The sequence below is a fragment of the Desulfovibrio simplex genome (genome assembly GCF_055387835.1).
In genome coordinates, this window is record NZ_AP042377.1 from 2,192,622 (window position 1) to 2,306,580 (window position 113,959).

Consider the following 113,959-nt stretch of genomic DNA (forward strand, 5'->3'; position numbering starts at 1 on the left):
TGGCCTTGCCACAAGCGGAGCAGACAACCATGACGTTGGACACGTGGATGGGCATTTCCTTTTCCACGATGCCACCGGGCTGCTGGGCATAGGGGTTGGGGCGCATATGGCGCTTGACCATGTTGGTCTTTTCCACCAGCACGCGATCCTTCTTGCGCAGGATCTTGAGCACCTTGCCGATTTTGCCCGCGTCTTTGCCGGCGATTACCATCACCTTGTCGTCCTTGCGGATACGATACATTTTCATGACGGTCTCCTACAGCACTTCCGGGGCCAGCGAAATAATTTTCATAAAGTTCATGGCGCGCAGCTCACGGGCCACAGGGCCGAAGATGCGGGTGCCGAGAGGCTCGCCCTGGCTGGAAAGCAGCACAGCGGCATTGCCGTCGAACTTGATATAGCTGCCGTCCATGCGACGCACTTCTTTGGCGGTGCGCACGATAACAGCCTTCATCACGTCGCCCTTCTTCACTTTGCTATGCGGTATGGCTTCCTTAATGGAAACCACTACAATGTCGCCGACCGAGGCGTAGCGGCGGTGTGAACCGCCCAGCACCTTGATGCAGGCAACCTTTTTGGCGCCGGAATTGTCGGCGACCTGAAGCGTGGATTCTACCTGGATCATGGTCCTACCCTACACGGCTTTTTCAATGATGGAGACCAGATGCCAGCGCTTGTTGCGCGAAAGCGGACGGAACTCCACAATCTTGACCTTATCGCCCATACCGCATTCGTTCATGGGATCATGAGCCGTGAACTTTTTGCGGCGCCTCACATACTTCTTGAGCAGAGGGTGCTTGACCAGGGTCTCAACGCGCACGACAATGGTCTTGTCGTTCTTGTCGCTCACCACAATGCCGGTCAGCGTTCTGCCCTTACGATCTTCCAGAGCTTGCATTTTAGGCCCTCTGTTCCTTTTCGTTCAGTACAGTCTCGATGCGCGCCACATGCTTGCGCATGGCCTTCAGCTCGGAAGTCTTTTCAAGCTGCGCGGCGGCGTGCTTGAAGCGGGCGGACATCAGTTCCTGGCGCTGCTCGGCCAGCTTGCCGCGCAGTTCTTCAACGCTCATGGCGCGAAGATCGGCGGCAGCGGGCCGGACGCTCTTTTCAATTTTTTTCTTGGCAGCCATTTAGATGCCCTCCCTCACCACGATGACGGTCTTGACGGGCAGCTTGTGCGCGGCGCGGGTGAGCGCTTCGCGGGCAAGGTCAAGGCTGACGCCCTTGATTTCATACAGCACGCGGCCGGGTTTCACCGGAGCGCACCAGCCCACCGGGGCGCCCTTACCGGAACCCTGACGGGTTTCAAGGGGCTTGGCGGTCACAGGGCGGTCGGGGAACACGCGGATCCAAACCTTACCACCGCGCTTGATGTGGCGCATCATGGCGATACGCGCAGCTTCAATCTGCTGGCTGGTAAGCTGTCCGTGCTGCACGGCCTTCAAACCAATGTCGCCGAAGGCAACTGTAGCGCCGCGGGTGGCCAGGCCGCGGAGGCGACCCTTCTGCCATTTGCGGAATTTTACTTTTTTAGGCGCAAGCATTACTGATCAACCTCTTTGTCAAGGATTTCACCCTTGTATATCCACACCTTGACGCCAATGATGCCGTAGGTGGTGCGCGCTTCTGCAAAACCGTAGTCAATGTCGGCGCGCAGTGTCTGCAAGGGCACCCGGCCATCACGGTACCATTCGGTACGGGCGATTTCAGCACCGGCCAGACGGCCGGAACACGTCACCTTGATGCCTTCGCCGCCGAATTTGCGCGCCATTGACACGGTGCGCTTCATGGCGCGGCGGAAAGCCACACGGCGCTCCAGCTGCTGTGCCACGTTTTCGGCCACAAGCTGGGCGTCCACTTCGGGACGGCGGATTTCATTTACTTCAAGCGAAAACTCACGGCCGAACTTCTGACGAAGGTCGTTGCGCAGCTTTTCAATTTCCACACCCTTGCGACCGATGACAATACCGGGGCGGGCAGTGGACAGGATAAGCCGTACCTTGCCGCCTGCACGTTCGATTTCGATCTTGGAAACGCCTGCATGATACAGAAGCTTCTTCACGAACGCGCGGATCTTGCTGTCTTCATAGACAAAGGCGGGGTATTCTTTCTTGCTGAACCAACGGGACTGCCAGTTCTTGTTATACCCAAGCCGGAACCCGAACGGATGTACTTTCTGACCCATAGCCTATTCCTGCCCTTCTGCGAGTATAACGGTGACGTGGCTCGTGCGCTTGTGAATCTTGGTCGCCCGGCCCTGGGCACGGGGCATGAAGCGCTTCCAGGTGGGACCTTCGTTGACCACGACTTCCTTCACCACCATGGCGTCCACATCAACGCCGCCCAACTGAGAGGCATTAGCCAGCGCGCTTTTCAGCACACCGTAAATAACCCCAGCGGGCTTATTGGGCGTAAAGCGCAGAAGGTTCATTGCCTCCTCCACTCCAAGGCCCTGCACGTTTTTGGCGACAAGACGGGTCTTGCGCGGCGAAACGCGCTGGAATTTCGCAATAGCTTTAGATTCCATATCGCTACCCTACTTCCTGCCGGCCTTAGCCTTTTTGTCGGCGGCATGCCCATGGTAGGTACGGGTGGGCGAGAATTCGCCCAGCTTGTGACCAACCATGTTTTCGGTGACGAACACCGGCACGAACTTTTTGCCATTATGCACCGCAAAGGTCAGTCCCACCATTTCGGGCAGGATGGTCGAGCGGCGCGACCAGGTCTTGAGCACGCGCCGATCGCTGTTGGCCACGGCGGTGTCGACCTTCTTCATCAAATGACCGTCAACAAACGGCCCTTTTTTCAATGATCTCGGCATGAGCTACTCCTACTTCTGGCCGCGGCGTTTAACAATAAGCCTTGAAGAGGCCTTCTTCTTGTCGCGGGTCTTGTAACCCTTGGCGGGCATGCCCCAGGGCGACACAGGATGACGGCCGCCAGAGCTTCTGCCTTCGCCACCGCCCAGGGGATGGTCGATGGGGTTCATGGCCACGCCACGGACCTTGGGACGGCGACCGAGCCAGCGGTTACGGCCAGCCTTGCCCAGCGAGATGCTTTCATGGTGCACGTTGCCCACCTGACCCACAGTGGCCATGCAGGCCACGAGAACCTTGCGGACTTCGCCGGAGGGCAGGCGCAGCAGAGCGTGCTTGCCTTCCTTGGCGACGAGCTGCGCGTAGGTGCCCGCGGCGCGGCAGAGCTGTCCGCCCTTGCCGGGGTACAGCTCGACGTTGTGGATGACGGTACCCACGGGAATGCGCTGCATGGGCAGGGCATTGCCGGGCATGATGTCGGCCACTGCGCCGTTGCGCTCGTTGACGCCGGACATGATCACATCGCCCTGCTTCAGGCCCACAGGAGCCAGAATGTACCTCTTTTCGCCATCCGTGTAGTGCAGAAGGGCGATGCGGGCGGAGCGGTTGGGATCATACTCAATGTGAGCAACACGGGCTTCAATACCGGTTTTGTCGCGCTTGAAGTCAATGATGCGGTACAGACGCTTCACACCACCACCACGACGGCGGCTGGTGACGCGGCCCAAGTTATTGCGGCCGGCCTTCTTGGTCAGACCGACAGTAAGGGACTTCTCAGGGCGCGTCCGGGTGATTTCCTCAAAATCGGAAACCGTCTGGAAACGACGCCCAGCGGAAGTCGGTTTCAGCTTGCGGACAGCCATGCTTATACTCCCTCGAAGAACTCGATTTTATCGCCCTGGCGTAGCGTCACATACGCTTTTTTCCAGCCGGGCTTGCGACCAACCACACGGCCCTGGCGCTCCCTGTTCAGGGGCGCGCGGCGAACCACGTTGACCGCTTCCACTTTAACGTCAAAAGCCTTTTCCACGGCCTGCTTGATTTCAAGCTTGTTGGCCTGGGTGTGGACCATAAAGGCCACCTGCTGCGCTTCGTCCTTGATCATGGTCGTCTTTTCGGTCAGCAGGGGCTTGAGCAGAACAGAAGTGATTTCCATAACTACGCTCCCTTCTTCGCGAAACGCGCCTGAACGGATTCCACAGCGCCTTCAAGCAGCACAAGCTGCTTGTGCTTCAGGATCTCAAGCACGCTCAGGCGGTCCACCGTGGTCAGGGTGAGGCCGGGGATGTTGCGAACCGAGCGGGTCAGTTCAACGTTTTCCTCGGGCGCCACGATGAGGGCCTTGTTAAGGCCCAGGGTGTTGGCCACCTTGGCAAAATGTTTGGTTTTGGCTTCGGGCAGTTCAATGCCCTTGACCACCATCAGGGTTTCAGCGGCCAGGCGGCTGGACAGAGCCATCTTGAGAGCCAGGGCGCGAACCTTGCTGTTAACCTTGAAGCTGTAGTCGCGGGGGCTGGGCCCAAAAATGATCGCGCCGCCGCGCCAGATGGGCGAACGGTTGGAACCGGCGCGTGCGCGGCCGGTGCCCTTCTGCTTCCAGGGCTTGACGCCGCCGCCGGAAACAAAGGCGCGGGTCTTGGCATTGTGCGTTCCAGCGCGTTTGGCCGCCATCTGGGCGCGCGCCACGAGATTGAGGATTTCGGGCCTCACCTCGATTTCGAACACATCGGAAGCCAGCGTAATTTCACCGCTTTCCTGCTTGTTCTGATCAAATATTTTCACGGTAGCCATTGCTGCTTCCTCTACTGCTTGCGGATCAGTACCAGCCCGTTCTTGGGGCCGGGCACGGAACCTTTGACCAGGATGACGTTATCCTCGGGACGGACGTCAACAATGGTCAGGCCCATTTCCGTAACGGTTTCATTGCCCCAGTGGCCAGCCATCTTCCTGCCCTTGAACACGCGGCCGGGGAAGGTGTTGTTACCGATGGAGCCGTTGTTGCGGTGCACCTTTTCGCAGCCGTGCGTATCCTTGGAGCCAGCAAAGTTCCAGCGGCGCATACGGCCCTGGTAGCCCTTACCAACGCTCTTGCCGGTCACCTTGACGGTGTCGCCGGCGGCGAACATTTCGACGGTAAGTTCCTGGCCCAGCTCCTGCTCGGGAGCAGCCGAAAGGCGGATCTCACGCAGATGGCGGAAGAGCCCCTTGCCAGCCTTGGCAAAGTGACCCTGCATGGCCTTGCCCACGTGCTTTTCCTTAGCGGCGGTCAGCGCGATCTGCACGGCGTTGTAGCCGTCGCTGGACGCGGTCTTGACCTGGGTGACCGGGCAAGGTCCTGCCTCAATCACCGTAACGGGCACAGCGGCGCCGTTGCCGTCAAATATGCGGGTCATACCGAGTTTGCGACCCAAAATTCCCATTTTCTCAGCCATGACTGCCTCTCGCTAGAGCTTGATTTCCACGTCCACACCGGCGGGCAAGGAAAGCTTGCCCAGCGCGTCGACGGTCTGCTGGGTGGGTTCCAGAATATCCATAAGCCGCTTGTGAATACGCATCTCAAACTGCTCACGGGACTTCTTGTCCACGTGCACGGAACGCTGCACGGTGTACTTATGAATGTTGGTGGGCAGAGGAATGGGCCCCGCCACACCGGCACCCGTATTGCGCGCCGTATCCACGATTTCCGCAACGGCTTTATCCAGAATGCGGTAATCGTAGGCTTTGAGCTTGATCCGAATGCGATCGCTGCTAACTGTCGTCATTGTTGCCTACTCCGTTTGCATAAACATCCCACGTGCCGACCACCGGCTACGCGGGCTTCTTCACAGCATTCGCGGGCCATGAAGCATGGCCCGAAGGCCGACCTCACCCTGGAATGGGACGGAACGGAGCAACGTAAGGGGCTGCGCTAATGCGCGCATCATGCCTGATATTCAGGATATTCGGAAGATTTTGGACGCCTGAACGCGCCTGCATCATCCGCATGATGCTCCCCGGCGTCGCCCAAGCCAGGCCACCAAGAAAAGGTGGCAAGGCGGTCCCGCAGGGTCACCAAATGAGGGGAATACTCCCCCCTACCTTACAGCCCCGGGTCACGCGCGCCTCCGGGGCAGCGGTGGGATCCGTCGATGGGCTGGAACGGCTCGACATTGTCCGGCATCTGGTAACGCCTGCACATGTCAAAACCTGTCGGGTTCGCTTGGAACCCTTCCAGGTACAGCAGGGCAGACTCAATCTGCCCTTCCCTGCCGTCCAGGGAATACCCATTGAAGACACCTGTCCCAATGGGCAAGGGATGTTTTAGCCAACACGCGCCGCCGCGTCAAGGCTTTTTATACTATTTTTTGTTTTACGTCATCAGAACGTCACTTGACACCCAAGTAAATTGATAGGTATAGGCGTAAACCGGAAATTGCGCGTTTTACTTCCACCCCGTAGCGTGCAGCACGCCGCACCACGGTTTTTTTCAAGGAGAATGCGTGACATATAACATTGCCCCGAACGCCAATAATATTTCGTACCAGGATACCGTCATCAACTATCTGAAGAAAGATGGCGGACACGTCATGGTGCTCACCGACGATCAGGCCTTCAGCACGCAACTGCGCCTCACTCTGGCCAAGGACCTGGGGCTCACCTCCCCCGGCCTTTTCACCGCCCTTACAGATCCCCGCGTGGTATTGCAGGAACTGCAGGCCTTGCTGCCCGGACATCCCGCCCCCATACTCTTTCTCGAGCGTATGATAAACGGCCAGGACCTGAGTTTTCTGGTCGGCCAGATCAAGCAGGCCTACAGCGGACTCAAGATAATCATCCTTACCAACGACGTGCAGCGCGACCGTCTGATGCTCCTGCACGAGGTGGGGGCTGACAACTTTATCGCCAAGCCCGTTTCCATCAATACGCTTATCGAAAAGATGGCCTTCACCATCAAACCCCAGAGCAAGCTCGGCCAGGCCATCGACTTTGCCAAGGGCCTGCTGGCCCGTGAACAGTTTGAGCAGGCCCTTGCCGCCAGCCGGAAAATTTTGGAGATCAAGCCAGGCAGCGCGGCGGCCTACCTTGTCATGGGCGACGCCCACCGCGGGCTCAGTCAATACGATCAGGCGCACGCGGCCTATGAAGCGGCGGCCGCGGCGGCCGACCTGTATCTCGCGCCCCTGCAACGGCTCGCCGAAATGTATCAGGAGCTGGACGACAAGGAAAACCAGCTTCACTATCTGAATAAGCTCGACCAGATTTCGCCCCTCAACGTCAACCGTAAGGTCAGTCTGGGCGAAGTGCATCTGGCGCTGGGACATATGGATCAAGCCGAGGACTTTTTTGACAAGGCCCTCACGCAGATGAACCGCGAAGCCGTGGAGGGGCTCAGCGCCCTTTCGAGCCGTATTGCCGAGATATATGCCGACCGGGACCCGCAGAAGGCCGAAAAGTTTCTGCGCAACAGCCTTGAGGTCAAGGGCAAGTATCTTTCCAAAAGCGATATCGTTGTGTTCAACCAGCTTGGCATCAGTTTGCGCAAGCAGGGCCGCTGGCGTGACTCCATCATTGAATACAAGCGCGCCCTCAAGATAGCCCCTGATGACGCCAACCTTTATTACAACATGGGCATGGCCTTTGCCGAGGGGCAGGATTTTATCCAGGCCAAGGCCAACCTGCTCAAGGCCCTGGAGCTGGACGCCGACATCTACAAGGCCAGTGCCCCCATCGCGTTCAATTTTGGGGCCGTCTTTTTGCAGTCACGCGAAAAGCAGCGGGCCGCGCAGTTCTTTCAGACGGCCCTTCATCAGGAACCCGGCCATGCCTCGGCCCGGCTGGGCCTGGAACGGAGCATGTTCTAGACGGAATACCCTTGAAAAAGCTTATACGTGCCGGAGCAGATTACCTTTGAAATGCTTCACACTTCAAAAGTGCCATTCTGCCGGAAAATGCGATTTGCAGCTAGGTTCACACCATGTTGCGGTGCGCTGCACGAGAGTGCACCGTTAGAGCAGCCACCCTTTCAAAAAGGGTGGCTGCTCTAAAATTCCCGGCCCAGATCAGAGAGATCCCTGTACGAGACTGACATACAACAAGAGTTTTAGGGGGTGGGGGCGTGGGGGAGGAGACCCTTTTGCAAAAGGGTCTCCTCCCCCACAAAGTTTTTCAATCCCTCCCCCATTACGCCTTTCAAAAGACCGACTTTGGGTCAGGCCGCTCCGCCGTCTTTCTGCCCCAGCAGGGCGCGCGCGTAATCCTCGCCATTGAAGGGCCGCAGGTCTTCGAGCTTTTCGCCCAGTCCCACAAAGGTTATGGGCAGGTGGTGCTGCATGGCCACGGCAATGGCGACGCCACCCTTGGCCGTGCCGTCCAGCTTGGTAATGATGAGTTCGTCCACGCCCGCGGCTTCCTTGAACAGTTTGGTCTGCGACAGGGCATTCTGGCCCGTGGTCGCGTCAATGACCAAGACGCTGCGGTGAGGCGCGCCCGGATGTTTTTTGCCCAGCACCTGACGGATCTTGGTCAGCTCTTCCATAAGATTGACCTTGGTTTGCAGACGGCCGGCCGTATCCACAAAAAGGACGTCCACGCCTTCCTTCACAGCCCTGTCCATGGCCTCGTACGCCACGGAGGCCGGGTCCGACCCCGGGGCCTTGGCGTGAAAAAGCGCGCCCACGCGCCCGGCCCAGACCTGCAACTGCTCGATGGCGGCAGCGCGGAAGGTGTCGGCGGCGGCGATCATGACCTTTTTGCCCTGCATGCGCGCGCGGTGCGCCAGTTTGGCGATGGTCGTGGTTTTGCCCACGCCGTTGACGCCGATCATGAGCACAACTTCAGGCGGATTGATGGCGGCAATGCGACGCGGCGCACGAAATATCTCTTCAACCTCGGCCATGAGCAGGGCGCGCATGCCCGATGCCTGGGTGATTTTTTCCTTGCGCGCCCGTTCCTTGAGGCGTTCCACCAGTTCCAGCGACGGTTCATAGCCAAGATCGGCCATGATAAACAGTTCCTCAAGCTCTTCCCAGAAGGCGTCGTCAAGCTCGCCATGGCTCGAAAACAGTGAATCCAGGCCGCGCGCCAGCTGATCGCGCGTGCGGGCCAGCCCTTCGGTTATCTTGATGAACAGACGACTGCGCTCGTCTTCCTCATCTTCCAGGTCAAGGGCCAGAGCCAGGCGGTACTGCAATTCCGAGCGGAATTCCTCAACCTGGCGATACTCCATGCGCTGCGTCCAGGCGCGAAAATCATCGACAAAGGCCTGCGTCTCCTGCGGCGGCGCTTCCAGCGCGCCAAGCAGAAAAGAAAGGCGCTGCCACAAAAGGTCGCCCGTTGCATCAACGCCCTCCAGTACTATGCCAAGCCAGACGGAAAGACGCGGTTCCGCCTCGCGCAGGCGTAGCGTCAAAGCTTCTTCCGCAGGGCTTGCGGCCACAGTGATCGGAGCGCGCGCCGTGGCTTCGGCGGCAGGACCGGCAGCGCCGGAAATGGCACCCGTGGCTTCATCCGGATGATGGTCCTGGGGGCTTTCAGCGTGCGCCGCTTGCTGCGGCGGCGTTTCCGGCTGGCCCGGAGTCTGGACCTCCTTCAGGGCAGAGGCGTCCCCCGATTCCTGAATCTGTGGCTCCTGTTCTTCGGCGGGTTCAGAACCGAACATTTTTTTGATGGCTGAAAAAAATCCCATTCCTTCTCCTTATGGCTCGTGCCCGCGCAGGCTTGCGCGCAGCGGCTGCATCCGGAGCGTGCTGCCCCGTAAAATACGATTCCAAAATGTTACGCGGGTCGGCCGCAGCGCTTCACAGCATGCATGAACCGGGCGTATGAACGACGCGCATGGATGGCGCGCATGAACGGCGTCACTGAACCACGCATATGAATTACTCCATTACGTTGCGCCAATGCCTTACGCGGCCACCCTTGCGGCTCCGGACCTCAGCGCAGGGCGTCCAGCACGGCATCCAGGGCCAGAACGCACTCCTCAACCGCCAGCGTCGCGCGTTCCCTGTCGGGACAGTGCAAAGCCGTCTGCATATCCTTGGCCGCCGCGGCAAGACGCTCGGCTCCAAGGCAGGGGGCGGCCCTTTCCAGCAGATCCCCAAGGCGGCACAGCGCGGCGTTGTCGCCCGTCGCGTACAGGCGGCCCATAAGTCCCGGCCCCTGGGCAAAGCTGTGCCGGAACAGTCCGGCGGTCACCTGCCATGCGTGGTCATGACGGCTCATAAAGGCCCGTCCCAATGCAGGGCTCACAACCTCACCCGCTGCCAAAGGCGCGCTCAGGGATTCGATGGTCTCCTCGCCGAGCGCATCCGCTCCGTCTCCATCATACGGGCTGTCCTCGTCAGTCTGAACCTGACCGCATGGCGCGGCCTCTTCAGACAAAGCCTCTGCCCCGTTTGCAGCCAGATCAGGGGCGTCCTCGGGAGGGGCGTCCTCCGGCTCGCGCCGGGAAGGATTCCGCGCACCGCCCCCGCCAGTTGCCTCGCGCTGCAAACACGTCCGCCACAAAAAGGCCAGGGCCGCCGTCCAGCACAAAAAACTCAGCACAAAGCGCCATGTTTCGCGCCGGGCCGTGAGAGCAGCGCCCTCCTGGCTTACACGCGGCGAAACATAGACCTCCACAGTGCCCACGGGCCGACCTTCCACACGCAGCGGGCTCAGGCCCGACACGGCCTCTTCATCGATTTCGTCGTCCCAGGGCACAGGCTCCCACTGATAATTGCGACGCTGGCCTTCCAGCATGCCCTGCGGCGTCTCCACCTTGACGGCGTAGATGCTCTCATCTTCCATAGCGGCCATGACAATGGTGCGCGCCGCCAGTTCGTCCACATCCCATGCGGGTACGGCCAGCAGGGCCGAAAGCTGCACGGCCGTGTTGCGCGCCTCGACGGCCAGACGCTCCCGGGCGGCCTCGCGCTCTGCACGTACCGTCCACAGGGCAGGCAACAACAGGGCCAGCAGACCGGCGCACCAAATGGCCAGCAGCAGGCGGCCAGACGCAATTTTTGTACGCTGTGACATACTTTTTCCACAAAAGACGGATTGCGCGCCCTCTCAGGCGTTGCCGTCAACTATATGGACGCGCGTCTTCTTGCGCAAGCGGCCTGCCAGAAGGGCCATGTCAGGATCGCGCAAAATTCCCAGACACAGAATCCAGGCCAGTACGCCGCCCGTAATGGCCAGACAGAGCGACGGCCACAGCCCCAGGGGTTCCGCAAAACGCACAAGCCCCTCGGCCGCGAGACCTGTAAGGCCTCCGGCCAGCACGTGCCGCCACATATCCTTCCAGCCGGGCAACCAGGGCGGCGCGCAAAAGCGGTTGCGGCCCGGCGACCGCATCCGGCCGCCGTCATTGTCTGGCAATGCCCTTTGCAGAAGGACCAGCAGCAGACCGCACTGCAACCAGAGGCCAAGGCTCACGGCCAGCGCCGGAGCCATGCCGCTGTGCTGCGGCCCGAGAACGCGGGCCAGGGCAAGCCCGGCGGCCAGTGTGCCGCCCACAGCCCACAAGGCGCTCATGGCCGTACGGCGTACAAGCCCCAGAGCGTTGCAGGCCGCCAGCAGCGAACGGTTGCAGGCAAAGGCGGGCAGGCCGGGCACATACGCCAGCAGGGCAAGGCCCGTCTCCCTGGCGGCCTGACTGTCAAAAGCGCCGTGCCCCAGCAGTCCCGTGACCAGTTGCGGCCCCACTGCCCACAAACCGGCGGCCGCCGGCAGACTGAGCATGACGGTCAGACGCAGGGCCGTGGAAAGTTGTGCCACGAACCCGGTAAAATCTTTTTCCGCCGCCAGTCGGCTCAGGGTCGGCAGGCTGGCCATGCCAAGGCAGACGCCCACGAGCCCCAGAGGCAGTTCAAGCAGTCGTTCGGCATAATACAGGGCGGCCACCTGCCCCTGCCCCAACCCAGAAGCCAGCGTCATGGCGGCCAGCATGGCAAGCTGCGGCGCGGCGGCTCCAAGAACGCCTCCGGGCAGCAGGGCCAGACAGCGCCATGCGCCAGCCGAGATCTCACGCTCAGCACGGGCATCCGCCGCACTTGCGGCTGACTGCACGCCCGTGCGGCTCTCACTGGCAGCCGTGGCATACGCGCGGGGGGCACTGTCCGGCAAAAGGCGGCGCACCGCCAGCCATTGCGCCAGCCACTGCGCCAAACCGCCGCAAAGCATGCCCGCCGCCAGTGCCTCGGCTGGCGGACAAAGCCGTAATGCCGCCGCCACAGCGGCAAGCAGCATGACGAGATTGAACAAAGCCGGAGACAGGGCGGGCAGCCAGAATACGCCCATGCTGTGCAAAAGGGCCATGCCCAGCGCAGCCATGCCCGCCGCCAGCACATAGGGCAGGCAGATGCGCAGCAGCACCACAGTACGCTCCAGTTCCGGTCCGCTGAAGCCGGGAGCCAGCAATCGGGCCAGCCAGGGCGCGGTGGCCAGGCTCAGCAGGGTCAGCAGCAAAAGCGCCAGAGCAAGGCGCAGCGACATGGCGCGGGCCAGAAGCCGCAAGGCCGCGTCGCCGGATTTTTCCGCCTCGCCGTCACAGGCGTCAGGGCGCGCGCCATAACGAAATCCGTCGCCCTGACGCAGACGCACCAGGCTGGCCGTAAGCGTCATGGACAGGGAGCCTTCGCCAAGCAGCCGCCGTAACACGTGGGGCAGGCGCATGGCCGCCACCAGTGCGTCTGCGGCCGCGCCTCCGCCCAGAAGCCACGCCATGCTCATGTCGCGCGCAAGCCCCAGCAGGCGGGAAAAAAGCGCAAAACCGCCAAGAAGGGCCGCAGTGCGGGCCAGGCCGGAGCCATGCGTGTTTTGTTGCTGACTGTGCATTGACATGGCCTGCAAACCGGGTTTTGGAACCATCATTTCAAATGGACGCCGTGGCCGCCGCACTCCGCATACGCCCCACAAGGACGTGATCGGGACGCGGGCCGTCAGCCCGTTACCCGACCTGACAGCCCTTATGGTCGCTCGCCATGAAGACGTACACGCAGTTTATCCGCACGTAACGCGCCGAAACGGGCATGGCGAACCCCTTGAGACTGTACATCCAGAGCATTTAACACTTGAAGTGCTCGCGTACGGCAGGCAAAAGCCTGCCTACTCGCATTTCGTGGCAAGGATTTTCCTGAAAATCCTTGCAGAGCAGTCAACTCATTTCATTCGTAAAATGCTCTAACGCTGCACGAAAGTGCAGCGCGCCACAACGTAGCGTGAATTCAGCCGAAAATCGCATTTTTCGGCTGAATGAAAACTTTGAAATGTGAAGCATTTCAAAGTTAATCTGGTCTAGGGCCGATGCGGGTCCGGCTCGGATTTCCAGGAACGCACGACCTCGCGCACAAGAGCGTTCTGCTCTTCGGGCATATCCTTGAAGGATTCGGCGAACACGTGGATGCGCGTTCCCCCGCGTGGAGCGAACAGGCCCTTGACGCGGCACCAGCAGGGATGCAAAAGCGTCCGCAGGTCATCCAGCACATTGTTGGTGATGGTTTCCATAAAGGACTGATGGTTGCGAAAGGCGAACATGTAGAGCTTGAAGCTTTTGGACTCAACGCAAAGCTCGCCGGGGATGTATTCGACGGTGATGGTGCCGCAGTCGGGCTGGCCAGTCACCGGACAGAGCGAGGTGAATTCGGGAAAGCTGATGCTGATGACATAGGGACGCTGCGGAAAACAATTGGGAAAGGCCTCCAGCTGGGCCACGCTCGGGCCCCCTTCCGGGGTGGAAAGACGGCCTGTGCCAAGAACCTTCAGGTCCTGGGTCTGATCCTGGCTACGAGTGGTCATGACTTTGAACTCCTTGAAAAAGATGCCCGGCACCATCCCAAACCGAGAAGGTGCGGGCGCGTATGGGACTTGTAACCCATCGCGCTTGCGGCTACAATATTCTATTATACACTTGAATCCTATACCAGCCATACGGATTTTCCGGAGCATGCATGAATATTCTGATGCACCTACACGCCTGCCAGCGCGGGCAATGCCTGCCGCTTCTGCCCGCGGGCGCGCCCCTTGACGGACATATGCCGGGCCATGGCCTCATGGCCCCGGAGCAGTGGGCTCTGCCCACGCTCGCGGTAGGGACCACCCTTTGCGGCGCCTGCGGCACGGCCCTGCTCAAGGTGACCGGGCGGGTCTGGCTGGCCGTGCCGGTCAGCCAGGGCGGTGTTGCCCAGGCATGCGTCATTGACGCAACGCGCCATGCCGCGCACTGCCTGCTGCTGACGGCGCTTACCGATCTGCCCGAAGGGCCGCTGGAACTGACCCCCCGCAAGGACGGGCACAGCCTGGCCTGGGTGACCCTTTCTGACAAGGGTTCGCGCGGCATGCGCCAGGACTTGAGCGGCCCCGCCATTGCCGAGGCCGTGGCCGCAGCCATGCCCCTGTGCCACAGCCAGGGGTTCGTGCTGCCTGATGAGGCGGTTCAGTTGCGCGCCCTGCTCACGGAACTGGCCCTGAGCCACGGGTATGACATTATCTGCACCACGGGCGGCACGGGGCTGTCCCCGCGCGACATCACGCCCCAGGTCACGGAAACCCTGCTTGACGCCAGCCTTCCCGGCTTCAGTCAGGCCATGCTTGCGGCGAGCATGGCCAAAACGCCGCACGCCATCATATCGCGCGCCGCGGCGGGAATACTTGGGCAAAGCATCATCATCAACCTGCCGGGCAGCCGCAAGGCGGTTATTGAAAATCTGGCGGCCGTGCTGCCAGCCCTGCCTCACGCCCTGGGCAAGCTTCAGGGCGATACGGTCGACTGCGGCGGCTAGGCAGCACCAACACAGCCATCCATTCTTTCCGGGTTGTCGGTCAACCCTGGAACAGTTTTGTCCTGCGGCCGCGCCGCGCACAGGCATATGCCAGCAGTCGGGCGGGAACGGACATCAGGAAGGCGCGTCCTGCATACGAAATCGCCCCAAGGAGAAACCATGCGCTTCAAAAATCCCCTCGGCCGGGTGTCCCTGTCTGTGGACACCCTGTCAGCGCCCTTCGGCAAGTTTACCGATATCTGCCGCATGATCAAGATCGAGCATTCCGTCTTTGCCCTGCCCTACGCCTGGGCCGGGGCCGTGCTGGCCGCCCGTGGGCTGCCGCCGCTGTGGACCCTCTTTTTTCTGACCATAGCCATGGTGGCGGCACGCTCATTCGCCATGGCCTTCAACCGTCTGGTTGACCTGCCCTTTGACCGCGACAACCCGCGCACGCAAAACCGCCCCCTGGTCACAGGAGCCGTCACCACCAAACAGACCTGGGCCTTTTGCGCCTTCATGTCCATCATTTTTGTGGTGGCCTGCGGCTGCATCAATCAGGTCTGCCTGTGGCTGTCGGTTCCGGCGCTCATTTTTTCCGCCATCTACAGCATACTCAAGCGCTTTTCGGCCATGTGCCATTTCTGGCTGGGCGCGACCCTGGGCCTGGCCCCGCTGGCGGGGTGGCTCTCGGTAAGCCCGTCCAGCCTGACCATGCCCCCCCTGCTGCTGTTTCTGGCCGTCACCTTCTGGGTGGCCGCCTTTGACATCTACTATGCGTTTCAGGACATGGACTTTGACATGGCCTTTGGCCTGCATTCCATCCCCGCCACCTGCGGCGCCGACACGGCGCTGGCGCTGGCGGCTTTTTCCCACGCCATGACGTCCATTTTCCTGCTGCTCGCCGGTTTTTCCGCCGGTCTGCACTGGCCCTGGTATGTCGTCTGGCTTGGCATCACCACCATGCTCTTTGTGGAGCACAGGCTTATGAAGCCGCAGGACCTGCGGCACGTGAACACGGCCTTTTTCACGCTTAACGGCATCATCTCGCCCGTGGTGCTGATCGGCGTGATCTTGGGCATTTACCTGTAGGACATTTCATGCCACGCAAAAAACAGTACCAATGGCACGCCAAGGACGATAACGGCGATTCGGATTTTTCACAGCCCAGCCGCTCTGCGAAAAAGCGGGAAAGCCTCGCCCTGCAGGCTCTGGGCGAAGAACTGGCCCGTCTTGCCCCGCAGGAAGCGCAGGCTCTGAATCTGCCCCCGGACCTTGCCGAGGCCCTGGCCTTGTATGCCCGCCTGCGCGACCATGAAGGACGCCGCCGCCAGATGCAGTATATCGGCCGCCTCATGCGCGAAGCCGACGCGGAACCCATCCGGGCCGCTCTTGACCAGCGCAAGGAAACCTCCGCGGCCGCCACAGCGGCCCTGCACAGGGCCGAACAGTGGCGTGAGCGCCTGCTTGCCGCCCCCGAGGCCGAACTGGACGATCTGCTGCAAAGCCTGCCCCGCCCCCGTGCGCCAGAATCCGGCCCGGATCAGGATGGCGGGCAAGCCGCGCGCCCAAAGGGCAAACGGCCCCTCGGCACGGAGGAATTGCGCAAGCTTGTGCTTCAGGCCCGTAAGGAAATTGACGACAAGGCCGCGCCCCATGCCCGCAGGGCGCTCTTTCGGGCGCTGCACGGTCTGCTGACCGCGCAAGCCGCCGCCGTGCGCCCGGAACAGGGATAATTTTGCCTTATTCCAGCAAAAATGCTTGACGCTTGAGAAGTCATGCGCTAAAAGCTTTCTTCGTTACAACGCCCTTGTAGCTCAGTCGGTAGAGTGCATCCTTGGTAAGGATGAGGTCAGCAGTTCAATCCTGCTCAAGGGCTCCACGAAATCAACGGGTTACTGTTCACGCAGTGACCCGTTTTCTTTTGTGCACATGACTCTGCGCACATTCCCAATTTCGACGGGCACTCCACGCGAGGCGCAGCCAGCGCCTCCGCAGCAATGGCATAGCCGCCCGGCTGGCCGTATACCGAGACATTCCCGCTCACTACCGCGCAATAGGCTTGTTGTGGCAAGGCCGCGATGTGTGCTACATTTTTTCAGTAGCAACGCCATTGGCCACGTTGCATGTCAGGCTGCGCCCAGCGCCCACATGCGAATCAGAAATGCGCGCTGCAAACATGCCAGCATCTGCCTGTTAGATTTGCTATTATTTAAAATTATGGCAGCATGTTGCGGCTAAGTCAGGCTTTGTAGCAAAACTGTCACACTACTGTCTGGAATGTAAAAAATGCCAGTGATAGCGTCCTTTCCACAAGTCCCAATACGTGGCCATTCAAATCAAATTTGCTCCAGACAGTCGACACGGCTTTGTGTCGCGCCCCTGAAATCTGACCCGACACGCCCCCAGTTGCGCCATCCATGAAAGGAGTTGAATTTGTCCGCAATACGTCTTGAAAACGTATGTAAGCAGTGGGGGGCAACCCACGCTGTAAAGAACGTATCCTTTGAAATCAATGAAGGCTCGCTGCTTGTGCTGCTCGGGCCTTCGGGCTGTGGAAAATCCACCACACTGCGTCTTATAGCCGGGCTTGAAAACGTTTCCAGCGGGCGCATCTACATTGGCGACCGCGACGTTACCGACCTGCCTCCGGCGGAGCGCCATCTGGCCATGGTGTTTCAGTCATACGCGCTTTTTCCGCACCTCACCGTGCGGGATAACATTCTCTTTGGCCTCATGGTGCGCAAAGTGCCGAAGGCCGACCAGAGCCGACGGCTGGACAACGCCGTTGACGTGCTCGGACTCTCCGGCCTGCTGGACAGAAAACCCTCCGCCCTTTCCGGCGGGCAGCAGCAGCGCGTGGCCCTTGGCCGCGCCATTGTGGCCGAGGCGGCCGTGTGCCTCATGGACGAACCGCTCTCCAACCTTGATGCCAAGCTCCGGCTCGAAATGCGGCGCGAAATCCGCGATCTGCAGCAGCGCCTTGGCATGACCATGGTCTATGTGACCCACGACCAGACGGAAGCCATGAGCATGGCCGACACCATCATTCTGATGCAGTACGGTCATATTGTGCAGAACGACGTCCCTGTCGCCATGTATTCCAAACCCGCCACCACCTTTGCGGCCAGCTTTATCGGCACGCCGCCCATGAATCTTTTGAGCGTCGCCATGTGCAACGGGCAGGCGGTCATCAAGGGCAGCGAATGCTGCCCCGTACCGGGCGCTGTTGCCGCCGAATGCACGCTGGGCATACGCCCCGAGCATATTCAGGTGACGGACGACGGCCCGTGGGAAGCCGAGGTGCTGAGTGTGGAATACCTTGGTGCGGATTCCGTGCTGGCATGCAGCCTGGGCCAGCAGCAGGTGGCCGTGCAGCTGGCGGGCAACCCAGGTTTCAAGATCGGCCACAAGCTGCGCTTGAATTTTGCCGCCGATGCCACGCACTTTTTTGAGGCGGAATCAGGCAAGCGCCTGTGCGCAGGCTAGGGCACGGGCCTGCCTGGGCGGCGAACGCCACTGCAGACTGCCGTTCTTCTGGTATAATTACTTGTTTTGATAAATAGTTGCTCCCAATCAATAACATTCAGACCATAGTACGAGTACAGCCACCTAACCCTTTGAGGAGAAATCCATGAAATGTATTCGCGCGTTGTTTTTGGCAATTTTCTGTATCTGTCTGAGTGCTGGCAGCGCACTGGCGGCCCGGACCAACCTCACGTTCTATTTTCCCGTTTCAGTGGGCGGCCCCATCACCAAGATTGTTGAGGGCATGACCCAGGATTTCATGAAGGAAAACCCCGACATCAAGATCACGCCCGTATATTCGGGCAATTATCGCGATACGCTTACCAAGGCTCTTACCGCCCAGCGCGGGGGCGAGCCGCCGCACGTGGCCGTGTTGCTTTCCACCGACATGTTCACCCTCATCGACGAAAACGCCATTGTCTCCTATGACGAAATCGTGGGCAAAGACAACATGGCCTTTACCAAGGACTACTTTCCCGGCTTCATGCGCAACAGCCAGACCGAAGGCAAAACCTGGGGCATTCCCTTCCAGCGCTCGACCATCGTGATGTACTGGAACAAGGATATGTTCAAGGATGCCGGTCTTGATCCTGAAAAAGGCCCCGCCACCTGGCAGGAACTGGTCGAAATGGGCAAAAAGCTCACCAAGAAGGATGAATCCGGCAAAGTCACCCAGTGGGGCGTTGCCATCCCCAGCACCGGCTATGCCTACTGGATGCTCCAGGCCCTTGCCATCACCAACGGCGTTGAGCTGATGAACGACGCGGGCAACAAGGTTTTCTTCGACAATCCCAAGAACATCGAGGCCCTGCAGTTCCTCACCGATCTGGCCTACAAGTACGAAGTGTCGCCCAAGGGCACCATTGACTGGTCCACCACGCCCCGCGATTTCTTTGAGCGCAAAACCGCCATCATGTGGACCACCACAGGCAACCTCACCAACGTGCGCACCAACGCCAAGTTCCCCTTCGGCGTGGGCATGCTGCCCGCCAATGCCCGCCTTGGCTCGCCCACCGGCGGCGGCAACTTCTACATTTTCAAAAACTCCACGCCCGAAGAACGCAAGGCCGCCGTCAAGTTTGTGCAGTGGATGACCACCGCCGAACGCGCCGCCCAGTGGGGCATCGACACCGGCTATGTGGCCGTGCGCCCCGATGCGTGGAAGACCGAACGTATGGAAAACTACGTCAAGGGCTTTCCCTATGCCGCCGTGGCCCGCGATCAGCTGGCCTACGCCGTGCCTGAGCTCTCCACCCACGAAAACCAGCGCGTGACCAAGGCTTTGGATGACGCCATTCAGGCCGCCGTTAACGGCTCCAAGAAGTCCGACGCCGCCCTCAAGGACGCCCAGCGCGAAGCCGACCGCATTCTGCGCCGCTACCAGAAGTAAGTACTGTGCTGCCAGGGGGGTATCCCCCTGGCAGCTTTTCAGAATTTTATCAGATGCAAGAGAGCAGCCCTATGTTCAAACCGGAAACCATGCGGCAAATCAACGCATGGCTGCTTTTGCTACCCGGCTTTGCCCTGGTGGTGACGTTCACGCATTTTCCTGCGGTGAGCACGTTTATCCACAGTTTTTTTATGGATGGCCGGGGGGGAGCGCCAGCCCAGTTCGTGGGGCTTGAGCAGTACCGTTATCTGCTGGATGACGAGGTCTTTCTCAAATCGCTGCGCAATAATCTCATCTTTGCCTTCTGCACCATCCCCTGTTCCATGTCGCTGGCAATGCTCATGGCCTTTCTGGTCAATGCGCGGCTGACCGGGCAGGCATTTTTGCGCTTGTGCTACTTTGTGCCCACCGTGCTGCCTATGATCGCCGTTGCCAACATCTGGCTGTTTTTTTACACGCCCGATTACGGCCTGCTTGAGCAATTACGCTTTTTTCTGGGCGCGACCACAGGCATAAACTGGCTGGGCAGCGAGCAGACCGCCCTGTTTTGCGTCATCACCGTTGCCGTGTGGAAGGACGCTGGCTTCTTCATGATCTTCTACCTCGCGGCCCTGCAGCAAATCCCGCCCAGCCTGGCTGAGGCGGCCATGCTTGAGGGCGCATCGCGCTCCTACTATTACCGCCGCGTGGTCATCCCCCTGCTGATGCCCACCACGCTTTTTGTGCTCATCAACGCCACCATCAACGCCTTCCGCATGGTGGATCACCTCTTTGTGCTCACGCAGGGCGGCCCCAACAACGCCACGTCGCTGCTGCTCTACTATATTTACGAAACCAGCTTCAAATTCTGGGATACGGGCTATGGTGCAACGCTGACCATGATACTGCTGGCCTTTCTGGGGCTAGCCGCCTTTGTGCAGTTTGGCATCATTGAAAAGAGGGTGCACTACAGATGAACGAACAGCGCAATATGTACGACAGCCGCGGGTTTTCGCGTGTGCTGGACACCACTGCAGCCTGGATGCTTGCCATTCTGTGGGCCTTGCCGCTCTTTTACGCCATCTGGACAGCCTTTCACCCGGCGGAGTTTTCTACCCGCTTCAGCCTGACGGCCCCGCTGACGCTTGAAAATTTTGCCAATGCCTGGAAGGCCGCGCCCTTTGCCCGCTATTTCGTCAATACCATCATGCTGGTTACACTGACCACGGGCATGCAGCTTGTGCTCTGCACCCTGGCGGCCTACGCCTTTGCCCGGTACGATTTCAAGGGCAAGGGCATCGCCTTTGCCCTTATTCTCATGCAGCTCATGATCATGCCCGACGTGCTGGTGGTGGAGAACTACTCCACCATGTCCAAGATCGGCGTGCTTGATTCCACCCTTGCCATCAGCCTGCCCTACATGGCCTCTGCCTTTGGTATTTTTCTCCTGCGGCAGACCTTCAAGAGCGTACCCAAGGAACTGGAAGAAGCCGCCGCCGTGGAAGGGGCCAACACCCTGCAGGTGCTCTGGCACGTGTACGTGCCGCTGGCCAAGCCCACATACGCGGCCTATGCCCTGGTTTCCATCAGCACGCACTGGAACAACTTTCTCTGGCCGCTCATTGTGACCAATTCCGTCAATTCACGGCCGCTTACAGTTGGCCTGCAGATATTCTCGTCCACGGAACAGGGCGTGGACTGGACAATCATTACCGCTGCCACGCTTATGACCTCCGGCCCGCTGCTGGTGGCCTTTCTGCTGTTCCAGCGGCAGTTTGTCCAGTCGTTCATGCGGGCTGGCATCAAATAGGGCAAGGCAACTTTGAAATGTCCTGTGGGGGAGGAACCCTTTTGCAAAAGGGTCCCTCCCCCACACCCACACCCCCTAAAACTCTTATTGTATTTTAGTGTGATAGAATGCGTTTTCTGATTGGAAGCCGGGGGGATACAGAGACTGTGCCTTTCAGGCATCACACCATCTCAATGTTAGAGCATTTTCACTTTGAAATTGCTCTGGCGACTGCGTGAGCAGGCGCCCGCAGCGAAGGCGTAAGCGCAGCTTCAGCCGTTGCCCGCAGGGCTTACGGATGAAGACAGCACCGCTATTTATTTGCGCTGTTAAGCGCCGAAGCATGCGTGTCTTAAACTTTGAGAATGTCCATTCTCAAAGTTAATCTGGTCTAATCTGAGCAAAAAAGCCCCAACGGTCGCCGGTTCGGCAGCCGTTGGGGCTTTACGCTTAATGCGCGGCAATCAGGCCAGTTTTTCAATACGCAAGGGGATGCCCTGGCGCACGGCACTGCCGGAATCGCTTTCCGTCAAGGCGGAAAAGCCCTTGCGGCTGGGGTCGTCCGGCACAAGGTCATTGAGGTTGACGCCCGCTGCGGCCCCTTTGAGCGCGACAATGCGCCCGCCGTCCACCACTATGTCCCCTGCCCCCAGAGCCTTGTGCCCAAAGCCGTGCTCAACACCCACAACACCGCGCATGATGCCGTCCGTCACGGTGGCCTGCGCCGTTTCCGCGCCGCCGGGCGTGACCAGACGCACCATGTCGCCATGGGCAATACCCAGCGCATGGGCATCGTCCTTGTTGACCATCACCATATTGACCGGCTTGATGGAGCGCAGACGCGGCGAAATGATGGCGTAGGAGTTTATGAGGTTGGACTTGAAAGACACCATGAGCAGGGGATATTCCTTGTCCGTCCAGCGCGCGCGCAAGGGGGTTCCGTCCGTAAATTCCGCATCGCGCAGTCGCGGAATACCGCTGTAATGCCTGCCGGTCTGCGAATGCACGGCTGTGGCCGCTTCTTCGTTATAAATGCACATGGCCCGCGTCCAGCGGCTCTTGGTCGTGTCGCCTTCATAGCTGTCGGCAGCAGGCTCGTAGCGCCCGCCACGGCTGTAAAGATAGGCCACAGGCCCCTGCTCTTCGGGCTCAAGCACCTTGATAATATCGGCCATTATGCGGCCGATGCCCGAAAGCTTCACGTCCTGCTCAGTGGGTGAAGGCAGGGTTTTGCCTTTGAAAAAGGCCATATTTGCGGCAAGGCGCAAATAATAATCCTGCGGCGTGTGCAGCGGGTGCAGTTCGCCAGAGGCATCAGGAATGGCCTTGTCTCCAAAGCCGGGCAGATTCATGCGCTTGGCTGCCTCGATCAAAAAAAGCTCCATGCATACGGGCTGTCCGGAGGCCGACTTTTGCTGACGCGGCTCAATGGCGGGCCAGCGCGCCGTGGACATGCGGGTCAGCACGCCGCTCCATGCTTCGGCAAAGCCGCCCCACACCTCATACAGACAGGGGTCTGGCACAAGATAGTCCGCATAGGCGTTGGTTTCGTTATGAAAGGCGTCAATGCCCACAATGAGGGGCAGATCCTTGGGGTCTTTCAGCTTGGCGTCCAGCGCCCGCTTGAGCCCGCCATGACCGTAAATCACATTGCCTGTCCAGTTGATCCAGCATTTGAAGGTAAAGGGATAGCCGTTGGCGTGGCCCAGCAGGTGCTCGGCGGGCAGATTGGGCGCAGTGAGCGGAAACCAAGGCATTGCGGCAGGATAAGGGGATTCCCCGGCCTCAACCTTCTGCTTGTAGGCAGTGGATTTTTCGTACGCCGCCTTGCAGCGGTTGGCCGGAAAACCCTTTGGCTCCTTTTTGCCGGGAAAATCCGCCATATTGTAGCGCGGACCGGAAAAGGCGGGATTGTGGAAATTACCGGGCGCGACGCACAAGCCCCCCTTGGCGTTGAGATTGCCGATGAGCGTATTGAGGGTCAGAACGGCAAAGGTGGCGTTCATGCCAGTGGCGGTCATCATGCCGCCATGAGCGTCCGCCGCCGCTTTTTTACCGTGGGCGGTAAATTCCCGTGCCAGATCAATGATGGTTTCGCTGGCAACGCCGCACAGGGCCGCATATTCCTCAAGTGAATGCGCCAGGGCTTCTTCCTTGAGCAGCTGCAGGGTCGTGGCGGCCTGAACCCGTGCGCCGCCCGGCAGCGTCACTTCGCCGTTGAAAAACAGCGCCGCTTCCGCGCATTTGTCCGCAGCCAGCAACTCGCCAGAGGGCGAAAGCACAAGCGCTTCACCGGGCAGGGGCTTTCCGTCCGGACCCTTGCTATCGGCCTGCGGCGGCACGCGCAGTATCTTGCCCTGTTCTGGGCCTGAAAGACACACAAGGTGTGTGGCATTGGAAAAAGCGGCCTCGCCGGCATCCGTGGCGGCCTTGAGCGTGGGGCGGCAGAGAAAGTGCGCGTCGTAGCGCTCGTTTTCAAGTATCCAGCGGATCATGCCCAGAGCCAGGGCCACGTCCATATCGGGCCGCACAGGAATCCAGCGGGCCTTGTCGCGTACGGCGTCGGTGGTGGAAAACCGCAGAACCGGGTCCACCACGGCATAGTGCAGTTTGCCGTTGGTGCGGGCCTCCGCCAGCATGCGCGCCGAATGCTTGAAGGGATTGCCCGCCTGCGCGGGCGCGGTGCCCCAGAACAGGGCAAACTCGCAATTTTCAAAATCCGGTTTTGCGTGCGTGTTGGTAGCCATATCATTCAGCACAAGGCCGGAGCCCATGCGGAACGACAGGCCGCAGTACGCGCCGTGCTTGCCGAAATTACGCGTACCGTACGACTGTACGCCAAAACGCTGAAAGAAAAAGCGTTCGCGGCCATCATCCAGCGCATAGGTCAGCAGCAGCCGGTTGGAGTGCGGTCCGAATTCCGGGTTCTGGGGACTGGCCGGGCCGGGGGTTTCGCGGATGGCCCGCAGCCCGTCCACGTGGCCTTCGCCAAAAAGGTCGCCGCCCTCAACCACTTCTTCAACAAGCTGCTCAAAGGGAATGGTCTTCCAGCGGCCTTCACCGCGTTTGCCCACCCGCTTGAGGCAGTGGGTAATGCGAAAAGGGCTTGCCGAGGCGTCAATCATGGCCGCGCCGCGCCCGCAAACGGTAGAGCGGCGTTCATGCCCCGTGGGTTCTTCCTCCCCCTTGCCTCGGGCAGAAAGTCCGCGCAGCGCCTCGCTCACAGGCATGCTCATGGGCACGGCGTGCGATGCGGAAAGCGGGTTGTACGGATTGCCCGCCACGCGAACGACCTTGTCCTGCGCTTCGTCAATGTGCAGGCGCACGCCGCACATGGTGCAGCAGCCCCAGCAATGGTTAAAGGCAACGCGGCTGCCCTTGCCCAGCGCCACAGCGCCGTCTTCGGCCACGGTAAATTCCGGCCGCAGGGCGTTTTTGTTGATGGGGTCGCGCACCGGTTCACCGGCGGTGCCGTTCATTACGCCACCAATAATTTTTTTGCTTGCGCCTGCAGTGGCGGCGGCCACCGCGCCCGCGCCAAGAATCACCGCGCCTGCGCCCAAAAGATTGCGTTTGTTGTTGTCCATCAGTGTATCCGTCTAAATTTGTTTGGCCTTGGAGGCGGAAGGCAGCAGGACAGGCAGAACCGTCGCCAGAACAACCATCAGACCAACGGTGCCGCCAAAAGCGGCCAGCGCGTCCAGCGTGAGGAGGTCGGCAAAGGCTTCGCGCGCGGGATACAGCGAAGCGTTGCGCCCGAATATTTCGCCCATGTGAATGATCTTCCACAGCAGCAGTATGGCGGAAAGCAGCGCAAACGAGCCTCTGGTCGCAAGGCGGGCCAGACTGCCGCTGCCGAGCAGCAGTGTGCAGAGGGCCAGCAGGGCCGACAGGGCCTCAGGAGCGTGCCACCACATACCCACAAAGGCGGCATACCCCTGCGGCGCACGCACCAGCAGGGCCAGCACAGCGCACAGCAACTGCAACATCAGGCACACACTGCCAAGCTTCAGTAATGGTACAGCGTGGCTGCCACCGCGATTAAAATCATCAAAACGCAGGCGCAGCCAGATCAGCAGAACCAGACCGCTGGCAGCCGCAAGCCCGGCAGCGGTCAGCACCACCGACGACCAGTACCCGACCCAGAGAACCCGGCCCACGCAGGCCCGGACTTCGCCCGTGGCATAGGCCATGGCCAAAATGCCCAGGGCTGCCGCAGCAAGGGCCACGGCACGATTGGCGGCCTGTTCCCTGCCGCTCTGCCAGAGCACTGTCAGAACGCACACAAGGCAGAGGGGCAGAATATAGGCCCCCCAGGCTGTCCAGGAGCTGAATGAGGGATGTGCGGCAAATTCCCATACGCGCAAGGGCTGCTCAAGCGGCACAAATACGCCCATAAGCCCGCAGGCCAGAGAAATGCAGCTTGCCAGCGCCAGCACATGCACCATAAAGGGCTTTGCCCGGCGAAGGGCGGCGAGCCCCGCGCCAAAAGCGCTCACGCCTCCGGCAAGAATCATGGTCAGGGCCAGAGGTTCCCACGCGCCCCACTCCGGCCTGTTGACAAAGGGCACAAGGTCAATAAGTTCGTGCATGCTACGTCCTCTCCAACGGTGTGATAGGCATTGGCTGCGGAATGGAATCCGAGCGGGTAAAAAACCTGTCCAAGCCAAGATAAAACACATGAGGATCGGTAGATTTTTCGGGATACAAAACGACAACCTTGCCCTTGTACGCGGCCAGCATTTTGCTGACAGAGCCTTTGGGATCGCGCAGATCGCCAAAAATTCGCGCGCCGCCAACACAGTTTTCCACACAGGCGGGCAGAAGCCCGGCGGCAGTCCGGTGAGCGCAAAAGGTGCACTTGTCTGCGGTGTGGGTTTCCCGATTCAGAAAACGGGCGTCATAGGGGCAGGCCTGCACGCAGAACCCGCAGCCGATACAGGTTGCGGCGTCGATCAATACGAGGCCGTCTGCTCGCTTGAACGTGGCGCCCACAGGGCACACGGGCACGCACGGGGGATTTTCGCAATGGTTGCACAGACGGGGGATGACGGCCACCGAGGGCTCTTTGTGCTCCGAGGGGACGCCGCCCATGGCATATTCGCTCACCGTGGTGCGGAAGTTCCCCAGCGGCACGGCGTTTTCGACCCCGCACGAGACCGTGCACGACTGACAGCCAACACAACGCCTCAAATCAATCACCATGGCGTATCGAGATTTACTCTCACCCGCCTCGGCAAATGCGCGGCCCGGAAGCAGCGAAGCCGCACTGACGCAGCAAAGAGAAAGGAATGTTCGACGTTGCATCAAGTCTCCAATTTTTACAGCTAGATATGCTATACCAGGATAGTCGCTATTACACATGCGAACCCATTCTGACGCATAATAGTATAGCTTGGTCTTGTATGAAGAGGGGGTTTCCGTGTCAACATTGGCATTTTGTGCACAATCATGGCGCTACTGGCGCTACTAGCGCGTCAATATCACCAATCCTGTCGTAAAATACAGCCATGCTTATGGATCAAGGACTATTACGGAAACATTTTACCTGTTTTTTCACATTGATATAAAAAGAGCATCAAGGTGGCGGTGCGGGTAAAGTGATGCCGGCAACAACATTGTTCTTGTGACGTTGATCGCGATCAAGGGCATGCCCTTACTCTTTTGCCGAATTATTTTTTGTCGGCGCCAAGCCTCAGGCCATGCCCAGCCGCTACCCTGCCCGCTGGTTCACGCTGCATCGAGCTTCCTGGTCGCGCGGCATTCAAGTTCCGGCATGCACAGCTAACGCTTTATCGGGATTTGCCGATAATCAGGTTGAGGTGCCTGACTTTTGACCAGTAAAAGCAGCAGAGGCGTAGTATGGATTTTTTTGATCAACTCATGGCGTATTCGTTCCTGAAAAGCGGCAGCCTGGAGCTTTTGCTTGATAACATGCCTCAGCGGGCAACAGCGCCGCGCGGCAAGTCCGGCAGGCAGATGATGGCCGAGGCTCTGACAGGAAAAATCAGGAGCAACTCCGCCATGCTCCGGCAAGGCGCCCAAAATGCCTCCGAGGCTGCCGCCATGGCAGACAGTATCGCAAACGCAGCCTCTTCCCTGAGCGCCACATTGGCTGAAATGCTTGCCCTTGCTCAAAAAGTGCAGGCAGACCCCAGCCAGAGCGCCACGGCAGGCCCCGCGTTTCAAACCCTGGCAACCACACTTGCCGCCACGGTATCCGGCACGCAATACAACGGCATATCCCTTTTGGACAGTGCTGGCTGGGGCACGGACAAGCGCCTGACAGTCAGCACTGATGGCGCCACGGCCACAGTGCCAATACAGTTGGGCTATGGAACCTCAAAATTTACCCTGTATAATCTGTCAGGACTGAAAGAATTGACGACGGTAGACCTGAGCACCATCCTGCCTGCGGATTTGACGGCGCTTACGGATTCTCTTGCAGACTACGGCAATATCCTTGCCGCGCTCAATACAAATTACACGTCGCTGGCAACGTCGTATACAAGTGAACAAAGTTTTATGAATGAGCAGGCTGAAATACTTGCCCGCGCGGCAAAAAACGCTCTGCCGGATGAAATTGATCCTTTATTGCGCAGCCGGGGCGGAATACTCTCTTCCCTGGGCTGATGCCTTTCTGCTTTTACCTCGGCCGCGCGGCTCCTGAACCTGGCAACACGGAGTACTGCGGCGCTGTTTGCAATCATTCCTCCACCCCCTGCCCGTGGCTCCTCCAGCGCAAGGCCCCGGCAGGCACGATTTGCCAGGGCTTCATACGCGCTACGCTCCTCACCATTGCATTGCCTCAACCATAGTTATGAGCTATGGATAAAGGTCTTGCATGCACAAACCTGAACCACGGTACTTTCCACTCTTCTGCACTATCCTGAAGCAGGCCGATGTTGAGAATGTGCATTCTCAGCGCGTAGAACATGTTACCCTTGAAAAGGGCGCATATTCCGCCCCTGCACGAAAGTGCGACTCGCCGTAAGGTGGCTGGATTCACGAAGGCTTCAGCCGTTGCGACGCAGGAAGCGACGGATGCTTCAAGCGTTGTGACGCAGGCTTCAGCCGTTGTGACGCAGGAAACTACCCTTGAAGACAGCACGTGTAACGACACGGCTTGCCCCATACAATCGCTGTCGCCATCCGTACGCCCTGCGGGCGCGTTAGCCGTTGCAGCGTCAGCGGCTTACGGATAACGACAGCGAACCTTTAGGTAAGATTTTTGCGTAACTCATTGCCGTCTTTATCCGTAGCTTCGCGGCAGTCGTTGGCGAGTCTGCGAGCCTTACGAATGGCGACAGCGATTGTATGGAGTGAACGGTGTAGTTACTCAGGCTGTCTTTATCCGTAGCTTCCTGCGTCGCAACGGCTGAAGCCTGCGTCACAACGGCTAAAGCAACGGCTGCCGCAAAGACAGCATTGGTTATCCGTAAGCGGCAAAGACCCGCTAACGGCAGCCGAAAATCGCATTTTTCGGCTGCATGAAAACTTTGAAATGTGAAGCATTTCAAAGGTAATCTGATCTGGCAGGAGACACTATGGCAGACATATTGATTTTATTGCTGGTCTTTGGCGGCATTGCAGTTTTCTATCTGCTTGCCCTCAAAAAAGGCTGGCTGCCCATAGACCGCATGAATTGTGGCTGAGTGCCCTTCGACAAGCGGCGTGCCCAGCTTGAAGAAGATGAACGCAGAAAAGCAAAAGCGAAACAACGAAAAAACGGATGACCCGGCAAGCCGGGGCAAAGAGGTCTCGTGCCCGCAACGGCACAGTCTTTCAATAGCATTCTTTCAACAATACGTGCCCAGCCCTGGCGGCCTGCGGCTGGGCCGCATGCCCTTCAATGCGCGACACCCATGTGCGCCCCGATGCTTTTCAGGGGCGCACTTTTTTTGCGCCGTCCGGCACCCCACGCGCTGCACGACAATTCTCCATAAGCGCGCGCCTGTCCGCAGCCGCGATACCCTTCCCTTCACATATGCCCTGCCCAGTGCACATGCCCTGCCTTGCACGACAGATCGTCAAAGGTCAGGGGCAAACCCTGCGTGCGCCGCCGGGACGTGTTGCCCCAGAAACGCCGCTGCGCTGTTTTTAAAATAAAATTCTTCTGAAATCGCGCAATTTTATGCCGCAGGGCCAGTCAGCGCTTTGTGTCATTATTGCGCGCGCCCATCGGCCGCCGCGCCCGACCGTAACATTTGTCAGCGTGAGACTCTGCATTCAAAACAATAATTATTTATATTACAAATTATTACGAATAGCACCCCGCAACACGCCCCAACCGCCACCTTACGCAAAAACCTGTCATACCGTCACCGTATTGTCATATTGGAACGCTACTTCTTTGGGCAATCCATCATCCTACCGGAGACTGCATATATGCCCACGCCGTCAGTGCCAAACCCACCTGCTTCCGGCAATGAACCGCTGGTCCTGTGCCCGGGCCCGCGCCCCCTGGAAAAACCTCTGGCCGCCATGCGGGCCGCCGCACGCGCCGCCGCGCGCGCAACCGCGCTGGCAGCGGAGGAACGACAGGCCCTGTGGGATATTTTACATAACAAAAGCATCCACAGTGTGCTGCAACCCATAATCTCCCTGCGGGACGGCTCCATTTTTGGCTTTGAAGCGCTGGGGCGCGGCCCTGCGGGCAACCCTCTCGAAAGTCCCGAAGCCCTCATCAACGCGGCCCTGCGCCACGGACGCATGCTTGAGCTGGAACACCTGTTCCGCTACAGCGCCCTCAGGGCGGCACGGCAGATCGCCACGGGCATACGCCTGTTCCTCAACGTCAACCCCAACATTATACAGGATCCGCATTTCGGCGTGGGCTTTACCAAGGAATACCTCACCCGCTTTGCCCTCAGCGCCGAAGACATGGTTTTTGAAATCACGGAACGCGAATCCGTGGACAACCTGCGCGGCTTCAAAAAAATCATCGAGCACTACAAGGCCCAGAACTACCAGATAAGCATCGACGACGCGGGGGCCGGATATTCCGGCCTCAACCTCATTTCAGATGTGCAGCCGCACTTCATCAAGCTGGATATGCGCCTCATCCGCGGTGTGGACAAAGACCTCACCCGTCAGGCGCTTATCAAGAGCATGCAGGAATTCGCCTCTCTGACCAATACGCGCATCATTGCCGAGGGCATTGAAACGGAAGAAGAAATGGCGACCCTGATCAGCTTCGACGTGCCCTACGGTCAGGGCTACTTCATCCAGCGCCCCGCACTGCATCCGCAGCCCATTACGGAACATGTGGTGCGCTTCATCCACCGCGAAAACAAGATAAAGAACCGCTTTTTCGGCGCGCGCGTACACAAGTTCCACGTGCGGCACATCATCCGCCCCGGCTTCACCATTCCCCCATCCCTGCCTGTGCTGGAGGCCGCCGAGCGCTTTGAGCATGACGACAGTCTGCAAGGCCTGTGCGTGGTGGACGAGGGCAAGCCCGTGGGCACCGTCATGCGCCACCGCCTGCACCGTCAGTTAAGCGGGCGCTTCGGGTTTTCGCTCTTTGCCGGAAAAACCGTCGCTTCGGTCATGGACAGGGGATTTTTAAGCGTCGACCACCAGACCACCATTGACGTCGTCTCCCGCCATGCCATGCGCCGCGAGAACAACCAGATCTACGACTTTGTCACCGTCACACGCGACGGCAAATACGTGGGCATCGTCACCGTGCGCGAACTGCTTGAAAAAAGCATCGAGCTTGAGGTGGCCAACGCGCGCCAGCTCAACCCCCTCTCCGAACTGCCGGGCAACGCCCTCATCGACATTGAGCTGGAACGCCTTGTACGGCTCAACCTGGACAAGAGCGTTCTCTACTTCGATATCGACAACTTCAAGGCTTACAACGACAAATACGGCTTCAAAAACGGCGACCGCGCCCTCAAGCGCCTGGCGTCCATTATATCCGAGAACACGCCTCAGGGGGATTTTGTGGGGCACATCGGCGGCGACGATTTCATAGCCGTCACTGACCGCTCCGAAGCTGAAAAGGTCTGTCAGGGCATCATCAGCGCCTTTGCCCAGGGCGTGTCCGCCTACTACAACGCCGAAGATTTCCAGAACGGCTACATTGAAGGCAAAAACCGCAACCAGCAGGAAGAGCGCTTTCCCCTCATGTCCCTGACCATTGTGGGCGTATGCGCCACCTGCTTTCAGAGCAGCTTTGACCTGGCGCGGGCCGCCGCCAGCCTGAAAAAGCGCTGCAAGCAGCTGGCGGGCAACAACTACATGTTTGACGACTGCCAGGATACCCCCGCAGCCGAAGCCAGCACGAAATGACAACCGCACCCGCGCACAGGCCCTCCCACAGGATGGCGGCGGCCGTTGATGGGCCATGGACGGATTCGGGTGCTAACCATAATAAGGACTGAGGATGCCAATGAAGCTGAGCGCAAAACTGGTTCTTTCGTTTTGCAGCATCATTTTTTTTATGGTGCTTCTTTTTGCGGTCTATATGCGCAACAGCCAAAAAATCACCGCCACCGTCGACCACATCACGGAAACCGTCATCCCTTCGGTGGTGGCTGTTCAATCCATGAATGCCCTGCTTTATTCCATGCGATCAGATCTGGCTGCCGTAAGTACCCGCACAGACAAAGTGACCATCACCGAGTATACCTCACGTATCAATCGAGCCCTGCGCGCCCTGGCCGAACACGAAAAAAACTACACTCAGCTGGCGGCCCGTCCCGTGCCCGAAGAATGTGCCCTGCCAGAGGACGCCAGCACATCCGGCCAAAATGACGAAACCCGGACCGCGAGCCTGTCGGAACTGCTGGAACGCATAGCCGCCGCCACGCAGGAAGACGCCCGGAACCGCCAGCAGATTATCGAGCACGCCAAGGAAGGCGAAAGCGAAGAGGCCGTGGCCCTCTTTGACCGCAGCAGGGCCAACTTCCTGCGGCTGGCGCGGTTTTACGAACAGGTGCTTGACCGGGATACGGCCCGCAGCCGCCAGGCCGCCGAAGCCGCGCGCCATATTGCCAAGCAGTCGCAAAACATGGCTGTGGCCCTTACCGGGACGGCGCTGCTGTTCAGCGTTTGCGTGACCTGCCTGCTGATTTTTTCCGTCAGGCGCCAGTTGGGCATAGACCCCGGCCAGCTCAACATGCTTGCGCAGCGTGTGGCCAGCGGGGATTACCAGACGGACGCCGACGGTGGCCCCAAAAATCGCCGGGGTGTGTATGCCTCCATCATGTCCATGGTTGGTTCGTTGCAGGCGCACATCAGCAATGCCGACGCACAGTCGCAGATGGCCCTGAGCCAGTCGCAACGGGCCGAAGCGGCCCTGCGTGAAGCCGAGGACGCGCGGGCGCAGGCGCAGGGCAGAACAGAAACCCTCCTGCACGCAGCCGCGCAGCTTGAGGGCGTCGCCCATAACCTGACGGCCGCATCCGACCAGTTGACGCGACAGATAGAGCAGTCCAGCCAGGGGGCCACGGCCACGGCGGAAAATCTGGACGGCGCCGCCACCGCCATGGAGCAGATGAATATCACGGTCCGGCAGGTGGCCGACAATGCCGGGCAGGCCGCGCAGGCCTCAGCCGGAACGCGGGCAAGCGCCGAGGAAGGAGCGCTGGTCGTGCGGCAGGCTCTGGACAGCATCAACAGGGTCAACGAAGTTTCTGAGCGGCTCAAGACCGACATGGATGACCTTAACGCCCGCGCCCGCGACATCAGTCGCATCATGGGATTCATTTCCGACATTGCGGATCAGACAAACCTGCTGGCCCTCAACGCCGCCATTGAAGCGGCCCGTGCCGGGGACGCCGGACGCGGCTTTGCCGTGGTGGCCGACGAGGTGCGCAAGCTGGCGGAAAAGACGGTGACGTCTACCCAGGATGTGGGAGCCGCCATCACCGCCATGCAAAAAAGCACGGCCCACAGTATGTCCTCGCTGGACGAAGCCGTGGCCCAGGTCAAGCTGGCCACAGCCAGCGCCGGCAAATCCGGCGCCGCCCTGGAAGCCATCGTGAGCATGGCCGACACCACGGCGGGCCAGGTAAGCGCCATTGCCGCCGCCAGCGAAGAGCAGTCCGCCGCCAGCGAAGAGGTAAACCGCACCATCAGCAGCGTCAGTCAGGCGGCCAGAGAAAGCGCGCAGGACATGGCCGAGGCTGCCCAGGCCGTGATCCACCTGTCGCAGCAGGCAAAGACAGTGGAAAATCTTGTGGAAAGACTGCGCAACAATGGGTGAGCTTGAGAATGGTATGTTGAAACGCTTTGTGGGGGAGGGACCCTTTTAAAAAAGGGTCACCTCCCCCACGCTCTCTCCCCCTAGACCAGATTAACTTTGAGAATGGACATTCTCAAAGTTTAAGACACGCATGCTTCGGCGCTTAACAGCGCAAATAAATTGCGCTTACGCCTTCGCTGCGGGCGCCTACTCACACAGTCGCCAGAGCAATTTCAAAGTGAAAATGCTCTAAAATTCTTATTGTGCGTCAGCGTGGCGCATACGCGCTGACGGATGTTGCATGGCGTGTCTGACATCTTGGCCTGCGCATGGCAATACCGCTCGTTCCTCGTCGCACAGACGTTTTCGCGACGGCCCACAGGCAGCGTCGCTATGTGCAGAACCAATGCGCAAGCCCCAACGTACGGATGCCGGACAGCTTTCGCTGTCCGGCATCCGTGCGTTGGCATGACTGCCGCAGAGCGGCATTGAAGATTACGGTTTGGCGGTTTTTTCGGCCGCGGCGGCTTCACGCGCGGCGGGGCTCATGTGGCAGGGGCGGCAGCCCTTGAACTGCGGGAACTTGCCGGGATTTTCAGCCGCCAGCTTCTTATGGCAGCCAAGGCAGGAACGGTCGCCATTCTTGGAATGGAAGGCCATGAACATGCTCATGGGATCACGCTCGCGCGCGCCGGGCGTGGCATGGCATTCGGTGCAGGCAACATAGCGGCCGTCACTGCCTTCTTCGTGGTGGCAGTGAAAACAGGAGATGCCCTTGTGCGCCGTATGCGGGAACATGACATTCATGCGCTTGGAGCCGGAAGCTTCAATCTCAATGGGTTTTTTGATGACTTCCGACATCTCCTTGACGCTGCGGGCCTGCGCTCCGCCGGCACACAAAAGAGTCAGGGCAAAAAGAGTGATGACCAAGGTTTTCATGAACAAGCTCCTCCTGAGGTAGTAGACCTTCATGTCTTGACGCATGCGGAGCGCCCTTACCGGGCGGCCGCCGGGTCTCGTCCGCAGCCCCATAGCGTTGGACGCGCTCCCTCCCGGTTACCCGGTTCGGCATGCTTTCGGCCTTTTCAGAACATATGGCAAAAGAAAATTTCGTTCTCCGGCAAGGAAGGAATTTTTAGCGAAGGCCGCGTTCTACGCCAGCATTGCGGTAAAAAGCCCGGCTCAGCCGCAAAACAAAAGCTCCTTGTTGCAGCGTGTCTGACACAAATTCTGGCGTCTTCGCCTTCCGTCAGGCGGTGCGGCTTGGTACCGCCGCGCCTTCCGGCCTGCTGCCGCCACGCGACGGCAAAACCGCCAGTCCAACTTAAAAAGTATTCCAGAACGAAGGCTTGAGCGGGCGCAGCTTTTTGCGGGCCGCCACCATGTCCAGGTGCATCATGCCAAGGGCCAGCGCGTCAAGGTCGGGGGTTCCCTCCCGTTCACGCAAATCCACGGTGGGACAATAGCTCTTGCACTTGGTGCACCAGTCCAGCCGCTCTCCCTGAGCCGCCTCGCTTTCGCGCAGCATTTCCATCACGCCTGAGCCATCTTCGCCGCATGAGGGACAAACGCGACGCATAAACTTCCAGTTAGCGCCACACAGGCTGCAATGCAGATGCTTTTTGCCGCCGCCGCCCGCGAGGTACGCGTTTTTTTCATCCAGAACCGGCTTGTCCAGCCAGCCTATGCTGGCAAAGCTGCCGCACACGGGGCAATAGCCCTGCTTCCACTGGCTGCCCACGTCCCAGGGCGCCTCCCCTTCTTCAGGCAGGCTCTGCGCCACAAGGGCGCGCAGAACAGGCGCAAGCACAAATCCAAAGGCGAACAGCAGCACCGAAGGATCAAGGCCATGCTGCTCCGCAAGGCGCGTCTCTTCCTCACTGTTGCCCGAAAGCATGGCCTCGGCCAGCGATTCACGCGGGTCGGGCTTTGCCTTGGTCGTAGTTTTTTTCCTGGAGCCCTTCTTCACCGGCGCAAGCAGCAGGGCTTCCAGCGCGGAGATATGCGGGGCCATGGCCTCAAGCCCGGCCAGCAGGGGCAACAGTTTTTCGGCGCTGCCGCGCAAGGGCGCGGCAAGGCCATTCAGAGGCATGCCGGCCAACAGCGAAAGCCCCCGCGTCGTGGCTTCGGCCTGAAGCTCCGGCAGGCGCAACCCTGTGGCGCGTACGCTGTCGGCCAGATCTTCGGCCAGTTGGGCCTGGGCGGTCAGCAAAGGTTCAAAAGCCCGCAGTACGGGTTCCAGAACGGGACGGCGCGCCGCCACGTCCTCCAGGGTTTTTGCCACGCTTTGGCGGGATAAGGCCATTGATGCTCCAAAACCCGGAGGCCGCGACCTCCGATCGAAAGGTGACAGCGACGCACAGGAAGCCCCACGCGCCACACTTGATACAGAGCCGTACCCGACCGCCGGGGCGGCAGGCCAGCTTCCGGAGAAAATGGTTTTCACCGGGCGTACTCAAGCGCCTCGCCTGGCCGTATTGGCGTTCGGGGCTGTCCGCCCTTGGGGGCACGTCCCGAACGCCAATACGGCCATAGCTACATTGCTGTAAGTCAGCATAATTTCAGTTTTCAATTATGGCAATGCCAAACTGAAACCTGACTGAGGCACTCTACATAAAGGCTGCGAACTCGTAATACTTGTCCTTGGTGTCAGCCAGAAGATAGATGACGCTCACGTCTTCCATGTCGGCAAGAAACGCCTTGGGCCAACGCTTTTTGGCGTTTTCAAGACGCTTTTGGGCCACAGGCAGTATCTCTTCACGCTCACCGAAAACCATGGCCCCCGTGGGGCAGGTTTTGACGCAGATAGGCTGCATGCCCGCGGAAACGCGGTCAATACACATATCGCACTTGGTCAGGCGGCCGCTTTTGGGGTCGCGCCTCGGTATGTTGTAGGGGCAGGCTTCCTGTACGGCCTGGGCGTCTTCTTCACTGAGTTTCGCGGATTTTTCCGTGGCCAGCACGGCTCCGGTTTTCTTGTCCTGAATAATGGCCCCGGGCACGCTCATGTCGGCCACGTCCATGCAAGGCGGCGTCTGGCAATGGCGGCACTGGTCGGGAAAAAAGTTCCAGACCACATTGCCTTCATCATTCACATATTCATGAAAACGAACAATTTTGAGGTTGTTCGGGTTCAGGTCCGGCGGATTCTGGTGCGTGCCGAGCTGCTTGGTGTGATTGGCGGGCAGATCGTGCCATTCCTTACAGGCCAACTGGCAGCCACGACATGCCGTGCACCGCGTGGTGTCAACTAAGAATGTTTTCGGCATAGTATGCTCCTTGTGGGGCGCGCCCCCGGAGGGGGACGCGCCTTGCTCGTTAGCCTATTTCGGTCAGCTTGTCGGCCTTGCGCAGGTTCACGCAGCAGGCCTTGGACTCGGGAATGGTGGTATTGGGGTCATACGCGCCCACGGTAAGCCTGTTGGTGGAGTCGCCGCATTTTGGCGTTGTCCAGCCGAAGGCGAAGGGCATGCCCACAAGGTGGACGGTCTTGCCCATAACCGTGAAGGGCCGTATGCGCACGGTCACCATGGCGATGGCCTCGCACTTGCCGCGCGCGCTTTCCAGCAACACGCCGTCGCCGTTCTTGATGCCCTTTTCTTTGGCCAGCTCGTGGCTCATTTCCACATACAGCTGGGGTTCGGTTTCAAGCAGGTTGGGCACGTTGCGTGTTTCGCCGCCGCCGCACCAGTGCTCTGTGAGGCTATAGGTAGTCAGCACAATGGGGAAGCGCGGATCGGCCGGAGGCGCGATCTGGTCCATGGGCGACTTGTGGTGCTTGTACACCGGGCTGCTGAGCTGCTTGGAGAACGGATGGCTCGCCAGGGGCGTTTCAGCGGGTTCGTAGTGTTCGGGGAAAGGCCCGTCGGCAGGGCCGGGGCCGTAGAACTGGGCATGCCCGTCCTTGACCATGATGAAGGGCAGCTTGCCACCCTTGGGGTCGGACATGGGCGGCCAGGGGCCGTCGGGCACGTCGCCCACCCATTTGCTGCCGTCCCATTCAATAACGGCCTTCTTGGGATTGAAGGGCTTGCCGTTCACGTCCACCGAGGCGCGGTTGTACAGAATGCGCCGGTTGACGGGCCAGCACCACGACCAGTTGGGGAAGAGGCCGATGTTGGCCTGCATGGGCGTCTGGCTGGGGTCGCGCCGCCGTGACTTGTTGCCGTCTTCCTCTGTCCAGCTTCCCGTGTATATCCAGTTGAGGGAAGAGGTTGAACCGTCGTCCTTGAGGGCGGCAAACGCGGGCACAAGCTGGCCGCGCTTGTAGGTCTTGTCGCCCACCTTGGTGTCGGCCCAGAAGAAACCGTTGATGCGCCTGGCCCAGTCTTCGGGATCATACTTGTCGGTCCAGTGCATCTTCAGGATGGGATCGGGCAGCACGCCGCCCTCTTGCGCATACATCTTGCGGATGGTGTTGAAGAGGGGCACGACGACGTCAGCGAAGTTGCGCGCTTCGCCGCCGGGCTGCACAGCCTGGTCAAACCACTGGAGCCAGCGTCCGCTGTTGCTGATGGTGCCCGCCTTTTCAATGCGGTGGGCCGACGGCAGCAGGAAGACTTCCGTCTTCTTTGTTTTGGGATCAACCCCGGGGCGCTTCCAGTTGTCCGTGGTTTCGGAGTTATGAATTTCAGAGCAGACGAGCCAGTCCAGATTGTCCAGGGCTGTCCGCATCTTGTTGGTGTTGGGGAAGCTGTTCATGGGGTTCACGCCCATGATGAAGCCGCCCTTGATCTTGTTATTGTATATCCTGTCCATAACATACATGTACGAATAGTCTTCGCCCGGCTCCAGCTTGGGCAGCAGGCTGTAGCAGAAATCGTTCTCTGGCGTGGCGGCATCGCCGAACCAGCCCTTGAGCAGACTTGCCACGTACTTTGGCCTGTTGCCCCACCAGTTGGCACTGTTGGGCAGTGTGGTGACCGGCGTATTGGCTTTGTTGTATTCGGCCAGGGTCTGCCACTGAGCCTGGGGAGTGCCGTGATAGCCGGGGATGTTGTTGTACAGCAGGGCATGGTCTGTGGAGCCCTGCACATTGGGTTCGCCGCGCAGGGCGTTGATGCCGCCGCCGGCCACGCCGATGTTGCCCAGCAAGAGCTGCACAAGGGTGGAAAGGCGGATGTTCTGCACGCCCACGGTATGCTGTGTCCAGCCCAGGGCGTACAAAATGGTGCCTGCCTTGTCCGGGCTGCCGGTGGCGCAGAAGTTCTTGTAGACCTTGAGCAGATTTTCCTGCGACACGCCCGTCACGTCGGAGACGTTCTTGAGAGTGTAGCGGGAATAGTGGTCTTTCATCAGATTGATGACGCAACGCGGGTTCTTGTGCGTGGGGTCGATGACAGGCGCGCCGTCAGGCCCTGCGGCCTTGGCCCACATTTTTTTGTCATACTTGCGGGCGTCGGCGTTGAAGCCGCTGAAGAGCCCGTCTTTAAAGGCGTAGCCGTCGCCCACCACAAAGGCCGCGTCAGTGTAGTTGTTAACGTAATCCTTGTGATAACAGCCGTTTTCAAGGATATAGTTGACCATGCCGCCAAGGAAGGGGATGTCCGTGCCGGAACGCAGGGGCACGTGGAAATCACACCTGGCGGATGTGCGCGAGAATTTGGGGTCAACGTGCATGAGCACGGCCCCGTTGTCCTTGGCTTTCATGATCCACTTGAAAGCCACGGGATGATGTTCAGCGGCATTGCTGCCGATAATAAGCACCGCATCGGCATTCTTGATGTCGATCCAGTGGTTGGTCATTGCACCGCGTCCGAACGACTCTGCCAGAGCCGCAACAGTGGGGCTGTGTCAGACCCGTGCCTGGTGGTCCATATGGACAACACCCAGGCCGCGCAAAGCTTGATGGATAACCGCGCATTCTTCGTTGGAAGCGTGGGAGGTTCCCATCCAGAATATGGTTTCCAGGCGGTTGACCGTCTGGCCCTTTTCGTTTTTGAGGATCATGTCCTTGTCACGGGCGTCTTTTACGCGTCGCGCGATCTGCTCAAGGGTCCAGTCCCAGTCCTTCTCTTCCCACTTGTCGCTGTGAGGAGCGCGGTACAGGGGCTTTTTCAGACGATGATCGCTTGTGTACATCGAGTAGAGAGCCGCGCCCTTGGCGCAGAGAGCGCCTTCGGTAATGGGAAAGTCCGGGTCGCCCTCAGTGGAGACGAGCTTGCCGTCTTTCACATAGGCGATGATCTGACACTGAACGGAACAAAAGGGGCAGATGCTCGATACTTCGCGAGCCCCTTCAATTTTGAGTTTAACGGCGTAAGCCTGGGCTTCGCCCAGATCGAAGCCCAGGTTCCCCAGTGTCAGGCATAACACCCCTGCACCGACACCTTTGAGAAAACTCCGTCGGGTGCTTTTCATAAGACCTCTCCTTGTTTGAGCCTATCACATGCGCGTGGCCGAGGCAGGCAGGCGCGCATAAAATCGCTTCGGCGACCACAAAGCGGACGCCTTCTTACGACATAAAGAATCGTAGTCACCATATTATAAAAATCGTGATGTCGCAAGGTTGTACGATTATTTATATTGGATTCTCAGCCATTTGTGATATTTTTCCCCACATGGTAAAATGTCATACCATTACAAATGAATAACCGCTAAACAGGTATCAGGGACCTGGATGCCGGGCCAAAGGAGCCTTAATGCTTTACCAAATATCACTCTGAAATACATGCTGTTTTACTCCACCGGTTAATTCTGCATTTTGCGTAAAAAAAAATATGCCAAACAGAAAAACACCAGTGCGGTTCAAGCCGCCAGACAGCCGGCCGTAGGTGTCAGGCGGCCTGAGCAAATTCGCACTTGGGCCTGATGGTTATACTTTTTGCTGCCAGGGGACCTGCCGTCATGCGGCGCGGCCCGTACTGAAGAATGTTGACTGACATGCCGCTGGCGGCGTCAGGCCAGAACAGACGGAGGGATGGCCAGATGAAAGATGGGTAGATGTCGGCAGCTTGGGGGCTAGAGCATTTTAACTTTGAAAAAGTGTAAAGGCTCTAACGCTGCACGAAAGTGCAGCGCGCCACAACGTGGCGTGGATTCAGCCGAGCTTCAGCCGTTGCTCGAAGGCTTCAGCCGTTGTGACGCAGGCTTAAAGCGTTGTGACGCAGGAAGCTACGCTTGAAGACAGCATGCGTAACTACACAGCTCACTCCATACAATCGCTGTCGCCATTCGTAAGGCTCGCAGACTCGCCAACGACTGCCGCGAAGCTACGCTTGAAGACAGCATTGGTTGTCCGTAAGCGGTAAAGCCCCGCTAACGGCTACCGCAAATCACATTTTCCGGCAGAATGACAAATTGAAATGTGAAGTATTTCAAAGTTAATCTGCTCTAGATGTAATGTTCCAATAGGTTGTTCACCCTCCCAAAATCGGTAAAGCTGGAGTTACCAGACAACAGCAAACCGAGTGAGGGAAAGGGTGAACAGCCATAAGAATGCCAAACTGACGATTCGTAGTCGAGAAGAAATGGTGCGGCGAATGCAATATGAACCGGCTGCCAGAGTGGCAGCTGGATATGGCGTGAGCCTGCGTACCGCAAGAAAATGGAAAAGTCGCCATGCTCATGGCGGGCAGGAGGCGCTTGCAGATCGCGGTTCACGGCCCAGACGTTGTCGTAACAAGCTGTCAGAAGAGGATTTCTGCCGAATATTTGCATTGCGGAAAGCGCGGAAAACCGGAGATGAAATCGCCCTCCGCCTGGATATCTGTCGCAGCAGCGTGTTCCGAGCCTTACGCAAGCTCAGTTGTTCCCGGCTGGCTTCCCTGGAGAAAAAGGATCCTGTCCAGCGCTACCAGTGGGAAAATCCTGGGCAAATGCTGCATTTGGATATTAAGAAGTTGGGCAAGATTGATGGCGTTGGGCATCGCAAAGTCGGTTTGGGCAATGCCCACCGTAGACGGCCAGGCTGGGAATACCTGCACGTTTGCGTTGATGATGCCTCAAGGGCCGCGTACACCGCCATTCTCCCGGATGAAACAGCGGAATCCGCGGTAGAGTTTTTGTGGTTTGCCGTTGCCTGGTATGCCGTGCACGGCATCAAGGTAGAACGAATTTTGACGGATAACGGATCGTGCTACAGGTCGTGGAAGTTTCGTGATGCCTGTCGTGAATTTGGGATAAAGCACAAGCGAACCCGGCCTTACCGGCCACAAACCAACGGCAAGGCAGAACGCTTTATTCGAACAGCATTGAATGAGTGGGCATACGCCGAAACGTATACCCACTCATGGAAAAGAACAGCTTATCTGCCGAGATGGACGCATCGTTATAACTTTCTGCGACCACATTCGGCCCTTGGCAAAAAACCTCCAGCTTCGAAGCTAGGGGGGGTGAACAACGTGTTGACACTCTACATCTAGAGCACTCTCAAGGTGAAATCGCTCTAAAATCAGCTGCCCGAAGGTCAGTTGATAGTGATCTTGTACGCTTCTTCCATCGTTTTTTCCGTTAATTCCTGTCCGATGCCGGGGCGGTCGGGAATTTCATAGTACCCGTTTTTCGGTTGGTAGCTGTATTTGCAGGACTCGGTATTGGCCTTGATAGTGTTGATAATGTGGGTTTCGTGGATGAGAAAGTTGGGGATGACCGCTTCAAGCTGCAAGGCGGCCGCTTCCGCCACAGGCCCGCCGCAAACGTGGACCTGGACGGCACAATCATAGGTATTCCCCATATCGCAGATTTTCTTGCCTTCCGTAATGCCGCCACAATTGCCGAGGTCCGGCTGGATGACGTTGATGGAACGGTCTTCGAAGAAAGGCCTGTATCCCCAGCGGCTGTAAATCCGTTCCCCGGAAGCGATGGGGATGTTGACCCGGTTGGACACCTCTTTCATCGAAACGCTGTTGAGTGGGTGCACAGGCTCCTCGTAGTAGAAGATACGGAACTTTTCGAGTTCGCGGCCAAGCTGGACGGCGGTGTTGGTGTCCGTCAGGGAATGAAGCTCGATGATGATGTCCATTGCGTCCCCGCCGGCTTCACGCATCGCAGCGACGCGATCCACCGCAACCTTGAGCTGATCGTACTGAAGAATGCCATAATTGTTCCATCTCATCCAGTTACCTTCGAGGTCATACCCCACCGGATCCACCTTGATGCAGTCATACCCTTGTTTCAACGCCTTTCGCGTTGCCTCGGCATACTCTTCCGGCGCCACAAGTCCCTTTGTCCGCTCGTCCCAGTCAAACTGCAACTGACTCGCATACGCCCGGAGCCTGCCGTTGGTCTTGCCGCCGAGAAGCTTATGCACCGGGGCATTGAAATACTTGCCCTTGATATCCCAAAGAGCGATGTCGATGGCGCTGATGCCGGAAAAGATGACCGTGCCGCCGCCCATGCCCCAGAAGGGCTTGCGGAACAATTTTTCCCAGATTTCCTCATTGTTCAGGGGGTCCATGCCGATGATCAGTTTAGCGAAGTCCGCTGCCATGCCAAACGCGGCCTGTTGCGAGTTGCCGTAGGCGAGGCCGAGTTCCCCGAAGCCGCTGATGCCCTCATCGGTGTTGATCCGGACAACCGTGGGAAAAAACTCGGTGCCGTCAAGAATGCTGGGTTTACCGTGAAAAAGCCTGAAAACGTCTACGCTGGTGATCTTCATAATTTCTCCCTTTGTATGGAGCGATTGCGTTTATTTGGAATGGACCGGAGAAGCATTTGTTTTCACGGGATCGACGGAATCGGCCGTATCGTCATACAGCGCGTCATCCCGGAGTTTCAGGGACAGGGTGAGCAGGAACCCTACAATGCAGCACCCGGCCTGAAACGCGAGAACCCCGCTATTGCCGAAGGAGGAATCCTTCAGAACCCCGACGATGTTGTTGCCGATGAATCCGCCGAGACTGGACATGGAGTTGATGATGGCGACGCCGATGGCCGCTGCCTGGCCGGTAAGATATATTGACGGCAAGCTCCAGAACGGGCCGTAGAAAGCCACGTTGCCGACTGCGTTCAGGACCACGCCCAAAATGCGCACGTGCATGTTGTCGGAAACCGCTATCAGGGCCAGCCCGATGCCGGAAAGGAGCATCGGCAAGGCCGTATGGTATTTTCGTTCCTTGGTTTTATCCGAATGCCTGCCCCAGAGCGGCATTATGATGAGACTGATTATGCCGGGCAGCATCAGCAACATGCCCACAGACGTGTTTGAAAAAGTGGCAGAAAAACTTTTCACGATGATCGGCATCCAGTAGTTCACGGACTGGGTGGTTATCTGCACGAACATATAGATGAAAGCCAGTTGCCATACGCGGATGTAAGAGAACGTCTGCCTCAGGGTAAAGGAAGCCGTGTCCTTTTTGAGTTCGTTTTCGCGGTGCAGGCGGTCTATCAACCACGCTTTTTCTTCCTCGGTAAGCCATTTGGCCTTGGCAGGGCTGTCCGTGAGAACGAAGAGCGCCATTATGCCCACAACAACGGCGGCACTCCCTTCCAGCATGAACATCCAGCGCCATCCCGAATGCCCCAGCCAATGGATATTATCCATTATCCACGTGGAGAGCGGTGCGCCGGTGAAGTTGCCTACCGGAACCGCCAGCATGAACAGACCGATAATCCCTGCCCGCTCTTTTGCGGGAAACCAGAACGTGAAGTAGTAGATCATACCCGGAAAAAAGCCGGCTTCCGCGATTCCGAGGAGAACGCGCAGCGACAGAACGTGCGAATACCCCTGCACGAAGAACATGCCCAGCGTCACCAGGCCCCAACTGACGCATATCCGCGCCATCCACCTCCTGGCCCCGAAACGGTGCAGGAGCATGTTGCTCGGCACTTCAAGCAGAAAATACCCGATAAAGAAAACCGAGGACAGAAATCCGAACGCCGCGTTGGAAATATGCAGCTCCGTATTCATGTCCAGCGCTGCAAACCCGATGTTGATCCTGTCTATGTAGTTGATGAAATACATGAGAAGACAAAAAGGAATAATTTTCCATTTTATTTTGGAGAGCGTTCTCGATTCTATGGACGTCTGTGTTGCCATGTGAACTCCTTGTTCAAACGCGCATACCTGGGGTTTTCTTGAATTGCCACATGCTGCCTTAGGAAAAGATCTTTTACTATTTTCAGAGCAGAATATAAAAAAATCAGAGTCGTGCAATACTTTTTACTGTCATACACAATATATCAGAGCGGTTTTCGTATGGTTTCGGGAACGTACCGGGCGATTACCGGCATGCGCGTAGCCTGATTTTATTTTCATCTGATATTTTACGTTTCCGGCCGATGCACGGGACCAGGGAGAGTCCGGATCGAACAACATGGATGCGAGAACGCATGGGGATGCGCAATGCGTTCTTTTGACAAGAGAACCATCGATGGCTATTCTTTTTTGATAGTTGTGTACGGAGGGATTTTGAATGCGCATCCCCAAGACTCTGACCGGCACCGCCATCGACGAAATAAAACGCCAGATCATAACCGGCGATCTGCGTTTTGGTGAGCAGATAGTCGAAAGCGAACTGGCCGCACGGTTCGGTTTGAGCAAGACGCCGGTGCGCGAAGCCTTGCTCGCATTACAGAAAGAAGACCTGGTGGTCATCCTCCCACGCAAGGGAACGTTTGTTTTCGCGCCTACCGTGCGGGAACTGGAGCGGCTCATGGAAACCCGCCAGCTGATCGAGGTGGGAGCGCTGCGCCAGGCGATGAAACGCAACTCCATACGGCTGCTCAAGGAAATGGGCGAACTTCTGGAGGAATCATATATTTTGCTCGATAAAAGCGGCGGCAGTATCCGGGGCGCGGATGTGGAGCTGTACCTGCGAACGGATACAGATCTGCACCAGTTGTTTTTTACGCATACGGACAATCCGTTCCTGATCTCCTTCTACTATCGGATTGCGGCCCAATTAAGCGCGGTCAGATATCGTCTCTCCTTTGAACGCAGTTTCGTGCATCGCTCGATCATTGAGCATCGGGAATTTTTCGGCGACCTTAAAGCTGGCCGTATTGACGAGGCTTGTCGCAACCTTGAGGCACATATCGGGCGGTGTTTCACCCCCGACAATATCGGACGGCTTGCCCGCGAAGGTTCGGGAACCTGCGTGTAACGGAATTGTCATGAACCGTACCCCTTTGGTCATGACGCGCCGCACCCGCGCCATCTGAACAGGCTATGCGTTTCCGCCCAGGCTGTAGCAGCCGGGCCAGACCGGATTCTGCATCAGTTCGTCGTCGGCATTCATCGTACTGGAGCGCATTACCTTTGAAACACTTCACATTTCAAAGTTTTCATTCAGCCTAAAAATGCGATTTGTTGCCGCCTTTTTAAGGCCCAATTTCTTGCGAATGGCGGGGAAAGAAAAAAGGCGCTTGCAAACCGCTGCAGGCTCGCCAACCGTCACTATTAACTTGACGAAGCAGCCCCGTTGCCGTATAAATCTAGCCTTACTTCTGCGGGAATAACTCAACGGTAGAGTGTCAGCTTCCCAAGCTGAAGGTTGCGGGTTCAAATCCCGTTTCCCGCTCCAGAAAAATCAAGCCCTTATGGTTAAAAACCGTAAGGGCATTTTTGTTTTTGGCATAAATATCCCGCCAATATCCCGCTTACAATAAATAAACGTACCTTGAAGGATGTGAAAGATCAGGATTAAACAAGCTGACCCCAAACAATAGCGGATACGTAAGGGCAGGATAACAGCACCGTGGATAGCGACAGGATGATGCGCCCGTGCTGCCGGATGTTTCTGTGAATGTTGGCACTGCCGTGCCGTATCCTGCCATTCCCAGCCTGGGGCTGTGGTAATATCAAGAAATTTCTTGACGCAAAGCTATGGGCTTCGTAGCCTTCAAAAAAAGGGAGATTGTCATGACACAGGCATCCGCAAAGCGGGTCAAGTTCGCCAGCCAGATGGAGCCCGATCTTTATGAAGGCCTTAAATCTGTAGCGCAAGAGGACGGACGGCAGATTCAGGCCGTGCTGGAAGATGCGGTGCGCGCCTACATTGAGAATCGCAAACGCCCCATGGCGCGGCGCCACGTGCTTGACGCCCTTGAAGTCAGCATGATTGAGCACGACGCCCTGTATAAAGAGCTTGCAAAGTGAGCCGGGATTACCTGACTGTTGCCGACATTCTGGGCATGCACGCCATTCTTGTTGAAAGGTATGGCGGGGCGCCCGGCGTTCGGGATATGGGCGGGCTGGAGTCGGCTGCATACCGGCCCCAGAGCGGCTACTATACGGATGTTGTGGAAGAAGCCTGCGCCTTGCTGGAAAGCCTGCTTATCAACCACCCCTTTGTGGACGGGAACAAGCGGACGGCCTTTGCCGCCTGTTCGGTGTTTCTGCGGATCAATGGGCATAACATCCGGGCAGACTCGGACAGGTTGTATGCGTTTGTCATCCGCTGGCTGCAACTGCCGCCTGCGGGGCGCTTCCCCACTATGCTGCATGACTTGCGAACTATTACGGAATGAGATCGTGAAAAATGATGAACCACTGGCCCGGCTACGCACCGGGCTTTTTTTATTGTGAGGTGCCATGATTCGCTCGAAAGACATTCTTAACTGCCAGCCTCTGCTGGCGTCCGTGCTGGGAGAGCAGTACGGGGTGCAGGTGCATATTGGCGGAAAGACCGCCTGCACCAATGGCAGGGTCATTTATCTGCCATCATTGCCGATGGATTGCGTGCCGAAAATGTTGGCGCTGGCCAAGGGATTCACAGATCATGAGGCTGCGCATATCCGGCATACGGATTTTGATGCGCTGCAGGCCGCAACCTTGATCCTGTTACTTTCAATCTCCTTAACTGCCTGGAGGACTGGCGCATCAAGAAAAAGTTATCGGCCATCTTTCCCGACTGCCGACAGAGCTTGAACTGGCTGATACGACGATTCTTTGTGGAAGAGGCACAGCCGAGGGCCGGGGGTGATTCCCCGGCCCTTGCTGTTTTGGACTATGTGCTGCTGACCGCGCGGGCCTGGGATGTGGAACCCCAAAAGATTCCCGCCCTGGTTACAAGCATTTCAATGTTTTCATTTTTCAACAGGAGCGTGTGCAAATGCTGACGGAAAAATGATTACGGTTGCAGCGTTCCCTTTTCCGCTTCCACGCACACACAGAGCATCATTCATGGCTGCTGCTGTCCTTTGCCCTTGCTCCTATAGCATTCAACAATATCCGCATCATAACGTACAGTCAGTGATTGTTGGGCGACCCGCTTCTTGAGGGTACGCAGGCGCTTGACCAGGGTTTCCCCGGGCACGTCGGCAGCGTACAAAACTCATGAGTTCTGTATCAGTCAAGGGGTGGGCGTGCCAGATTTGTCAGGTATGTCCATTTTTTTGCGCTGTCGCCCCCCATCTTTGCGGCAGAACTGGATGCGGACACGCGAATGGTCACACAGACCACCAAGTCGATTGTGCTACAATTCACAAACAAGCGTACAACACACATCCTTTTTGCATACGCCCGCAGCCGGATATCAATGTGCCTTTCAATCCTGTTTTGTCTGTGATTTTCGCTTGATGTCCATCCCCTCTGCCATTTCTGTCCCGCTTCCACGCATCGGCACATGGTTCAATTGTGAGCTTCGACACCTTCCCCAAAAACCATGCCTTCAAAAAATCTATGCAACATATTAAAATATAATATCTTTTATTTGGCATCCCCTTTGCAATATGTGCAAATATTCTCAATCATATTTTTTTCACTGCAAAGGAGATAATTATGGCCGATTCCTCCTCCTTCGAAGCGTTAAGCCCTTATCAGATGTGCGACAAGGCGGCTGCCGTTATGGAAGGCAAGGCCATCAAGCCTGCGGGCAAGGCGTTTTTACTTGCTGTTGCGGCGGGCGTGTTTATCGGTCTGGGTTTTGTTTACTGCGCCATAGCCAATGCAACCGGCGCCGGAAAAATTGTGGGCGGCCTTGTGTTCAGCCTTGGGCTCATGCTGGTCATTGTTCTGGGCGCGGATCTGTTCACCTCCACAACCATGACTCTTGTTCCCCGTGCCAGCAACAGGATCACCTGGGGGCGGATGTTCGCCAACTGGGGCGTTGTTTACGCTGGAAACTTTGTGGGCAGCCTGTTTCTTGTGGCGCTTATACTGCTCAGCGGTCACCCGTGGGAAAACGGCGGCAGCATTGCGATCTTCTACATCAACACCACAGAGCACAAGCTGACCCATACATTTATTGAAGCCGTATTTCTGGGGGTCATGTGCAACCTGATGGTCTGCCTTGGCGTGTGGATGAGCTACGCGGGGCGCTCACTGTTTGACAAAATGATTGCCTGTCTGTTCCCCGTGGGGCTCTTTATCGCCTGCGGTTTTGAACACAGCGTGGCAAACATGTTCATGATTCCCATTGGCATTCTGTGCAGCAACATGATGCCCCCAGAAGTGGCGGCCAAACTGGCCGACCCCGCGCACATAGCCTCTGTGCTGAACTGGCAGAACTTTATCTTCAAGAACCTCATACCCGTAACGTTGGGCAACATACTTGGCGGAGGCGTGTTTGTGGGCCTGTTCCACTGGCTCATCTACCTGCGGCACGGTCACGAGGCCCACCAGTCCGCCAGCAAGGCCGCCCAGCAAAAGCAGTCCCCGACCGTTGACTAAAATGTCGAAGCTGTCGAAGCACTTCGTCAAAAGTGTCGAACACGGCCTTATGGACAGCCCGCCGCACGGGCAGCGGGCCGATATATTCCCAAAAATGCGCATGAATACTCGGTTGATGCATAATGGCACGCATTCTGCTGACGAGGCGCCATTATCACGATCCCTTGCGTAACGAGGAAGCTTATGAACCATTTCATTTTTGCGGATCCGGTCAAATGCATCGGCTGCAATACCTGCATGGCGGCGTGTTCGCTGGCGCATGAGCAGCAGGGGCTGCTCGGCAGACCCCGGCTTGAGGTCATGCGCTACGGCAACGGCACAGCGCCTGTGAGTTGCCGCCATTGCGAAGACATGCCCTGCGCCAAGGTCTGCCCGGTGAACGCCATCACGGCCACTGGGCATTCGGTGCACATCAACGAAAGCAACTGCATTGGGTGCAAGCTGTGCGGTCTTGCCTGTCCTTTCGGGGCCATTGCCCCTGCGGCCGACAGGCCCGCCGGGCACCCGGAAGTGTACGAGCACTATGTGCCGGAAGAAGAACTGGCCGATGCCCCGGGCAGCAACTATTCCATGCCCTCCTTTCTGGCGTGGAATGTGGGCCGCCGCACTGTGGCCGTAAAGTGCGACCTCTGCTACTTCCGCTCGAGCCCGGCCTGCGTGGAGGCCTGCCCCACCATGGCCCTGCGCCTTGTGGACGAAAGAACACTGGCCGAACTGCAAAACAACAAACGTGTTGCCACGCTTGAGCTGGAAAAACACGACGACAAAGCCGTCCCGGCGGCAACAACCATGTCGGGGGTGCAGCATGCGTGATCCACTTGAAATCCTGCTCTGGGCTGTGCTGGCCTACATGGCGGGTGGCGTGCTTTCCCTGCTGCTGGGCCGCAACGAAAGGGCCGCCATCACCGTCAGCGGCCTGTTTGGCGCGCTTGGCGGCGCGCTTGGGCTGTATGCTGTCCTGCCCTTTCTGCTGCAACGGGCCGAGGCCCTCAGCCATGTCTATGCGGGGCCGTTTCCCTTTGCGCATCTGGCCGTACGGCTGGACATGCTGGGAGCCTTCATGACGGGCGTCATTTCCCTGCTGGCGCTTGCCGCTTCCATCTATTCCCTGGCCTATGTACGGGAATACGAAGGCAAGGGCGCTGCGGCCATGGGCTTTTTCATGAATACCTTCATCGCCTCCATGGTGGCGCTGATGGTCATGGACAACGCCTTCTACTTTATCATCTTTTTTGAAGTCATGTCGCTTTCTTCCTATTTTCTGGTCATCGCCGACCAGGAAAGCGAAGCGGTCAGCGCCGGTCTGCTCTACTTTTTCATAGCGCATGCCGGGTCTGTGCTCATCATGGCCTCGTTCTTCATCATGTACTGCCACACCCCTGACAGCAGCCTTGATTTTGCGGCTTTCCGTCAGGCGCAGATTTCGCCGCTCATGGCTTCCATTGCTTTTTTGCTGGCATTTTTCGGCTTTGGGGCCAAGGCTGGCATGCTGCCCCTGCACGGCTGGCTGCCCAGAGCGCACCCGGCAGCGCCCTCGCACGCTTCTGCCATGATGTCGGGCGTGATGGTCAAGATCGGCGTGTTCGGCATCATCAAGGTGGGCGCAGACCTGCTGGGCGGCGTGGATATGCCTGTCTGGTGGGGCGTTGTGGTGCTGACCTTTGGTGCTGTTTCGTCAGTGCTGGGCGTTATGTACGCGCTTGCAGAACACGACATCAAACGCCTGCTTGCCTACCACACGGTTGAAAACGTGGGCATCATCCTCATGGGCGTGGGCGTGGGCCTCATGGGCCTTGCCCTCAAGAACCCGCTGCTGGCCGCACTGGGCTTTCTGGGCGCGCTCTACCACCTGCTGAACCACGCCGTGTTCAAGGGCCTGCTGTTCCTTGGCGCAGGGGCCATCATCTACACGGTGCACACCAAGGATATGGAAAAGATGGGCGGCCTTGCCAAGCGCATGCCGCGCACGGCCCTGGCCTTTCTGGTGGGCTGCATGGCCATTTCCGCCCTGCCGCCCCTCAACGGTTTTGTCAGTGAATGGTACACCTACCAGGGCCTTGTGAGCATCAGCCAGCATTCCTCCGTCATTGCGCGGCTTTCCGGCCCTGTGGCAATCGTGATGCTGGCCATCACCGGCGCTCTGGCCGCCATGTGTTTTGTAAAAGTGTACGGCATCAGCTTTTGCGGTCAGGCGCGTAGCGCCAAGGCTGCGGAAGCCACGGAAGTTCCCGCCGCCATGACGCTTTCCATGCTTGGACTGGCCGCGCTGTGCGTGGCGCTGGGCGTGGGCGCGGCCTGCGTGGCTCCTGTTGTCAGCGCTGTGGCCGATTCGCTCACCACTGGCCAGCAGCATCTTGAAGCCGTGCGCCAGGGCGTGCTCATTCCCGGTGCGGACGCCGCCACCGGGCTTTCGCCCACGCTGGTAATGCTCCTGCTGCTGGGCGGCATGCTGCTGCCCTTGCTGGTCTTTATGATCGGCAAGGCCGACCGCCTGCCCCTGCGCCGCAAAAATGACCCGTGGGCCTGCGGCTACGGCTACGAAGAACGCATGGCCCTCTCCGCCGGGAGTTTTACCCAGGGGCTGCGCCACGTGTTTGCGGGGCTCTACCGCCTGCGCCAGGCGCTTGATCCCGCCCCGGCCATGTCGCGCGCGCTTGACTCGGTCATACGTACGGCGCGGAGTGTGGAACCCATGTGGGACGACGGCATTCTTGCCCGCATCGTCCGTGCCGTGAAAAAGACCGGCATATGCGTGCAGCGGCTGCAGCAGGGCGATTTTCGCGTCTACTGCCTGTATATCATCATCGCGCTTATCACGCTGCTTCTCATCAAAGCCGCCTAGGGGGAACCATGTTCACCATGCAATCCTTGTCCTGGCCGGTATCCTTGCTGCTGGCCGCAGCGCAGACACTGCTTCTGCTTTTGCTGGCTCCTCTGCTGTCCGGCATTTCCCGCAAGATCCGGGCCAGAATGCACTCGCGCCTTGGGCCTTTGGGCGCCGCAGGCGTGCTGCAGGATTACCGCGACCTGGCCAAGCTCATGACCCGGCAGGAAGTGACTCCTGCGCAGTCAGGCATCATTTTCCGCATCATGCCCTTTGTGCTCATTGCCAGCGCCGCGGCCATAGCCATGACGCTGCCCGTGATCGTGACCGGTTCGCAGACGGCGAGCGCGGCGGATCTCATAACCCTGCTGTATCTTTTTGCTCTTTACCGTTTTTTCTTTGCCCTTTCCGGGCTGGATTCGGGCAGTCCCTTTGCCGGTATGGGCGCAAGCCGTGAAATGTTGCTGGGCGTGCTGGTGGAGCCCGTGCTCATGCTGGCCCTGCTGGTGGCGGCCCTTATCGCGGGTTCGACCAACCTAGGCGTCATCAGCGAGGTGTTCCGCCAGAACTGGGGAGGCTCCATGCCCACGGCGGCGGCACTGGCCATGACTGCCTGCGCTTTTGCCGTATTTATTGAAATGGGCAAGATCCCCTTTGACTACCCCGAAGCGGAACAGGAACTTCAGGAAGGCCCGTTGACCGAATATTCCGGCCCCGGCCTTGCCCTGGTCAGCCTGGGCGTAAAGTTCAAGCAGGCGGTCGTTGCCAGCGTGTTCATCAGCGTGTTTCTGCCCTTTGGCAATGTAACGCCCGAGAGCCTGAACGCTGTATCCGTGCTGGCCGCAGCCGTCATACTCATACTGAAGCTGCTGGTCATCTTTGTGCTGGCGTCGCTGTACGAAAACAGCCTTGCCCGCGGGCGCTTTCTGCTGACGCCGCGCGTCACGTGGTCCGGTTTTGGCGTGGCGGCCCTGGCATTCGTCTTTTACTTCAGCAAGCTCTAGGGCGTCGAGGAAGAAGTCATGGATAAAATTGCACTGGCAACAATCCTGATACCGTTCATCGGCGCGTTGCTCGCCGCCTGCCTGCCGTATCGCGCGGCACGGGCGCTGGCGCTGGTGGTTGCCCTTGCCGCTTCGGCAGGCAGCGCGGCCCTTGGCCTGGCATACCTCAATGCGGGCATGCCCGAAAACTGCACATTCAGCCTTGTGAGTTACAGTTCCACCTTGCTTGGCGGCGCTGGACACACAGTGGAAATATTCGGCGTACTCATCGACAGGGTAAGCACGCTCATCTGTTTTGCCGTGGTTTTTCTCGGCTTTCTGGTGGTGCTGTACTCCACGGCCTACCTGACCAAGGGCAACCGCGAGCATCCGCATGAGGGCACTATCCGTTTTTACGCCATCATGCTCGCCTTTATCGGCGCCATGGCCGGGCTTACGCTTTCCTCCACCCTTTTTGGCCAGTTGCTGTTCTTTGAAATCACCGGCGGCTGTTCCTGGGCGCTCATCGGCTACTACCAGACCCCCACGGCGCTGCGCTCGGGCATGAAGGCCCTGCTGGTGACCCACCTTGGCGCGCTGGGCCTCTATGTGGCTGCAGCCTGGCTGTACCACGAGACCGGCTCCTTTGCCCTCTCCGGCATGGCCGGGCTTGGCGATACCGCCAAGATCATCATCGTGGGCGGCGTGCTCTTTGCGGCCTGGGGCAAATCGGCCCAGATTCCCATGCACATGTGGCTGCCCGACGCCATGGAAGCGCCCACCCCGGTGAGCGCCTACCTGCACGCAGCCTCCATGGTCAAGGTGGGCGTGTTCATTTTTGCCCGCGCCGTTATGGCCGCAGGGGATGTCCCCCCGGTTGTGGGACAGGTGGGCATGGTCATGGCCGTGATAACCCTCATCTACGGCTTTATCATGTACCTGCCGCAGACCGACATGAAGCGCCTGCTGGCCTATTCCACCATTACCCAGCTCTCGTACATCTTCTTTGCCATTTCGCTGGCCATCCTGTGCACGGATCCTGTTCTGCGCAACACGGTGCTGCTGTTTGGCGCAATCGCCTACATTTTCAACCACGCATTTGCAAAAAGCCTGTTTTTCCTCGTGGCTGGAGCGCTCAGCTACACGTGTGGCACGCGCACCCTCACCCGGTTGCAGGGCATCCTGTCACGCCTGCCCTTGCTGGGCATAGGCTTTTGCGTGGCGGCGCTGGCCATCACCGGCGTACCGCCGCTCAACGGCTTTTTCAGCAAATACCCCATCTTCACCACGGGTTTTGCCCTTGGAGCGAGCCACTGGTTTGTGATGGTGCTGACCATACTGGTCATGATCGAATCCGTGGGCAGCTTTGCCTGGTTCCTCTACTGGTTCGGCAAGACTGTACCCGGCAAACCCTCTGAGGTAGTGGCGCAGGCGCAGCCTGTTCCCGCCGCCATGAAGCTGGTGCTGGCCATCCTTGTTTTCATGTCGTTCTCTTCCAGCATCATGGCCGTTTACTGGTTGAACCACGGAGGCTAAGCATGTTGAGTTCAAGCATAATCATCAACAATCTCGCTGGGCTTTTGGTGGTCACATCGCTGATGGTGGTCACTTGCAAAAAAGCCGCCACATCCGCGCTGCTGTATGCCGTGCAGTCTGCCGTGCTGGTGCTCTCATTTATTGCGCTGGGCGGCCTGATGCAGGCGCACGAGCTGTATACCTGGGCCGGAACCGCCGTTCTGACCAAGGTCATCCTTGTGCCGCTGATAATGTACAAGGCCCTTGGCAATATGAGTGACCCGGAAGCGCAGGGAATGGTCATTCCCACATCCGTGGTTGTCATTCTTGCCGCGGTTCTTCTACTCCTGTGCCACTTTGTGGTGAGCACTGTGCAGGTGCCCGTTATCACACAGCACGGGCTTGAACCTGTACTGGCCGTATCGCTTGGGCATTTCATGATCGGCGTTATGTGCATTGTTGTGCAGCGCAACATCATCAAACAGATATTCGGCTATTGCCTGATGGAAAACGGCGCGCACATGACCTTGGCCCTGCTGGCCAATCAGGCCCCGCATCTTGTGGAAATAGGTATTTCCACAGACGCCATCTTCGCGGTCATCATCATGGTTTACATGGTACGCCGCATTTTCACCACCATGAACACGTTGCGCGCGCATGATCTTTCCGCGCTGAAGGGGTGAGCCATGAATGCCATGACCAACAGCAGCCCCATGCTTTTTTGCCTGCTGCTCGCCGCACCCTTGGTCACATCGCTGCTGTGCTTTGCCTGCGCCTTTTGCGGGCGCGGCATACGATCTGTGGTCAACATCATAAACACGGCCGGCTGTGCGGCCCTTCTGATCACCGCTTTTGGCCTGGTGAGCGCGGTCTACGAGCACGGCGCGCTTTTTGCCGCCGGCAAGTGGCTGTACCTCGACAGCCTTTCGGCCATCTTCCTTGCCGTACTTGGCGTGTTGGGGACGATTACAGGCCTGTACTCATACGGCTACATGAAGCAGGAAGTGGACCACGGCGAAGTTTCCGTAGCAACACTTTGCAACTATTACGGATTTTTTCACCTGTTCATCTTCACTATGGTTTCGGTGATAACCACCAACAACCTCATCCTCATGTGGGCGGGCGTAGAAGCCACCACCCTGGCATCGGCATTTCTGGTGGGCATTTACGGACAAAACTCCTCACTTGAGGCGGCCTGGAAGTATATTGTCATCTGCACGGTGGGCGTGGCCTTTGGCCTCTACGGCACAGTGCTGGTATATTCCAACGCCTCCGCGGCCATGACCGCCCAGGGACTCGACCCCTCGGACGCCATTTTCTGGACAGAGGCCCTGCGCTATGCTGGCGGCCTTGACCAGACCCTCATGTATCTGGCCTTTGTATTCGTGCTTATCGGCTTTGGCACCAAGGCCGGGCTGTTTCCCATGCACGCATGGCTGCCCGACGCCCACAGCGAAGCCCCAAGCCCCACCAGCGCCCTGCTTTCCGCCGTGCTGCTCAAGGCGGCCATATTGGTCATCCTGCGGTACTACATACTTATCAACCGCAGCATCTCAAGCACGGCGCCGCAAAACATGCTGCTGGTCTTTGGCCTGCTTTCCATACTCGTGGCCGCGTTCAGCATGGTCTCGCAAAACGACATCAAGCGCCGCTACGCCTATTGCAGTGTTGAAAACATGGGCATCATCGCCGTGGGCCTTGGCTTTGGCGGCCCGCTGGGCATCTTTGCCGCGCTGTTCCACGTTATCAGCCACAGCCTTGCCAAGGGCCTTGTGTTCTGCGTGTCGGGCAACGTGCTGCTCAAATACAGCTCACGCGACATGACCACCGTGCGCGGCATGCTCAAGATCATGCCTGTCTCCGCCGTGTTTCTTGCGGCGGGAACCCTGGCCCTGGGCGGTCTGCCGCCGTTCAGCGTATTTTTGAGCGAATTCATGGTGGTCGTTTCCGGCATCAGCGCCGGGCACATGTATCTGGTGGCGGCTCTGGCCGTGCTGCTCATGGTCGCCCTGGGAGCGCTGGTGCATCTGGTGGCGGTGACGCTCTCCGGTCCGCCGCCGGAATCCGTCGCCAGAGGCGAACAGGGCTGCATGACCCTTATCCCCGCAGCCGTGCTGTTGGGCCTGCTGCTTGTCATGGGCACATGCACACCTGCCCCGGTGGTGAACATGCTCAACGCAGCCACCAACATAGTGCTGGACAAGGATACCGCCACTGCCCAGGTACAGCCCGTCATGCGTGAAATGGTGCGATCCGCCTCGCAGGAGGCTGTTGCAACCGACGCGGCCAGGCAAACTTCTTCCCGTCAGGAGATATAACGTGAGCACTACCACGAAACAGACCCAAAACCCCACCAGCGGCAACCGCGGCACGGGGTATGTGGCAAACGTGCGACAGCGCTTTCCCTACGCCGTCCTTGATGAAGAACGCCAGACCGGCAACCAGCTCACCATCACGGTCAAGCTGGATGCCCTGCCCGACGTGGTTTCATATCTTTACTACGACCAGGGCGGCTGGCTGCCGGTGGTTTTTGCCAACGACGAGCGCACCATCAACGGCAGTTTTGCCATCTACTATGCCCTTTCAATGGAAGAAGGCGAAAAGTGCTGGATTGTGGTGCGTGCCTTTGTGGACGCTGACCGGCAGGAATTCCCTTCCGTAACGCCAAGGGTTCCCGCCGCCGTGTGGGGCGAACGCGAAATTCGCGACATGTACGGCCTCACCCCCGTGGGCCTTCCCGACGCGCGCCGTCTGGTGCTGCCCGACGACTGGCCGGACAACCTGTACCCCCTGCGCAAGGACAGCATGGACTATCGCCAGCGTCCCGCGCCCACCACGGACACGGAAACCTACGATTTCATCAACGAGCTGGGCAGCGAAAAGAATCGCATCCTGCCTCTTGGCCCCATGCACGTCACTTCTGACGAACCTGGCCACTTCCGGCTCTTTGTGGACGGTGAAAATATAGTCGATGCCGACTACCGCATGTTTTACGTGCATCGCGGCATGGAAAAAGCCGCAGAAGTACGCATGGGCTATAACGAAGTCACCTTTCTGGCCGAGCGTGTGTGCGGCATCTGCGGCTATGCCCACAGCATCGCCTATGCCAACTCGGTGGAAAACGCCCTTGCCATTGACGTGCCCATGCGCGCCCGCTGGATACGCACCCTGCTGCTTGAGACGGAACGCCTGCACAGCCACCTGCTGAACCTCGGCCTTGTCTGTCACTTTACGGGCTTTGATTCGGGTTTTCAGCAGTTCTTCCGCGTGCGTGAAAAGTCCATGACCATTGCCGAGCTGCTGACCGGCTCGCGCAAGACCTACGGCCTCAACCTCATTGGCGGCATCCGCAACGACATTCTGGCCGACGCGCGCAAAACCACCACGGCCCTGCTCACTGCCATAGAGAAAGAAGTGGCCGAACTGGTGGACATGCTCCTCAGCACCACCAACTTTGACCAGCGCGCCAGGGGAGTGGGCATTCTTGACCGCAAGGTTGCCCGCGACTACAGCCCCGTGGGCCCAATGATCCGGGGCAGCGGCTTTGCCCGCGACGTGCGCGGCGACCATCCCTTTGAAGCCTACGGGCATATCCCCGTCAGCGTCTTCTCCTTTGATGGTTGCGACATCTTTTCCCGCGCGCTTGTGCGGGTGAAGGAAGTGTTCGATTCCATCGCCCAGTGCCGCTACGTGCTGGACAACATGCCCGGCGGCCCGGTGCTGACCGAGGGTTTCACCTACACGCCCCACAAGTTCGCCCTGGGCTTTACCGAAGCGCCGCGCGGCGAAGACGTGCACTGGAGCATGACCGGCAACAACCAGAAGGTCTTCCGCTGGCGCTGCCGCGCGGCCACCTACGCCAACTGGCCGGTGCTGCGCTATGCGCTGCGCGGCAACACGATTTCAGACGCCGCCCTCATTATCGGCAGCCTTGACCCCTGCTACTCCTGCACAGACCGCGTAACCCTTGTGGATGTGCGCAAAAAGAAGGTCAACACCGTGCCGTATCAGGAGTTTGAGCAGTACGGCATCGACCGCAAACATTCCCCCCTGCCCTGAAGCATGTGGCAAAGCGTATGAAAACCATGAACCTTCACCAGAACCGCGCGCAGCAGCGCAGCACGACCCCTGCCGCCGCGGCGGCCCGGCACAGCGCCGCTGCAACGACCACGCATCTGCGCAACATGCTTGAGGAGGCGCCGTCATGCTGAAATTACTCAAAATAATCCGTGATGCGGGCGAGGCAACGATCAAGTATCCGTTCGCGCCTGCCGAATTCACGCCCACATTCCGCGGCAAGCCGGAATACGACCCCAAGCGCTGCATTGCCTGCGCAGCCTGTGCCATCGCCTGCCCGCCCAATGCCCTGACCATAGAAACCGATCTGGAAAAGGGCGTGCGCACCTGGCAGTTCTCCGCCGGGCGCTGCATCTTTTGCGGCCGGTGCGAAGAGGTTTGCCCCACCAGGGCCTTGCACCTCTCGCAGGAATTTGAACTTGCCGTCATGCGCAAAGACGATCTGTACGAGCGCTGCACCTTCAGCCTGTGCCACTGCAGCCAGTGCGGCACTGCCTTTGCCCCGCAAAAGGAAGTGGACTACGCCCTGGCCCTGACCATGCAGGCGGACGGCGTTACGGAAGAAGACCCCGACCAGCGGCGGCAGTTCGAGACCTGCCCCCAGTGCAAACGCAAGCAGACCCTCGGCCTCAAGCCCCGGCAGGAGGTATAGCCATGTCCATTGTTCCCTATGCCTACGCGACCGGTGTTTCACACTACAAAACCGAGCCTGTCAGCGTGGAGGATTCCGTAGCGGCGCTCAAGGCTGCGCTTTTGCAGCGCATTCAGCGTTCCGCCTACGTCTACCGTATTGACTGCGGCGGCTGCAACGGCTGTGAAATTGAAATCTTCGCATCCATCACGTCCATCTTTGACGCGGAGCGCTTCGGCATCAAGGTGGTTCCCTCGCCCCGTCATGCGGATATTCTGCTGTTTACAGGCGCAGTGACCCGCGCCATGCGCGTGCCCGCCCTGCGCGCCTTCCACAACGCTCCAGATCCCAAGATCTGCGTATCCTACGGCGCGTGCGGGTGCAGCGGCGGCATATTCCACGACATGTATTGCGTATGGGGCGGCAGCGACAAGATCGTGCCCATCGACGTGTACATTCCCGGCTGCCCGCCCACCCCGCAGGCCACCATCTATGGCCTTGCCATGGCCCTTGGCCTGCTGGACCAGAAGCTCAAGGAACGCAACCACGAAGAATCCGGCGCAGCCGCGCCCGCGCCCCTGCTGCCCGACGCTCCGCTCGACATCCGCGTACGGATTGAACGCGAGGCGCGCCTGCTGGCGGGCTACCGTCAGGGCAGGGAAATCAGCGACCGCTTTTTCACCTGCCTGGAGGCAGGCAGCACGGCAGCCCTTGAAGGCAACCTGCAAAAGTGGATTCGCGATGCCGATGACCCACGCCTGACGGAGATTCTCTTCCGTCTGCGCGAGATGTTTTTCGACAGCCTGAACATGAGTCAGGATCAGGGGATCTGCCATGACTGAGATGGTCCGCTTCCACGCGCTGCGGCGAAAGTTTCTGGACACGCAAAAGGATCTTCCCGAATCAGACGCCACAAAGCAGGTCATGTACTACTCCCTTGCCATCGGACATCACGTGGGGGTTATCGACTGCCTCGTCAAAGTGCTGGAATGCCCCAAAGACGGCTATGAGACATGGGTGGGCCTGCTGCCGCAGGGCGAGGCCCGCCGCAAGATGTCTGGCCTGCTGACCTTTGGCGAAATACACATAGACGCGAACCATGCGGGCATGCTGGGCAAGGCTTTTGCAGAAGCCATGCCCGGCATGGACGAACCGTACAGGGGCTGGAGCGCCGCCCTTATGGAACAGCTGGCCGCCATTCAGCAAGAGCCAGCGCTCTACCTCATGGTGCAGCTGCCCAGGAGGATGGAATGACCGCCCCCGCGCCCCAAACCTGCAGCGTGGTGCTGACAGTGGGCAACAGCCTGATGGGCGACGACGGCGCAGGCCCGCTTTTGTGCGAACGCATGGAAGCCGCGCCCGTACCGGGCTGGACCGTGATAGACGGCGGCTCCATGCCCGAAAACGTCACGTATGCCGTCAAGGCCATGAAGCCGCAGCGCCTGCTTATTGTGGACGTTGCCGCGCTGGGGCTGTCCCCCGGTGAAATGCGCTTTGTGGACAAGGAACGCATTCGGGTCATGGGCATAGCCAGCACACACAACATGCCGCTTTCATTTATTATGGATGAAATGGAACAGGAAATAGAACAGGTTGTGTTCCTGGGCATTCAGCCACAGGAGGTGGGCTTTTGCCTGCCTGTGACCGATGCCGTGCAGGAGGCGGTGGAGCGCATCCACGCGGGGCTGGCAGAAGGTCTTGCCGACATTCCCTGGCTGCCCTGATGTTTCGTCAAAAATGTCGAAACAGGAAAAAGTCGCTAACTATCTGGCGTAATAACGATTGCCATAATTTCCACGCTAACCTGCGATTCGACAATTCGACATTTTTGACGAAATAAAGGCAATCGTGTTTTCACGGCAATCGTAACAATGCAAAATACCAGATTGTTTTTGCAACTCTCTGGCATTCTTGTTGCAATTAACAAGCACCGCGCGGCCACACGCCGTGTCGGACAAACAAGCAAGGGCTTTCCATGAAAAAACGCATAGCGGCCAACCCGGGGCGGTGCATAGGCTGCCGCACCTGTGAGATAGCCTGCGCCCTGGCGCACAGTGAACTGCGTATTGAAGACATGACAGCCTCTGACTTCAAAGCCAGAGTTGCGATCCTGAAGTACGAAGACATCAGCACGCCGGTGGCCTGCCGCCAGTGTGAGGACGCCCCCTGCTCCGACGCCTGCCCCTGCGGAGCCATTGTGGTGAACAGTGAAAGCGTCACTGTGCTGCGTCGCAAGTGCATAGGCTGCAAGGCCTGCATCATGGCCTGCCCTTACGGGGTCATGCGGGTCACAAGCCACAGGGTGCGCCGCACGGTTTGCGGCAAACCGCTGGGCTACAGCCAGAAGGCCCTGGCGCAGAAGTGCGACCTGTGCGCCGGCGTGCCCGAAGGCCCCTCATGCGTGCGGGCCTGCCCCACCAACGTGCTGTTTGTGGTGGAGGATGAAACGGTTCAGCCCGCAGGAACTGCCGCATTTCAATGAGAACTTTCTGGGCCGCACGCCAGAGTCGTGTTGCGGTGCAGCCCTGCATGTCTGCCGGAGCAGCGGAGTGCCCGCCGCTGTTTAAATGAATACAGAGGACATCATGAAAAAAGTAATAGAAGTATGCCCGTACTGCGCTTCGGGCTGCAAGATCAACCTGCTGGTTGAAAACGGCAAGGTCGTGAGCGCTGAAGGCGCCAACGGCCTGACCAACCAGGGGGCTCTGTGTCTCAAGGGTCTGTATGGCTGGGACTTTATCAACGACACGAAAATCCTGACCCCAAGGGTCAAAAACCCCATGATTCGCCGCAAACGCGGCGGCGAGTTTGAGGCTGTCTCGTGGGATACGGCCATCGACTACGCCGCATCGCGCCTTACGGCCATCAAAAATGACTTTGGCCCTGATTCCATCATGGTATCCGGGTCTTCGCGTTCCACCGGCAATGAAACCAATTACATAATGCAAAAATTCGCCCGCGCAGCTCTCGGCACCAATAATGTCGACTGCTGCGCGCGGGTCTGACACGGCCCATCTGTTGCAGGTTTGCAACAATCGGTCGGCAATGGCGCAATGAGCAACTCCATTGTGGAGATTGAAGACACCAAATGCATATTCATCTTTGGCTGGAATCCGGCAGATTCTCATCCGATCATCGCCCGCAGGGTGGTGAAAGCCAAGGAAAAGGGGGCGACCATCATTGTCTGTGATCCGCGCAAGATTGAAACCGCGCGTATCGCCGACCTGCATGTGCCCCTGAAAAACGGTTCCAACGTGGCCTTCGTCAATGCCCTGATGCACGTCATCATCCATGAGGGCCTGGCCGACAGGGAGTTCATAGAAAGGCACACCACAGGGTTTGAAGAACTCAAGGCCATTGTGGACAACTATCCTCCTGAAACGGTTACTGAAATAACGGGCATAGACGCAGAAACCATTCGCAAGACCGCCCGCATGTATGCCACGGCCCCCGACGGGGCAGGCATATACTGGGGCATGGGCGTGTGCCAGTTCTATCAGGGCGTGGAAACCGTGCGGGCACTGACCTCCATGGCTCTGATTACCGGCAACCTGGGCAAGCCCCACACCGGCGTTGCGCCGGTGCGCGGGCAAAACAACGTGCAGGGCGCCTGTGACATGGGCGCGCTGCCCAACGTGTTTGTGGGATACCAGAGTGTGCTCGACCCTGCCATGCGCGAGAAATTCGCCAGGGCCTGGGGCGTTCCTGTCGAGCGCATGTCGTCAAAGGTCGGCCATTACCTGAGTGAAGTCGCCTCAAGCGCTGCCTCGGGCAGGCTCAAGGCCTTCTACTGCATGGGTGAAGACCCCTTGCAGACAGAACCCGACCTTCCCGGCGTGCGCAGCGGTTTCAGCAAGCTTGACCTGCTCATCGTGCAGGACTGCTTTATGACCAAGACCGCAGCCGTGGCCGACGTGATTTTCCCCACGACCACGTGGGGCGAACACGAAGGCGTGTATTCGGCTGCCGACCGTGGTTTCCAGCGCTTCTACAAGGCTGTGGAGCCGCAGGGCGATGTAAAGGTGGATTGGGACATCATCTGCCGCTTGTCCACGGCCATGGGCTATCCCATGCGCTACAACAACACCAGGGAGATCTGGGACGAACTGATCTCGCTTTCGCCCAAGTATGCGGAAGCGACCTATGAAAAACTCGATGCGGACGGCGGGCTTGGCTACATTCAGTGGCCCTGCACCAAGGATGCCCCCAACGGCACTCCGGTCCTTTATGCCCAGCCTGACGGCAGCATCAAGTTTGAAACCGCCGACGGCCTGGGACACCTGTTTACGGTGGATTGGGTTCCGCCTGTGGAAAAGATCAGCCCCGAGTTCCCGCTGGTGCTCTCCACCGTGCGCGAAGTGGGTCATTACTCCTGCCGCTCCATGACAGGCAACTGCAAGGCGCTGGCGGCACTGGCGGACGAACCCGGCTTTGTGCAGATGAACGACAAGGATGCGGAAGCCCTTGGCATCCGCGACCATGAACTTGTATGGGTGCAGTCGCACCACTCCAAGGTCATCACCCGGGCGCAGGTCAGCCCGCGCACCAACCAGGGCGCGGTGTATATGACCTACCAGTGGTGGATCGGCGCATGCAACGAATTGGTGGGCGAGGTGTTAAGCCCCATCACCAAGACCCCGGAATACAAGTATGTGCCTGTCCGTGTTGAAAAAATAGAAGATCAGACCTGGGCCGAAAGCCATGTTGTGCAGGTGTATAGCGAACTGAAGCAGCGCCTGCGCAAAGAAAAGGCCGACGGTTCGATCCAGAAAGTCCCTGCCTGATTGGTATAACCCTCAACAATCCCCCGTGCGGATGCGCCCACGGCAAATCCGCGCGGGGGAACCATACTCATGAAGCAGCCCCTTGATCCTTCCATAAGCGTTGATCGCACCATCACCCGCATCGGCCCATTGGGCCGCCGCGAGGTTGTAGACGTGCTGCTGCGCGAAGAGCGCTACGAACTTGTCTGCAATGGCGCTGCCGTGGCCGAGATGCACTGTATGCCAAGCTTGCTGCGCGAACTGGCCGTGGGACGGCTGCGCACCCTTGGCCTTTTGCATGAAATTTCTGCCTTGCAGTCTCTTGATATTGATGAAAAAAACTGCGTCATCGAGGCTTCGGTGGCGGCATGTTCCGCGCCTGCGGCTAAAACTTCTGGCGATGTGCGTCTTGCCCCGGCGCAGGTGCATGCCCTGCAACAGGCATTCAACGAACGCTGCGACCTTTTTCGCTCCACTGGCGCAGCCCACAGCTGCGCTCTGGCCACGCCCGACAGCCTGCTGCTTTTTTGCGAAGATATCGCCCGCCACAACGCGCTGGACAAGGTCATAGGGGCCATGTTGCTGCAGGGCCTTGCGCCGGACGGCAAAATACTCATCTTCAGCGGGCGGCTCGCCTCGGACATGCTTTCAAAGGTTGTGGCCTGCGGGGTCAAGCTGCTCATCGCTCCGGGGGCACCCTCGCTCACATCCGTAAAAATGGCCGAGGCCCACGGCATTACCCTGCTGGGCTTTGTGCGCCGCGACAACATCAATGTTTACACGTGCCCGCAAAGGATATGCTGAGATGAGCCACACCCAGCAACTCTTTACGGCGGGCGGGCATGCCCAACTTGCCGCCTTTCCGCCAGAGCGGGAAAAATTGCCGCTGGAAGAAGCCCTTGAGCTGCTTTTGCGTCACGCGCCCACAGTAACCGCGTCGGAAGAAGTACCCCTTTTTGATGCCGATGGCCGCATATGTTTTGCCCATGTGCGCGCCACGTTACCCCAGCCTCCTTACGACCGGGTTCAGGTGGATGGCTATGCCCTGCGCAGTGCCGACATTGCCAGCGCCTCGCCGGAACGCCCCGTCATGCTGCTGGTTACCCAGCACCTCTATGCCGGGGACGCGCCGGGCCTCCCCCTTGAACCCGGTCAGGCGGCACGGGTCACCACCGGCACCATGCTGCCGCAGGGCGCAGACTGCGTCGTGTGGCAGGAGGATACCCTGGCCGACAGCCAGACCGTGGTTATTTCACGCAGCCTGGCCGCCATGCGCAACTGCCGCATGCGCGGGCAGGACATGGAAGGCGGCAGCCTGCTTGCCGAGAGCGGCGACGTGCTGCACAGCGGCACGCTCAGCCTGCTGGCTGGTCAGGGGCATGCCCATGTGCGCGTTTTTTGCCGCCCCAGGGTCAGCCTGCTGGCAACGGGCAGCGAACTTGTTCTGCCCGGCGCACCGCTGCCGCAGGGCGGCATTTACAACATCAGCAGCACCCTGCTGGGTCTGCGCCTGCGCAAAATGGGCGCGCGCATCGTGCACATGGCGACAAGGGGCGACAACCGGCGGGAACTGCAGGCATATCTGGCAGAAATGCTGGCCGGGAGCGACCTTGTGCTCACCACCGGCGGGGCCTCGGTAGGGCCAAGAGATCTTGTGCCCGGCATAGCCGCGGACCTTGCGGCGCAACAGGGCGGCAGCCTGCTGTTTCAGGGTTTGCGCCTCAAGCCTGGCTCAATGACGCTGGCCGCGGCCCTGCCGCAAACACTGCTGCTGGGGCTTTCGGGCAACCCTGTGGCGGCAGCCGCCACCTTTGGCCTGCTGGCCGTTCCCGTACTGAAAAAGATCAGCGGAGCGACACGCTTTGCGCCGGTGCGGCAAAAGGCCGTGGCCCGCAACGATTTTGGCTCGTTCCGCAAGGCCGAGCGACGCATCGTGCTGGCACGCCTTGAGGGCAAGGACGTGTATTTTGCCAGAGACGCCCAACACATGGGACAACCGGCCCTGTGCGACGACTGCAACTGTTTTGTGGATATTCCCGCCGGCAGCAATCCGGTGCGCAAAGGCATGGAGGTAGACATCATTCTGGCCTGATCCACATAGGTACTGTCTGTAGACAGATATAACATCATGCCCTATGCTGTATGGAGGAATGTTGTGGTTACTCCGTCCCCAATCCCCCCTGGATGCACGCCTCCAGCCGGGTTCTTTATAGCCAGCAACACTGAAATGGTAAAAAACACAGCCATTGTCTGGCAGGAAGCCCTGCTCGCCGCCAGCCGCATACTGCCCCTGCAAAAAGACATTCCCAGCCTTTTGCGCATGCTGAAACACTGCTGTGATTCACTCATGGCCTTTCAGCGCATCCACATAGTCGTTGCAGCCCCCATGCAGGAAAGGGCGCGACTCTTTATGCTTGATGAGAGCGCTGGCCGCTCCGCCCTTTCAGAAGAAGACCTGATTCCCCAAAAGGGCCAGCGTGAATTCTGGAGCCAGACCGAGGTGGTCTGCCTTGATGCGGAGCAGTTGCAGCGCGATTTTCCCGCCATTGCAGATCTTGACCAGTACCGTAATGCCAGCGGCTGCCTTTTTGTACCTGTTTCCACACTGGGTGGCTGCCATTGCGCCATGGATTTTGTCAAAACAGACGGCAGCGTTTTCAGTTCTGATTCGCTTGTTTTTTTCAGGGTGCTGGCCGGGGTGGTTACAGCTTCTGTAACGGCCATTATCAACATGGAAAGCGTGCGCCTGGAAACAGAAAACCTGCGCCGCGAGCGAGACCACTTCAGCATTCTTGTGGACGTGACCAACACAGCCATTGGCACACTTGAAATGAATGACATGGTGGAAGTGGTCGCCGGCGAGATACGGCGGTTTTTTGGCATACGCGACTTTGCCCTGCTGCTGCGTGAAGCTGACGACATGTTTTCCTTCCACTGCGCACGGCCGCCGCTGTCGGATGCTCCCCCCGCAGTGCCCGCGGGAACGTTTCCGCTGCCGGGAAGCCTGTTCAACCGCTGCAACGACATCAACGCACCGCTGTTGGTGCGGCGGGGCGACATCGCAAAACTTTCGCGTAAAGACCCGGCCTCGGACTTCATTCTTGGCAACGGCAACCAGGCTGCGGGGCTTTTTCCCCTGTATTTTGGCCAGTACTGCCTCGGGGCCATGCTGCTTGCGCACCGCCACCCCGATGTCTTTACCAACGAATCTGTCAGCCTGCTGGCCCAGATAGCCTCGCGCGTGGCTATTGCCGTGCGCAACGCCCTCGACTACACCACGGTTACTGTCCAAAAAAATCATCTTGCCCAAGAAAACCTGTATCTTTCAGAGCAAATACTGCACCAGTCCGATCCGGGCGTTATCATTGGGCAAAGCCCTGCCATAATGCGCGTATTGCAACAGGTGGACATGGTGGCCGGCAGCGACAGCACCGTGCTGCTGCTGGGTGAAACCGGTACAGGCAAGGAACTTTTCGCCCAGGCTATTCACAATCGCAGCCAGCGCAAATCCAAACGCATGGTAAAGATGAACTGCGCTGCGGTTCCTGCCGGCCTTATGGAAAGTGAACTTTTTGGCCACGAAAAAGGCGCTTTTACCGGCGCGGCCGGGCAACGCAAGGGACGTTTTGAACTGGCCCACGGCAGCACCCTGATGCTGGATGAAGTGGGGGATATTCCGCTGGAATTGCAGCCCAAATTGCTGCGAGTGCTGCAATCGCGCGAAATCGAGCGCCTTGGCGGTCATAAGGTCATACCCGTGGATGTGCGCCTGGTGGCGGCCACCAACAGAAACCTTCAGGAGATGGTGCTCGGCGGCACATTCAGGGACGACCTGTTTTATCGCCTTAATGTTTTTCCTATCGACATTCCGCCGCTGCGCGAGCGTCGCGAGGACATTCCCCTGCTGGCCAAGCACTTTACCCAGCAGATGGCGCGGCAAATGAAAAAGAACATCACGAATATTCCCTCAGCCGCTCTGCGCTGGCTTTGCGACCAGCCGTGGCCCGGCAACGTGCGCGAACTGGCCAATGTTATTGAGCGCGCTGTGATTCTTTCCAGTGGCCCCGACCTGAATATTTGCCCGCTGGAAGTTCCCGCACCTGTTGCAGCCCATTTTCAGCGCAGACACGAGGCTTCTGCTCAGATTGCGCCCGCGCATCCCATCCGCCCTGCCCATACGGATATCCACCACCAACCTGGCGAGACCAGCAGCGAGCGCGACCGTATTGTGGCCGCCATTCTGGCCTGCAACGGCGTCATGGCTGGTTCGCGAGGGGTAGCGGCCATGCTTGGCCTCAAGCGCACAACCCTGCTCTCGCGCATGCAACGCATGGGCATCGACATCAAGGACGTGCTGGAAACGCGCGGGCAAACGCCGCCCGTCTGACCCATCATCGCCTGAACGATCCAAAGCTCCAACGTGCTTTTGCGCCTGGGAATCAGCCTCCGGGGGGAGGAGCAGCAGGGCATAAACGGGCATGGCCACAAATCGCCAGGCGCCCACAGCGCGCCCTTTTGCGTCTGTCACTCCAGCGTGCTTGTGTAAGTATCCCGTAACATAGCGCGACCCCGGGCTGGAGATTTCTGCGAGACTCGTCCCACGAGGCGAGCATGAAAAAATCTCGGCTTTCAGAGCACCATATCATCAAGATCATCAATAGGTTGAAGCTGGCCGCACAGCCAGGGAAGTCTGCCCTGAGTACGGCATCAGCAGCGCCACGTATTACGCCTGGAAGAGTAAATTCGGCGGTATGGAAGCCTCTCATCAAACGGATGCGCGGGCTTGAGTACGAAAACGCCCCGCTCAAGCAGATATTCGCTGAATTGAGTCTGGAAAACCGGGCCTTGAAGGATGTTATCGAAAAAAGCTCTAAGGCCGGCCGAGAAGCGCGATTTGGCCTGCTTGGTTCACGAAGAGCAGGGGCTGAGCATCACGAGGACTTGCACCGCGTTGCGGTTGAGCCGCACAGTGTTTGCCTGTCAGGCCACACCTCGGGACGATACGCCGGTGATTATGGCGCCACTTGAGCTGGTCGAAGCCTGCCCTCGCCATATTTTCCAAAGTATTTTGCAGTATTGTGACGCAAAGGGCATAATTGGAATCATAAGCGGGTACACAGAATTTACCGTGAGCTGAACCTGCATCTACGCAGGAAGGGGGAATACCCTTGGTGTTGCTGCACTTCGTCCGATTATGTCCGGGCAACTTCACCCCATATCCGGGTAACGGTTTGGTTAAAATTAACTGGCGCTACACAGTTAAAAGCATCAAAATCACTGCGCTCCCGCCTCGGAAGCGGGAGGGACCTTCCATACCCACACCCTTGCGGTTATTATTGAGCCCGGACTTACAACCCCACTTGCCCGGCCTCGCGGCAACAACACGCAGCCAGTCCCGCCGTTCGCAACTATCAGCAACAATATTATTTTTATAATTTTTTTCAGATCAACCCGAATTTTTTCATCTTGCGCCACAGGGTAGCACGCCCAATGCCCAACCGTCGCGCAGATTCTTTTCTGTTGCCTCCGCATTGCCGCAGCACATCGCGCAAGGCACGCTCCTCCATCGCATCAAGGCTGACAGCGGGATCTCCCGTGGGCGCGATATCTGCGGGCGCACAGCTTGGGCACGGCTGCCCGTAAGGGTGACAACTACGCATGGAGTCGGCCATAACCTCTTCGGAAAGTACCCCATTTGTGGCAATAACCATGGCACGCTCAAGAACGTTGGCCAGCTGCCGAACGTTGCCGGGCCACGATATGGTCTCCAGAAGCGCCATTGCCTGTGGATCCAGCCGTGGCATGGGCTTATGTTGTTCTTTTGATTTTCTATGCAGAATAACCCGCGCCAGCAGACCTATATCTCCCAACCGTTCCACCAGAGGCGGCAACTCCAGAATGAGCACCGCAAGCCTGTAATACAGGTCTTCCCTGAATCTTGCGTTCTGCACCTCTTCGGCCAGATTGCGGTTGGTAGCGGCGATGATGCGCACATCCACGGGCGTCACCTTGTCGTCCCCCACACGGGAAACTTCTTTTTCCTGCAGGACGCGCAGCAGACGGCATTGAAGAGGCAGGGGCATTTCGCTGATTTCGTCCAGAAAAATACTTCCCCCATGCGCCATTTCAAAAAGGCCCATTTTTCCACTTTCGCTGGCGCCGGTGAACGCGCCTCTGACATAGCCGAACAGCTCGCTTTCAAGCAGATTCTCCGGCAAGGCGGCGCAGTTCACCGCAACAAAGGGGCTGTCGGCCCTGGCGCTGGCATTATGGATGGACTGTGCAAACAGCTCCTTGCCTGTTCCCGTCTTGCCATAAATAAGAACGGTGCTGTCGGACTGAGCGTAGGTGAAAGCCTTTTTTTTCGCTTTTTCCAAAGGCTCTGACCTTCCCACCACATCTGCAAACGTACTTTTGGCTATATGGCCAGAATCGCGCACCCGCTTGCGCACCCGCCGTTCCAGAGACAGGATGCGCCGCACTTCCTGAAGTGTGAGCACAGCCCCGCTGCTGTGCCCATTTACCCGGATGGGCACGCTGGTAACGGCCAGGGAATTTCCGCCAATAAGGCACACCTCGGACGTTTGCTCGTTTTCAACCGCCTGGATGCATGATTCCCAGGGCACGCCCAGGACCTGACGAATGTCGCGCCCCACGACGTCCTGGCGTTGCAGGCCCAGCAGTTCAAGGCCGATACGGTTTATCTCGGAAATACACCCTGAAGCGTCAATGCCGATAATGCCGTCATTTATGGAATTGAGCAGCGCATTGATGGTGCCAAGGCGCAGATCTTTTTCTTTTTGCAGCGAGACTATCCGCTTGCCTTCCTCAATGGCGTCCTGAATGACGCGCGGGTCCATGTCTATGTGCACGCCATATGCACCAAGCATTCGCGCCGCGGTCACCACAGGGGATCCCCCCACAAAGGCCTTTATCCCTCTGGCCATGAGGTGCTGTTGCCTTTCTGTAAGATCGGCAATATCCGTTACGGTTTCCACCAGCACCGGTCTTTCAAAAAAATCCTTCAGAGCCTTTGCGCTATAGGTAAACGGCTCAAACCCCATCACCGCGACCTTGTCCGCCAGGTCGAATGCGCGTCTGACTGCGCGCAACATGTCCACGCTTGTATAGCGCAGTTCCAGCACATGCGTCTTGAGCCTTTGCTTGAGCAGGGCCGCTGTACCGCCGTTGCTGACCACAACCATGGCCTGCCCCTGGTCAATATAGCTTTGGGCAAGGCGCACCGCATCTTCCAGCGTCGCCTCATGCACCAGAAAACTCTCACCTATCAGCTTGAAAAGATTGCTGATGGTAGCGGCAATGGGTTCACTGGGGAGGATAAATAAAATATCTTCCCTGCGGGCATGGACCATACGGTGCCTCCGGCGGTGTGCGTTTCATTTTGATATACACTGATAGAATTTGAAACTCAAATGAAACACATCCCCACGGAGTCTTTTTTTATCAGGAGCGCCATGCAGGAAAAAAGCCGTAACGACAACAAATATTAAAATGTAACATAGTATAATATATATGTTTATTTAATTACATCCTGCCAGCCCCGAACATCCTTCACTGCTGGCATGCCAATTGCTTTTAATCGGCCGAATGCATTCGTCATGTTTCATACGGAGGACATAATGAGAGTTCATGTCATAGAACCCATACATGAAAGCGCCATGCGCAGACTGCGCGCGGAGGCAGAGGTAGTGTCATGGGATGCCCCGGAAAAAAACGATTTATCACTGGCGGATGCTGTTATTGTGCGTGCCGCGCCCGTCACGCGCGAGCAGATTCTTGCCGCACCAAGGCTGAAGGTTATCGGCAAGCACGGCGTTGGGGTAAACGCCATTGATCTGGCGACAGCCAATGAAAAGGGCGTAGCCGTTGTGTATACGCCTCTGAGCAACGTCAATTCCGTAGCGGAGCTGGTCTTCGGGCTTATTCTCGCCAGCGCGCGCAAACTGCGCGACAATATGGAGCATATCCGCGGGGGGATCGACCGCATAGCGCCCCCCGCTCTGACGGGCCTTGAAATCTCGGACAAAAACCTCGGCCTTGTGGGCTTCGGCAACATCGGCGCGCGCGTGGCGCAGATTGCCGCAAACGGCTTTGGCATGGCCGTTCACGTTTACGACCCATATCTGGATGCGAACACTGCAAAAGCCCGTGGCGTGCATCTGCACAGTACCCTGGAAGGAATGCTGCGTGAGGCGGACTACATCAGTGTGAGCGTGCCGCTTACCGAAGCCACCAGGGGGCTCCTGGGCGCGGCGCAGTTTGCCTGTTGCAAGCCCACGGCCGTCATTGTCAGCACCGCGCGCGGCGGGGTGATTGATGAGGCCGCCCTGTATGAGGCCTTGGTGAACAAGACAATCTTTGGCGCGGCCAGCGACGTCTTTGTGCAGGAACCCCCCGCCATGGACACCCCCCTGCTGCAACTGCCCAACTTTATCGGCACATTGCATATAGGAGGCAGCACACACGAGTCTCTTGTGCGCGTCGGCAACACGGTTGTTGACGACGTGCTTTCCGTGCTCCACGGTGAAAAGCCGCGTTATCCCTACGTCGTATAGCTTTCCGTTCCAGCCTCTTACCGCAAAGGATCCTGCCATGTCTCTGACGGATACAGCATCATTTATCGACGAACAAAAAATGAGCGAGGCCAAAAGGGCCACTGTGGCCGCCGCATTCGGCACGTTTTTGGAGTATTACGATTTTTCGGTGTATGGCTACTGTGCCGCGCGCATGTCCAAAGAATTTTTTCCCAGCGACAATCCCACCGTTTCGCTGTTGTCCACACTGGCCGTATTCGGGCTGGCCTTTATCATCCGGCCCCTGGGCGGCCTGTTCTTCGGGCGCATTGGCGACCGCTACGGCCGCAAGCTCTCGCTTGTGTCCACTGTGGTTCTTATCGGAGTGGCCTGCACGGCCATCGGCTGTTTGCCAACCTACAGCCAGATAGGCATTGCGGCGCCCATACTGCTGATACTCTGCCGTATGCTGCAAGGTTTTTCAGCCGGGGGCGAGATCGGCAGCGCGGCTTCATACATCCGCGAATGGGCGCCTGCAGAACGCCGGTCCCTCTACCTTTCCTTCGTACCCAGCGTGGCCAATCTGGGCAAGGCGGGGGCTGCCGGGCTTACCGGGCTGGCTGCCTATCTGTTTGTGGGTGAAAGCACCACCTGGGCGTGGCGCGTGCCTTTTCTGGTGGCCATGCCCCTCATGCTCGGCTGCCTCTGGATGCGTCTTAAAATTGAGGACACCCCCGACTTCACCAACATGAAGAAAGAGGGCAAGCTTTCTGCCGCTCCCGTCAAGGAGCTTATCAGCCAGTACCCCGCCTCGCTGTGCAAACTCTTCATGTATTCTCTTGTTCAGAACGTCGGCACGTATTGCGGCACCGTCTATGTCGCCATCTATATGCGTACGGTACTGAAAATGCCTGCTGCCGAGGTGGGCTTCATCGTGCTTATTGCCGTGACGTGCGCGGCACTGTTCATACCCGTGTTCGGCCTCATCACCGACCGCATCGGCCCCGTCAAAACACTGGTGGCCTGCTACATTTGCTATATCGCGCTGAGTTACCCCTGCTACGCCCTGATGGGCAATGGCTTTGGCATGGCCATAGCTGCGCTGGTAACCACCATGATTCCTTACGCTCTGTGTCAGGCCGGGTCATACGCCATGTATCCTGAACTGTTGCCCCCACGCGTGCGCAGCACCGGGGTTTCGTTCGGGCACAGCATGGGGGCAGTTTTGGGTGGGGCTACCACGCCGTTTCTGGCCACCTGGCTCATCTCCAAATTCAACGACATCATGATTCCCGCCTACATCCTCATCTTTGTGGGCGCCTTGGGCTTATTCAATCTGCTTGCGCTTAAAAAGGCCGACCCCTCCGAGGGGCGTCGTTTCCGGTAATGAACCATATTTGAACGGCAACACCCAGGAGAATATATGGAACTTTTTGATTGCACCCTTCGTGATGGCGGCAACGTGCTTGGCAACGGCTTTTCGGCCGAACTGACGACACTGATGCTGCACGGGCTTGTTGATTGCGGCATACGCTACATTGAATATGGCAATGCCAATGGCATGGGCGCAGGCGAAGAACAGGGAAAAACGGCTCCGCTTACGGATGCCGCATACCTGGCCCTGGCAAAACCGCTGGTGGGCAAGGCCCTTCTGGGCATGTTTCTTGGGGCGGGCAACGCCACCGATGAACGTGTGGAAGCCGCTGCGGCAAACGGTCTGAGTTTTCTGCGGGTTGGAGCCAATGCCGGTGATGCCGACAAAGCGCGTCGAGCCGTGGAACTGGTAAAAAAATACAAGCTTGAGGCCTGTTATTCGTTGATGAAGGCCTATGTGCTCAGCCCGGACGCTCTGGCAGACGAAGCTGCCCGGCTGCAGGACATGGGCGTGGATATGGTGACCATTATGGACTCGGCCGGAACCATGATGCCGGATGAAGTCGGCTGCTATGTGGAGAAAATGGTGCGCCGGGTGGATATTCCCGTGGGTTTTCACGGGCACAATAATCTGGGCCTCTCAGCGTCAAACGCCGTTGCGGCATTCAGGGAAGGGGCCCGCATAATCGATTGCGGCCTGATGGGTATGGCCCGTAGCGCCGGTAATCTGGCGACAGAAATTGCGGTGGCCGTTTTTGACCGCCTTGGAATCCGCACGGCCGACCTGAATACCCTCTTGCGGTTTATTGAAGAAAAGCTGGCACCCGCTATGGAAAAACATGGCTACAAGGCACCGGTTGTCCCCCTGGATCTGGTGTTCGGCCTGTCGGGTTGCCATTCGTCCAACACAGCGGCATTGCTCGAAGCCTCAAAGGAATTCGGCGTGGACGTCTTCCGCCTGACCATGTCCGTTTCCGCCGAGAACCGTAAAAATCCCTCTAAAAACCTCATCAAGGAGCACGCCCACAAGCTTGCCGCCGGCATGCCTGCCAAGTGCGACTGTTAGAGCAGATTAACTTTGAGAATGTACATTCTCAAAGTTAAAGATACGCGCGCTTCGACGCTTAACCGCGCGTAAATAGCAGTGCCGTCTTCATTCGTAGCGATGCTGTCCTGCCCCGTAAGACGGTTCCGTCAACGGTTCAGGCAAGCATCGCTACGGATGGCGACAGCGATTGTATGGGGCAAGCCGTGTCGTTACGCATGCTGTCTTCAAGCGTCGTTTCGCGGCAACCGTTGCCCGCAGGGCTTACGGATGGCGACAGCGATTGTAAGGGACAAGCCGTGTCGTTACGCATGCTGTCTTCAAGCGTAGTTTCGCGGCAGCCGTTGCCTGCAGGGCTTACGGATGGCGACAGCGATTGTATGGGACAAGCCGTGTCGTTACGCATGCTGTCTTCAAGCGTAGTTTCCTGCGTCACAACGCTTTAAGCCTGCGTCACAACGCTTGAAGCTTCCGTAGCTTCCTTCGTCGCAACGGCTAAAGCTCGGCTGAATCCACGCCACATTGTGGCGCGCCGCACTTGCGTGCAGCGTTGGAGCATTTACACTTTTCAAAGTTAAAATGCTCTAAATGGTTATCTACTGCATTAACGGGCTGCCACTGCGCGTATACTGCCCCCACTGGCAAGGCAGTCCCGCGTATCTCTCGCGGATATCTCGCAAAGATCTTGCAACCAGCTGGGGCACTCCTTTTTCACCCGTCGCGCACTACCCTGATGCGCGCCTGACAAGAAAGGCTGCGCCTCCTGTCGGCAAAGCGCATTAAATTGTTGCGGTTCGTACACGCAAGGGTATTCGCGAGCCTTGCCCTGTGGCCAGGATATCCATCTAATAGGATAAATTTATTATTTATTTCTGCTTATTTTCTATCTGGATTGACAAAAATGCAATAATATATCATTTCATTTTTGTGATTTTTTGTCGGTCCAAATTATGCAGCCTTGATACCTCGGAAGGGATACTTCATGAAAAAAGCCTTTATACTAAGCATGGCACTGGTGACGGCGCTTCTTTATTCATTGGCTCTGGCGCACGGTGCGCATGAACACGGCGTCGCAAAAATGAATATTGCAATTGAAGGGGCAAAGGTAGAAATTGCCCTTGAAAGCCCTCTTGTAAACGCCATTTCCTTTGAGCACGCCCCGACCACGGATGCGCAACGCGCAGAGGTCCGGGCCATGGCAGCAAAACTACGCAAGCCCGAAGAGATTTTTCTGCTGACAAAGGCTGCCCAGTGCCGCCCCGTTGAGGTTTCTCTGGCTTCGGAAAATCTGCCTCCCGAACTTCTGGGCGAAGCCGCCGCGGCAACTGAAAGCGACAGGCATGATCCTGATGTAAAGTCTGATGACAAGGCCATGACCGGAGCGCATGATGAACACGACGGGCACGGCGACCTGGACGCATCCTTTACCTTTGCATGCGCCAGGCCGGAAGCGCTGAAAAGTCTTGACGTGCAGCTGTTCAAGATATGGCCCGCCCTGCACGAAGTGGAGGTGCAGCTGGTCACGCCTTCCGGGCAGAAAGGCGCGGAACTCACAAGCAAAAAGCATACGCTCGCCTGGTAGCGTATCGCGCGAGAACGTACATGCCGCAGCACGCTGATACCAAAGCAGATATGACGCAGCCCCGCGAAAATCCCAGGGCTGCGGACTGTGCCGTCCTTTTGGATAATGTTGTCTTCGCCTGGCCAGGGCAACCGCGTGAAATTCTGCGGATACCGTATCTGGCCGTACCACGAGGGGAACATGTATTTATTTCCGGCCCCAGCGGCAGCGGCAAGAGTACGCTGCTCAGCCTTGTGGCCGGGATACTGCGCCCCTCGTCAGGCCAGGTCTTTGTGAACGGCGTGTGCCTGACGCCATTGAACGGCAGCGCGCGCGACGCCTTTCGGGGTGACGGCATCGGCTTTATTTTTCAGCAGTTCAATCTTGTTCCCTATCTTTCCGTACTGGATAACGTGCTTATCCCCTGCCGCCTTTCCGCCGCGCGCTCCCGCGCGGCGGCGGTGCGCTTTACAAGCCCGGAGCATGCGGCAAGCCACTTGCTTGAACGCCTCGGGCTTGAGCCGTCCCTGTGGCGCAGCAAGGCAAGCCGCCTTTCGGTGGGACAGCAGCAAAGGGTTGCCGCCGCGCGTGCGCTTATCGGTTCTCCGCCCCTGCTTGTCGCCGACGAACCCACATCCGCGCTGGACACAGACCTGCGTCAGGACTTTCTGCGCCTGCTCCTGCGGGAATGCGCGGAAAGCGGGGCCGGATTGCTGTTTGTGAGTCACGATCAGACCTTGGCCGAAAAGTTCCCCCGTCAGCTGCGGCTTACCGAGCTGAATACCGCCGGAACCAGAGGGGAACAGGCATGAGTCGCTTCTGGTATCTTCTGCGTCTGGCGGGCCAGAGCGCCTGGAACCGCAGAAACACGCTGATTCTGGTGATTTTTTCCATAACCCTGTCCACAACCCTGCTGTTGGGCATCGAGCGCGTGCGCACTCAGGCCCGGGAAAGCTTCGCGCAGGCCATATCCGGCACGGACCTTGTGGTCGGCGCGCGCGGCAGCGGCTTGCAGCTTTTGCTGTATGCCGTTTTTCATCTGGGCGGCGCTTCCAACAATATGGGATGGGACAGCGCCCAACGCATCGCGGCCCGCAAGGACGTGGCCTGGACAGTGCCCCTGTCATTGGGCGATTCCCACAAGGGCTTTCCCGTGGTGGCAACCACCGCCGATTTTTTTACACAGTACAAGTACCGTCGCCACACTCCCTTGCGCTTCGCACAAGGCGGCCCCTTTGAGGGACTTTTTGATGTGGTGATCGGTTCGGAGGTGGTCAGGCAGACAGGCTACACCCTGGGTGAGCGCCTGGTGCTCAGCCACGGCGCCGGCGGCGCCCGGCTTGCCCAGCACGCGGACAAGCCCTTTACCGTGTGCGGCATTCTGGAGCCCACCGGCACGCCCGTTGACCGTGGACTGTACATCAGCCTTGCAGCCATGGAGGCCATACATATAGACTGGCGTGGCGGCGCGCCTGTACCCGGTTTTCATATACGGCCGGATCAGGTAACATCCTTTAATCTCACGCCCAAGAGCATCACGGCCTTACTGGTGGGGCTGAAAAGCCGCAGCCGCGTATTCGCCGCCCAGCGCGAGATCAATGCCGATACGGACGAAGCGCTCATGGGCGTCATGCCCGGTGTGGCCATGGATCAGCTCTGGGACCTGCTGCGCACGGGCGAAAGCGCGCTGCGCTCCATTTCCTGGCTTGTGACGGTCACCGGTCTGGCGGGCCTTGTGGCCGTCATTCTGGCAGGTCTGGGAGAACGAAGGCGCGAACTGGCCATCCTGCGCGCTGCGGGCGCGAGCCCACTGGATATCGTGGGCCTGCTCTTAATGGAAGGCATGTTGCTCGTGCTCACGGGGGCACTGGCGGGGCTGGCGCTGCTTTCAGCCATTATTGCCGTGGCTGGGCCATATCTGGCGTCCCATTATGGCCTTGGACTTGCGCTTTCCTGGCCTGAACGCGGCGAATGGCTGCTGCTTGGGGGCATTGTGGCCGCAGGTGCGCTGGCCAGCCTCATTCCGGCATGGCGCGCCTATCGTATAAGCCTGGCGGACGGACTCAACGCGTCCATCTGATCCTGGGCGCACAAGCTCTCAATGAATAAAAACATGCTGCTACTGAAACGACTTTTTTTACTTGCGACGGCCCTGCTGATCTGCATTTCTGCCGGGACGGTCCACGCGCTGACAGATGAATACACCCGCCAGCAGGCGCTGGAGAGAAGCCGGGGCTCTGCCGCCGACGCAGCGCAGACAGAGCGCGTCAAAAAAAGCGGCAAGTATACGGAAATTTCCTGGGACCAGCTCATCCCTCCCTCATGGGACCCGGCCAAGATTTTCGACAAATTCAAGTTTGACCAGTTTGAGGATGATGATCCAAGGGCTGAAGAAGCTTTGAAGCAGTTGCAGAAACAGTGGAGCGAAGCGCCCGTCAACCCTGCCATGAAAGGCAAACTTGTAAAAATTCTCGGCTTTGTGGCTCCCCTGGACTACCTGGGCGGCGACGAACTTGCGGAATTTCTGCTGGTCCCCTATTTTGGGGCCTGCATTCACGTGCCGCCGCCGCCAGCCAACCAGATCATCTACGTCACGCTTGCCAAGCCGCGCGGAGGCATACAGGTCATGGACGCCGTATGGGTATATGGCAGGCTGGAAGTTGAAAAAAATGAGAACGATCTGGCCGATTCCGGGTACAGCATGAAGGCTGACGCCATTGAACAGCATGTCGAATAAAGAAATTGCCAAACAGCAGATGCCGGGCCAGCCCGTGACGGACGGCCTGCGTAAAACGCGGGGCAGGCGGCTGACGCCTCTGCGCCGACAGGTACTGGATATTCTTCTGGAAGCCGCTGAACCAGTCAAAGCCTACGCCATTATGGACATCTTGCGGAAAAAGACGGCCAAATCGGTCACTCCGGCCAGCGTTTACCGCACCCTTGATTTTTTGCTGCGACACGCGCTGGTGCACCGCGTTGGAACACTCAACGCCTTTGTGGCCTGCACCGACTCCTGCGAGCATGAACATCAGCCAGTGTTCATGCTCGTGTGCGCGGGGTGCCATCAGAGCCGGGAAATCAGCGATCCGCCCCTGTACAATACCATCTGTGCAGCCATGCGGGAAAAGGAATTCACCATCCAGGGCGGCACCATTGAACTTACGGGCATTTGCCCGCAGTGTGCCGCCGCCGGATCAGAGTAATGTTGCAACGCGTCACATTTCCATTTGTCATTCCGCAAAAAATACGATTTTTCGTCTGAATCCATGTCACGTTGCGGCGCACTGCCGTCCTGACGTCAAGAGCAACCATACCTCTGCCACTTCCAGACAACACACCTCTTGCCTCTCCTGAGGAAAAAACATGAACATATCCTGCCGTGCTGTTTTCGTTCACGTTGTGCACCTGTGTTTTGCCCTTCTGCTTGTACCCGCCCTGTGCACGGCTGCCGCGCATGCCCCTGCGCCGCTGCTGCCCATGAAGGATTTTTTTCGTAACTTCGAGACGACCAGGTTCGCTATTTCACCGGACGGAACAAAACTGGCGTTTATGAAACCCTGGCAGCAGCGCATGAACATTTTTGTGCGCGACCTGTCCACCGGCAAGGAAACGCAAGTCACCCACGAGTCTGTGGACAGCATCACGGGCTATCTCTGGAAAGGCAGCGACACCATTCTGTTTTTCAAGGACAGCGGCGGCGACGAGAACGACCATCTCTGGCGGGTGTCCGTCGCCAGCGGCAACGCCCTTGATCTTACGCCATTTCCCGCCGTCAAGGCGGCGCTTACGGACGATCTGAAGGATGATCCCGATCACATTCTTCTGGAGCTTAACAAGCGGGACCCGCGTGTCTTTGATGTCTACCGTTGTAACGTGAAGACCGGCCGGCTGGATCTGGCGGCGGAAAATCCCGGCGATGTGGTGGACTGGCTGAGCGACCACAAGGGCAACATCCGCGTGGCGGTGCGCAGCGACGGCCTGACCAGCGAGCTGCTTTACAGGCAGGATGAAAGCAAGCCTTTTGAAAAGCTGCTCAGCGCGGATTTCAAGAATACCCTGACGCCTCTCATGTTCAGCTATGACAATAAAAACATTTACATGCTCACCACCCTGGGCACGCCCGACGGCAAAGAGCACGACACGGCGGCCCTGTACGTCTATGATCCGGAGCAGCGCCGTTTCGGCGCAGAACTTTTTTCGCACCCGGACGTGGATGTTTCCGGCTTGCTGGCGTCGCGAAAGCGCAAGACCATCACGGCGGCCGAATACTATACCGACAAGGGGCACCTCCATTTTTTCACTGCCGAGGACAAGCAGCTTTACGACAGGCTGAAGGCTCTTCTGCCGGATATGGAAATACTGGTTACGGGCTATGATGATGCGGAAAACAACCTGATTCTGCGCACCATGAATGACCGCACCCCCGGGGCGTACTATCTTTACGAAAAACGCACAGACCATCTGCAAAAGCTCGCCGACGTCGCGCCGTGGATTGCGCCGGGCCGGATGGCTGCCATGCAACCCGTCACGTTTACTTCCAGAGACAACCTGACCATACACGGCTACCTGACGCTGCCCGTGGGCGTACCCGCACGCAACCTGCCCCTGATAGTTTTGCCGCATGGCGGCCCGCAGGCGCGGGATGTCTGGGGGTTCGACCGTGAGGTGCAGTTTTTGGCCAACCGGGGGGCCGCGGTATTACAGGTCAACTACCGGGGCTCCACAGGCTATGGAAAACGGTTTACCCAGGCCGGCTTCAAACAATGGGGCCGCAAGATGCAGGATGACCTCACTGATGGCGTGCGCTGGCTCATCGCCCAGGGTATAGCTGATCCCAAACGTGTGGCCATCTATGGCGGCTCGTATGGGGGGTATGCCGCTCTCGCCGGGCTTGCGTTCACCCCTGACCTCTATGCCTGCGGCGTCAGCTATGTGGGGCCTTCAAACCTGTTCACCCTGCTCGAGACCTTGCCGCCCTACTGGGAACCCGAACGCCTGCGCGAATATGAAGTCATCGGAGACCCCGAAAAAGATAAAGACCTGCTCACAGCCGTGTCGCCGATCTTTCACGCGGACAACATCAAGGCGCCTCTTTTCGTGGCGCAGGGAGCCAACGACCCTCGCGTCAACAAGGCGGAATCGGAGCAAATCGTCGCCGCTGTCCGCCGTCTGGGCAAGGATGTGGTGTATATGCTCAAGGACAATGAAGGGCACGGCTTCCAAAAGGAAGAAAACAGATTCGACTTTTACCGCGAAATGGAAGCCTTCTTCGGCAAGCACCTGGGTTTGGCGACAGAGGCTGGGCACTAGAGCATTCTAACTTTGAAAAAGTGTAAATGCTCTAACGCTGCACGAAAGTGCAGCGCGCCACAACGCGGCGTGGATTCAGCAGAAAAAACAGTGCGGCCTTTGAACTGTTTTGTGGGGGAGGGACCCTTTTGCAAAAGGGTCCCTCCCCCACGCCCCCACCCCCTAAAACTCTCAGTGGCTTTTGTTATAGTGCAAAATGCTTTCTGATCTGAAGCGGGGGCACGGAAACAGGGTCTTTCAAGCGTCATGCCATCTCAAGGGTACTCTGCCCGCGAGCCCTTTATTACTGAAACAGCCGGCTCAAGAGAGTCACCTGTAAAATTTTCACCACGCATTCCTGCAACCAGCGCTGCACATGGTCCTTGTCGGTGACGATGTCCGTCGTTCCAAGGGAGTCTTGTGGTGCTCTGACGCATGCGTCTTGTGCATGTACGTTTCGCACGCCGCATGTGCCGGAGCGCTTCTGGGCTATGGACGGGCGTAGCCCCTCTGGCAGGTAGTCAGGCTGGCCAGTCTGGGAGCGGCTTCACCAGCAGGGCCGCTGTAAAAAAACCTGATCCGGCCGGGGTTACACGCCGTATTCCCTGAGCTTGCGCCACAGGGACGAACGGCTGATGCCCAGCATGTCGGCAGCCAAGGTGCGGTTGTCGCCAGCCAGTTCAAGCGCGCGCAGGATGTGCTGCTTTTCCATCTCTGCCAGTGGAACCAGGGGCGCATCCTGCCCTTGCTCATGCTGTGGCGCGGGGGGTACAGGGGGGACGGGAGACGCTGGCTGCGCAGGCGCAACGGAAATGGCAGGTGCGGCATCCGCCTGGCGCAGGCCCGTGATGGATGGCGCGGCAGGGGCAGTCGTAGAGGGATGCAGGACCGCCTCGGAAACTTCCGGCGGCAAGTGCGACGGTCCTATGCTGCCGCCCGGCGGGCAGAACACCGCCGCCCGCTCCAGTATATTGGCAAGCTCGCGCACGTTGCCGGGAAAGGGGTACAGCCGCAGCGCATCAAGGGCGGATTCGTCGATATCCAGCGGCGCTGCCCCGCCCTGCTCAGCCAGCCGCGCAAGAAAGAACCGCGCCAGCATGGGGATGTCCTCAACCCTGCTGCGCAGGGGCGGCAGTTCCTGCGTCACCACCGCCACGCGGTAGTACAGATCACGGCGAAAGCGCCCTGCCTCCACCTCTTCCTTGAGGTTGCGGTTGGTGGCGGCGATGATGCGCACGTCCACGGGTATGTCCACCGTGCCGCCCACACGGCGCAGAGTCTGTTCCTGAAGCACGCGCAGCAGTTTGACCTGCATGCCTGCGGGCATTTCGCCAATTTCATCCAGAAGGAGCGTGCCGCCGCTGGCGGCCTCAAAGAGGCCTTCCTTACGCCGCACCGCGCCGGAAAACGCCCCCTGTTCATGTCCGAAAAGCTCGCTTTCGAGCAACTCTGGCGACAGCGCGCCGCAGTTGATCGCCAAAAAACGTCGCCGCGCCCGCTGGCTCTGGGCGTGCATGGTGCGGGCCGCCAGTTCCTTGCCAGTGCCCGTTTCCCCCTGCAGCAGCACGGCCACATCCGTGGGGGCCAGGCGCATGAGCGCCTGCCGCAGACCGCACATGGCTGGCGATGCGCCCACCATTTCGGGCACGGAGCCGCTGGCCTCAAGCTGGGCGCGCATCTGGACGACCTGCTGACGCAGGCGGCGCTTTTCCAGCGCCCGGGCCACCAGTATGCGCGCCTCTTCAAGCGAATACGGCTTTGCCAGATAATGAAAAGCCCCGAGCCGCATGGCCTCCACGGCGCTTTCAATCATTGGGTAGCCCGTGACCATGATAACTTCCACATCCGGCTTGCTGGAGCGCACAGCCTTGAGCACCTCCATGCCGTTCATGCCAGCCATGGCTATATCGGTGATGACCACGTCAATATCCTGCTCGGCCAGCAGTTTCAGGCCTTCTTCGCCGCTGCCCGCCTGGGCCGATTCGTGCCCGCCGCGCTCCAGGGCGCGCGCGAGGTTTGCGCGGGCCATGCGTTCATCATCGATAATCAACAGGCGTCCACCGCCGCCGGCACGCTGCGCGGCGTCGCGCCCGTGGCTGCTGCGCCGGGGTTCGTCGGGCGTTGCCTGTGTGGAGGATTGTTCCGCAAGCCGGAAGCGTTCCGTAGTCATGACTCTGCTCCTGAAACGTTTGCGTCACGCCGGGCCGCAAGGGGCAGCCGCATGGTAAAGCACGCACCCTGCCCCGGTTCGCTCTGCGCTTCGAGTATTCCCTTATGCTTGCCCACAATGCCAAAGGCTATGGACAGGCCAAGGCCCGTCCCCTCGCCCACGGGCTTGAGGCTGAAAAAGGGATCAAACACCCGGCCCAAATGCTCCGGCGCTATGCCCTTGCCCGTATCGCGCACACGCAACTCCGCCATGCCCGCAGGCTCGTCCACTCGGGCGGATATGCGCACCTCGCCGCTGCCGTTCATGGCCTGGCTGGCGTTGAGCAGCAGGTTGATGAGCACTTCCTGAATGCGCTGGGCATCCATGGGCAGTTGCAGGCCGTCAGGCACGTCCACCGCAATGCGCACCGCCGCCCCCATATCATGCCGCACCAGGGCCACAGCCCTGCGCACCACGCCAGCCAGATCATGCTGGGCAACGGTAAAGGGCCGGTCACGCGCAAAATCCAGCAGACCGCGCACAATGTCGCGGGCGCGGACAACTTCGGCCTGAATCTCGTTCAGCTGCGCGGTCACGTCTTCCGCCGTGGGCATGGGGCGCAGCCCCTGCCTGGCGTCGTTGACGTCCTCGCCGAGCAACTGGCAGCCCACAGAAATATTGTTGAGGGGGTTGTTCAACTGGTGGGCAACGCCCGAGGTCAGCACGCCCAGAGAAGCCAGTTTTTTTTCCTGCAACAGCAGGGCGTGCCGCTTTTCCAGTTCAAGCGCCATGCCGTCGAGCGTCTGGAGCACATGGCGCGCTTCTTCCTCAAGCTGCGGCGGGGGCGGCGGCAGGGGCAGCCCCGCGCCAACGCTGCGCGCGGCGCTTTCTATGGCCCCAAGCGCGCGCATGATGTGTTTGCCTATCTGCCAGGCAAAGGCCACGCCGCAGGCCAGCAGGGCCGCAATGGCCCCAAGCAGCTGGGTGCGCAGGTCGCCCACGGCGGTAAAGATGCCCTGGCGCATGCGCCGCACCGCCGAATCCGCCAGTTCGCTCAGGCGCTGCCCCTGATCGGTAAGCGCCGCGCCGTCAGTGGGCGTATCGTCCAGCAGGGCTTCGTAGACGCCGATGCCTTCAAGCAGCAGGTCAAGATTGCGGTGCGCGCCGTCGCCCACCCGGCGGCCCATGGCTGCGTTGTAATCCTGCCCCACGGATGTGGCCCGCTCCCGCGCAAGATCCACAAAGCCGCGCAAGGCAACAAGATCGCCCTTTCTGCCGGGAAAAAGCTGCAGATTCTTCTCGTACCTGCGCATCTCAAGCACATCGCTGCGCAGGTCGTCCACCATGTCGATCAGGCGGGTCGCCCTGTCGATGCGTTCAAGATCATAACAGGCAATGCCGCCCAAGAGCAGCAGCATGGCCAGAAACAGGCCAGTGCCCAGGGCGATCTTGCCGCGAATGGTATGCCAGACAGAAAAATGCGGAAGCATGCTCTCACCCCAGCAGGCGCAATTACAGACATGCGCCCGACGCCGTTTCATTTTAGAACAGCGTATAAAAATAAAGCAAAGCTGACAAGCCTTGCGCCGCAATAAGTTGCGGTCGCCATCCCCCCTGCCATGTCATAATGCAACTGTGGCAGGTGAGACGCCGCCCGAACACGCAAATAAAAACTCTTTTAAATACAAAGTGTTATAAATTGAGATTTTTGGCACAATAGTTGTAACCGCCCATGCAGGAGGCCGACATGAACACCCTGCAAAAAACGATGGAAAACTGGTTTACCGCTGTGGCATACGCCGATGCCGGGCAACCCGGCTGGACAGACGATTTGTGGAGCATCAGCGGCAAGCGGCAAAGCCCGGCGCTGAAACAGGCGCTGCTCTATGGCGTTGGCAGCATATGCATCTATGTGCTGGCTTTTGCCAATGCCGACGTCTTTGCGGCCCTGTGCGCCAAGGGCGGGCTGTGGACAGCCCTGCCCATTGCCTCGGTGCTGCTGCTCTCCTACGTACACGGCCATTTTGCCGGAGCCCTCTGGGAACTGTGCGGCATTACCGGCGTACAGAAGCAGAACACAAAAACCGCCGCCAAGCCTGCGGCCCGTCACACCACCCAATCCGCCCCCAGGCTGGATACGACTGCGGTGGCGCACGGCTAAACACATACGTAGCGCATGGCCGGGCCGCGCCGCCGGGCCCATGCGCATCAGCCGGCACGCCGCACGCACGCTCAGCCCGTACAAACAGACTACGGCAGGCAGTTACGGCAGGCAGCTTGCCAGTTGGAGGTAATCATGGATCTGCTCAGTCTTGACCCATCGCAGTTCATCACGCTCACGCCCGTTTCCGTGGCCTTTCTGCTGGCCGTAGGATTTGTGGGCGGCCTTGTGAGCGGATTTATCGGCTCCGGCGGGGCCTTTATTCTCACGCCGGGCATGATGGGCCTGGGCGTGCCCGGCGCTGTGGCTGTGGCCAGCAACATGTGCCACAAGTTCCCCAAGGCCATGGTGGGTGCCATCAAGCGCTACCGCTTCGGCCAGGTGGACATCAAGCTGGGTATGGTGATTGCCGCCACTGCGGGCATAGGCGTGCAGATCGGTATCCGCATCCAGCGTTTCATTCTGGAAAACTGGGGACAGGCCGGGTCTGACCTTTACGTCAGCGTTTCCTTTGTGGTGGTGCTGGTGGTGGTGGGCAGCTATATTCTCAAAGACGCCCTGCGTTCCAGCCATTCCGGCAAGGATGATGACGAAAGTACGCCGCCGCTTGCCAGAAAACTGCAGGCCATCAACCTGCCGCCCATGATTTCCTTTCCCAAATCCGGTTTGCGCATTTCACTGTGGTTCACCCTGCCCGTGGGCATAGCCACGGGCATGCTGGCCGCCACCATCGCCGTGGGCGGATTTGTGGGCGTGCCGGGGCTTATCTATGTCATTGGCGTACCGGGGCTCATCGCGTCCGGCACGGAGCTGGTCACGGCCTTTGTCATGGGCCTGTGCGGCTCGGTCAACTGGGCCATGCACGGTATGATAGACATCCGCCTTGTCTTCATCATTCTGGCTGGTTCCCTGTTTGGCGTGCAGCTTGGAGCCATCGGCACCACCTACGTCAAGCCCATCATGGTCAAGTACGTCATGGCCGCCATCATGCTCATTGTTGCGGCAAGCCGCATTGTGGCCCTGCCGGGATATCTCAGCGCGCTGGGGCTCATCCATATGGGGCCGGGGCTTCTCTACGTACTCAAGGTCGTCAGTTTCATAACCATGTGCGCCGGGCTGCTCGTGGGCGCGGGCATGATCCTTGGCGGCATGTGGCGCGGGCAACAGCGCAATCGCAGGGAAGCCGCGCTGGGCAACGCCGCCTGAGGACTACGGGTGCACAGAATCCCCAAAACATAGAGACGGCCGCCGTCCTTCGGACAGAAGGCAAAAAATTGCGCCCGGGCACACAATACATCGCTGCTTCATGCCAAAACTCGGTAGCGGTTTTGTGCCTGGGCCATATCCATTGTATACCCGCAATTGCCCTTTTTGGGTCTCTAGAGCAGATTAACTTTGAAGTGTTTCACTGTTCAAAGTTTTCATTCAGCCACCTTGTGGCGCGCTGCACTTTCGCCCAGCGTTAGAGCACTTACACTTTTTCAAAGTTGAAATGCTCTATCAAGCACGACTTGTCAGCGAAAAACGCATGCCTCAGCAAAACCTGGAGCGCGCTGCGGGTCCCGCCTTCTGCCGTCTACGCCGATTTCTGCCAATGCCTCCTACGCGCCAATCATACTTTGCAGCCAGGCCACGAAACCGACAATGCGCGGGCGGTGCACGTCTTCACGGCGCAAGGCGATATGATAGCTTTGCGTGGCCAGCAATTCTTCCCTGAACGGGGCCACCAGCCTTCCCGCCGCCAGTGCCGCGCTGACAAGCTGCTTTCGTCCAAGGGCGACGCCCAGGCCGTTTTCCGCGGCCATGGCCGCCAATTCCGACCTGTCAAAGCTATAGCCGCTCTGAACATTCAGCCCCGTAACGCCGCACTTCTCGGCCCAGCGCTGCCATTCATCATAATACTGGCTGTTGGGCCAGGGCGTGTTGTCGTGCAGCAGCAGACAATCCTTGAGGCCGTCCTTGCCTTTTTCGGACAGCCGCATGTCTCTGGCATATTCCGGTGAGCACACAGGCAGCACAAATTCCTGCATCAGGGGAATGACATGCAGACGCGAATCGGACACATCGCCATAAAAAATGGCGATATCCACAGAATCCGTCTCAAAATCCACCAGATCATTGCGGCAGCGCAAATGCACCTCCACACCGGGGTGCTGCGCCCTGAAGCCGTAAAGCCTCGGCACAAGCCACGTTCCGGCCAGAGACGGAGGGCAGTGCACCATAAGCGTGCCCGTAAGACCCAGATGGCGTATCCGCCGGATTTCATTCTCAAGATCCCACACAGGCCTTTGCAGAATATCGTACAGGCGCTCGCCCTCGCCGGTCAGCGTGAGCCTGCGCGGGAAACGGTGGAAGAGCGGAAAGCCAAGGGCTTCTTCAAGCTGGCGGATGCGGTGGCTCACAGCGCCCTGGGTGACGCACAGATCCGCCGCGGCCCTGGTGAAACTCAGATGCCGCGCCGCCGACAGAAAAAAGGGCACGGCAGGCATGACGTCCAGCAGTACGGACATATCCATGAATTAGTTTTCCTAATGCGTACGTGAAAGATTTTCGTTTGTCGTTATCACAGAAATACACCAAGGTGCATAAACAGATAGAATCATATCCTAGTGTATCCCGAGTAAACCCTTTTTGGAGCATCCCCCATGAGCTCATATAACACATTAGAAAATTTGATACAAGAATATCCCATACTGCGCCAGATGGCTGCAGGCGAACCGGTGTGCTGGACAAATCCCGGGCTGCGCCCCTTTGCCGAAGCCGCGACCAATAACCCCTTCGGGCTTGAAGACGCACTGGACGCCATGAACAGGCTTGAGCGCTTCGCTCCCTACCTTGCCCAGATTTTTCCTGAAACCGCCTGCAGTGGCGGCATCATTGAATCTCCCGTGCGTGAAGCGCCCGCCATGCGGGCGCGGCTGGAAGAACTGTGGAGCCTCCCCCTGCAGGGCAGGCTTTTTCTCAAGCTGGACAGCCAGCTGCCGGTATCCGGCTCCATCAAGGCGCGCGGCGGATTTTACGAAGTGATGGCCCTGGCGGAGCGCCTTGCCCTGAAAAACGGCATCCTCAAGCCCGGCGACTGCTACAGCAAGCTTGCCGCATCCGAGGCCAGGGAGGCCTTTGGCAAATATTCGCTCGCTGTGGGCTCCACGGGCAACCTTGGCCTTTCGGTGGGCCTTATGGGCGCGGCCCTGGGCTTTAAAACCACCGTGCACATGTCGGGTGACGCCCGCCAGTGGAAAAAGGACCTTTTGCGCCAGCGCGGCGTCACCGTGGTGGAATACCCCGAAGACTACAGCAAGGCTGTGGCGGCCGGACGCGCCCTGGCGGCGAACGATCCATTCTGCCACTTTGTGGATGATGAAAGCTCGCGCGACCTCTTTCTTGGCTACGCGGTGGCCGGTCTTCGCCTCAGGCAGCAGCTCAGGGACGCGGGCATCCGCCCCGACGCGGAGCATCCCCTGTGCGTCTATCTGCCCTGCGGCGTGGGCGGCGGCCCTGGCGGCGTGACCTTTGGCCTCAAGCTGGCCTTCGGCGATGCGGTTTCCTGCTATTTTGCGGAGCCAACCCAGGCGCCTGCCGTGATTCTGGGCCTCATTACCGGGCGCGACGACGCCATTTCCGGTCAGGACCTGGGCCTGCCGTGCAAAACCGCCGCCGACGGCCTCGCCGTTTCGCGCCCTTCAGCCCTGGTGTGCCGCGCCATGCGCTCCCTTGTGAGCGGGCTGTACACCATGCGTGACGAAACCCTGTACCTGCTTTTGCACCATCTGTTCCAGACCGAGGGCATCTTTCTCGAGCCCTCGGCCCTGGCCGGTTTTCCCGGCGTGTGCCACGTGGCGCGCGGCGGTTTTGGCCCGCATCCCCATGCGGCGCAGGGCACACATCTTGTCTGGTGCACGGGCGGCAGCCTTGTGCCCGAACAGGAACGGCAAACATATCTGGCCATGGGAAAAACCTGCGCTGCCGCAGCGGCGCCGTACTGAATCTCACCATGCTTTTCTGACACTAACGTGGAGGTGCGTATGCTGGATATCCTGATAAAAAACGCCCGCATTCTTGATGGAACGGGCAATCCCTGGCAACCGGGCGATGTGGCCGTACAGGACGGGCGCATTGCGGCCATGGGGCGTGTGAAAAAAAAATGGTCGGCTCCGCGGCTGGCGTGGTCAACACGGCCGGGCAGATCGCGGGATTTCTGTCTCCCCTGCTGGTGGGCTACATACTTTCGGTAACCGGCAACAACTACACCATCGTTTTCAACCTCTTTGTGGGCTGCCTTGCCATTGCCGCGCTGCTCTCAACGCGCATCAGAAAGGCTGCCGATCACTAGAGCAGAGCATTTTGAAAGGCACGCTGCCCGGAAGCAGGTTCACGATGAAAGACCTGCCTGACAGCGCAAATATTCCGGCAAATCCATCCGCTGAAATCCGGCTGCCTGCTGCTGCTCCCGTGATGCAGAGCCAGACCGGAAAAACCGGCACCATTCCTTCGGGAATGGTGCCGGTTTCATTTGCGCCCGTGCGCCATGCTTGTGTATTGCACCCCTGGAGCATTTAGCACTTGAAATGCTCGTGTACGGCAGGCAAAAGCCTGCCCACTCGCGTTTCGCGGCAAGGATTTTCCTGAAAATTCTTGCAGAGCAGTCAACTCATTTCATACGTAAACTGCTCTGGACGCCAGAATGGCGGCGGGCGCATTTACGGGACTGCGGGCACGGGTGACGAGACCGGGAGCGCGGATAAACGGGCACGCACGCCCTGTGGCGAGCTCCTGCTCCCGCTGCCGCCAGAACCGCGGCAACGCAAAAAGGCGCCATTCCGAGAGGCGCGCTCTCAGGCAACTTCTTCAGCCAGCCAGCGACGCATGAAGTTCTGCCCCGCCGTGCGGGCGGCTTCTCCCAGCCGTAGCGCGTCAGCCCGTATGGCACGGGGGTCGTTGCCGGTCTGGGCCAGCTCGCAGCAATGGCCGATAAGCCAGGTATCCATAAGTCTGGCGTCCATTTCCGGGTGAAATTGCAGGCCAAGCTGGCCACGACCGCAGGAAAAAGCCTGATGCGGCGTCAAGGGCGTTGCGGCCAGCAGTTCGCATCCTGCCGGGAGATCAAACGTGTCGCCATGCCAGTGGAGCACAGGGGCACCCGCAAGCTCCGCCAGAGGGCCGCGCAGCCCGGCCGAAGTCACGTCCACCGTGCCCCAGCCAATTTCTTTTTCCGGCCCGGCATACACCTTTGCGCCAAGAGCGGCGGCCATGATCTGCGCCCCAAGGCAGATGCCCAGCAAGGGCTTGCCCAAGGCCAGCCGCTCCGCCACCATGGCCCTTTCGTCGAGCAGGAAGGGATAGATGTCTTCTTCGCCCACGCCGATGGGGCCGCCCAGAACCACGGCCAGATCCACATCCTTCCACAGGTCGCTGGTCATGGGGCTCACCCCGGCCTGCACATAGGTCACGGCATAGCCAGCTTCTTTCAAAGGCTGCTCAAAAACGCCCAAATGCTCAAAAGCCACATGCTGCACGGCAACGCAACGTTTCATATTTCCCTCACAGGCAGTAAGTTACGTCCCCGTTATCCACAAGAACAGCCCTTCGCGTCAAACCATTTCTGTTGCGCAAAATTCGCGCGGCCGCCCTCCCCCAGGGCTGCTTGCCCCTGAGAATATATATTCGCAAAAGAGCCCGGAAACGTTACACGGGCATGGCGGGCCAGTCTGGCGCGCCATGCTGGCCATGCGGCGCAAGAGCCACGTCAGCGCTCACAAGGTATCCGGCCACAGCTCGCATGCCCGCGCCAAAAAAAATGCAGAACCGCCAGCGCGAATTCGTCGGCCTTTCCGGCTCTTGGAGGGTTGTCCCGTCTTCGCGCGGGATGCCCGGTGTATGGCGCAGGGCAGAACCGTCAAAAATCAGGACGCTGTCTTGTCACCTGCTTTGACCTTGCTTTCTGTTTTACCGCGAGGCCGCGCACTGCTGATGAGCACGCCAGCCACCACAAGCGCCCCGCCCACAAGACTCAGGAATGGCAACCGTTCACCGGCCATGCGCCCGAAAATCGCCGCCCATACGGGTTCCCCGGCATAGATGAGGGTGGCGCGCGTGGGCGAAATGCTTTTTTGCGCCCAGTTCATGACCAGTTGAATGAGGGCTGTGGCTAATCCAAGCCCGCAGGCGCTGCACACGAGCAGCCAGGAAAATCCCGGTACAGATTCGCCGACAACGGGCATGAGGCTGAAACTCAGTATGGAGGTAACCGTCACCTGCACAACCGTGACCCTGCGTACGTTGACCGACCCGGCAAAGTAGCTGATGAACAGAATCTCAAGAGCGCAGGCCACGGCCCCAAGCAGCGTGAGCATCTCGCCAGCGCCGAAACCCAGCGAAACGCCGTCGGGCCCGGCCAGCAAAATCAGCCCCACCAGGGCGCAGCCCACGCCAAGCCACGCCATGTTGCTTGGGCGATGCCGCATGAACAGCCATTGTAAAACAGGCACGGCAGGCACATAAAAAGCCGTTATAAACGCGGACTTGCTGGCAGAGATGGTGACAAGCCCATACGACTGCAGGGCATAGCCGCCCAGCAGCGAAAGCCCTATGAGGGATCCGGCAAAAAGCTCGTGCACCGTGAGTCCACGCAGAATGGGCAAGGAAATGACCAGGAGCGCCAGAGCCGCCGATCCAAAACGCAGTCCCACAAAAAACAGGGGGCCGGTAACATCCAGAGCGTTGCGTATAATAAGAAACGTCGTGCCCCAGATCATGGTTACGCCAACCAGCGCCCATTCGCCCTGGCTGAGCTGAAAAAATCTTTTATCCCGCATGATGGCAAATACCTGATCCCTCGTGAACGGACTGGGCAAAAGCGTTATGCCCCAGCCCATGTATGACAAAGCGCGTTGCAATTTTCTGCCGACCCCAATACCAGACGGCCAGCGTAACTGCCATTGCTGTACGCAATAAAGCACAAAAAATTGCCGGACGATTGCGGCACAACACCTTGAGGCCGCATTACAAACTCCGACTCCGGCCAGGGCACTGTAGCTTGTGACAGCACAAAAGGGAACCGGCAAAACCGGTTCCCTTTCTGCGGCCAAGACATGGCCGAACTCATATCTTTCGTGACGCCACTGGCCCCACGAAAGCGGATATATCACAAATTGTATTTTTTCTTCGCCTTGTACCCAAGCCACACAAGAACCAGCCACACCGGCACCGCCTCCACCGAGCCGGCCATGTCGATCTGCGTCAGCACCACAAGCACCACGGCCATGAAAAGCAGGCAGAGATAGTTGGACAGCGGATACCAGAAGGCTTTGAACACGATCTTTTCACCGGCCTTTACCTTGGCGGCCCGAAACTTTATGTGCGTAAGGCTGATCATCGCCCAGTTGATGACAAGGGCCGCCACCACCAGAGCCATAAGCATGCCAAGAGCCTGGGCGGGCATAAAGTAGTTCAGCAGCACGCACAACAGCGTCGCGCCCGAGGATATCATAAGAGCGGGAACCGGCACGCCCCTGGCGCTCACGGTGGCCAGAACCTTGGGCGCGTTGCCCTGAAGCGCAAGGCCGTAAAGCATGCGGCTGTTGCAGTACACACAGCTGTTGTACACGGACAACGCCGCGGTCAGCACCACAAAGTTGAGCACATGCGCCGCCGAGGGAACGCCGATAAGATCAAAAATCTGCACAAAGGGGCTGGCCACCATGGCTTCTGCCCAGCGGCTCTTGTCCACTGAAGCGCCAAGCTTGTTCCAGGGGTGCAGGGTCAGCAGCACGGTGAGCGCGCCGATGTAGAAAATGAGAATGCGGTAGATAAGCTGGTTGACGGCCTTGGGGATGGTTTTTTGCGGATTGGATGTCTCTGCGGCTGCAATGCCCACGAGCTCAAGCCCGCCAAAGGAGAAGCTCACCACGGCCAGAGAAGTGAAAACGCCGCCCCAGCCCCTGGCAAAAAAGCCGCCGTATTCCCAAAGATTGCTGACGCTGGCCTCGGGTCCGGCGTTGCCGGACACCAGCAGAAAGGTGCCAAGGCCAATCATGGCGACAATGGCCGCAACCTTGATGGAGGCGAACCAGAACTCCATTTCGCCAAAAACGCCCACCTGGGCAAGGTTTATGCCATTGATGAGAAGAAAGAAAAATGCCGTGGTCTGCCACGGCTCGATACCAGGGAACCAGTACTGCACATACACGGCCACGGCAGTGAGTTCCGACATGCCCACCAGCACGTATAGTATCCAGTAATTCCAGCCGGAGAGCAGCCCGGGAAATTCACCCCAGTACTTGTAGGCAAGGTTGCTGAAAGACCCGGCCACAGGTTCCTGCGCCATCATCTCACCCAACTGTCGCATTATGAGAAAAGCAATAAATCCACCGATGGCATAACTGAGAATGACGGCAGGACCGGCCATTTGAATTGTGCCAGCAGATCCGAGAAAGAGGCCCGTGCCGATGGCTCCGCCAAGGGCAATCAGTTGGATATGCCTGTTTTTTAAGGCGCGGTGCAGTTCTTGTGTGTCTTTTTTCATACCTGGCCCTTAGGTTTATAATGATTCGGGAAGCCATAGCAGCATTCCGAACTTTTGAAAAGACGGCTAACCCCGGTGCAACGTCTCCAAGGCCTTCGAAACGGCTTTGGCCCTGCTGATTTTTTTTGGCGGCATGTAAAAAGAACCTCGTCCCACTGGACAGATGCCCGTCAGTATCGTAAAATTTTTTTGAATAATAAATTTTTTAATGTCACTTGCAGTACTGCGGCCAAGTACGCAGAAATTGAGCGTATAGAACGTAGAAACGAATATCTTTCGTCAACCACAGGAGATCGCCATGAGTACCGTTTTGGGAACGCTTGACCATGTTCTGCTGATGGCCCCCGGCCCCAGCCCCGTTGCCCCCAACGTCCTTCAGGCCATGAGCCTGCCCACCCTCGGGCACCTTGACCCCGACTGCATCAAGGTTATGGACGCCATTCAGGGGCAGTTGCGGGCCGTGTGCAAAACCGGCAACGACGTTACCTTTCCCATTTCCGGCACCGGCTCGGCCGGTATGGAAACATGCTTCGTCAACCTGATTGAGCCCGGCGACGCCGTGCTTGTGATCAACAACGGCGTGTTCAGCTCCCGCATGGTGGAAGTGGCCTCGCGGCTTGGAGCAGAAGTGGACATGGTGGAAAGCCCCTGGGGCACGCCCGTCAAGGTGCAGGACGTCAAGGCGCAGCTGGCGAAAAAACACTACAAGATTCTGGCCGTGGTGCATGCCGAAACCTCCACGGGCGTGAACAACCCTGTGGCCGAGTTGGGCGAACTGGTCAAGGGCAGCGACACCCTCTATCTGGTGGACAGTGTGGCCGGGCTTGGCGGCGTGGACGTGCAGGTGGACAACTGGGGAGTCGACGCCTTTTACAGCGGTTCGCAAAAATGCCTTTCCGTTCCTCCCGGCCTTGCGCCCGCGTCTTTCTCCGAGGCCGCCATGGACGCCATGGCCAGGCGCAAGACCAAGGTACCCAACTGGTATCTGGACGTGTCGCTTATCCGCAAGTACTGGGAAGGCTCCCCGCGCGTGTATCACCACACCGCGCCCATAAACATGTACTACGGACTGCACCAGGCCCTGGACAACCTGTTGACCGAAGGTCTGGACGCCGCTTTCGCGCGCCACAAGGCCATGCACCAGCGCCTGGTGGACGGGCTCGCTGCGCTGGGCTTCAGCCTCTATGTCAAGGAAGGCGCGGCCCCGCAGGTGAACCTTTTTGTGCCGCCCGCCGGCGTGGACGCCAACGCGCTGAAGAGCTGCCTGCGCGAAAAGCATAGGATTGAAGTGGCTGGCGGCCTGGGCGCCCTGGCTGGCAAGGTGCTGCGTGTGGGCGTTATGGGCGAAGGCGCGCGGCCTGAAGCCATTGACAGGCTGCTCACGGCCATACGTGCCTGCATGGGCAAGTAAGTTTCTGAACCATTCCTGGGGGCGGCGGCCATGGCTGCCGCCCGCATCCCGCGTACGCTCAACGGAAATTTCCGGGACAATGGCAAAGGTGCATACCGTTAAAGCGTACGCGCAAGAATTCCATCGCTGATACGCGCCAAAGCGGCTTTTCAAACACCGAGAACATCTGCCCGCGCAATTTGGCCGTACCCGCCACGACACATGGTCACGCTGCCGGATCACAGTGCGTCCCGCCAAGCCATGGGCACGCCATACCTCTGACGACAGAGATCGCAGGAAGCGGGCTGTGCGAGCACACCTGCTGTCTTTGTACGGGGTTTGCAGCGGCGTACAGGCTGAAGCCTGCGCAGCGCCGGCCTCCTGCCTCCGCAAAACCATTTTGTCAACGGTTGCTGTAAACCCTGCGGGCAAGAGTGGAGAGTGGTCACGTCTTCAGGCGGGCGTCCGCTCACGCGGCCGCATACACATCTCAAAGTGCCGCTGCGTCAGCGCTCAGACCTTTTCTTCGTCGCTCTGGGCCTTGACTGCCATGGCCTTACTGATTGAGGCGGCACGGCGCTCACTGTTTTTCTTTTTTTCAATCTCTTCGGTAACACGCCTGAAAAAATCCTCCGGATGCACTCGCAAGGCCTCACAAATGGAATAAATGGCATTGACTGTCGGCTTTTTCAACTCCCGTTCAATGTCACGCAAATAGCGTCTCTCAAGGCAGGCAAAGTCAGCCAGAGACGACTTGGTCATGCCGCGCTCCGCCCGCAAGGCCTCGATCACCCTGGCTATGGCGCTCGAAAGGTATGGATATACTTTCATGAGTATTAATTACACCAAATTCTGCCGATGAACATGTGCTATAGTACTCATAAATTGAGAACTATAGTTTACTTTCCTTTTTTCCGTTTTCTTTTTTGAGCGGTAAGCGCCGCACAATTCTTTTTTACGTATATTCATACCTCCAATATTCCTGTCATTTTGCTTCAGCAAATATTTACACGCCTCACCAAGAATAGGTTTTTAAATAAAAAGACATCCAATGCACATATGATGCAACACAAATATACATCATATATTTGCAACATTAATATACACTATGAATAGCCAATAAAACAATTATAAGTCACACAATATTATTAAACAATTTGTAGTTGTGATTATGGAAACTAAAAATTGGAATATAAATAATCAGTATCAACTTTAACACGCCATATGTATGGCCAAATTGATAATTACATATTGACGCATAAAAATTGTGTTAAACATTTCTCTTTCTTTCCAGTGGCTTTCGGCATCTCAAAACAAGAAGCGACAGCATTATCTATTAGCAACTAGCACCCACATCGCTAAACAAATTTATCTTTTATTATTAGCATGTTGTATGAAAATTTTTGTCGTTTCTCTCGGCCCTTGCACAAATTGCTCGTAATGGCCAATTGATACTTGCTTCAATAATCCAATAAATGTAGAGTAATCCATCATTTGTCACCAATCCATCACTGCGGGCCAAGTTTTCGTCTCTTTTGTCTCCAAGCAGCGAATGTTGGGCCAGGGTGACGTGATTTACGTAATTGTAGCCCGGATCGCTGGCGCCCCCAGAAAACATAGACTATGCTATACGCAGGGCGGCTCCCCGACTTGCTCAAAACCCACTGTGCGGGTGGTATGCTTCTGTAGCATCGAACAAACGCTTCCCTATGATCTGCGAAACCTGAGGAAAGCGCGCATGAAGATGTTTCAGTTCAGGATCCTTTTGCTGGTTCTCTCAATTCTGCTCTTGCCGAGCGTCTGCCCGCGCGCCCACGCGCAGGAAGAAGCTGTGCGCGTGGGCTTTTTCGAATTCGGCGACTACATGTTTCGTGCCCGTAGCGGCCAGTATCAGGGGCTCATCTTTGAGTTTCTGCAAGAAATTTCCAAAAACACTGGTATGCGCTACAAAGTTGTGGACTGCGGCAACTGGACCCGCAGCCTGGAAATGCTTGAGCGCGACCAGATAGACCTTTTACCCTGCGCCATTTATTCACCCGAACGCGCAGAAAGAATGCTCTTTCCCAACCTGCCTCTTGCCAACACCTTCATGACCATCAGCGTCAGGGACGACGACGAGCGCTACACGTTCGAGGACTATGCCGCTTTGGACGGCATGCGCGTGGGCGTTGTGGCCAACACCAGAAACGTCCCCTCTCTTGAAGCCTTTATGCGCGAACACAAGCTGAGCTTGACGCTGGTGCCCTACATCGACATGCAAAGCATGTTGCAAGCGCTGCGCGACAAGGAACTGGACGGCGTAGGCATCACCAACCTTGGCAAAAAGGCGACACCACCACCGCTCGCGCGTAAACGACGTACAGGAAGAAAAGTCTGAGAGCAGGCGTTCTCTGAGTCAATGCGGCTCGGAGCCGTCACTGTTGCGAATGTTCATTCGCAACGCATCACAATATGCGGTTTACCCGTTATGGCGAAGGGCAGCGCGGATAAACCGCGCTTAGCCCTCACGCCTGACGGCTGGCCATGCAGCCGCAGAGCAACTTTAAGGTAAATTGTCCTAGAAGGTGTAGTTCAGTTCTGCAAAGTACGCCTTGGGGTGCGCACATGCGGGGCACATTTCGGGCGCATGGTCCCCGTCCACAAGACAGCCGCAGTTAAGGCAGCGCCACACCGTGGGCTTGGAACGCATGAACATGCGTCCTTCCTTGATGTCGCTGGCCAGCTTCAGAAAGCGCTTTTCGTGATAGGCTTCGGCCACGGCGATATGGCGCATGGCAAAGGCCACTTCAGAAAAACCTTCTTTTTCGGCAGTGGCTGCCATTGAAGGATACATTTCGGTATGCTCATAATTTTCGCCATGGGCGGCGGCAAGCAGGTTGGCTTCGCTGCCGGCGATGACGCCAGCGGGGTAGGCTGCCTGAATTTCGACTTCGCCGCCTTCAAGAAACTTGAACAGCCGTTTGGCATGTTCCTTTTCCTGGGCCGCGGTTTCAATAAAAATTTCTTCCACAAGCACGTAACCGTCTTTTTTGGCCACACCGGAAAAGAAGTCATAGCGGTTGCGGGCCTGGGATTCACCGGCAAAAGCGGTAAGAATGTTCTTTTCAGTCTGGCTGCCCTTCAATGATTTCATAAACCTCTCCTTGAACATGCCAAGCATGCATTTAAGGTATGTGCGCTGTATCGAAATAAAAGGGGACAGCCATTGCCATCCCCAAAATCGACTATAAGAAATGAGAGCAGTTACTGTCAAGTATTTATGCAGACTGCTGCGCTGCTTCAAGCTGGGCTTCCAGAGCCGCTATCTGTGCCTGGAGGGCGTTAATTTTACTATTGATTCCGGCGTCCATCACGCCGCCGGTCACCTGACCGGCAAGACTGGTCAACTGACTTTTAAGAGATTCAATCTGCTTCTTGACGCTCTCAACGGTATTTGTTCCGCCGGAACCGCCTCCAATTCCGGAGGCTCCGTCAGCGCCGCCCGTCCCCTGGGCGGGCTCCTCCGCCTCGCCGCCGGTAAGCCCTTCAACGGAGACTCCGGGAGAGCCGGCCGTTCCGGCCTGCTTGCCGTCGTCAGAGGCCGAGGTGGTATACCGGCCCAGTTTTTCGGCCAAAAGCGCTCTGGCTGTATCGGAGATGCTGACCGTATCGCCGGAATTGCTCCCTGATGCGGCGCTGCTGGCGCTTTTGGCGCTGCCGCTGCTGACTCCCCATAATTCGTCCACGCCAGAAAGACCACTGACGCCATATGCGCTTGTGCTGGACACGCTCATAATTACTCCTTCAGTGCCGGGCACCGGGAAAGTATTGCTCCTCACCCCGCTCCCCTCCGAAGCAGCAAAAGACATGCCACCCTGGAACAGATTACTTTGAGAATGGGCGTTCTCAAAGTTTACGGCACGCCCGCTTCGGCGCTTAACAGCGCAAATAAATAGCGGTGCTGTCTTCGCGGCAGCCGTTGCCCGCAGGGCTTACGGATGGCGACAGCGATTGTAAGGGACAAACCGTGTCGTTACGCATGCTGTCTTCAAGCGTAGTTTCCTGCGTCACAACGCTTTAAGCATCCGTAAGCCCTGCGGGCAACGGCTGAAGCTGCGCTTACGCCTTCGATGCCGGCGGCTGCTCACGCAGTCGCCGGAGCAATTTCAAAGTGAACATGCTCTGATAGCGGGCAAAATTTGCCCACAGAGACCTGGTGACGCCATTCTTTACAGGCGCGCCCACCTGTGGCAGCCTTCTCGCATGGCTGAAAAAAAATCGCCTTCACGGCGCTTCCGCTCTGAGGGCGCGCCTCTGCCCGCCTGCGTCCACCTGCGCCTTGCCGATGGCACCAATCTTACAGCCAGGGTAAGAGTCTCTTCACGTGCCAGACGCACGCGCCTTTCCCTCAGCCCTTACGGGCATCTGACCATCACCACGCCTGAAGGCATGTCCGTATCGCTGCTTGAACAAACCCTCCCCCAGTTTTTGCCATGGCTTGAACGCGCATGGAAAAAGCGCAGGGCCACTGCCCCGCGGCAGCAACTGCCTTCAAATATTGAACTGCCTCTGGCCGGGCTGACGTTTGCGGTGCGGACTGAGGGCGATATGGCGGCGGGCAGGCTGGTGGCGGCACGGCATCACGAAAACCATTTTTCCCTGCTGGTGCGGCAGGGTTCGCAAAGGCTGCTGCTGGTGCAAAGCCCCGGCTGCCTGCGCCTGTTCGGCGCTGTTGAAGACGCCGGTTTGTGCGTCAAGGCCCTGCGCCAATGGTGCCGCCATATGGCTGATGTCCTGCTTCCGGCATATCTGAACAGTCTTGCGCGGCAGGCAGGCTTTGCGCTTGAAAAAATCAGCGTGCGGGATCAACGCTCGCGCTGGGGCAGTTGCGCCCGTACGCGCAGGCCCAAGGTTGCGGCCAGCGGCAGGAACCGGCCGCAGGATAAAGACAGGCAAGGGGCACAGGACGGCACAGTGCGCGACGGCTCCCTCCCCACGCAGGGCAGGGCCGGAAGACTGGCGGCAAAGCTCTTCAGCCTGTTCGCCACCAAAACTGAAAACAATGGCGGCAGGCAGGTCGGCCTTATGACCGCCAATCAGGAGTGCAGGCCCGCGGAGCAGCAGGGGCAGCCGGTCGGGCGCATCAGCCTCAACTGGCGGGCGGCGCTTCTTCCCCTGCCCCTTCTGGAGCACCTTTGCTGGCACGAGTTGTGCCACCTGCGCCATATGGACCATTCCCCGGCCTACAGGGTCGAGCTTGCCCGATACTCGCCCCGCTGGCCGGAGCAGGAAAAAGCCCTCAATAACGCATGGCGCGACCTGCCCTGGTGGGCGCTGCCCGGCGAAGGCGGACAGGATCCGGCTGAAAACGAAGAAGGCTGATCCCCACACGTCCGCCAGACCAGAATGCCGCTGCGGATATGAACGTGGCCTTGATTCTGCCGCAAATCGCAGTTTTCGGCTGAATGGCAAACTGAACTGTAAAGCATTCCAGCGGTAATATGCCCTGGGCAGTGTCGTCAGAGCAATTTAAAAGTTACATTGCTCTGGCGGATGCGGGAGCAGACGCCCGCCACGGAGGCGTAAGCGCAGCTTCAGCCGTTGCCCGCAGGGATTGCCTGAACCGTTGACGGAACCGTCTTACGGGGCAGGACAGCATCGCTACGGATGCTTCAAGCGTTGTGACGCAGGAAACTACGCTTGAAGACAGCATGCGTAACGACACGGTTTGTCCCTTACAATCGCTGTCGCCATCCGTAAGCCCTGCGGGCGCGTTAGCCGTTGCAGCGTCAGCGGCTTACGGATAACGACAGCGACTCTTTGAGTAAGATTTTTGCGTAACTCATTGCCGTCTTTATCCGTAGCTTCCTGCGTCACAACGGCTAAAGCAACGGCTGCCGCGAAGACAGCACCGCTATTTATTTGCGCTGTTAAACGCCGAAGTGAGCGTGCCTCAAACTTTGAAAATGTATATTGTCAAAGTTAATCTGCTCTAGGGTTTCAGGTCGCCCATAGAGTTGGCTCTTCCCGCCAGCACGATGGTATCCCCCTTTTGCAGCACCGTCATGGCCGGGGGCACAAAGTTGAAAGAGTGTTCGCCCACAGGGCGTATGCCCAGCACCATGACGTTAAACCGCTGCATCAGATTGAGGTCAATCAAGGTTTTGCCATGCCATTCGTCCACCTTCAGCTCCTGAATGGCTATGCCGCCATACTTGGGGATAAGGTCCAGCATGCCGGGATAGGTAAGCTGATGGGCGGCCATGACGGCGGCCTCCATTTCTGGCACAAGGGCGCGGTTAACGCGCAGGCGCTGCAATATCTTGCGGTGTTCCTCGTTGGAGGCCTTGACCCATATCTTGGGGCCGCCCAGTTCCTGCACGTTCAGGGTGATGCTCAGCGATTGTTCCACGCTCTGGCCCACGCTGATGACCACCCAGTCCAGGTCCTGCACATGCAGCGAACGCAGCACAGCTATGTTTGTGGCGTCAGCCTTGTACACGGAATTCAACGCATCTTCGGCCCGCTGCACCTGCGCGTCGGACATGTCTATGCCAACCACCGTATGCCCCAGAGAAACCAAAGTGGTGGCCATGCGCAGCCCGAACTTGCCCAGGCCGATAACACCGATTTCAAGTTTCTTTTCCGCCATATATCTCTCGCAATAACGCTCCGCTGCTGGCGGAAACGCCTTTGTGCCCGGCACGGCTTCCTGTCCATGCCAGGACGTCTGTTACAGGAGTGCCGCTCAAAGCGGCGCAAAATTTTTTTGGGGCCGCAAACCCCGGCACAAAGCCCGTTCAGGCCGACCCGGCGCGGCAATACGTCTCGCCCGCACCCCCCCGCGCACCTTGCCGCACAGGCAGAAGCGATTCGTGCAGCGCGCCGGCCGTGCCTGAGGTCGTGCGTCAGTCGAGCGCGGGCCGCATCCCGGTCTAACCGATGGGCAGCTGGGTTTCCGCCACGGTATAGGCCTTGCGCGGCTGAAGGCTCTGCACGGCCATGAGCAGGCTCAGCAGGCCCACGCGCCCGGCAAACATGTTGACGATGATAATGCCCTTGCCCTCCGCGCTCAGTTCTGGCGTGAGATTCAGGGAAAGCCCCACAGTGCCGAGGGCGGACACTTCTTCAAACAGAATACGCAAAAAAGACGGCCCTTCAGTCGTTGTTCCGTGCAGTATCCCGTATTCCGTGATGCTGAGCAGAAAGGTGGAGATCCCTACCAGCATTGAGTAGAAAAAAAACAACGTCAGGGCGCGGGCGACGTTTTCCTCCGGCACGCCCCTGCCTTCCAGCACTATCTGCCTGTCGCCACGAAACTGCGTTGCAATATAGCCCACCAGCACCCTGAACGTCACCACCTTGATGCCGCCAGCGCACGAACCTGGCCCGCCGCCCACAAACATGAGGGCCATGATCACCAGCAGGCTGGCCTCGCTGAGGCTGGCCATGTTGACGGTGTTGAAACCAGCCGTGCGCGCCACCGCCGTCTGAAACAGGGCCGTCAGGGCCAGATCGAAACCGTCGCCAAGGGCGTGCTCGTTGCCCACTCGCCAGAATTCAATGGCAAAGCCCATGGCCGCGCCCACAACAATGAGAAAGATGCTGGTTTTCAGCACCAGGCGGCTGAACCGGCTGAACTGACGCACCGGCAGGCCGATCCGCCCTCCGGAGATGATGCCGAGCGCCTCGCGCAACACGCCAAAGCCAATGCTGCCCAAAAAAACGCTGGCCGTGATAATACTGTTTACCACCACATCCTCACGAAAATTCATGAGGCTGTTGGAACTGAGTGAAAAGCCCGCATTACAAAAGGCCGACACAGCGTGAAAAACCGCGCTGAACGGATAAAAAAACACGGGATCATGCCAGTACAGCAGCAGGGCCGTTACCGCCTCAATGCTGAAGACAAGGGCCAGCACCTGCACAAGAAAGGACCTGAGATTAAAATCATCCCCAAGCAATGCCTGGCTCACGGCTTCACGGCTGGTGAAGGGCACATGGTTGCGCCAGAGCAGAAAAATAATGCTTGTATAGGTCATGATGCCGAGACCGCCCAGTTGCACGAGCAAAAGCAGCACGGCCTCGCCAAAGGGGCTGAGTACGGCGCTGATGTCCACAGGCGTAAGTCCAGTAACACACACGGCGGAGGTGGAAAGAAAGGCCGCGTCTATCAGACTGAGGCTGTGCCCCTTCTGCCAGCTCGCAGGCGTGTGCAACAATGCAGCCCCGACGGCAATAACCGCCAGGAAAGAAAAAACGGGCCAGGTGAGGGGACTGAAAAATCGGTTCCACTGCATTCTCCCCATGTAAGCCAGGCGTGACGGGATTGCAAGGCAGATGACGCCCGCCGGCAATCTGCCTGCCGCGCGAAGCCCCGCCGCATTGCCGGCAGTGCCGTAAATCCTGCGCAATGTAAGCATGGTGCGCTGACATTTTCCACCGACATTTTCCTCCCTGCACGCCTGCAGCGGCGCATCGCGCACAGCGGCGCATGGAATACGCACGCAAGCGCTCTTTACAGATGGCGGAGCTACGCGTATGCTTTTACATGAGCTAGGGGAACCGTGCTGACGATAGTTACACGGCTGAGAGTGGGAAAACCCAGACCCTATGAACCTGACGCAGTTCGCACTGCCGGAGGGAAGCCGCAGCCACGAGCTCTACCGCTGCTTGTGGTTTTTTTTGCGCCCTGCGTCGCAACCCGCGAGGCACACATGTCTACCACACTTTGTTCCCAGAACGCCGCTCTGCGCGGCCTTCTGGACACGCATCTTGCCGCCCTGGCCGCCGAAGAGGGGCTGACCCCCGAGGCAGTCATCGCCGCCCTTGAAGCCGGAACCATGGTTCTGCTTGGCAATCCCGCCCATGTCGGGCTCAAGCCCATTCTCGTGGGCCAGCCTGCCAGGGTCAAGGTCAACGCCAACATCGGCACATCCCCCCTGAACAACTGCCCCAACACAGAAGAACGCAAAATCCACGCCGCGCTGGACGCGGGCGCGGACACGGTCATGGATCTTTCCATCGCCGGGGATCTGGACGCCCTGCGCCAGGGCATGCTGGCTGCCTGCCCCCGTCCTCTGGGTACTGTGCCGCTCTACGCCGTAGGCCAGCAGATACTTGACGCCGACCGCGAGATCACCAGCATGCGGCCCGACGACCTTTTTGACGAAATAGCCAAGCAGGCCGCGCAGGGCGTGGACTTTGTGACCGTACACTGCGGCCTTTCCCGCCGTGGCGCCGAATTGGCCGTCAAGAACAACCGGGTTCTGGGCATAGTCTCGCGCGGCGGCTCCATGCTGGCGCGCTGGATGCTTGAAAACGGCCGCGAAAACCCCCTGCTTGAATATTTTGACCGCCTGCTCGACATCTGCCGCCCCTACAACGTCACCCTGTCCCTGGGGGACGGCCTGCGCCCCGGCGCTGGCGTGGATGCCGGGGACGCCGCGCAGTGGGAAGAAGTCATCAATCTTGGGCGTCTCGCCAAGTACGCGCTTGAGCGCGGCGTACAGTGCATGATCGAAGGCCCCGGCCATGTGCCGCTTAATCAGGTGCGTACCCAGATTCAGGGCATCAAGCGCCTGACCAACAATGCGCCCCTCTACGTGCTTGGCCCCCTGTGCTGCGACAGCGCGCCCGGCTACGACCATATAGCCGGAGCCATCGGCGGCGCCCTTGGCGTGGAAGCCGGTGTGGATTTTCTCTGCTACCTCACCCCTGCCGAACACCTCACCCTGCCGGATGAAGACGATGTGCGCGCGGGCGTCATGGCCTCGCGGGTGGCGGCCCAGGTGGGCGAAACCGCTCTGGGCCGTCCCCATGCCGTGGCGCGCGAGGCTGCCATGAACGCAGCCCGCAAGGCTCTGGACTGGGACGGCATGTCCAGGGCCGCCCTTGACCCCAAGATGCTCGAAAAACGCCGTGAGGCTCACAAGTCTGAAGAAGTGTGCGCCATGTGCGGCAAGTTCTGCGCGGTCAAGATGCTGCGCGACCATTAAAAACAGCGGATTGCCTTTGAAAACAGGCGGCATCATGGCCATACGCGAAGACTGACCACGAAACACAGAATCGACGGCCAAACCCGAAGGCAAGGCACGAAGAGCAAACACGAAAGCCAGATCAAAGGCCAAACGCCAAGGCAAGCCTCAAAGGCAGAGCACGCCAGTTACGTCCTTTGGCCGCGCAAATTCACAGCAACGCCGTCTCCACCGCAGATTCCGGCGGTAAGGACTGACACCGCGCTTGCGCTTCCACCACAGGCGGCTGCTCCGGCAGCCGCCTGAGCGTTTCACCATGGGCTCGCGCCGGGTATGCTGTTATAACGGACGTACGGGCGTCGGGATGACAGGCGGCAGGCGGCACAGGGTTCTGCCCGCCCAACGTTTTTGCGGCCTTTGCGCGGTACAGCGGGCAGCCGGCCAAGGGCACGACCGGCCCGACGTTCCGCGCCGAACCGTTCCGGGCAGGCAGGCTCCCTGTGGGCGCTTCTTGACTCCAAAGAGTCCTGCATATATGCCTCATCCTTGCCCGCCCTTTGGCGCGGGTTCACTATTCCCTACTGCCCGGCGTAACCCGGTATGCGAAGCACTATGAACGTACCCGTTCCTGTGGCCACCGTAGGCCTTCTGCTTTTTTCCAACGTTTTCATGACCTTTGCCTGGTACGGGCATCTGCGCTACAAGGGCGCGGCCCTGCCCGTAGTGATTCTGGTCAGCTGGGGGCTGGCTTTTTTCGAATACCTGCTGCAGGTTCCCGCCAACCGCATCGGCTACGGGCACTTTTCGGCAGCGGAACTGAAAACCATTCAAGAGGTCATTTCCCTGACCGTTTTTATGGTTTTTTCCACCCTGTGGCTGCATGAACCCATGCGCTGGAACCACGCGGTGGGCTTTGGGCTTATTGTGCTGGCCGCGTGGGTGATTTTCAAGGAGTGGTAGCATGGAATTCGGTCTTGTAGCCCTGCTGGCCGGCATTGCTGCCGCCTTTGCCGGAGGCTTTATCGACGCCATCGCCGGAGGGGGCGGGCTTGTCACCATGCCCGCGCTGCTGCTGACGGGGGTACCGCCGCACATGGCCCTGGGAGCCAACAAGTTCAGCGCCTGCCTTGGCACCTGCGTGGCTTTGGGCAATTTTGCGCGCAGCCGCCTTGTGCTCTGGCGCGTGGCCCTGGCCGGGCTGGCCTTCTCTCTTTTAGGCTCCTGGGCGGGCGCGCGCCTGGCGCTGCATGTGGAACCGGCACTGTTGGGTAAAATCTTGGTGGGGCTTTTGCCCGTGGGCATGTGCGCCACCCTCATGCCGCGCAAGGAGCGGACGGGCGGCCTGGACGAAGTGACCCTGCACGGCCCGCGCCTGTGGCTGCTCACGCCCATGGTCTGCCTGCTCATCGGCGCGTATGACGGATTTTTCGGCCCCGGCACGGGCAGCTTTCTGATACTGGCCTTCCACTGGATTCTGCGCATGGGCCTTATGGAAGCATCGGCCACGTCCAAGGTGCTCAACCTCGCGTCCAATTTCGCCGGACTCATGGTCTTCATGATCAACGGCGTGGTTGTCTGGAGCCTGGCCCTGCCCATGGCTGCGTCCTGCTGCCTTGGCAACTGGCTTGGCAGCCGCCTGGCCATCCGGGTGGGCTCCGCCGCCGTGCGCCGCTTTCTTATGGTTTCGCTGAGCCTGTTGCTGCTTACCCTTGTGTGGCAGTATTTTCTGGCTCCATTCATGCGGTAGGCCATTGCCCCTTGAAATGCTTTGTGGGGGAGGGACCCTTTTGCAAAAGGGTCTCCTCCCCCACACCCCCACCCCCTAAAACTCTTATTATATTTTACTGTAATACAACGAGTTTTCTGGTCTCTAGTGGCGGAGACCAAAAACAGAGCCTTCCAGCCATCACACCATTTCAAAATGTATCTGTTCCAGGCTTTGTCTGCTCCGCCCGCGCGCCAGACACTACGTCAGCCGTAGCCCGGGATGGCGGCAAGGGCCACCCCCCGTCCGAACCCGGGGCAATTTAAGAAAACACTGATTAAAGAGCCTCTTGGAAACGCGCAGTTGTTTCGTTTGGCAAGGCGCGATCTTTTTTTGAAGCAGGAGTGGACCCTTCCGTCCTCGACTGTTTCAAAAAAAGTGAAGCAACGCCGCCAAACGGAATAAATCAGCGTTTCCTTATAAACACAAAGGCCCGTGCACAGTGCACGGGCCTTTGCGGTATGGGTGTAAGAAACTTATTTCTTGGCGTCCTGCTGCATCGTGTCACGAACCTTTTCGGCTTCTTTCAGTTCATCTTGCGCTTCACGCAATTTCTGCTGCCGTTTTTCGATCTTTTTGCGCGCATCGCCCTGGGCAACGGACTTGTCCAGATCTGCCTGACGCTCCGCTACTTTTTCCTGCTTCTCAAGCACCTTGATTTTGGCTTCGGCCAGTTCGCCGTCATCCGTGCACCACGTGCGCACGTTTTCCAGGGCGCGCTCAAGTCCGGCCGCCCGGCCCGTGTTCTTGTGCTGCTTGGCGATACTCAGCTGGCGCTCAAGCTCGGCTATTTTTTTAGTGCAAATACCTTCAGCGCGTGCCGATACGGCAAAGGCGGAAACCACAACTGCACAAGCGCACATGCACGCTATCTTCATCATATTTTTGATCATATTTTCTCCTTTTTTGGCCCGGACAGAGTCTGAGGCATGCTCCGGGGCGGGCATGTCATGCCCATTGTTATCCTTATATAGGGTACAAACAAAAATCCAACATATGCGACTCTTGTCCGTTTATTAGCGGCACTATATACTTATTATAAACTGGCCGCCATTGCGGTCGCAACCTCTACCATCAAGGAGCCACACATGCGTACGTTGATTTTCACTCTTGCTCTTGTGCTTACCCTGGGGTTGAGCGCTGCCCAGGCTGCGTCCGTCAAAACCCATCTGCCCGGCGACCTTACCCTGGAAGAGGCGCAGGACATTCTCAAAGCGGCGCTGTCCAAGGCAAAGGAAGTTGCCGTTCCAATGAACATTGCCGTGGTGGACGCGGGGGGAAACCTTAAAATTTTCGCCCGCGAAGACGGAGCCTTTCTTGGCAGCATAGATATCGCTCAAAAGAAGGCCAGGACGGCCCGCTATTTCAACATGCCCACGGCCGAACTGGGCGCTGCCGCGCAGCCCGGCAAAGAACTTTTCGGCATCGAGGTGACCAATAACGGACTCGCCATCTTTGGCGGCGGGGAATTGCTGGTGCGCGGCGGCGTCGTCGTTGGGGCCATCGGCGTAAGCGGCGGCAGCGTTGCGGAAGACACCACAGTGGCCAAGGCGGGAGCGGCGGCCCTGCGGCAATCGTCCAAAAAATCTTCTTTTTAGATTATGTTACCTTTGAAAAAGGTTACATGCTAGACCAGATTAACTTTGAGAATGGACATTCTCAAAGTTTAAGACACGCATACTTCGGCGCTTAACAGCGCAAATAAATTGCGCTTACGCCTTCGCTGCGGGCGCCTGCTCACGCAGTCGCCAGAGCAATTTCAAAGTGAAAATGCTCTAACGCTGCACGCCGGTGCGGCGCGATGCAACATGGCGTGGATTCAGCCGAGCTTCAGCCGTTGCGGCGAAGGCTTCAGCCGTTGCAACGCAGGAAGCTACGGATAAAGACAGCCAGAGTAACTACACAGTTCACTCCATACAGTCGCTGTCGCCATTCGTAAGGCTCGCAGACTCGCCAACGACTGCCGCGAAACTACGCTTGAAGACAGCATTGGTTATCCGTAAGCCGCAAAGACCCGCTAACGGCTGCCGCAAATCGCATTTTTCGGCTGAATGAAAACTTTGAAATGTGAAGCATTTCAAAGTTAATCTGCTCTAGTTGACCATTTCAATATAATGGCGACTGTCCGCCTTGACCGGCAGCTCAAATTCAACGGTATACCGTAGGCGCGGGTCGCTGTCCGCGCTCTTGTCGACCATACTGGTGGTTGCCAGGCATCGGCAGGAATCCTTGGTGGCGCTCAGGGTCTTGAAGCCTTCAATATCAATGCCCGCATCCTTCACGCCCACTTCGCGGGCATAGGCATGCATGGCCTTTTTGACATAGTCCTTGCCTGCGCTGGAATCGCACTCGGGCGAAGAGGTGCAGCCCGCTGCGAACAAGACCATAAGTGCCGCCGCCAGGATTGTCGTTTTCAGCATGAAAAACTCCTTTATCGCTGCTTTGCCGGCATGAAAGCTCGCACACATTGGGCTTTGCCGGTTCCTGAAATGCAGAATTGTTAGTGAAAAGCGCCTCGCGAAGTTTGCAGATGTCTGTTTTGGCTCGCAACCGTGCAGGCGACCCGAGCATACGGCTGCGCAGCGGGCCTGCGGGCGCTACATCCCGAGCATTTCACCATAAAAATGCTCTAACGATAAATCCATGACAAATATTTGATAAATGGTCAAACCCCCCTCGCGCTGCCGAATTTTCCGTCAAATATGGGCGTACGGGTGTTTTTAGAGCATTTTAACTTTGAAAAAGTGTAAATGCCCTGACTCTGCACGAAAGTGCAGCACGCCATAACGTGGCGTGGATTCCGCCGAGCTTTAGCCGTTGCGACGAAGGAAGCTACGGATAAAGACAGCATTGGTTAATTGAGCGGACAGCTTACTGATGGCTGTCGCTATCCGTAAGCGGTAAAGACCCGCTAACGGCTACCGCAAATCGCATTTTTTGGCTGAATGAAAACTTTGAAATGATTCACATTTCAAAATTAATCTGCTCTAATGCGGTATGGCAATGTCACGTTGCAATGCTTTGTGGGTGAGGGACCCTTTTGCAAAAGGGTCTCCTCCCCCACGCCCCTCTTAAAATCCTTATTGCCGTTTGGGTTATTACAACAAGGTTCCTGCTCTGAACTGGGGGTCCAGTGGCAGCGTCTCTCAGACATCGCCGCATCCCAAGGGTAAAACGCTCCAACCGGGCTGGACGGTTCTTGTTGCCGCGCAAAAAACAGAACATCCCGCTTGCGCGGGATGTTCTGCTATCATCGATTATGTGGCAGCCGTGCCATGCACGGCCGGAGAATCAGTTTTTCAGGCTGTGGATGGGGGCTGGAATGCGGCCACCCAGAGAAATGAAATCCTCGGCATTGCCGCCGGGCACGGGCATGATGGCGGCCTTGCCTAGCAGCCCGCCAAAAGAAACCTCGTCGCCAACGCCTTTGCCGGGCACGGGGATAAGGCGCACGGCCGTGGTCTTGTGGTTGATCATGCCGATGGCCATTTCATCGGCGATAATGCCCGAAATGGTGGCCGCCGGGGTGTCGCCGGGGATGGCTATCATATCCAGCCCCACGGAGCACACGCTGGTCATGGCCTCAAGCTTTTCAAGGCTGAGTATGCCCGCGGTGGCCGCCGCCTCGATGCTTGAGTCTTCAGACACGGGAATGAACGCGCCGGAAAGCCCGCCCACCGAGGATGAGGCAAAAGCCCCGCCCTTTTTCACCGCGTCGTTGAGCATGGCGAGCACGGCGGTGGTGCCGGGCGCGCCTATGCTGGAAAGCCCGAGGCTCTGAAATATCTCGCCCACAGAATCGCCCACAGCCGGTGTGGGCGCAAGGGAAAGGTCAGCCACGCCAAAGGGGATGCCCAGACGGGTGGCCACTTCGGTTCCGATCATTTCGCCCACGCGCGTCACCTTATAGGCAGTGCGCTTGATGACTTCGGCCATGTCCAGCAGGGTGAGGGGACCGCCCTTGCCGTTATGGCCCGCCTCGCGGGCGCGGTCCAGAGCCTTTTTCACCACGCCGGGGCCCGAAACGCCCACATTGATGACCACATCGGGCTCCCCAACGCCAAGATACGCGCCAGCCATAAAGGGCACGTCCTGCGGAATGTTGGCAAACACCACAAGCTTGGCGCAGCCAATGCCGCCGCGATCCGCCGTGGCTTCGGCCACCTTGAGGATCTGCCGGCCCATCAGGGCCACGGCGTCCATATTGATGCCGCTGCGCGAGGAAGCCACGTTGATGGACGAGCAGATGCGGTCCGTCTGCGAAAGGGCTTCGGGCAGGGCTTCAATAAGGGCGCGGTCGCCCTTGGCAAAGCCTTTTTCCACCAGGGCGGTGAACCCGCCCAAAAAATCCACGCCCGCCTCCTTGGCGGCTTCGTCCAGAGCCTTGCACACGCGCACCATGCCGTCAGGGCCAAAGGGCGCGCCCACCACGGCGATGGGGCTGACGCTGATGCGCTTGTTCACCACGGGGATGCCGTACTTGTCGCCCACTTCGTCGCAGACGGCCACAAGCTGTGAGGCGTAGCGGCGCAGTTTGGCCCGCACGTTGGCGGTGAAGAGATCCAGATCATGGCTCACGCAATCAAACAGGCTCACGCCCAGGGTGACGGTGCGCACGTCAAGATGCTCGTTGCGGAGCATGTTCAGAGTGCTTGTGACTTCGCGTTCGGAAAGCATGGCTGTAATCCTGTATGGTTGCAGACGTGTCTGGCAATGATTCTTGAACAACGGTTCCTGCGCGGGCTCGCGCATGGGCCTTGGCCCGCAGGGACATGACCCTGACGTCGGCCTGATACCGGCCCTGACGCCCAGGCCCGGCCTGTCCGCAGTTCAGCCTTCTCTAGAGCAATTTCACTAACGATGCTGTCGCCAGCCGTAAGGCTTCTTCGTCGCCTGACGGCTGCCGCTTGAAATTGCTCTGGCGACTGCGTGAGCAGACGTCCGCCGCAAAGGTGTAAGCGCAATTTACTTGCGCGGTTAAGCGCCGAAGCGCGCGTATCTTTACCTTTGAGAATGCACATTCTCAAAGGTAATCTGCTCTAGAAGGAATTGACGCGGTGAACGGCCTCGAAAATGTCCCGGTGCTGCACGCTCACGCGCAAATCGCGGCTCTGTCCCTCACAGGAAAGTTCGCGGCGCAGACGGCCGAGGTCCACGGAATCGGGAACCATGACCTCAAAAACAAACAGGGCGCGGTTGGCTCCACCTTCGCCCAGAATGGCCTTGAGGCTTTCAATGTTCACGTCATGACGGGCGAACACGCGGCTCATGGCCGCGATAAGACCGGGTTTGTCCGGGCCGTCGGCAGTGACCACAAAGGGTTCGCAGTGCAGGTTCTGCCCCCACTGCCCCTTGATGGCGGGGCGCACCAGCACCGACAGGTCTACCTTGGCTTCGGCCAGGCTGGCGCTGAGGTTCTGGCGCAGACTCTCGGCATCTGTCCCGTCAGGGGCCGCCACCACAAATATGGCGGCAAACTCTCCGGAAAGTATGGTCTGGGTCACTTCTTCTATATTGCAGCCGTTTTCTTCAAGAATACGACTGACAGCGGCTACAACGCCGGGGCAGTCGCGCCCCAGGAATGAGGCAGTATACTTGTGCATGAGGTAATCCTTGCGGAAATGTACCGCTGGCAGAGCCGTGCGGACGTGTCACGAAAGCACTGCTATATACGCAACCACCGCGAACTTCAAGGGGCAACAGGCCCCCACGGTCGGCCGAAAAGCACCGGGCACGCCGTCCTTGACGCCTTTCAGTGAATGGCATACCCTTACAATCCTTTAAGACTAGGCATCTCAGGAGTTTCTCAGTGGAAAATCGGGAAAAGAAGAACAAAAAGCCTGCTATCAAACTAGGCACCAAGTCGCAGCACGCGGGCTATTTCATGCCCATGCTGGAAAGCTTCGCCAGCCGCGAAGGACTTAATGAAGTCGTAAAAAACCGCGTGGTCAAATCCTGCGATCTGCTGGATGCGGGCGTGCCTCTCTTTCCCAATGATTTTCGAAAAGAGCACTCCATCTCCTGGGTACTGGACAAATTTGGCGATCTGGAGGGCGAAGCCCTCGAAAGCCAGGAGGATGTCATCGCCATTGCCGGGCGCATTGTCTCGTTGCGCTCCTTCGGCAAGGTGGCCTTCTTCCATATAATGGATCAGACGGGCCGCGTACAGTGCTACGCCGCGCGCGAACACCTGGACGACGCGACGCACAATCTGGTGAAAAAGCTGGATATTGGCGATATCGTCGGTGTTTCCGGCCACCTCTTCCGCACCAAGACGGGCGAACTGACCATTGCCTGTCGCAAGATCAAGCTCATCACGCGCTCCCTGCGCCCTCTGCCCGAAAAATACCACGGGCTCAAGGATATGGAAACGCGCTACCGCCAGCGCTACGTGGACCTTATCGTCACGCCGCGCGCCCGCGAGATATTTTTCAAGCGCAGCCTTAT

Annotated in this window: 104 protein-coding genes and 2 tRNA genes (2 of these 106 only partly in view); 61 read left to right on the top strand and 45 right to left on the bottom strand. The window is 58.4% G+C overall.

Annotated elements, in window-relative coordinates:
• The 13 genes in view from rplX to rpsJ are tightly spaced (at most 12 nt apart) and all read right to left on the bottom strand, a layout consistent with a single transcriptional unit that may run on beyond the window.
• Positions 1 to 247 carry the 5' portion of a 50S ribosomal protein L24 gene (rplX, locus tag ACZ5DH_RS09070; protein WP_012624305.1) on the bottom strand. It extends 86 nt beyond the left edge of the window, so the window shows 247 of its 333 coding nt (coding positions 1-247); its start codon is at positions 245 to 247; its stop codon lies off the left edge, out of view.
• A 9-nt stretch (positions 248 to 256) separates the two neighbouring features.
• Positions 257 to 625: a 50S ribosomal protein L14 gene (gene rplN, locus ACZ5DH_RS09075; protein WP_179979726.1), complete on the bottom strand. Its 369-nt coding sequence runs from the start codon at positions 623 to 625 to the stop codon at positions 257 to 259.
• A gap of 9 nt (positions 626 to 634) precedes the next feature.
• A complete protein-coding gene (rpsQ, locus tag ACZ5DH_RS09080; RefSeq protein WP_012624303.1) occupies positions 635 to 898 on the bottom strand; it encodes a 30S ribosomal protein S17 in 264 nt (87 codons plus the stop codon).
• A 1-nt stretch (position 899) separates the two neighbouring features.
• The gene (gene rpmC / locus ACZ5DH_RS09085) at positions 900 to 1,130 is read right to left on the bottom strand and encodes a 50S ribosomal protein L29 (RefSeq protein WP_464253987.1); all 231 of its coding nucleotides are present in this window, start codon (positions 1,128 to 1,130) and stop codon (positions 900 to 902) included.
• Entirely contained in the window at positions 1,131 to 1,544 is a 414-nt protein-coding gene (gene rplP, locus ACZ5DH_RS09090) for a 50S ribosomal protein L16 (protein WP_012624301.1), read from the bottom strand.
• A complete protein-coding gene (rpsC, locus tag ACZ5DH_RS09095) occupies positions 1,544 to 2,185 on the bottom strand; it encodes a 30S ribosomal protein S3 (protein WP_291303344.1) in 642 nt (213 codons plus the stop codon). Before rpsC ends, rplP begins: the two co-directional genes overlap by 1 nt.
• 3 nt (positions 2,186 to 2,188) lie before the next feature.
• Positions 2,189 to 2,527: a 50S ribosomal protein L22 gene (gene rplV, locus ACZ5DH_RS09100; protein ID WP_179979729.1), complete on the bottom strand. Its 339-nt coding sequence runs from the start codon at positions 2,525 to 2,527 to the stop codon at positions 2,189 to 2,191.
• A gap of 9 nt (positions 2,528 to 2,536) precedes the next feature.
• A complete protein-coding gene (gene rpsS, locus ACZ5DH_RS09105; protein ID WP_012624298.1) occupies positions 2,537 to 2,821 on the bottom strand; it encodes a 30S ribosomal protein S19 in 285 nt (94 codons plus the stop codon).
• Positions 2,822 to 2,830: 9 nt separating this feature from the next.
• Positions 2,831 to 3,679 (bottom strand): 50S ribosomal protein L2, encoded by an 849-nt coding sequence (gene rplB / locus ACZ5DH_RS09110; protein WP_464253988.1) that lies wholly within the window; start codon positions 3,677 to 3,679, stop codon positions 2,831 to 2,833.
• A gap of 2 nt (positions 3,680 to 3,681) precedes the next feature.
• Positions 3,682 to 3,972, bottom strand: a complete 291-nt coding sequence (gene rplW / locus ACZ5DH_RS09115) for a 50S ribosomal protein L23 (protein WP_464253989.1) — start codon at positions 3,970 to 3,972, stop codon at positions 3,682 to 3,684.
• A 2-nt stretch (positions 3,973 to 3,974) separates the two neighbouring features.
• Positions 3,975 to 4,607, bottom strand: a complete 633-nt coding sequence (gene rplD, locus ACZ5DH_RS09120; RefSeq protein WP_464253990.1) for a 50S ribosomal protein L4 — start codon at positions 4,605 to 4,607, stop codon at positions 3,975 to 3,977.
• Positions 4,608 to 4,618: 11 nt separating this feature from the next.
• Entirely contained in the window at positions 4,619 to 5,248 is a 630-nt protein-coding gene (rplC, locus tag ACZ5DH_RS09125) for a 50S ribosomal protein L3 (RefSeq protein WP_291303348.1), read from the bottom strand.
• A 12-nt stretch (positions 5,249 to 5,260) separates the two neighbouring features.
• The gene (gene rpsJ, locus ACZ5DH_RS09130) at positions 5,261 to 5,578 is read right to left on the bottom strand and encodes a 30S ribosomal protein S10 (RefSeq protein WP_022658146.1); all 318 of its coding nucleotides are present in this window, start codon (positions 5,576 to 5,578) and stop codon (positions 5,261 to 5,263) included.
• A gap of 717 nt (positions 5,579 to 6,295) precedes the next feature.
• Between rpsJ and ACZ5DH_RS09135 the strand changes: the two genes are divergently transcribed.
• Positions 6,296 to 7,657 (top strand): tetratricopeptide repeat protein, encoded by a 1,362-nt coding sequence (locus ACZ5DH_RS09135; protein WP_464253991.1) that lies wholly within the window; start codon positions 6,296 to 6,298, stop codon positions 7,655 to 7,657.
• 347 nt (positions 7,658 to 8,004) lie between these two features.
• Here ACZ5DH_RS09135 and ftsY read toward each other — a convergent pair whose 3' ends face one another.
• From ftsY to queF, 4 genes are all read right to left on the bottom strand, one after another.
• The gene (ftsY, locus tag ACZ5DH_RS09140) at positions 8,005 to 9,480 is read right to left on the bottom strand and encodes a signal recognition particle-docking protein FtsY (protein WP_464253992.1); all 1,476 of its coding nucleotides are present in this window, start codon (positions 9,478 to 9,480) and stop codon (positions 8,005 to 8,007) included.
• 248 nt (positions 9,481 to 9,728) lie between these two features.
• Positions 9,729 to 10,814, bottom strand: coding sequence for a hypothetical protein (locus ACZ5DH_RS09145; RefSeq protein ID WP_464253993.1), 1,086 nt, complete (start codon positions 10,812 to 10,814; stop codon positions 9,729 to 9,731).
• 33 nt (positions 10,815 to 10,847) lie between these two features.
• Entirely contained in the window at positions 10,848 to 12,614 is a 1,767-nt protein-coding gene (murJ, locus tag ACZ5DH_RS09150) for a murein biosynthesis integral membrane protein MurJ (RefSeq protein ID WP_464253994.1), read from the bottom strand.
• Between the two features lie 459 nt (positions 12,615 to 13,073).
• Positions 13,074 to 13,574: a preQ(1) synthase gene (gene queF, locus ACZ5DH_RS09155; RefSeq protein WP_464253995.1), complete on the bottom strand. Its 501-nt coding sequence runs from the start codon at positions 13,572 to 13,574 to the stop codon at positions 13,074 to 13,076.
• A 152-nt stretch (positions 13,575 to 13,726) separates the two neighbouring features.
• Here queF and ACZ5DH_RS09160 point away from each other — a divergent pair, with 152 nt between their 5' ends.
• From ACZ5DH_RS09160 to ACZ5DH_RS09195, 8 genes are all read left to right on the top strand, one after another.
• Positions 13,727 to 14,557 carry a MogA/MoaB family molybdenum cofactor biosynthesis protein gene (locus ACZ5DH_RS09160; protein ID WP_464253996.1) on the top strand — a complete coding sequence of 277 codons (831 nt, stop codon included), beginning with the start codon at positions 13,727 to 13,729 and terminating at the stop codon, positions 14,555 to 14,557.
• A gap of 159 nt (positions 14,558 to 14,716) precedes the next feature.
• Positions 14,717 to 15,628 (top strand): 4-hydroxybenzoate octaprenyltransferase, encoded by a 912-nt coding sequence (locus ACZ5DH_RS09165; RefSeq protein ID WP_464253997.1) that lies wholly within the window; start codon positions 14,717 to 14,719, stop codon positions 15,626 to 15,628.
• Positions 15,629 to 15,636: 8 nt separating this feature from the next.
• A complete protein-coding gene (yjgA, locus tag ACZ5DH_RS09170; RefSeq protein WP_464253998.1) occupies positions 15,637 to 16,272 on the top strand; it encodes a ribosome biogenesis factor YjgA in 636 nt (211 codons plus the stop codon).
• A gap of 70 nt (positions 16,273 to 16,342) precedes the next feature.
• Positions 16,343 to 16,418: transfer RNA gene (locus ACZ5DH_RS09175), tRNA-Thr, on the top strand.
• Positions 16,419 to 16,972: 554 nt separating this feature from the next.
• Positions 16,973 to 18,025, top strand: a complete 1,053-nt coding sequence (locus ACZ5DH_RS09180) for an ABC transporter ATP-binding protein (RefSeq protein ID WP_464253999.1) — start codon at positions 16,973 to 16,975, stop codon at positions 18,023 to 18,025.
• Between the two features lie 145 nt (positions 18,026 to 18,170).
• Positions 18,171 to 19,454, top strand: a complete 1,284-nt coding sequence (locus ACZ5DH_RS09185) for an ABC transporter substrate-binding protein (RefSeq protein WP_464254000.1) — start codon at positions 18,171 to 18,173, stop codon at positions 19,452 to 19,454.
• A gap of 71 nt (positions 19,455 to 19,525) precedes the next feature.
• Complete coding sequence (locus ACZ5DH_RS09190; protein WP_464254001.1) at positions 19,526 to 20,410, top strand: carbohydrate ABC transporter permease; 885 nt, start codon at positions 19,526 to 19,528, stop codon at positions 20,408 to 20,410.
• Positions 20,407 to 21,243: a carbohydrate ABC transporter permease gene (locus ACZ5DH_RS09195; RefSeq protein WP_464254002.1), complete on the top strand. Its 837-nt coding sequence runs from the start codon at positions 20,407 to 20,409 to the stop codon at positions 21,241 to 21,243. The genes ACZ5DH_RS09190 and ACZ5DH_RS09195 overlap by 4 nt, the downstream gene beginning before the upstream one ends.
• 443 nt (positions 21,244 to 21,686) lie before the next feature.
• On the opposite strand, the gene ACZ5DH_RS09200 is transcribed toward ACZ5DH_RS09195, so the two are convergent.
• From ACZ5DH_RS09200 to dsrO, 3 genes are read right to left on the bottom strand one after another with little or no spacing between them, the layout of a single operon-like run.
• Positions 21,687 to 24,809 (bottom strand): molybdopterin dinucleotide binding domain-containing protein, encoded by a 3,123-nt coding sequence (locus ACZ5DH_RS09200; RefSeq protein WP_464254003.1) that lies wholly within the window; start codon positions 24,807 to 24,809, stop codon positions 21,687 to 21,689.
• Positions 24,810 to 24,821: 12 nt separating this feature from the next.
• A complete protein-coding gene (locus tag ACZ5DH_RS09205; RefSeq protein ID WP_464254004.1) occupies positions 24,822 to 25,814 on the bottom strand; it encodes a polysulfide reductase NrfD in 993 nt (330 codons plus the stop codon).
• A 1-nt stretch (position 25,815) separates the two neighbouring features.
• The gene (gene dsrO / locus ACZ5DH_RS09210; protein ID WP_464254005.1) at positions 25,816 to 26,586 is read right to left on the bottom strand and encodes a sulfate reduction electron transfer complex DsrMKJOP subunit DsrO; all 771 of its coding nucleotides are present in this window, start codon (positions 26,584 to 26,586) and stop codon (positions 25,816 to 25,818) included.
• A gap of 498 nt (positions 26,587 to 27,084) precedes the next feature.
• On the opposite strand from dsrO, the gene ACZ5DH_RS09215 reads away from it, so the two are divergent.
• The 4 genes from ACZ5DH_RS09215 (at position 27,085) to ACZ5DH_RS09230 (ending at position 33,439) form a co-directional block, all read left to right on the top strand.
• Complete coding sequence (locus ACZ5DH_RS09215; RefSeq protein WP_464254006.1) at positions 27,085 to 27,855, top strand: hypothetical protein; 771 nt, start codon at positions 27,085 to 27,087, stop codon at positions 27,853 to 27,855.
• A 425-nt stretch (positions 27,856 to 28,280) separates the two neighbouring features.
• Positions 28,281 to 28,427 (top strand): hypothetical protein, encoded by a 147-nt coding sequence (locus ACZ5DH_RS09220; protein ID WP_464254007.1) that lies wholly within the window; start codon positions 28,281 to 28,283, stop codon positions 28,425 to 28,427.
• 1,183 nt (positions 28,428 to 29,610) lie between these two features.
• Complete coding sequence (locus tag ACZ5DH_RS09225) at positions 29,611 to 31,521, top strand: EAL domain-containing protein (protein WP_464254008.1); 1,911 nt, start codon at positions 29,611 to 29,613, stop codon at positions 31,519 to 31,521.
• Positions 31,522 to 31,621: 100 nt separating this feature from the next.
• Positions 31,622 to 33,439: a HAMP domain-containing methyl-accepting chemotaxis protein gene (locus tag ACZ5DH_RS09230; RefSeq protein WP_464254009.1), complete on the top strand. Its 1,818-nt coding sequence runs from the start codon at positions 31,622 to 31,624 to the stop codon at positions 33,437 to 33,439.
• Positions 33,440 to 33,913: 474 nt separating this feature from the next.
• On the opposite strand, the gene ACZ5DH_RS09235 is transcribed toward ACZ5DH_RS09230, so the two are convergent.
• From ACZ5DH_RS09235 to fdnG, 4 genes are all read right to left on the bottom strand, one after another.
• Complete coding sequence (locus ACZ5DH_RS09235) at positions 33,914 to 34,357, bottom strand: cytochrome c3 family protein (RefSeq protein ID WP_464254010.1); 444 nt, start codon at positions 34,355 to 34,357, stop codon at positions 33,914 to 33,916.
• Between the two features lie 385 nt (positions 34,358 to 34,742).
• The gene (locus ACZ5DH_RS09240) at positions 34,743 to 35,723 is read right to left on the bottom strand and encodes a formate dehydrogenase accessory protein FdhE (RefSeq protein WP_464254011.1); all 981 of its coding nucleotides are present in this window, start codon (positions 35,721 to 35,723) and stop codon (positions 34,743 to 34,745) included.
• A gap of 304 nt (positions 35,724 to 36,027) precedes the next feature.
• Complete coding sequence (locus tag ACZ5DH_RS09245) at positions 36,028 to 36,687, bottom strand: 4Fe-4S dicluster domain-containing protein (RefSeq protein ID WP_464254012.1); 660 nt, start codon at positions 36,685 to 36,687, stop codon at positions 36,028 to 36,030.
• A gap of 49 nt (positions 36,688 to 36,736) precedes the next feature.
• A complete protein-coding gene (fdnG, locus tag ACZ5DH_RS09250) occupies positions 36,737 to 39,778 on the bottom strand; it encodes a formate dehydrogenase-N subunit alpha (protein ID WP_464254013.1) in 3,042 nt (1,013 codons plus the stop codon).
• Positions 39,779 to 40,839: 1,061 nt separating this feature from the next.
• Between fdnG and ACZ5DH_RS09255 the strand changes: the two genes are divergently transcribed.
• Entirely contained in the window at positions 40,840 to 41,781 is a 942-nt protein-coding gene (locus ACZ5DH_RS09255; RefSeq protein WP_464254014.1) for an IS481 family transposase, read from the top strand.
• Between the two features lie 44 nt (positions 41,782 to 41,825).
• Here the strand turns inward: ACZ5DH_RS09255 and ACZ5DH_RS09260 are convergent, their stop codons facing one another.
• Both ACZ5DH_RS09260 and ACZ5DH_RS09265 read right to left on the bottom strand, forming a co-directional pair.
• Complete coding sequence (locus ACZ5DH_RS09260; RefSeq protein WP_464254015.1) at positions 41,826 to 43,016, bottom strand: mandelate racemase/muconate lactonizing enzyme family protein; 1,191 nt, start codon at positions 43,014 to 43,016, stop codon at positions 41,826 to 41,828.
• Between the two features lie 30 nt (positions 43,017 to 43,046).
• The gene (locus ACZ5DH_RS09265; protein ID WP_464254016.1) at positions 43,047 to 44,396 is read right to left on the bottom strand and encodes an MFS transporter; all 1,350 of its coding nucleotides are present in this window, start codon (positions 44,394 to 44,396) and stop codon (positions 43,047 to 43,049) included.
• 376 nt (positions 44,397 to 44,772) lie between these two features.
• Here ACZ5DH_RS09265 and ACZ5DH_RS09270 point away from each other — a divergent pair, with 376 nt between their 5' ends.
• The 5 genes from ACZ5DH_RS09270 to ACZ5DH_RS09290 all read left to right on the top strand — a co-directional run bounded on the left by ACZ5DH_RS09270 (position 44,773) and on the right by ACZ5DH_RS09290 (position 47,228).
• The gene (locus tag ACZ5DH_RS09270; RefSeq protein ID WP_464254017.1) at positions 44,773 to 45,462 is read left to right on the top strand and encodes a GntR family transcriptional regulator; all 690 of its coding nucleotides are present in this window, start codon (positions 44,773 to 44,775) and stop codon (positions 45,460 to 45,462) included.
• 345 nt (positions 45,463 to 45,807) lie between these two features.
• Positions 45,808 to 45,882 (top strand) — tRNA-Gly (locus ACZ5DH_RS09275).
• Between the two features lie 338 nt (positions 45,883 to 46,220).
• Positions 46,221 to 46,457 carry a hypothetical protein gene (locus tag ACZ5DH_RS09280; RefSeq protein ID WP_333534662.1) on the top strand — a complete coding sequence of 79 codons (237 nt, stop codon included), beginning with the start codon at positions 46,221 to 46,223 and terminating at the stop codon, positions 46,455 to 46,457.
• Positions 46,454 to 46,828, top strand: a complete 375-nt coding sequence (locus ACZ5DH_RS09285) for a type II toxin-antitoxin system death-on-curing family toxin (RefSeq protein ID WP_464254018.1) — start codon at positions 46,454 to 46,456, stop codon at positions 46,826 to 46,828. The genes ACZ5DH_RS09280 and ACZ5DH_RS09285 overlap by 4 nt, the downstream gene beginning before the upstream one ends.
• Positions 46,829 to 46,892: 64 nt before the next feature.
• Positions 46,893 to 47,228: a hypothetical protein gene (locus ACZ5DH_RS09290; RefSeq protein WP_464254019.1), complete on the top strand. Its 336-nt coding sequence runs from the start codon at positions 46,893 to 46,895 to the stop codon at positions 47,226 to 47,228.
• 253 nt (positions 47,229 to 47,481) lie between these two features.
• Here ACZ5DH_RS09290 and ACZ5DH_RS09295 read toward each other — a convergent pair whose 3' ends face one another.
• The gene (locus ACZ5DH_RS09295; RefSeq protein WP_464254020.1) at positions 47,482 to 47,616 is read right to left on the bottom strand and encodes a BrnA antitoxin family protein; all 135 of its coding nucleotides are present in this window, start codon (positions 47,614 to 47,616) and stop codon (positions 47,482 to 47,484) included.
• 464 nt (positions 47,617 to 48,080) lie between these two features.
• On the opposite strand from ACZ5DH_RS09295, the gene focA reads away from it, so the two are divergent.
• The 19 genes from focA (at position 48,081) to ACZ5DH_RS09390 (ending at position 68,792) form a co-directional block, all read left to right on the top strand.
• Complete coding sequence (gene focA / locus ACZ5DH_RS09300) at positions 48,081 to 48,971, top strand: formate transporter FocA (RefSeq protein ID WP_464254021.1); 891 nt, start codon at positions 48,081 to 48,083, stop codon at positions 48,969 to 48,971.
• A gap of 183 nt (positions 48,972 to 49,154) precedes the next feature.
• Entirely contained in the window at positions 49,155 to 49,784 is a 630-nt protein-coding gene (locus ACZ5DH_RS09305; RefSeq protein WP_464254022.1) for a 4Fe-4S dicluster domain-containing protein, read from the top strand.
• A complete protein-coding gene (hyfB, locus tag ACZ5DH_RS09310; protein WP_464254023.1) occupies positions 49,777 to 51,813 on the top strand; it encodes a hydrogenase 4 subunit B in 2,037 nt (678 codons plus the stop codon). Before ACZ5DH_RS09305 ends, hyfB begins: the two co-directional genes overlap by 8 nt.
• Before the next feature lie 8 nt (positions 51,814 to 51,821).
• Entirely contained in the window at positions 51,822 to 52,799 is a 978-nt protein-coding gene (locus ACZ5DH_RS09315) for a respiratory chain complex I subunit 1 family protein (RefSeq protein ID WP_464254024.1), read from the top strand.
• Positions 52,800 to 52,817: 18 nt separating this feature from the next.
• Entirely contained in the window at positions 52,818 to 54,314 is a 1,497-nt protein-coding gene (locus ACZ5DH_RS09320) for a hydrogenase 4 subunit D (RefSeq protein WP_464254025.1), read from the top strand.
• A gap of 2 nt (positions 54,315 to 54,316) precedes the next feature.
• Positions 54,317 to 54,976 carry a hydrogenase 4 membrane subunit gene (gene hyfE / locus ACZ5DH_RS09325; protein WP_464254026.1) on the top strand — a complete coding sequence of 220 codons (660 nt, stop codon included), beginning with the start codon at positions 54,317 to 54,319 and terminating at the stop codon, positions 54,974 to 54,976.
• Between the two features lie 3 nt (positions 54,977 to 54,979).
• Positions 54,980 to 56,611 (top strand): hydrogenase 4 subunit F, encoded by a 1,632-nt coding sequence (locus tag ACZ5DH_RS09330; protein ID WP_464254027.1) that lies wholly within the window; start codon positions 54,980 to 54,982, stop codon positions 56,609 to 56,611.
• Position 56,612: 1 nt separating this feature from the next.
• Positions 56,613 to 58,352 (top strand): hydrogenase large subunit, encoded by a 1,740-nt coding sequence (locus ACZ5DH_RS09335; RefSeq protein WP_464254028.1) that lies wholly within the window; start codon positions 56,613 to 56,615, stop codon positions 58,350 to 58,352.
• A gap of 17 nt (positions 58,353 to 58,369) precedes the next feature.
• Complete coding sequence (locus ACZ5DH_RS09340; RefSeq protein ID WP_464254029.1) at positions 58,370 to 58,504, top strand: hypothetical protein; 135 nt, start codon at positions 58,370 to 58,372, stop codon at positions 58,502 to 58,504.
• Complete coding sequence (locus ACZ5DH_RS09345; protein WP_464254030.1) at positions 58,498 to 59,022, top strand: formate hydrogenlyase complex iron-sulfur subunit; 525 nt, start codon at positions 58,498 to 58,500, stop codon at positions 59,020 to 59,022. Before ACZ5DH_RS09340 ends, ACZ5DH_RS09345 begins: the two co-directional genes overlap by 7 nt.
• Positions 59,023 to 59,024: 2 nt before the next feature.
• The gene (locus ACZ5DH_RS09350; RefSeq protein ID WP_464254031.1) at positions 59,025 to 59,843 is read left to right on the top strand and encodes an NADH-quinone oxidoreductase subunit B family protein; all 819 of its coding nucleotides are present in this window, start codon (positions 59,025 to 59,027) and stop codon (positions 59,841 to 59,843) included.
• On the top strand, positions 59,836 to 60,255 hold the full coding sequence (locus ACZ5DH_RS09355; protein ID WP_464254032.1) for a formate hydrogenlyase maturation HycH family protein: 420 nt from the start codon (positions 59,836 to 59,838) through the stop codon (positions 60,253 to 60,255). The genes ACZ5DH_RS09350 and ACZ5DH_RS09355 overlap by 8 nt, the downstream gene beginning before the upstream one ends.
• Positions 60,252 to 60,725 (top strand): hydrogenase maturation peptidase HycI, encoded by a 474-nt coding sequence (hycI, locus tag ACZ5DH_RS09360; protein ID WP_464254033.1) that lies wholly within the window; start codon positions 60,252 to 60,254, stop codon positions 60,723 to 60,725. The genes ACZ5DH_RS09355 and hycI overlap by 4 nt, the downstream gene beginning before the upstream one ends.
• 251 nt (positions 60,726 to 60,976) lie before the next feature.
• The gene (locus ACZ5DH_RS09365) at positions 60,977 to 61,483 is read left to right on the top strand and encodes a 4Fe-4S dicluster domain-containing protein (protein WP_464254034.1); all 507 of its coding nucleotides are present in this window, start codon (positions 60,977 to 60,979) and stop codon (positions 61,481 to 61,483) included.
• 103 nt (positions 61,484 to 61,586) lie between these two features.
• The gene (gene fdhF, locus ACZ5DH_RS09370) at positions 61,587 to 63,785 is read left to right on the top strand and encodes a formate dehydrogenase subunit alpha (protein WP_464256536.1); all 2,199 of its coding nucleotides are present in this window, start codon (positions 61,587 to 61,589) and stop codon (positions 63,783 to 63,785) included.
• A 69-nt stretch (positions 63,786 to 63,854) separates the two neighbouring features.
• The gene (locus ACZ5DH_RS09375; protein WP_464254035.1) at positions 63,855 to 64,568 is read left to right on the top strand and encodes a formate dehydrogenase accessory sulfurtransferase FdhD; all 714 of its coding nucleotides are present in this window, start codon (positions 63,855 to 63,857) and stop codon (positions 64,566 to 64,568) included.
• Position 64,569: 1 nt separating this feature from the next.
• Positions 64,570 to 65,856 carry a molybdopterin molybdotransferase MoeA gene (locus ACZ5DH_RS09380; protein WP_464254036.1) on the top strand — a complete coding sequence of 429 codons (1,287 nt, stop codon included), beginning with the start codon at positions 64,570 to 64,572 and terminating at the stop codon, positions 65,854 to 65,856.
• Between the two features lie 135 nt (positions 65,857 to 65,991).
• Complete coding sequence (locus ACZ5DH_RS09385) at positions 65,992 to 68,151, top strand: sigma 54-interacting transcriptional regulator (protein WP_464254037.1); 2,160 nt, start codon at positions 65,992 to 65,994, stop codon at positions 68,149 to 68,151.
• A gap of 224 nt (positions 68,152 to 68,375) precedes the next feature.
• On the top strand, positions 68,376 to 68,792 hold the full coding sequence (locus ACZ5DH_RS09390) for a hypothetical protein (RefSeq protein ID WP_464254038.1): 417 nt from the start codon (positions 68,376 to 68,378) through the stop codon (positions 68,790 to 68,792).
• Positions 68,793 to 69,205: 413 nt separating this feature from the next.
• Here ACZ5DH_RS09390 and ACZ5DH_RS09395 read toward each other — a convergent pair whose 3' ends face one another.
• The gene (locus ACZ5DH_RS09395) at positions 69,206 to 71,137 is read right to left on the bottom strand and encodes a sigma 54-interacting transcriptional regulator (RefSeq protein WP_464254039.1); all 1,932 of its coding nucleotides are present in this window, start codon (positions 71,135 to 71,137) and stop codon (positions 69,206 to 69,208) included.
• Positions 71,138 to 71,404: 267 nt separating this feature from the next.
• Between ACZ5DH_RS09395 and ACZ5DH_RS09400 the strand changes: the two genes are divergently transcribed.
• The 3 genes from ACZ5DH_RS09400 to ACZ5DH_RS09410 are packed head-to-tail and all read left to right on the top strand — an operon-like array spanning position 71,405 to position 74,738.
• Positions 71,405 to 72,340, top strand: coding sequence for a hydroxyacid dehydrogenase (locus ACZ5DH_RS09400; RefSeq protein ID WP_464254040.1), 936 nt, complete (start codon positions 71,405 to 71,407; stop codon positions 72,338 to 72,340).
• 37 nt (positions 72,341 to 72,377) lie between these two features.
• Positions 72,378 to 73,685, top strand: coding sequence for an MFS transporter (locus ACZ5DH_RS09405; protein WP_464254041.1), 1,308 nt, complete (start codon positions 72,378 to 72,380; stop codon positions 73,683 to 73,685).
• Positions 73,686 to 73,721: 36 nt separating this feature from the next.
• Positions 73,722 to 74,738 carry a beta/alpha barrel domain-containing protein gene (locus ACZ5DH_RS09410; RefSeq protein WP_464254042.1) on the top strand — a complete coding sequence of 339 codons (1,017 nt, stop codon included), beginning with the start codon at positions 73,722 to 73,724 and terminating at the stop codon, positions 74,736 to 74,738.
• A 136-nt stretch (positions 74,739 to 74,874) separates the two neighbouring features.
• Here ACZ5DH_RS09410 and ACZ5DH_RS09415 read toward each other — a convergent pair whose 3' ends face one another.
• A complete protein-coding gene (locus tag ACZ5DH_RS09415; RefSeq protein ID WP_464254043.1) occupies positions 74,875 to 75,153 on the bottom strand; it encodes a hypothetical protein in 279 nt (92 codons plus the stop codon).
• A 546-nt stretch (positions 75,154 to 75,699) separates the two neighbouring features.
• Here ACZ5DH_RS09415 and ACZ5DH_RS09420 point away from each other — a divergent pair.
• From ACZ5DH_RS09420 to ACZ5DH_RS09445, 6 genes are all read left to right on the top strand, one after another.
• Positions 75,700 to 76,299 carry a DUF2796 domain-containing protein gene (locus ACZ5DH_RS09420; protein ID WP_464254044.1) on the top strand — a complete coding sequence of 200 codons (600 nt, stop codon included), beginning with the start codon at positions 75,700 to 75,702 and terminating at the stop codon, positions 76,297 to 76,299.
• A gap of 20 nt (positions 76,300 to 76,319) precedes the next feature.
• Entirely contained in the window at positions 76,320 to 77,090 is a 771-nt protein-coding gene (locus ACZ5DH_RS09425; protein WP_464254045.1) for an ABC transporter ATP-binding protein, read from the top strand.
• On the top strand, positions 77,087 to 78,358 hold the full coding sequence (locus tag ACZ5DH_RS09430) for an ABC transporter permease (RefSeq protein WP_464254046.1): 1,272 nt from the start codon (positions 77,087 to 77,089) through the stop codon (positions 78,356 to 78,358). The genes ACZ5DH_RS09425 and ACZ5DH_RS09430 overlap by 4 nt, the downstream gene beginning before the upstream one ends.
• 33 nt (positions 78,359 to 78,391) lie before the next feature.
• The gene (locus tag ACZ5DH_RS09435; protein WP_464254047.1) at positions 78,392 to 79,015 is read left to right on the top strand and encodes a DUF3299 domain-containing protein; all 624 of its coding nucleotides are present in this window, start codon (positions 78,392 to 78,394) and stop codon (positions 79,013 to 79,015) included.
• Entirely contained in the window at positions 79,005 to 79,481 is a 477-nt protein-coding gene (locus ACZ5DH_RS09440) for a Fur family transcriptional regulator (RefSeq protein WP_464254048.1), read from the top strand. The genes ACZ5DH_RS09435 and ACZ5DH_RS09440 overlap by 11 nt, the downstream gene beginning before the upstream one ends.
• 160 nt (positions 79,482 to 79,641) lie before the next feature.
• Positions 79,642 to 81,588, top strand: a complete 1,947-nt coding sequence (locus tag ACZ5DH_RS09445) for an alpha/beta fold hydrolase (protein WP_464254049.1) — start codon at positions 79,642 to 79,644, stop codon at positions 81,586 to 81,588.
• 568 nt (positions 81,589 to 82,156) lie between these two features.
• Here the strand turns inward: ACZ5DH_RS09445 and ACZ5DH_RS09450 are convergent.
• Positions 82,157 to 83,737, bottom strand: coding sequence for a sigma-54-dependent transcriptional regulator (locus ACZ5DH_RS09450; RefSeq protein ID WP_464254050.1), 1,581 nt, complete (start codon positions 83,735 to 83,737; stop codon positions 82,157 to 82,159).
• Positions 83,734 to 85,206: a sensor histidine kinase gene (locus ACZ5DH_RS09455; protein WP_464254051.1), complete on the bottom strand. Its 1,473-nt coding sequence runs from the start codon at positions 85,204 to 85,206 to the stop codon at positions 83,734 to 83,736. The genes ACZ5DH_RS09450 and ACZ5DH_RS09455 overlap by 4 nt, the downstream gene beginning before the upstream one ends.
• A 257-nt stretch (positions 85,207 to 85,463) precedes the next feature.
• Between ACZ5DH_RS09455 and ACZ5DH_RS09460 the strand changes: the two genes are divergently transcribed.
• Both ACZ5DH_RS09460 and ACZ5DH_RS09465 read left to right on the top strand, forming a co-directional pair.
• On the top strand, positions 85,464 to 85,877 hold the full coding sequence (locus ACZ5DH_RS09460) for a hypothetical protein (RefSeq protein ID WP_464254052.1): 414 nt from the start codon (positions 85,464 to 85,466) through the stop codon (positions 85,875 to 85,877).
• A gap of 135 nt (positions 85,878 to 86,012) precedes the next feature.
• Entirely contained in the window at positions 86,013 to 87,083 is a 1,071-nt protein-coding gene (locus ACZ5DH_RS09465; RefSeq protein WP_464254053.1) for a sulfite exporter TauE/SafE family protein, read from the top strand.
• Between the two features lie 395 nt (positions 87,084 to 87,478).
• On the opposite strand, the gene ACZ5DH_RS09470 is transcribed toward ACZ5DH_RS09465, so the two are convergent.
• Positions 87,479 to 88,393, bottom strand: a complete 915-nt coding sequence (locus ACZ5DH_RS09470) for a LysR substrate-binding domain-containing protein (protein WP_464254054.1) — start codon at positions 88,391 to 88,393, stop codon at positions 87,479 to 87,481.
• A 156-nt stretch (positions 88,394 to 88,549) separates the two neighbouring features.
• Here ACZ5DH_RS09470 and ACZ5DH_RS09475 point away from each other — a divergent pair, with 156 nt between their 5' ends.
• From ACZ5DH_RS09475 to ACZ5DH_RS09485, 3 genes are all read left to right on the top strand, one after another.
• Positions 88,550 to 89,863, top strand: a complete 1,314-nt coding sequence (locus tag ACZ5DH_RS09475) for a D-serine ammonia-lyase (RefSeq protein WP_464254055.1) — start codon at positions 88,550 to 88,552, stop codon at positions 89,861 to 89,863.
• A gap of 158 nt (positions 89,864 to 90,021) precedes the next feature.
• A complete protein-coding gene (locus tag ACZ5DH_RS09480; RefSeq protein WP_464254056.1) occupies positions 90,022 to 90,210 on the top strand; it encodes a hypothetical protein in 189 nt (62 codons plus the stop codon).
• Between the two features lie 44 nt (positions 90,211 to 90,254).
• The gene (locus tag ACZ5DH_RS09485) at positions 90,255 to 90,437 is read left to right on the top strand and encodes a hypothetical protein (RefSeq protein ID WP_464254057.1); all 183 of its coding nucleotides are present in this window, start codon (positions 90,255 to 90,257) and stop codon (positions 90,435 to 90,437) included.
• Positions 90,438 to 90,712: 275 nt separating this feature from the next.
• Here ACZ5DH_RS09485 and ACZ5DH_RS09490 read toward each other — a convergent pair whose 3' ends face one another.
• The 3 genes from ACZ5DH_RS09490 to ACZ5DH_RS09500 form a co-directional block, all read right to left on the bottom strand.
• Positions 90,713 to 91,411, bottom strand: coding sequence for a glutamine amidotransferase (locus ACZ5DH_RS09490; protein WP_464254058.1), 699 nt, complete (start codon positions 91,409 to 91,411; stop codon positions 90,713 to 90,715).
• A gap of 369 nt (positions 91,412 to 91,780) precedes the next feature.
• On the bottom strand, positions 91,781 to 92,692 hold the full coding sequence (locus ACZ5DH_RS09495) for a DMT family transporter (RefSeq protein WP_464254059.1): 912 nt from the start codon (positions 92,690 to 92,692) through the stop codon (positions 91,781 to 91,783).
• A gap of 329 nt (positions 92,693 to 93,021) precedes the next feature.
• The gene (locus ACZ5DH_RS09500; RefSeq protein ID WP_464254060.1) at positions 93,022 to 94,401 is read right to left on the bottom strand and encodes an amino acid permease; all 1,380 of its coding nucleotides are present in this window, start codon (positions 94,399 to 94,401) and stop codon (positions 93,022 to 93,024) included.
• A 298-nt stretch (positions 94,402 to 94,699) separates the two neighbouring features.
• On the opposite strand from ACZ5DH_RS09500, the gene ACZ5DH_RS09505 reads away from it, so the two are divergent.
• Positions 94,700 to 95,812, top strand: coding sequence for a pyridoxal-phosphate-dependent aminotransferase family protein (locus tag ACZ5DH_RS09505; protein WP_464254061.1), 1,113 nt, complete (start codon positions 94,700 to 94,702; stop codon positions 95,810 to 95,812).
• A gap of 492 nt (positions 95,813 to 96,304) precedes the next feature.
• Here ACZ5DH_RS09505 and ACZ5DH_RS09510 read toward each other — a convergent pair whose 3' ends face one another.
• Complete coding sequence (locus ACZ5DH_RS09510) at positions 96,305 to 96,622, bottom strand: helix-turn-helix domain-containing protein (protein ID WP_464254062.1); 318 nt, start codon at positions 96,620 to 96,622, stop codon at positions 96,305 to 96,307.
• Positions 96,623 to 97,529: 907 nt separating this feature from the next.
• Between ACZ5DH_RS09510 and ACZ5DH_RS09515 the strand changes: the two genes are divergently transcribed.
• A complete protein-coding gene (locus ACZ5DH_RS09515) occupies positions 97,530 to 98,168 on the top strand; it encodes a transporter substrate-binding domain-containing protein (RefSeq protein ID WP_464254063.1) in 639 nt (212 codons plus the stop codon).
• 180 nt (positions 98,169 to 98,348) lie between these two features.
• Here ACZ5DH_RS09515 and rbr read toward each other — a convergent pair whose 3' ends face one another.
• The 3 genes from rbr to ACZ5DH_RS09530 all read right to left on the bottom strand — a co-directional run bounded on the left by rbr (position 98,349) and on the right by ACZ5DH_RS09530 (position 99,841).
• Positions 98,349 to 98,924, bottom strand: a complete 576-nt coding sequence (rbr, locus tag ACZ5DH_RS09520; RefSeq protein WP_464254064.1) for a rubrerythrin — start codon at positions 98,922 to 98,924, stop codon at positions 98,349 to 98,351.
• Positions 98,925 to 99,048: 124 nt separating this feature from the next.
• Positions 99,049 to 99,564: a FlxA-like family protein gene (locus ACZ5DH_RS09525; protein WP_464254065.1), complete on the bottom strand. Its 516-nt coding sequence runs from the start codon at positions 99,562 to 99,564 to the stop codon at positions 99,049 to 99,051.
• 142 nt (positions 99,565 to 99,706) lie between these two features.
• Positions 99,707 to 99,841, bottom strand: a complete 135-nt coding sequence (locus ACZ5DH_RS09530; protein ID WP_464254066.1) for a hypothetical protein — start codon at positions 99,839 to 99,841, stop codon at positions 99,707 to 99,709.
• Positions 99,842 to 100,033: 192 nt separating this feature from the next.
• Between ACZ5DH_RS09530 and ACZ5DH_RS09535 the strand changes: the two genes are divergently transcribed.
• A complete protein-coding gene (locus ACZ5DH_RS09535) occupies positions 100,034 to 101,152 on the top strand; it encodes a YgjP-like metallopeptidase domain-containing protein (protein WP_464254067.1) in 1,119 nt (372 codons plus the stop codon).
• Positions 101,153 to 101,451: 299 nt separating this feature from the next.
• A complete protein-coding gene (locus ACZ5DH_RS09540; protein ID WP_464254068.1) occupies positions 101,452 to 101,577 on the top strand; it encodes a hypothetical protein in 126 nt (41 codons plus the stop codon).
• A gap of 185 nt (positions 101,578 to 101,762) precedes the next feature.
• On the opposite strand, the gene ACZ5DH_RS09545 is transcribed toward ACZ5DH_RS09540, so the two are convergent.
• Together ACZ5DH_RS09545 and ACZ5DH_RS09550 are read right to left on the bottom strand one after the other, a co-directional pair.
• Positions 101,763 to 102,422 carry a potassium channel family protein gene (locus ACZ5DH_RS09545; RefSeq protein WP_179979791.1) on the bottom strand — a complete coding sequence of 220 codons (660 nt, stop codon included), beginning with the start codon at positions 102,420 to 102,422 and terminating at the stop codon, positions 101,763 to 101,765.
• 283 nt (positions 102,423 to 102,705) lie between these two features.
• The gene (locus tag ACZ5DH_RS09550) at positions 102,706 to 104,277 is read right to left on the bottom strand and encodes a TrkH family potassium uptake protein (protein WP_464254069.1); all 1,572 of its coding nucleotides are present in this window, start codon (positions 104,275 to 104,277) and stop codon (positions 102,706 to 102,708) included.
• A 210-nt stretch (positions 104,278 to 104,487) separates the two neighbouring features.
• On the opposite strand from ACZ5DH_RS09550, the gene thiC reads away from it, so the two are divergent.
• From thiC to ACZ5DH_RS09565, 3 genes are all read left to right on the top strand, one after another.
• Entirely contained in the window at positions 104,488 to 105,768 is a 1,281-nt protein-coding gene (gene thiC / locus ACZ5DH_RS09555) for a phosphomethylpyrimidine synthase ThiC (RefSeq protein ID WP_464254070.1), read from the top strand.
• Positions 105,769 to 106,359: 591 nt separating this feature from the next.
• The gene (locus tag ACZ5DH_RS09560) at positions 106,360 to 106,707 is read left to right on the top strand and encodes a DMT family protein (protein WP_464254071.1); all 348 of its coding nucleotides are present in this window, start codon (positions 106,360 to 106,362) and stop codon (positions 106,705 to 106,707) included.
• Between the two features lies 1 nt (position 106,708).
• Complete coding sequence (locus ACZ5DH_RS09565; RefSeq protein ID WP_464254072.1) at positions 106,709 to 107,494, top strand: sulfite exporter TauE/SafE family protein; 786 nt, start codon at positions 106,709 to 106,711, stop codon at positions 107,492 to 107,494.
• 494 nt (positions 107,495 to 107,988) lie between these two features.
• On the opposite strand, the gene ACZ5DH_RS09570 is transcribed toward ACZ5DH_RS09565, so the two are convergent.
• Positions 107,989 to 108,405 (bottom strand): DUF1090 domain-containing protein, encoded by a 417-nt coding sequence (locus ACZ5DH_RS09570; protein ID WP_464254073.1) that lies wholly within the window; start codon positions 108,403 to 108,405, stop codon positions 107,989 to 107,991.
• A 195-nt stretch (positions 108,406 to 108,600) separates the two neighbouring features.
• On the opposite strand from ACZ5DH_RS09570, the gene ACZ5DH_RS09575 reads away from it, so the two are divergent.
• Positions 108,601 to 109,110: a GlcG/HbpS family heme-binding protein gene (locus ACZ5DH_RS09575; RefSeq protein ID WP_464254074.1), complete on the top strand. Its 510-nt coding sequence runs from the start codon at positions 108,601 to 108,603 to the stop codon at positions 109,108 to 109,110.
• Between the two features lie 495 nt (positions 109,111 to 109,605).
• Here the strand turns inward: ACZ5DH_RS09575 and ACZ5DH_RS09580 are convergent, their stop codons facing one another.
• The 3 genes from ACZ5DH_RS09580 to ACZ5DH_RS09590 form a co-directional block, all read right to left on the bottom strand.
• Positions 109,606 to 109,932, bottom strand: a complete 327-nt coding sequence (locus tag ACZ5DH_RS09580; protein WP_464254075.1) for a hypothetical protein — start codon at positions 109,930 to 109,932, stop codon at positions 109,606 to 109,608.
• A gap of 871 nt (positions 109,933 to 110,803) precedes the next feature.
• A complete protein-coding gene (locus ACZ5DH_RS09585) occupies positions 110,804 to 112,189 on the bottom strand; it encodes a DUF711 family protein (RefSeq protein WP_464254076.1) in 1,386 nt (461 codons plus the stop codon).
• A gap of 362 nt (positions 112,190 to 112,551) precedes the next feature.
• Positions 112,552 to 113,115 (bottom strand): glycine cleavage system transcriptional repressor, encoded by a 564-nt coding sequence (locus tag ACZ5DH_RS09590; protein WP_464254077.1) that lies wholly within the window; start codon positions 113,113 to 113,115, stop codon positions 112,552 to 112,554.
• Positions 113,116 to 113,321: 206 nt separating this feature from the next.
• On the opposite strand from ACZ5DH_RS09590, the gene lysS reads away from it, so the two are divergent.
• Positions 113,322 to 113,959, top strand: partial view of a lysine--tRNA ligase gene (gene lysS / locus ACZ5DH_RS09595; RefSeq protein WP_464254078.1) — the start only. Its footprint extends 949 nt past the window's final position; only the first 638 of its 1,587 coding nucleotides appear in the window; the start codon lies at positions 113,322 to 113,324; its stop codon lies beyond the right edge, outside the window.

Bases quoted from the DNA above. Each gene is read 5' to 3' on its own strand.
- ACZ5DH_RS09190 (WP_464254001.1), top strand. From the start codon at position 19,526: ATGTTCAAACCGGAAACCATGCGGCAAATCAACGCATGGCTGCTTTTG.
- ACZ5DH_RS09410 (WP_464254042.1), top strand. From the start codon at position 73,722: ATGGAACTTTTTGATTGCACCCTTCGTGATGGCGGCAACGTGCTTGGC.
- ACZ5DH_RS09355 (WP_464254032.1), top strand. From the start codon at position 59,836: ATGACTGAGATGGTCCGCTTCCACGCGCTGCGGCGAAAGTTTCTGGAC.
- ACZ5DH_RS09560 (WP_464254071.1), top strand. From the start codon at position 106,360: ATGAACGTACCCGTTCCTGTGGCCACCGTAGGCCTTCTGCTTTTTTCC.
- murJ (WP_464253994.1), bottom strand. From the start codon at position 12,614: ATGCACAGTCAGCAACAAAACACGCATGGCTCCGGCCTGGCCCGCACT.
- ACZ5DH_RS09505 (WP_464254061.1), top strand. From the start codon at position 94,700: ATGAGTACCGTTTTGGGAACGCTTGACCATGTTCTGCTGATGGCCCCC.
- rpsQ (WP_012624303.1), bottom strand. From the start codon at position 898: ATGCAAGCTCTGGAAGATCGTAAGGGCAGAACGCTGACCGGCATTGTG.
- ACZ5DH_RS09185 (WP_464254000.1), top strand. From the start codon at position 18,171: ATGAAATGTATTCGCGCGTTGTTTTTGGCAATTTTCTGTATCTGTCTG.
- ACZ5DH_RS09525 (WP_464254065.1), bottom strand. From the start codon at position 99,564: ATGAGCGTGTCCAGCACAAGCGCATATGGCGTCAGTGGTCTTTCTGGC.
- ACZ5DH_RS09205 (WP_464254004.1), bottom strand. From the start codon at position 25,814: ATGCACGAACTTATTGACCTTGTGCCCTTTGTCAACAGGCCGGAGTGG.
- ACZ5DH_RS09375 (WP_464254035.1), top strand. From the start codon at position 63,855: ATGAAGCAGCCCCTTGATCCTTCCATAAGCGTTGATCGCACCATCACC.
- ACZ5DH_RS09395 (WP_464254039.1), bottom strand. From the start codon at position 71,137: ATGGTCCATGCCCGCAGGGAAGATATTTTATTTATCCTCCCCAGTGAA.
- rpsS (WP_012624298.1), bottom strand. From the start codon at position 2,821: ATGCCGAGATCATTGAAAAAAGGGCCGTTTGTTGACGGTCATTTGATG.
- rplV (WP_179979729.1), bottom strand. From the start codon at position 2,527: ATGGAATCTAAAGCTATTGCGAAATTCCAGCGCGTTTCGCCGCGCAAG.
- ACZ5DH_RS09365 (WP_464254034.1), top strand. From the start codon at position 60,977: ATGAAAAAACGCATAGCGGCCAACCCGGGGCGGTGCATAGGCTGCCGC.
- ACZ5DH_RS09400 (WP_464254040.1), top strand. From the start codon at position 71,405: ATGAGAGTTCATGTCATAGAACCCATACATGAAAGCGCCATGCGCAGA.
- ACZ5DH_RS09405 (WP_464254041.1), top strand. From the start codon at position 72,378: ATGTCTCTGACGGATACAGCATCATTTATCGACGAACAAAAAATGAGC.
- ACZ5DH_RS09160 (WP_464253996.1), top strand. From the start codon at position 13,727: ATGAATATTCTGATGCACCTACACGCCTGCCAGCGCGGGCAATGCCTG.
- ACZ5DH_RS09420 (WP_464254044.1), top strand. From the start codon at position 75,700: ATGAAAAAAGCCTTTATACTAAGCATGGCACTGGTGACGGCGCTTCTT.
- ACZ5DH_RS09495 (WP_464254059.1), bottom strand. From the start codon at position 92,692: ATGCGGGATAAAAGATTTTTTCAGCTCAGCCAGGGCGAATGGGCGCTG.
- ACZ5DH_RS09385 (WP_464254037.1), top strand. From the start codon at position 65,992: ATGGTAAAAAACACAGCCATTGTCTGGCAGGAAGCCCTGCTCGCCGCC.
- ACZ5DH_RS09240 (WP_464254011.1), bottom strand. From the start codon at position 35,723: ATGGCCTTATCCCGCCAAAGCGTGGCAAAAACCCTGGAGGACGTGGCG.
- ACZ5DH_RS09350 (WP_464254031.1), top strand. From the start codon at position 59,025: ATGTCCATTGTTCCCTATGCCTACGCGACCGGTGTTTCACACTACAAA.
- ftsY (WP_464253992.1), bottom strand. From the start codon at position 9,480: ATGGGATTTTTTTCAGCCATCAAAAAAATGTTCGGTTCTGAACCCGCC.
- ACZ5DH_RS09340 (WP_464254029.1), top strand. From the start codon at position 58,370: ATGAAAACCATGAACCTTCACCAGAACCGCGCGCAGCAGCGCAGCACG.
- ACZ5DH_RS09465 (WP_464254053.1), top strand. From the start codon at position 86,013: ATGGATCTGCTCAGTCTTGACCCATCGCAGTTCATCACGCTCACGCCC.
- ACZ5DH_RS09425 (WP_464254045.1), top strand. From the start codon at position 76,320: ATGCCGCAGCACGCTGATACCAAAGCAGATATGACGCAGCCCCGCGAA.
- ACZ5DH_RS09265 (WP_464254016.1), bottom strand. From the start codon at position 44,396: ATGGCAACACAGACGTCCATAGAATCGAGAACGCTCTCCAAAATAAAA.
- ACZ5DH_RS09245 (WP_464254012.1), bottom strand. From the start codon at position 36,687: ATGCCGAAAACATTCTTAGTTGACACCACGCGGTGCACGGCATGTCGT.
- ACZ5DH_RS09580 (WP_464254075.1), bottom strand. From the start codon at position 109,932: ATGCTGAAAACGACAATCCTGGCGGCGGCACTTATGGTCTTGTTCGCA.
- ACZ5DH_RS09565 (WP_464254072.1), top strand. From the start codon at position 106,709: ATGGAATTCGGTCTTGTAGCCCTGCTGGCCGGCATTGCTGCCGCCTTT.
- ACZ5DH_RS09195 (WP_464254002.1), top strand. From the start codon at position 20,407: ATGAACGAACAGCGCAATATGTACGACAGCCGCGGGTTTTCGCGTGTG.
- ACZ5DH_RS09390 (WP_464254038.1), top strand. From the start codon at position 68,376: ATGAAAAAATCTCGGCTTTCAGAGCACCATATCATCAAGATCATCAAT.
- rpsJ (WP_022658146.1), bottom strand. From the start codon at position 5,578: ATGACGACAGTTAGCAGCGATCGCATTCGGATCAAGCTCAAAGCCTAC.
- ACZ5DH_RS09430 (WP_464254046.1), top strand. From the start codon at position 77,087: ATGAGTCGCTTCTGGTATCTTCTGCGTCTGGCGGGCCAGAGCGCCTGG.
- ACZ5DH_RS09590 (WP_464254077.1), bottom strand. From the start codon at position 113,115: ATGCACAAGTATACTGCCTCATTCCTGGGGCGCGACTGCCCCGGCGTT.
- ACZ5DH_RS09305 (WP_464254022.1), top strand. From the start codon at position 49,155: ATGAACCATTTCATTTTTGCGGATCCGGTCAAATGCATCGGCTGCAAT.
- hyfE (WP_464254026.1), top strand. From the start codon at position 54,317: ATGTTGAGTTCAAGCATAATCATCAACAATCTCGCTGGGCTTTTGGTG.
- ACZ5DH_RS09225 (WP_464254008.1), top strand. From the start codon at position 29,611: ATGCCCACGCCGTCAGTGCCAAACCCACCTGCTTCCGGCAATGAACCG.
- rplN (WP_179979726.1), bottom strand. From the start codon at position 625: ATGATCCAGGTAGAATCCACGCTTCAGGTCGCCGACAATTCCGGCGCC.
- ACZ5DH_RS09500 (WP_464254060.1), bottom strand. From the start codon at position 94,401: ATGAAAAAAGACACACAAGAACTGCACCGCGCCTTAAAAAACAGGCAT.
- ACZ5DH_RS09200 (WP_464254003.1), bottom strand. From the start codon at position 24,809: ATGGACAACAACAAACGCAATCTTTTGGGCGCAGGCGCGGTGATTCTT.
- ACZ5DH_RS09145 (WP_464253993.1), bottom strand. From the start codon at position 10,814: ATGTCACAGCGTACAAAAATTGCGTCTGGCCGCCTGCTGCTGGCCATT.
- ACZ5DH_RS09320 (WP_464254025.1), top strand. From the start codon at position 52,818: ATGGATAAAATTGCACTGGCAACAATCCTGATACCGTTCATCGGCGCG.
- rbr (WP_464254064.1), bottom strand. From the start codon at position 98,924: ATGAAATCATTGAAGGGCAGCCAGACTGAAAAGAACATTCTTACCGCT.
- rpsC (WP_291303344.1), bottom strand. From the start codon at position 2,185: ATGGGTCAGAAAGTACATCCGTTCGGGTTCCGGCTTGGGTATAACAAG.
- ACZ5DH_RS09330 (WP_464254027.1), top strand. From the start codon at position 54,980: ATGAATGCCATGACCAACAGCAGCCCCATGCTTTTTTGCCTGCTGCTC.
- ACZ5DH_RS09270 (WP_464254017.1), top strand. From the start codon at position 44,773: ATGCGCATCCCCAAGACTCTGACCGGCACCGCCATCGACGAAATAAAA.
- ACZ5DH_RS09235 (WP_464254010.1), bottom strand. From the start codon at position 34,357: ATGAAAACCTTGGTCATCACTCTTTTTGCCCTGACTCTTTTGTGTGCC.
- ACZ5DH_RS09575 (WP_464254074.1), top strand. From the start codon at position 108,601: ATGCGTACGTTGATTTTCACTCTTGCTCTTGTGCTTACCCTGGGGTTG.
- rplD (WP_464253990.1), bottom strand. From the start codon at position 4,607: ATGGCTACCGTGAAAATATTTGATCAGAACAAGCAGGAAAGCGGTGAA.
- ACZ5DH_RS09230 (WP_464254009.1), top strand. From the start codon at position 31,622: ATGAAGCTGAGCGCAAAACTGGTTCTTTCGTTTTGCAGCATCATTTTT.
- rplW (WP_464253989.1), bottom strand. From the start codon at position 3,972: ATGGAAATCACTTCTGTTCTGCTCAAGCCCCTGCTGACCGAAAAGACG.
- ACZ5DH_RS09490 (WP_464254058.1), bottom strand. From the start codon at position 91,411: ATGAAACGTTGCGTTGCCGTGCAGCATGTGGCTTTTGAGCATTTGGGC.
- ACZ5DH_RS09165 (WP_464253997.1), top strand. From the start codon at position 14,717: ATGCGCTTCAAAAATCCCCTCGGCCGGGTGTCCCTGTCTGTGGACACC.
- ACZ5DH_RS09485 (WP_464254057.1), top strand. From the start codon at position 90,255: ATGAAAGACCTGCCTGACAGCGCAAATATTCCGGCAAATCCATCCGCT.
- ACZ5DH_RS09345 (WP_464254030.1), top strand. From the start codon at position 58,498: ATGCTGAAATTACTCAAAATAATCCGTGATGCGGGCGAGGCAACGATC.
- ACZ5DH_RS09440 (WP_464254048.1), top strand. From the start codon at position 79,005: ATGTCGAATAAAGAAATTGCCAAACAGCAGATGCCGGGCCAGCCCGTG.
- hyfB (WP_464254023.1), top strand. From the start codon at position 49,777: ATGCGTGATCCACTTGAAATCCTGCTCTGGGCTGTGCTGGCCTACATG.
- ACZ5DH_RS09445 (WP_464254049.1), top strand. From the start codon at position 79,642: ATGAACATATCCTGCCGTGCTGTTTTCGTTCACGTTGTGCACCTGTGT.
- ACZ5DH_RS09450 (WP_464254050.1), bottom strand. From the start codon at position 83,737: ATGACTACGGAACGCTTCCGGCTTGCGGAACAATCCTCCACACAGGCA.
- ACZ5DH_RS09280 (WP_333534662.1), top strand. From the start codon at position 46,221: ATGACACAGGCATCCGCAAAGCGGGTCAAGTTCGCCAGCCAGATGGAG.
- thiC (WP_464254070.1), top strand. From the start codon at position 104,488: ATGTCTACCACACTTTGTTCCCAGAACGCCGCTCTGCGCGGCCTTCTG.
- ACZ5DH_RS09480 (WP_464254056.1), top strand. From the start codon at position 90,022: ATGGTCGGCTCCGCGGCTGGCGTGGTCAACACGGCCGGGCAGATCGCG.
- ACZ5DH_RS09260 (WP_464254015.1), bottom strand. From the start codon at position 43,016: ATGAAGATCACCAGCGTAGACGTTTTCAGGCTTTTTCACGGTAAACCC.
- focA (WP_464254021.1), top strand. From the start codon at position 48,081: ATGGCCGATTCCTCCTCCTTCGAAGCGTTAAGCCCTTATCAGATGTGC.
- dsrO (WP_464254005.1), bottom strand. From the start codon at position 26,586: ATGTGTAATAGCGACTATCCTGGTATAGCATATCTAGCTGTAAAAATT.
- yjgA (WP_464253998.1), top strand. From the start codon at position 15,637: ATGCCACGCAAAAAACAGTACCAATGGCACGCCAAGGACGATAACGGC.
- ACZ5DH_RS09515 (WP_464254063.1), top strand. From the start codon at position 97,530: ATGAAGATGTTTCAGTTCAGGATCCTTTTGCTGGTTCTCTCAATTCTG.
- hycI (WP_464254033.1), top strand. From the start codon at position 60,252: ATGACCGCCCCCGCGCCCCAAACCTGCAGCGTGGTGCTGACAGTGGGC.
- ACZ5DH_RS09215 (WP_464254006.1), top strand. From the start codon at position 27,085: ATGGATTTTTTTGATCAACTCATGGCGTATTCGTTCCTGAAAAGCGGC.
- ACZ5DH_RS09435 (WP_464254047.1), top strand. From the start codon at position 78,392: ATGCTGCTACTGAAACGACTTTTTTTACTTGCGACGGCCCTGCTGATC.
- ACZ5DH_RS09470 (WP_464254054.1), bottom strand. From the start codon at position 88,393: ATGGATATGTCCGTACTGCTGGACGTCATGCCTGCCGTGCCCTTTTTT.
- rplB (WP_464253988.1), bottom strand. From the start codon at position 3,679: ATGGCTGTCCGCAAGCTGAAACCGACTTCCGCTGGGCGTCGTTTCCAG.
- ACZ5DH_RS09545 (WP_179979791.1), bottom strand. From the start codon at position 102,422: ATGGCGGAAAAGAAACTTGAAATCGGTGTTATCGGCCTGGGCAAGTTC.
- queF (WP_464253995.1), bottom strand. From the start codon at position 13,574: ATGACCACTCGTAGCCAGGATCAGACCCAGGACCTGAAGGTTCTTGGC.
- rplC (WP_291303348.1), bottom strand. From the start codon at position 5,248: ATGGCTGAGAAAATGGGAATTTTGGGTCGCAAACTCGGTATGACCCGC.
- ACZ5DH_RS09570 (WP_464254073.1), bottom strand. From the start codon at position 108,405: ATGATCAAAAATATGATGAAGATAGCGTGCATGTGCGCTTGTGCAGTT.
- ACZ5DH_RS09535 (WP_464254067.1), top strand. From the start codon at position 100,034: ATGGCTGAAAAAAAATCGCCTTCACGGCGCTTCCGCTCTGAGGGCGCG.
- ACZ5DH_RS09460 (WP_464254052.1), top strand. From the start codon at position 85,464: ATGAACACCCTGCAAAAAACGATGGAAAACTGGTTTACCGCTGTGGCA.
- ACZ5DH_RS09315 (WP_464254024.1), top strand. From the start codon at position 51,822: ATGTTCACCATGCAATCCTTGTCCTGGCCGGTATCCTTGCTGCTGGCC.
- rpmC (WP_464253987.1), bottom strand. From the start codon at position 1,130: ATGGCTGCCAAGAAAAAAATTGAAAAGAGCGTCCGGCCCGCTGCCGCC.
- ACZ5DH_RS09380 (WP_464254036.1), top strand. From the start codon at position 64,570: ATGAGCCACACCCAGCAACTCTTTACGGCGGGCGGGCATGCCCAACTT.
- ACZ5DH_RS09585 (WP_464254076.1), bottom strand. From the start codon at position 112,189: ATGCTTTCCGAACGCGAAGTCACAAGCACTCTGAACATGCTCCGCAAC.
- ACZ5DH_RS09510 (WP_464254062.1), bottom strand. From the start codon at position 96,622: ATGAAAGTATATCCATACCTTTCGAGCGCCATAGCCAGGGTGATCGAG.
- ACZ5DH_RS09455 (WP_464254051.1), bottom strand. From the start codon at position 85,206: ATGCTTCCGCATTTTTCTGTCTGGCATACCATTCGCGGCAAGATCGCC.
- ACZ5DH_RS09290 (WP_464254019.1), top strand. From the start codon at position 46,893: ATGATTCGCTCGAAAGACATTCTTAACTGCCAGCCTCTGCTGGCGTCC.
- rplP (WP_012624301.1), bottom strand. From the start codon at position 1,544: ATGCTTGCGCCTAAAAAAGTAAAATTCCGCAAATGGCAGAAGGGTCGC.